This is a genomic window from Pedobacter sp. GW822-FHT03F06, from assembly GCF_058801365.1.
In genome coordinates, this window is sequence record NZ_JBXANE010000011.1 from 57,672 (window position 1) to 173,014 (window position 115,343).

103 protein-coding genes and 1 tRNA gene (2 of these 104 cut by a window edge) are annotated in these 115,343 nt (G+C 38.6%); 44 read left to right on the top strand and 60 right to left on the bottom strand.

Annotated features, from left to right (window positions below; translation table 11 throughout):
- From AC1RJ8_RS18770 to AC1RJ8_RS18800, 7 genes are all read left to right on the top strand, one after another.
- Positions 1–1,021 carry the 3' portion of an SGNH/GDSL hydrolase family protein gene (locus tag AC1RJ8_RS18770; protein ID WP_492955212.1) on the top strand. The gene continues 173 nt to the left of window position 1, outside the view, so only the last 1,021 of its 1,194 coding nucleotides appear in the window; its start codon lies beyond the left edge, outside the window; its stop codon occupies positions 1,019–1,021.
- A 157-nt stretch (positions 1,022–1,178) separates the two neighbouring features.
- Positions 1,179–1,697, top strand: a complete 519-nt coding sequence (locus AC1RJ8_RS18775; RefSeq protein WP_492955211.1) for a protease — start codon at positions 1,179–1,181, stop codon at positions 1,695–1,697.
- 255 nt (positions 1,698–1,952) lie between these two features.
- Positions 1,953–2,372 (top strand): SRPBCC family protein, encoded by a 420-nt coding sequence (locus AC1RJ8_RS18780; RefSeq protein ID WP_057933008.1) that lies wholly within the window; start codon positions 1,953–1,955, stop codon positions 2,370–2,372.
- Between the two features lie 377 nt (positions 2,373–2,749).
- A complete protein-coding gene (locus AC1RJ8_RS18785) occupies positions 2,750–4,141 on the top strand; it encodes a TolC family protein (RefSeq protein WP_492955210.1) in 1,392 nt (463 codons plus the stop codon).
- A 13-nt stretch (positions 4,142–4,154) separates the two neighbouring features.
- A complete protein-coding gene (locus AC1RJ8_RS18790; RefSeq protein WP_492955209.1) occupies positions 4,155–7,439 on the top strand; it encodes an efflux RND transporter permease subunit in 3,285 nt (1,094 codons plus the stop codon).
- Between the two features lie 13 nt (positions 7,440–7,452).
- The gene (locus tag AC1RJ8_RS18795) at positions 7,453–8,553 is read left to right on the top strand and encodes an efflux RND transporter periplasmic adaptor subunit (RefSeq protein ID WP_492955208.1); all 1,101 of its coding nucleotides are present in this window, start codon (positions 7,453–7,455) and stop codon (positions 8,551–8,553) included.
- A 26-nt stretch (positions 8,554–8,579) separates the two neighbouring features.
- Complete coding sequence (locus AC1RJ8_RS18800) at positions 8,580–9,521, top strand: helix-turn-helix domain-containing protein (protein ID WP_492955207.1); 942 nt, start codon at positions 8,580–8,582, stop codon at positions 9,519–9,521.
- 289 nt (positions 9,522–9,810) lie between these two features.
- Here the strand turns inward: AC1RJ8_RS18800 and AC1RJ8_RS18805 are convergent, their stop codons facing one another.
- Complete coding sequence (locus AC1RJ8_RS18805) at positions 9,811–13,329, bottom strand: M1 family aminopeptidase (protein WP_492955206.1); 3,519 nt, start codon at positions 13,327–13,329, stop codon at positions 9,811–9,813.
- Positions 13,326–14,225, bottom strand: coding sequence for an ABC transporter ATP-binding protein (locus tag AC1RJ8_RS18810; protein WP_492955205.1), 900 nt, complete (start codon positions 14,223–14,225; stop codon positions 13,326–13,328). Before AC1RJ8_RS18810 ends, AC1RJ8_RS18805 begins: the two co-directional genes overlap by 4 nt.
- Before the next feature lie 559 nt (positions 14,226–14,784).
- Between AC1RJ8_RS18810 and AC1RJ8_RS18815 the strand changes: the two genes are divergently transcribed.
- Both AC1RJ8_RS18815 and AC1RJ8_RS18820 read left to right on the top strand, forming a co-directional pair.
- A complete protein-coding gene (locus AC1RJ8_RS18815) occupies positions 14,785–16,281 on the top strand; it encodes a sensor histidine kinase (protein ID WP_492955204.1) in 1,497 nt (498 codons plus the stop codon).
- Positions 16,278–17,006 carry a LytR/AlgR family response regulator transcription factor gene (locus AC1RJ8_RS18820; protein ID WP_492955203.1) on the top strand — a complete coding sequence of 243 codons (729 nt, stop codon included), beginning with the start codon at positions 16,278–16,280 and terminating at the stop codon, positions 17,004–17,006. The genes AC1RJ8_RS18815 and AC1RJ8_RS18820 overlap by 4 nt, the downstream gene beginning before the upstream one ends.
- A gap of 3 nt (positions 17,007–17,009) precedes the next feature.
- Here the strand turns inward: AC1RJ8_RS18820 and AC1RJ8_RS18825 are convergent, their stop codons facing one another.
- Positions 17,010–17,603: a 2OG-Fe(II) oxygenase gene (locus tag AC1RJ8_RS18825; RefSeq protein WP_492955202.1), complete on the bottom strand. Its 594-nt coding sequence runs from the start codon at positions 17,601–17,603 to the stop codon at positions 17,010–17,012.
- 109 nt (positions 17,604–17,712) lie between these two features.
- Between AC1RJ8_RS18825 and AC1RJ8_RS18830 the strand changes: the two genes are divergently transcribed.
- Together AC1RJ8_RS18830 and AC1RJ8_RS18835 are read left to right on the top strand one after the other, a co-directional pair.
- A complete protein-coding gene (locus tag AC1RJ8_RS18830) occupies positions 17,713–18,717 on the top strand; it encodes a phosphotransferase enzyme family protein (RefSeq protein WP_492955201.1) in 1,005 nt (334 codons plus the stop codon).
- A 62-nt stretch (positions 18,718–18,779) separates the two neighbouring features.
- Positions 18,780–19,643 (top strand): dienelactone hydrolase family protein, encoded by an 864-nt coding sequence (locus AC1RJ8_RS18835; protein ID WP_492955200.1) that lies wholly within the window; start codon positions 18,780–18,782, stop codon positions 19,641–19,643.
- Between the two features lie 882 nt (positions 19,644–20,525).
- On the opposite strand, the gene AC1RJ8_RS18840 is transcribed toward AC1RJ8_RS18835, so the two are convergent.
- The 14 genes from AC1RJ8_RS18840 to AC1RJ8_RS18905 form a co-directional block, all read right to left on the bottom strand.
- Positions 20,526–21,488: a hypothetical protein gene (locus AC1RJ8_RS18840; protein WP_492955199.1), complete on the bottom strand. Its 963-nt coding sequence runs from the start codon at positions 21,486–21,488 to the stop codon at positions 20,526–20,528.
- A gap of 7 nt (positions 21,489–21,495) precedes the next feature.
- Positions 21,496–22,593, bottom strand: a complete 1,098-nt coding sequence (locus AC1RJ8_RS18845) for a toxic anion resistance protein (protein ID WP_492955198.1) — start codon at positions 22,591–22,593, stop codon at positions 21,496–21,498.
- Positions 22,594–22,620: 27 nt separating this feature from the next.
- Positions 22,621–23,235, bottom strand: a complete 615-nt coding sequence (locus AC1RJ8_RS18850; RefSeq protein ID WP_116251228.1) for a TerD family protein — start codon at positions 23,233–23,235, stop codon at positions 22,621–22,623.
- Positions 23,236–23,239: 4 nt separating this feature from the next.
- Positions 23,240–23,794 (bottom strand): TerD family protein, encoded by a 555-nt coding sequence (locus tag AC1RJ8_RS18855; RefSeq protein ID WP_426328546.1) that lies wholly within the window; start codon positions 23,792–23,794, stop codon positions 23,240–23,242.
- 2 nt (positions 23,795–23,796) lie between these two features.
- Positions 23,797–24,633 carry a phosphoribosyltransferase family protein gene (locus AC1RJ8_RS18860; protein ID WP_029276954.1) on the bottom strand — a complete coding sequence of 279 codons (837 nt, stop codon included), beginning with the start codon at positions 24,631–24,633 and terminating at the stop codon, positions 23,797–23,799.
- Entirely contained in the window at positions 24,620–25,324 is a 705-nt protein-coding gene (locus AC1RJ8_RS18865) for an HAD family hydrolase (protein ID WP_492955197.1), read from the bottom strand. The genes AC1RJ8_RS18860 and AC1RJ8_RS18865 overlap by 14 nt, the downstream gene beginning before the upstream one ends.
- Positions 25,325–25,428: 104 nt before the next feature.
- On the bottom strand, positions 25,429–26,244 hold the full coding sequence (locus AC1RJ8_RS18870; protein ID WP_057932988.1) for a TerC family protein: 816 nt from the start codon (positions 26,242–26,244) through the stop codon (positions 25,429–25,431).
- A 153-nt stretch (positions 26,245–26,397) separates the two neighbouring features.
- Positions 26,398–27,417, bottom strand: a complete 1,020-nt coding sequence (locus tag AC1RJ8_RS18875) for a WD40/YVTN/BNR-like repeat-containing protein (protein WP_492955196.1) — start codon at positions 27,415–27,417, stop codon at positions 26,398–26,400.
- Between the two features lie 7 nt (positions 27,418–27,424).
- Positions 27,425–27,856 carry a DUF2147 domain-containing protein gene (locus AC1RJ8_RS18880; RefSeq protein WP_492955195.1) on the bottom strand — a complete coding sequence of 144 codons (432 nt, stop codon included), beginning with the start codon at positions 27,854–27,856 and terminating at the stop codon, positions 27,425–27,427.
- Between the two features lie 100 nt (positions 27,857–27,956).
- Positions 27,957–28,334, bottom strand: coding sequence for a DoxX family membrane protein (locus tag AC1RJ8_RS18885; protein ID WP_492955194.1), 378 nt, complete (start codon positions 28,332–28,334; stop codon positions 27,957–27,959).
- Between the two features lie 511 nt (positions 28,335–28,845).
- The gene (locus AC1RJ8_RS18890; protein ID WP_492955193.1) at positions 28,846–29,235 is read right to left on the bottom strand and encodes a DUF1801 domain-containing protein; all 390 of its coding nucleotides are present in this window, start codon (positions 29,233–29,235) and stop codon (positions 28,846–28,848) included.
- Complete coding sequence (locus AC1RJ8_RS18895) at positions 29,225–29,644, bottom strand: hypothetical protein (protein ID WP_492955192.1); 420 nt, start codon at positions 29,642–29,644, stop codon at positions 29,225–29,227. The genes AC1RJ8_RS18890 and AC1RJ8_RS18895 overlap by 11 nt, the downstream gene beginning before the upstream one ends.
- 15 nt (positions 29,645–29,659) lie before the next feature.
- A complete protein-coding gene (locus tag AC1RJ8_RS18900) occupies positions 29,660–30,166 on the bottom strand; it encodes a DinB family protein (RefSeq protein ID WP_492955191.1) in 507 nt (168 codons plus the stop codon).
- A gap of 3 nt (positions 30,167–30,169) precedes the next feature.
- Entirely contained in the window at positions 30,170–30,664 is a 495-nt protein-coding gene (locus AC1RJ8_RS18905) for a DinB family protein (protein ID WP_492955190.1), read from the bottom strand.
- Positions 30,665–30,798: 134 nt separating this feature from the next.
- Here AC1RJ8_RS18905 and AC1RJ8_RS18910 point away from each other — a divergent pair, with 134 nt between their 5' ends.
- A complete protein-coding gene (locus tag AC1RJ8_RS18910) occupies positions 30,799–31,758 on the top strand; it encodes a GlxA family transcriptional regulator (RefSeq protein ID WP_492955189.1) in 960 nt (319 codons plus the stop codon).
- A gap of 398 nt (positions 31,759–32,156) precedes the next feature.
- On the opposite strand, the gene AC1RJ8_RS18915 is transcribed toward AC1RJ8_RS18910, so the two are convergent.
- The gene (locus AC1RJ8_RS18915) at positions 32,157–32,369 is read right to left on the bottom strand and encodes a hypothetical protein (RefSeq protein WP_057932979.1); all 213 of its coding nucleotides are present in this window, start codon (positions 32,367–32,369) and stop codon (positions 32,157–32,159) included.
- Between the two features lie 223 nt (positions 32,370–32,592).
- Positions 32,593–33,462, bottom strand: coding sequence for an AraC family transcriptional regulator (locus AC1RJ8_RS18920; RefSeq protein WP_492955188.1), 870 nt, complete (start codon positions 33,460–33,462; stop codon positions 32,593–32,595).
- 176 nt (positions 33,463–33,638) lie between these two features.
- Here AC1RJ8_RS18920 and fucP point away from each other — a divergent pair, with 176 nt between their 5' ends.
- From fucP to AC1RJ8_RS18935, 3 genes are all read left to right on the top strand, one after another.
- Complete coding sequence (fucP, locus tag AC1RJ8_RS18925) at positions 33,639–34,982, top strand: L-fucose:H+ symporter permease (RefSeq protein ID WP_492955187.1); 1,344 nt, start codon at positions 33,639–33,641, stop codon at positions 34,980–34,982.
- The gene (locus tag AC1RJ8_RS18930) at positions 34,957–36,594 is read left to right on the top strand and encodes a UxaA family hydrolase (protein ID WP_492955186.1); all 1,638 of its coding nucleotides are present in this window, start codon (positions 34,957–34,959) and stop codon (positions 36,592–36,594) included. Before fucP ends, AC1RJ8_RS18930 begins: the two co-directional genes overlap by 26 nt.
- 143 nt (positions 36,595–36,737) lie before the next feature.
- Complete coding sequence (locus AC1RJ8_RS18935) at positions 36,738–37,520, top strand: L-fucose dehydrogenase (RefSeq protein WP_492955185.1); 783 nt, start codon at positions 36,738–36,740, stop codon at positions 37,518–37,520.
- Positions 37,521–37,859: 339 nt separating this feature from the next.
- Here the strand turns inward: AC1RJ8_RS18935 and AC1RJ8_RS18940 are convergent, their stop codons facing one another.
- From AC1RJ8_RS18940 to AC1RJ8_RS18985, 10 genes are all read right to left on the bottom strand, one after another.
- Positions 37,860–38,168: a hypothetical protein gene (locus AC1RJ8_RS18940; protein WP_492955184.1), complete on the bottom strand. Its 309-nt coding sequence runs from the start codon at positions 38,166–38,168 to the stop codon at positions 37,860–37,862.
- 20 nt (positions 38,169–38,188) lie between these two features.
- A complete protein-coding gene (locus tag AC1RJ8_RS18945) occupies positions 38,189–39,538 on the bottom strand; it encodes an alkaline phosphatase family protein (protein ID WP_492955183.1) in 1,350 nt (449 codons plus the stop codon).
- Positions 39,539–39,541: 3 nt separating this feature from the next.
- Entirely contained in the window at positions 39,542–40,753 is a 1,212-nt protein-coding gene (gene eboE / locus AC1RJ8_RS18950; RefSeq protein WP_492955182.1) for a metabolite traffic protein EboE, read from the bottom strand.
- Between the two features lie 3 nt (positions 40,754–40,756).
- On the bottom strand, positions 40,757–41,926 hold the full coding sequence (locus AC1RJ8_RS18955) for a 3-dehydroquinate synthase (protein WP_492955236.1): 1,170 nt from the start codon (positions 41,924–41,926) through the stop codon (positions 40,757–40,759).
- Positions 41,927–41,947: 21 nt separating this feature from the next.
- Positions 41,948–42,832, bottom strand: coding sequence for a UbiA-like protein EboC (eboC, locus tag AC1RJ8_RS18960; protein ID WP_492955181.1), 885 nt, complete (start codon positions 42,830–42,832; stop codon positions 41,948–41,950).
- 4 nt (positions 42,833–42,836) lie between these two features.
- The gene (locus AC1RJ8_RS18965) at positions 42,837–43,823 is read right to left on the bottom strand and encodes a TatD family hydrolase (RefSeq protein WP_492955180.1); all 987 of its coding nucleotides are present in this window, start codon (positions 43,821–43,823) and stop codon (positions 42,837–42,839) included.
- Between the two features lie 26 nt (positions 43,824–43,849).
- On the bottom strand, positions 43,850–44,707 hold the full coding sequence (locus tag AC1RJ8_RS18970) for an EboA domain-containing protein (protein WP_492955179.1): 858 nt from the start codon (positions 44,705–44,707) through the stop codon (positions 43,850–43,852).
- A gap of 16 nt (positions 44,708–44,723) precedes the next feature.
- A complete protein-coding gene (locus AC1RJ8_RS18975; RefSeq protein ID WP_492955178.1) occupies positions 44,724–45,104 on the bottom strand; it encodes a transmembrane 220 family protein in 381 nt (126 codons plus the stop codon).
- A gap of 114 nt (positions 45,105–45,218) precedes the next feature.
- Positions 45,219–45,353: a hypothetical protein gene (locus AC1RJ8_RS18980; RefSeq protein ID WP_492955177.1), complete on the bottom strand. Its 135-nt coding sequence runs from the start codon at positions 45,351–45,353 to the stop codon at positions 45,219–45,221.
- 43 nt (positions 45,354–45,396) lie between these two features.
- Entirely contained in the window at positions 45,397–46,263 is an 867-nt protein-coding gene (locus AC1RJ8_RS18985) for a LysR family transcriptional regulator (RefSeq protein WP_492955176.1), read from the bottom strand.
- A 72-nt stretch (positions 46,264–46,335) separates the two neighbouring features.
- Between AC1RJ8_RS18985 and AC1RJ8_RS18990 the strand changes: the two genes are divergently transcribed.
- Positions 46,336–46,878 (top strand): GNAT family N-acetyltransferase, encoded by a 543-nt coding sequence (locus tag AC1RJ8_RS18990; RefSeq protein WP_492955175.1) that lies wholly within the window; start codon positions 46,336–46,338, stop codon positions 46,876–46,878.
- Positions 46,878–47,780 (top strand): DMT family transporter, encoded by a 903-nt coding sequence (locus AC1RJ8_RS18995; protein WP_492955174.1) that lies wholly within the window; start codon positions 46,878–46,880, stop codon positions 47,778–47,780. The genes AC1RJ8_RS18990 and AC1RJ8_RS18995 overlap by 1 nt, the downstream gene beginning before the upstream one ends.
- Before the next feature lie 194 nt (positions 47,781–47,974).
- Here the strand turns inward: AC1RJ8_RS18995 and AC1RJ8_RS19000 are convergent, their stop codons facing one another.
- The 6 genes from AC1RJ8_RS19000 to AC1RJ8_RS19025 form a co-directional block, all read right to left on the bottom strand.
- On the bottom strand, positions 47,975–49,633 hold the full coding sequence (locus tag AC1RJ8_RS19000) for a hypothetical protein (protein WP_492955173.1): 1,659 nt from the start codon (positions 49,631–49,633) through the stop codon (positions 47,975–47,977).
- A complete protein-coding gene (locus tag AC1RJ8_RS19005; protein WP_492955172.1) occupies positions 49,617–52,958 on the bottom strand; it encodes a hypothetical protein in 3,342 nt (1,113 codons plus the stop codon). Before AC1RJ8_RS19005 ends, AC1RJ8_RS19000 begins: the two co-directional genes overlap by 17 nt.
- Before the next feature lie 9 nt (positions 52,959–52,967).
- Positions 52,968–54,497 carry a reverse transcriptase family protein gene (locus AC1RJ8_RS19010; RefSeq protein WP_492955171.1) on the bottom strand — a complete coding sequence of 510 codons (1,530 nt, stop codon included), beginning with the start codon at positions 54,495–54,497 and terminating at the stop codon, positions 52,968–52,970.
- A 625-nt stretch (positions 54,498–55,122) separates the two neighbouring features.
- Positions 55,123–55,872: a hypothetical protein gene (locus AC1RJ8_RS19015; RefSeq protein WP_492955170.1), complete on the bottom strand. Its 750-nt coding sequence runs from the start codon at positions 55,870–55,872 to the stop codon at positions 55,123–55,125.
- A 92-nt stretch (positions 55,873–55,964) separates the two neighbouring features.
- A complete protein-coding gene (locus tag AC1RJ8_RS19020; RefSeq protein WP_492955169.1) occupies positions 55,965–56,837 on the bottom strand; it encodes a helix-turn-helix domain-containing protein in 873 nt (290 codons plus the stop codon).
- A 121-nt stretch (positions 56,838–56,958) separates the two neighbouring features.
- Positions 56,959–57,867 carry an alpha/beta fold hydrolase gene (locus AC1RJ8_RS19025; protein ID WP_492955168.1) on the bottom strand — a complete coding sequence of 303 codons (909 nt, stop codon included), beginning with the start codon at positions 57,865–57,867 and terminating at the stop codon, positions 56,959–56,961.
- A 349-nt stretch (positions 57,868–58,216) separates the two neighbouring features.
- Between AC1RJ8_RS19025 and AC1RJ8_RS19030 the strand changes: the two genes are divergently transcribed.
- A complete protein-coding gene (locus tag AC1RJ8_RS19030; protein WP_492955167.1) occupies positions 58,217–59,011 on the top strand; it encodes an SDR family oxidoreductase in 795 nt (264 codons plus the stop codon).
- A 99-nt stretch (positions 59,012–59,110) separates the two neighbouring features.
- Here AC1RJ8_RS19030 and AC1RJ8_RS19035 read toward each other — a convergent pair whose 3' ends face one another.
- On the bottom strand, positions 59,111–59,476 hold the full coding sequence (locus tag AC1RJ8_RS19035) for a winged helix-turn-helix transcriptional regulator (protein ID WP_492955166.1): 366 nt from the start codon (positions 59,474–59,476) through the stop codon (positions 59,111–59,113).
- A 138-nt stretch (positions 59,477–59,614) separates the two neighbouring features.
- Here AC1RJ8_RS19035 and AC1RJ8_RS19040 point away from each other — a divergent pair, with 138 nt between their 5' ends.
- Positions 59,615–59,938 carry a Cif family virulence factor gene (locus AC1RJ8_RS19040; RefSeq protein WP_492955165.1) on the top strand — a complete coding sequence of 108 codons (324 nt, stop codon included), beginning with the start codon at positions 59,615–59,617 and terminating at the stop codon, positions 59,936–59,938.
- 147 nt (positions 59,939–60,085) lie between these two features.
- Here AC1RJ8_RS19040 and AC1RJ8_RS19045 read toward each other — a convergent pair whose 3' ends face one another.
- Positions 60,086–60,703 (bottom strand): response regulator, encoded by a 618-nt coding sequence (locus tag AC1RJ8_RS19045; protein ID WP_492955164.1) that lies wholly within the window; start codon positions 60,701–60,703, stop codon positions 60,086–60,088.
- Positions 60,700–62,637, bottom strand: coding sequence for a sensor histidine kinase (locus tag AC1RJ8_RS19050; protein WP_492955163.1), 1,938 nt, complete (start codon positions 62,635–62,637; stop codon positions 60,700–60,702). The genes AC1RJ8_RS19045 and AC1RJ8_RS19050 overlap by 4 nt, the downstream gene beginning before the upstream one ends.
- A gap of 226 nt (positions 62,638–62,863) precedes the next feature.
- Here AC1RJ8_RS19050 and AC1RJ8_RS19055 point away from each other — a divergent pair, with 226 nt between their 5' ends.
- From AC1RJ8_RS19055 to AC1RJ8_RS19080, 6 genes are all read left to right on the top strand, one after another.
- Positions 62,864–63,151, top strand: coding sequence for a hypothetical protein (locus AC1RJ8_RS19055; protein WP_492955162.1), 288 nt, complete (start codon positions 62,864–62,866; stop codon positions 63,149–63,151).
- 97 nt (positions 63,152–63,248) lie between these two features.
- A complete protein-coding gene (locus AC1RJ8_RS19060) occupies positions 63,249–65,399 on the top strand; it encodes a tetratricopeptide repeat protein (RefSeq protein ID WP_493008058.1) in 2,151 nt (716 codons plus the stop codon).
- 27 nt (positions 65,400–65,426) lie between these two features.
- Positions 65,427–67,352 carry a hypothetical protein gene (locus AC1RJ8_RS19065; RefSeq protein ID WP_492955160.1) on the top strand — a complete coding sequence of 642 codons (1,926 nt, stop codon included), beginning with the start codon at positions 65,427–65,429 and terminating at the stop codon, positions 67,350–67,352.
- Positions 67,353–67,358: 6 nt separating this feature from the next.
- A complete protein-coding gene (locus tag AC1RJ8_RS19070; RefSeq protein ID WP_492955159.1) occupies positions 67,359–68,720 on the top strand; it encodes a hypothetical protein in 1,362 nt (453 codons plus the stop codon).
- Positions 68,721–68,886: 166 nt separating this feature from the next.
- Positions 68,887–69,789 (top strand): CARDB domain-containing protein, encoded by a 903-nt coding sequence (locus AC1RJ8_RS19075; RefSeq protein WP_492955158.1) that lies wholly within the window; start codon positions 68,887–68,889, stop codon positions 69,787–69,789.
- A 66-nt stretch (positions 69,790–69,855) separates the two neighbouring features.
- A complete protein-coding gene (locus tag AC1RJ8_RS19080) occupies positions 69,856–70,842 on the top strand; it encodes a hypothetical protein (RefSeq protein ID WP_492955157.1) in 987 nt (328 codons plus the stop codon).
- 397 nt (positions 70,843–71,239) lie between these two features.
- Here AC1RJ8_RS19080 and AC1RJ8_RS19085 read toward each other — a convergent pair whose 3' ends face one another.
- From AC1RJ8_RS19085 to AC1RJ8_RS19100, 4 genes are all read right to left on the bottom strand, one after another.
- A complete protein-coding gene (locus AC1RJ8_RS19085; protein WP_492955156.1) occupies positions 71,240–72,031 on the bottom strand; it encodes an SDR family NAD(P)-dependent oxidoreductase in 792 nt (263 codons plus the stop codon).
- 47 nt (positions 72,032–72,078) lie between these two features.
- Complete coding sequence (locus AC1RJ8_RS19090) at positions 72,079–72,660, bottom strand: TetR/AcrR family transcriptional regulator (RefSeq protein ID WP_492955155.1); 582 nt, start codon at positions 72,658–72,660, stop codon at positions 72,079–72,081.
- Between the two features lie 73 nt (positions 72,661–72,733).
- Complete coding sequence (locus AC1RJ8_RS19095; RefSeq protein WP_492955154.1) at positions 72,734–73,654, bottom strand: AraC family transcriptional regulator; 921 nt, start codon at positions 73,652–73,654, stop codon at positions 72,734–72,736.
- A gap of 18 nt (positions 73,655–73,672) precedes the next feature.
- Positions 73,673–74,506, bottom strand: a complete 834-nt coding sequence (locus tag AC1RJ8_RS19100) for an SDR family NAD(P)-dependent oxidoreductase (protein WP_492955153.1) — start codon at positions 74,504–74,506, stop codon at positions 73,673–73,675.
- A gap of 2,156 nt (positions 74,507–76,662) precedes the next feature.
- On the opposite strand from AC1RJ8_RS19100, the gene AC1RJ8_RS19105 reads away from it, so the two are divergent.
- From AC1RJ8_RS19105 to AC1RJ8_RS19140, 8 genes are all read left to right on the top strand, one after another.
- Entirely contained in the window at positions 76,663–77,259 is a 597-nt protein-coding gene (locus AC1RJ8_RS19105; protein WP_492955152.1) for a hypothetical protein, read from the top strand.
- A 130-nt stretch (positions 77,260–77,389) separates the two neighbouring features.
- The gene (locus AC1RJ8_RS19110) at positions 77,390–79,459 is read left to right on the top strand and encodes an HRDC domain-containing protein (RefSeq protein ID WP_492955151.1); all 2,070 of its coding nucleotides are present in this window, start codon (positions 77,390–77,392) and stop codon (positions 79,457–79,459) included.
- Between the two features lie 64 nt (positions 79,460–79,523).
- Complete coding sequence (locus AC1RJ8_RS19115) at positions 79,524–79,865, top strand: helix-turn-helix domain-containing protein (protein WP_492955150.1); 342 nt, start codon at positions 79,524–79,526, stop codon at positions 79,863–79,865.
- Between the two features lie 2 nt (positions 79,866–79,867).
- Positions 79,868–80,815 (top strand): RecB family exonuclease, encoded by a 948-nt coding sequence (locus AC1RJ8_RS19120; RefSeq protein WP_492955149.1) that lies wholly within the window; start codon positions 79,868–79,870, stop codon positions 80,813–80,815.
- A 1-nt stretch (position 80,816) separates the two neighbouring features.
- A complete protein-coding gene (locus tag AC1RJ8_RS19125; protein WP_492955148.1) occupies positions 80,817–83,114 on the top strand; it encodes an argonaute/piwi family protein in 2,298 nt (765 codons plus the stop codon).
- A 10-nt stretch (positions 83,115–83,124) separates the two neighbouring features.
- The gene (locus AC1RJ8_RS19130) at positions 83,125–83,574 is read left to right on the top strand and encodes a hypothetical protein (protein ID WP_492955147.1); all 450 of its coding nucleotides are present in this window, start codon (positions 83,125–83,127) and stop codon (positions 83,572–83,574) included.
- On the top strand, positions 83,574–84,710 hold the full coding sequence (locus AC1RJ8_RS19135) for a hypothetical protein (protein ID WP_492955146.1): 1,137 nt from the start codon (positions 83,574–83,576) through the stop codon (positions 84,708–84,710). Before AC1RJ8_RS19130 ends, AC1RJ8_RS19135 begins: the two co-directional genes overlap by 1 nt.
- A gap of 322 nt (positions 84,711–85,032) precedes the next feature.
- Positions 85,033–85,776 carry an abortive infection system antitoxin AbiGi family protein gene (locus AC1RJ8_RS19140; protein ID WP_492955145.1) on the top strand — a complete coding sequence of 248 codons (744 nt, stop codon included), beginning with the start codon at positions 85,033–85,035 and terminating at the stop codon, positions 85,774–85,776.
- Here AC1RJ8_RS19140 and AC1RJ8_RS19145 read toward each other — a convergent pair.
- Genes AC1RJ8_RS19145 through AC1RJ8_RS19155 form a run of 3 tightly spaced genes read right to left on the bottom strand, consistent with a single transcriptional unit; the run spans position 85,770 to position 87,655 of the window.
- Positions 85,770–86,330, bottom strand: a complete 561-nt coding sequence (locus AC1RJ8_RS19145; RefSeq protein WP_492955144.1) for a hypothetical protein — start codon at positions 86,328–86,330, stop codon at positions 85,770–85,772. The genes AC1RJ8_RS19140 and AC1RJ8_RS19145 overlap by 7 nt on opposite strands.
- Positions 86,330–86,746, bottom strand: coding sequence for a hypothetical protein (locus tag AC1RJ8_RS19150; RefSeq protein WP_492955143.1), 417 nt, complete (start codon positions 86,744–86,746; stop codon positions 86,330–86,332). The genes AC1RJ8_RS19145 and AC1RJ8_RS19150 overlap by 1 nt, the downstream gene beginning before the upstream one ends.
- A gap of 3 nt (positions 86,747–86,749) precedes the next feature.
- On the bottom strand, positions 86,750–87,655 hold the full coding sequence (locus AC1RJ8_RS19155; protein WP_492955142.1) for a hypothetical protein: 906 nt from the start codon (positions 87,653–87,655) through the stop codon (positions 86,750–86,752).
- Between the two features lie 176 nt (positions 87,656–87,831).
- Here AC1RJ8_RS19155 and AC1RJ8_RS19160 point away from each other — a divergent pair, with 176 nt between their 5' ends.
- Both AC1RJ8_RS19160 and AC1RJ8_RS19165 read left to right on the top strand, forming a co-directional pair.
- Positions 87,832–88,698, top strand: a complete 867-nt coding sequence (locus AC1RJ8_RS19160; RefSeq protein ID WP_492955141.1) for a hypothetical protein — start codon at positions 87,832–87,834, stop codon at positions 88,696–88,698.
- A gap of 57 nt (positions 88,699–88,755) precedes the next feature.
- Positions 88,756–89,322: a hypothetical protein gene (locus tag AC1RJ8_RS19165; RefSeq protein ID WP_492955140.1), complete on the top strand. Its 567-nt coding sequence runs from the start codon at positions 88,756–88,758 to the stop codon at positions 89,320–89,322.
- Between the two features lie 9 nt (positions 89,323–89,331).
- Here AC1RJ8_RS19165 and AC1RJ8_RS19170 read toward each other — a convergent pair whose 3' ends face one another.
- The 3 genes from AC1RJ8_RS19170 to AC1RJ8_RS19180 form a co-directional block, all read right to left on the bottom strand.
- On the bottom strand, positions 89,332–90,117 hold the full coding sequence (locus tag AC1RJ8_RS19170) for a hypothetical protein (RefSeq protein WP_492955139.1): 786 nt from the start codon (positions 90,115–90,117) through the stop codon (positions 89,332–89,334).
- A 691-nt stretch (positions 90,118–90,808) separates the two neighbouring features.
- Positions 90,809–92,542, bottom strand: coding sequence for a hypothetical protein (locus AC1RJ8_RS19175; protein ID WP_492955138.1), 1,734 nt, complete (start codon positions 92,540–92,542; stop codon positions 90,809–90,811).
- Between the two features lie 207 nt (positions 92,543–92,749).
- Positions 92,750–92,860 (bottom strand): hypothetical protein, encoded by a 111-nt coding sequence (locus tag AC1RJ8_RS19180; protein ID WP_492955137.1) that lies wholly within the window; start codon positions 92,858–92,860, stop codon positions 92,750–92,752.
- Between the two features lie 204 nt (positions 92,861–93,064).
- Between AC1RJ8_RS19180 and AC1RJ8_RS19185 the strand changes: the two genes are divergently transcribed.
- Complete coding sequence (locus AC1RJ8_RS19185) at positions 93,065–94,726, top strand: recombinase family protein (protein ID WP_492955136.1); 1,662 nt, start codon at positions 93,065–93,067, stop codon at positions 94,724–94,726.
- A 243-nt stretch (positions 94,727–94,969) separates the two neighbouring features.
- On the opposite strand, the gene AC1RJ8_RS19190 is transcribed toward AC1RJ8_RS19185, so the two are convergent.
- Positions 94,970–95,053: transfer RNA gene (locus tag AC1RJ8_RS19190), tRNA-Leu, on the bottom strand.
- 422 nt (positions 95,054–95,475) lie between these two features.
- On the opposite strand from AC1RJ8_RS19190, the gene AC1RJ8_RS19195 reads away from it, so the two are divergent.
- Entirely contained in the window at positions 95,476–96,114 is a 639-nt protein-coding gene (locus AC1RJ8_RS19195) for a DUF6266 family protein (protein ID WP_492955135.1), read from the top strand.
- Positions 96,115–96,147: 33 nt separating this feature from the next.
- On the opposite strand, the gene AC1RJ8_RS19200 is transcribed toward AC1RJ8_RS19195, so the two are convergent.
- The 5 genes from AC1RJ8_RS19200 to AC1RJ8_RS19220 form a co-directional block, all read right to left on the bottom strand.
- Positions 96,148–96,912, bottom strand: a complete 765-nt coding sequence (locus AC1RJ8_RS19200; RefSeq protein WP_492955134.1) for an MBL fold metallo-hydrolase — start codon at positions 96,910–96,912, stop codon at positions 96,148–96,150.
- A 49-nt stretch (positions 96,913–96,961) separates the two neighbouring features.
- A complete protein-coding gene (locus tag AC1RJ8_RS19205; protein ID WP_131029079.1) occupies positions 96,962–97,234 on the bottom strand; it encodes a hypothetical protein in 273 nt (90 codons plus the stop codon).
- An 813-nt stretch (positions 97,235–98,047) separates the two neighbouring features.
- Entirely contained in the window at positions 98,048–98,698 is a 651-nt protein-coding gene (gene lolA1 / locus AC1RJ8_RS19210) for an outer membrane lipoprotein periplasmic chaperone LolA1 (RefSeq protein WP_057933023.1), read from the bottom strand.
- Positions 98,699–98,759: 61 nt separating this feature from the next.
- A complete protein-coding gene (locus AC1RJ8_RS19215) occupies positions 98,760–101,351 on the bottom strand; it encodes an FtsK/SpoIIIE family DNA translocase (protein ID WP_492955133.1) in 2,592 nt (863 codons plus the stop codon).
- A gap of 567 nt (positions 101,352–101,918) precedes the next feature.
- Positions 101,919–102,074 carry a hypothetical protein gene (locus AC1RJ8_RS19220; protein ID WP_492955132.1) on the bottom strand — a complete coding sequence of 52 codons (156 nt, stop codon included), beginning with the start codon at positions 102,072–102,074 and terminating at the stop codon, positions 101,919–101,921.
- 114 nt (positions 102,075–102,188) lie between these two features.
- On the opposite strand from AC1RJ8_RS19220, the gene AC1RJ8_RS19225 reads away from it, so the two are divergent.
- Positions 102,189–102,845: an ankyrin repeat domain-containing protein gene (locus AC1RJ8_RS19225; RefSeq protein WP_492955131.1), complete on the top strand. Its 657-nt coding sequence runs from the start codon at positions 102,189–102,191 to the stop codon at positions 102,843–102,845.
- Between the two features lie 138 nt (positions 102,846–102,983).
- Here AC1RJ8_RS19225 and AC1RJ8_RS19230 read toward each other — a convergent pair whose 3' ends face one another.
- From AC1RJ8_RS19230 to pyrF, 4 genes are all read right to left on the bottom strand, one after another.
- The gene (locus AC1RJ8_RS19230; protein WP_029277136.1) at positions 102,984–103,202 is read right to left on the bottom strand and encodes a PspC domain-containing protein; all 219 of its coding nucleotides are present in this window, start codon (positions 103,200–103,202) and stop codon (positions 102,984–102,986) included.
- Positions 103,203–103,337: 135 nt separating this feature from the next.
- Positions 103,338–103,553 carry a hypothetical protein gene (locus AC1RJ8_RS19235; RefSeq protein ID WP_492955130.1) on the bottom strand — a complete coding sequence of 72 codons (216 nt, stop codon included), beginning with the start codon at positions 103,551–103,553 and terminating at the stop codon, positions 103,338–103,340.
- A gap of 52 nt (positions 103,554–103,605) precedes the next feature.
- Complete coding sequence (locus AC1RJ8_RS19240; RefSeq protein ID WP_492955129.1) at positions 103,606–104,889, bottom strand: DUF2851 family protein; 1,284 nt, start codon at positions 104,887–104,889, stop codon at positions 103,606–103,608.
- A gap of 210 nt (positions 104,890–105,099) precedes the next feature.
- The gene (gene pyrF, locus AC1RJ8_RS19245) at positions 105,100–105,930 is read right to left on the bottom strand and encodes an orotidine-5'-phosphate decarboxylase (RefSeq protein ID WP_492955128.1); all 831 of its coding nucleotides are present in this window, start codon (positions 105,928–105,930) and stop codon (positions 105,100–105,102) included.
- A gap of 425 nt (positions 105,931–106,355) precedes the next feature.
- On the opposite strand from pyrF, the gene rho reads away from it, so the two are divergent.
- Together rho and pssA are read left to right on the top strand one after the other, a co-directional pair.
- Entirely contained in the window at positions 106,356–108,092 is a 1,737-nt protein-coding gene (gene rho, locus AC1RJ8_RS19250; protein ID WP_492955127.1) for a transcription termination factor Rho, read from the top strand.
- A gap of 85 nt (positions 108,093–108,177) precedes the next feature.
- A complete protein-coding gene (pssA, locus tag AC1RJ8_RS19255; protein WP_492955126.1) occupies positions 108,178–108,864 on the top strand; it encodes a CDP-diacylglycerol--serine O-phosphatidyltransferase in 687 nt (228 codons plus the stop codon).
- 339 nt (positions 108,865–109,203) lie between these two features.
- On the opposite strand, the gene folK is transcribed toward pssA, so the two are convergent.
- Positions 109,204–109,710 (bottom strand): 2-amino-4-hydroxy-6-hydroxymethyldihydropteridine diphosphokinase, encoded by a 507-nt coding sequence (folK, locus tag AC1RJ8_RS19260; protein ID WP_492955125.1) that lies wholly within the window; start codon positions 109,708–109,710, stop codon positions 109,204–109,206.
- Between the two features lie 40 nt (positions 109,711–109,750).
- Here folK and sppA point away from each other — a divergent pair, with 40 nt between their 5' ends.
- A complete protein-coding gene (sppA, locus tag AC1RJ8_RS19265; RefSeq protein ID WP_492955124.1) occupies positions 109,751–111,517 on the top strand; it encodes a signal peptide peptidase SppA in 1,767 nt (588 codons plus the stop codon).
- A gap of 97 nt (positions 111,518–111,614) precedes the next feature.
- Here the strand turns inward: sppA and AC1RJ8_RS19270 are convergent, their stop codons facing one another.
- The gene (locus AC1RJ8_RS19270) at positions 111,615–112,241 is read right to left on the bottom strand and encodes a hypothetical protein (RefSeq protein ID WP_492955123.1); all 627 of its coding nucleotides are present in this window, start codon (positions 112,239–112,241) and stop codon (positions 111,615–111,617) included.
- Positions 112,242–112,329: 88 nt separating this feature from the next.
- On the opposite strand from AC1RJ8_RS19270, the gene AC1RJ8_RS19275 reads away from it, so the two are divergent.
- The 3 genes from AC1RJ8_RS19275 to AC1RJ8_RS19285 all read left to right on the top strand — a co-directional run.
- Entirely contained in the window at positions 112,330–114,006 is a 1,677-nt protein-coding gene (locus tag AC1RJ8_RS19275; protein WP_492955122.1) for a helix-hairpin-helix domain-containing protein, read from the top strand.
- A 164-nt stretch (positions 114,007–114,170) separates the two neighbouring features.
- Positions 114,171–114,773, top strand: a complete 603-nt coding sequence (locus tag AC1RJ8_RS19280; protein WP_057932910.1) for a DUF4254 domain-containing protein — start codon at positions 114,171–114,173, stop codon at positions 114,771–114,773.
- A gap of 73 nt (positions 114,774–114,846) precedes the next feature.
- Positions 114,847–115,343 carry the start of a glycosyltransferase family 9 protein gene (locus AC1RJ8_RS19285; RefSeq protein WP_492955121.1) on the top strand. It continues 535 nt past the right edge of the window, so the window shows 497 of its 1,032 coding nt (coding positions 1–497); its start codon is at positions 114,847–114,849; the stop codon falls past the right edge of the window.

Below are 115,343 nucleotides of genomic sequence, written 5' to 3' on the forward strand. Positions count from 1 at the left end.
GTCAATTACCAATATGGAAGGCTGGCGTGGATTGGTAAGTAACTATTTAGCCAAAACTTATCCGCAAACAAAATTCAGGTTCATTAACGCGGGTATTCCGTCATTGGGCAGTTTACCACATGCGTTCCGCCTTCAGCGCGATGTACTCGACAGTGGAAAAATTGATCTGCTATTTGTAGAGTCAGCCGTTAATGATCATGTTAATAAAACCGCCGAACAAACCCAGCGCCGTGCTTTAGAAGGCATTATCAGACATACTTTAAGCAAGAACCCGAAAACGGATATCGTAATGATGGCTTTTGCAGATGAAGATAAAAATGATGATTTTAATAAAGGTAAAATCCCAACTGAAGTAAAAGTACACAGCGATTTGGCTGAATATTATCACTTGCCATTTATAAACCTGGCTTTAGAAGTAGATAAACGTATGGCCAATGGCGAATTTACCTGGGCGGCCGATTTTAAAGACCTGCATCCATCACCATTTGGTCAGCAACTTTATTTCAACACCATTAAAACTTATCTGGAAGAAAACCAGAAAAATGCCAATAAAAAAGCTTTGATAGGTTTTCCTAAAATCATTGATAAATTTGCCTATACCAAAGGACAATACCTTAGCATTAATAGCACCGAAAACTTAAATACTTTTAACATCAATAAAAACTGGAAGCCAACTGACGGGCTGGAAGGAAGACCTGGTTTTGTTAATATTCCAGTGCTCGAAAGCAATACCAGGAACAGTACTTTTGATCTGATTTTTAAAGGAAACACCATAGGGATTGCTATTTTATCAGGCCCAGATGCGGGTGCACTCCATTACCGCATAGATGACGGAGAAGAAAAAATGATCGATCTGTACACCCAATGGAGTTCAAGCCTGCATTTGCCATGGTACCTGCTACTGGGCGATCAGCTCACTAACGGAACGCATAAATTAAGTGTACGAATCAGCGATCAGCACAACTCAAAATCGACAGGTTATGCCTGTCGCATTGCTTACTTTTTAGTAAACTCGAATTGATCCTTTAATTTATTTGCTGGTCTGGGTTTGCAATCCAGATCTATTTAACTGCAGATTTACTATCTGTATATCAATCAACATATTTATCATAATTAATCGTTTTAGTTTATTAACCAAAACAATTTTAACATTCATTTGCTTATAAAAAAACTCCTTAATGAAAAACTTAAAATTTATTATCCCAGCGCTCTTAGTATTGTTTTCTGCCTGCAGCGAGGCCACCAGAAACACCGAAAGTAGTAAAAGCGAAAGCATGCCTCAAACTACTGCTGATAAAACCGATTCACTTGAGGTTAAAATGAAAATAAATGGCAATGTAGCTGTCGGCGATCCATTGTTGTTAAGGTTTGTAGTGCACAACAATACCGATAGTGTAAAAAGTTTCTGTATCTGGCATACGCCATTCGAACCTTTAATGAGCAGTTATTTAAGCATTACCAACGAAAAAGGAGAAGAAGCCCAGTACAAAGGCGCAATGGCTAAAAGAGTAATGCCACCTCCTGCATCGAGTTATTCGAAGGTAAACCCTGGTGATAGTCTGGTTGCAAATGCCGATTTACTTAAAGCCTACGACCTAAAAAAAGGATCGAGCTATAAAGCAGTTTACACGGGCGGAAACATGAGCGGCTTAATATCTAGAGACACAGTTACCTTTATTTATACGGAACTGCACTAGCATTCAACCCCGGGGTTAAATAACAAAAATATTCGCTAATTTTTTAGTCATTCGGCTTAATTGGTTGTATGGAGATGCACACAGGTAATTTTAATTAATTACCTGTGTGCATTCTTTTTATCTGTGGTTAACCGTTTCTCTAATTGTAAAGCTGAACTAAACAATAGTGGCATACTACCCCTTATTTTGTCGCATTTACTCTTTTTGAGTTGTTAAAGTTCCTATAACTTTATTAAAAAATAAACACCTTAAAACATGGAAAATAAAACATCAATCACCGTAGAAACAACAGTAAATGCACCAGTAGAAAAAGTTTGGGAATTTTGGAATAATCCGGATCACATTACTAAATGGGCCTTTGCCTCACCAGATTGGCATACCCCATATTCAGAAAACGATTTAAAGGTTGGCGGTAAATTTAAAAGCACTATGGCGGCAAAAGATGGCAGCATGAGTTTTGATTTCGGCGGGACCTATACCACGGTTGATCAGCATAAAAAAATCGAATACACCATGGAAGACGGCAGAACAGTAAGCATTATTTTTGATGCACTGAGCGAACAAACCAGAGTAACCGAAACTTTCGATGCCGAATCTACCAATCCGATCGAAATGCAACGTGGTGGCTGGCAGGCCATTCTGGATAATTTTAAAAGTTATACTGAGGAATCATAAACACCTTTTTAATAACATCTTGCGAGATAACAAGTCTATCAACAGGCTATCACTGACAGATCTCTTAAGAAAGGTCGTCATTGCGAGAAGGAACGAAGCAATCTTTCCAGCTAGCCATCCTTGCTAGAAAGATTGCTTTGTCGGCTGAAAAGGCCTCCTCGCAATGACGATTCCTCGTCGCCACATAGCAAAAAAATCCGCTGTCTCTAATATTCATTTTTGTGATACAGCCTCTTCTTATTTCTAGCGGCAGAAACTGTCCATTTTTACGCCTTAAGTAACAATTCGATTATTATTTGATTCGCATAATTTTTGATTTGAACCGAATACTTTGATATAGCGATCATCATTTACATTTGCCGTGTAAATTATACACTATGTCTCGTATATCTTTATTTTATTTTTCGTTATTATTCTCTATCAGTCTATCCATCGGCGTAAGTGCACAAACGCTTAGCCTTAAACAAGCTGTTAATACTGCATTAAACAATTACGGTACCATAAAGGCCAAAGATAATTATGCCAATGCATCAAAATCATCTATCCAGCAGGCCAAAAGAGAGTATCTACCAAACTTCAGCTTAAGTGCCCAACAAGATTATGGCACCATTAACGGCCAAAACGGACCGCAATATGGACTTGGAGGTTTGGGAACGGCCTCATCTGGTCCATCTCTAGACAAACAAAACTGGAATGCCGCATTCGGTGGGCTCTATCTGGCCAATGTAAACTGGGATTTCTTCACCTTTGGAAAAATAAGAGAACGCATTAAAATTGCCGATGCTTCTTACCAAAGAGACAAAAATGATCTGGAACAGGAAAAATTCCAGCAGGAAATCCGTGTTTCTGCCGCTTATTTAAATCTGCTGGCTGCACAAAGGTTAAGCAAATCGCAACAGAAAAATCTCGATCGCGCTGTTACCTTTAAAAATACTGCCGTAATCAGGGCTAAAAACGGATTAATTGCAGGAGTAGATTCTTCTTTCGCAAAAGCCGAAGTTTCCAATGCCAAAATTGCGTTAACAAAAGCTAAAGATTTAGAGCAGGAACAGGCCAACCGTTTGGGCGTGTTAATGGGGTTAACCGCCACCTCATATGAGTTAGATACTGCCTCAATTACGCGTATCCCTGGCAATCTGCTCGAAGATACAACAATCAAAAGCTCGCATCCGCTGTTAAAATTTTACCAAAACCGGGTAGATGTTAGCCAGCAACAGGTTAATTATTTCAAAAAATTATACTATCCAACATTTAGCTTATTCGGTGTAATGCAGGGCCGTGGTTCGGGTTTTAGTCCAGGTTATGCCTTAGATCAGGCTGCTTATACTACCAGCTATGCCGATGGTATAAATCCTACCCGCGGAAACTATTTGATTGGCATAGGAATGACCTGGAATCTATCAACCCTTCTTAAAAACCGTCCGCAGGTACGTGCACAGGAATACATTAGCCAGGGTTTAAAAGAAGAATACAATCTTGTTGATCAGCAACTAAAAGCACAATTGGCACTTGCAGAAACTAAGCTAACCAACGCTTTGGCCAATTACAGAGAAGCGCCTATTCAGGTAAAAGCAGCATCTGATGCTTATCTGCAGAAAAATACGCTCTACAAAAACGGACTTACCACTTTAGTAGATCTTACACAGGCGCTGTTTACGTTAAACCGTGCCGAAACAGATCGGGATATTGCCTTTACCAATGTTTGGCAGGCCTTATTGCTAAAATCAGCAGCACTTGGCAATTACGACATATTTATCAACGAATTTTAATCTGGCTACATAAATGAATTTAATACGTTTTGCACTCCGCAAGCCCATATCCATCTTAGTTTTAGTAGCTGGACTGTTCTTTTTCGGTATTGGGGCCATCAATCAGATCAAGGTTGATATTCTTCCGCAGATGAACCTTCCGGTAATTTATATTGCCCACCCTTTTGGCGGATATACCCCCGACCAAATGGAGGCATATTTTGGTAAACAGTACGTTAATATCCTGCTTTTTGCAAACGGTATTAAAAGCATCGAAACCAAAAACACGCAGGGTTTAATGTTAATGAAGCTAACCTATTACGAGGGTACCAACATGGCACAGGCGGCGGCAGAGCTAAGTGCGCTATCTACCAGGGCGCAGGCCATTTTCCCACCAGGTTCACAACCACCCTTTGTTATCCGTTTTGACGCTTCATCGCTTCCCGTTGGACAGTTGGTATTAAGCAGCCCTATCCGTACCAACAACGAACTGCAGGATCTGGCCAATACGTATGTGCGCCCCAGTTTTTCAGCGATACCAGGTTTGCTTTCTCCTGCCCCTTTTGGAGGTAGTCCGAGAACGATAGAAATCAATGTAAATCCGTCACTTTTGCGTTCACATAACCTTACGGTAGATCAAGTGGTTGAAGCCATTAGACTAAATAACCAGACCGCACCTTCAGGAAATGTGAGGATAGGCGATAAAAACTATATCACACCCACGAATTATACCATTAAAAAGGTTAAAGATTTCGAGAATATTCCCCTATTTAAAGGCAGTGTACAAAATTTGCAGCTCCGCGATGTAGCAACCGTTAAAGATGGAGCTGATTTAGTAGCAGGTTATGCTTTAATCAATGGCAAACGCTCGGTATACTTAAGTATCGCTAAATCTGGGGATGCCTCCACCTGGGATGTGGTTAAAAACTTAAAGAAAAACCTACCGAACATCCAAAATACCTTACCGGAAGATGTTAAGCTTTCTTATGAGTTCGACCAGTCTGTTTATGTAATCAACGCCGTAAAAAGTCTGATCAGTGAGGGCGCAATCGGTGCGATATTAACAGGTTTGATGGTTTTGCTTTTCCTGGGCGATAAACGTGCGGCATTGATTGTAATCCTCACCATTCCAACATCCATTATTGCTGGTGTTTTGTTCCTGAAGTTATTCGGACAAACAATCAACATTATGACACTGAGCGGATTGGCTTTAGCCATTGGAATTCTGGTAGATGAATCAACCGTAACGATAGAAAACATCCACCAGCATTTTGATATGGGCAAACCCAAGGCCCTGGCCATTTGGGATGCTTGTAAGGAAATCGCCTTCCCGAAATTGTTAATCCTGTTTTGTATCCTTGCCGTATTTGCACCTGCATTTACCATGACTGGTATACCAGGGGCACTATTCTTACCCTTGGCATTGGCAATTGGCTTTTCGATGGTGGTTTCATTCCTGTTATCACAAACTTTCGTACCCATTATGGCCAACTGGCTAATGGTTGCACACCCTAAAAAAGGCAATGAACATCACCCTGGCATTACACAGGATGAGGCTGATTTTGCAGCAACCGGCATTACACTCGAATCGGAGAAAGATACCTTAAACCAGAAAAGAGTGCTGGTAGAACGTGAAGATTTTAGTGGCAATGGCAAAATTGATTTCTTTGATAAGTTCCGGAACCGTTTTATGCGTTTCCTTGACCGGATACTGCCTTACCGAAAATCTGTGGTTTTAATTTATTTGGTGGCAATTATCGGTTTAGCCGCCCTGTTACTTGCTAATATTGGCCGCGATGTTTTACCAAGAGTTAACTCAAGTCAGTTTCAGTTGCGTTTACGTGCGCCTGATGGAACGCGTTTAGAACGTACTGAAGAAAAAGCGAATGTGGTTTTAGCTGAGCTGAAAAAAATGGTTGGCGAAGAACATATGGGTATATCATCCGTTTATGTTGGTCAGCACCCTGCCCAGTTTTCGGTAAACCCCATCTACCAGTTTATGGCAGGCCCGCATGAGGCTGTTTTCCAGGTAAGTTTAAAAGACTTCGAAGAAGATATGGATGATTTTAAAGATCAGTTCAGGGAGAAAATCAGAAAAGTTCTGCCTGATGTTAAACTTTCTTTCGAGCCAATAGAGCTAACGGATAAGGTATTGAGCCAAGGCTCTCCTACCCCTGTTGAAGTGCGTATTGCAGGCAAAAACAAAAAGCTGAATGAAAAATATGCCAATAAAATCCTCGCAGAATTGAAGGAAATCCCTTACATGCGCGATGTTCAGCTCGCACAGCCTATTAAATATCCATCGTTAAATATCGATATCGACAGGACCCGTGCAGCACAGATTGGGGTGGATATGGCCGATATTTCGAGATCATTAATTGCTTCAACTTCATCATCGCGTTATACGGATAAAAACATCTGGTTAGATGAAAAATCGGCTTTGCCTTATAGTGTTCAGGTTCAGGTACCGCTGAATCAAATGACCAGTAAGGATGATATTGGCGAAATTCCGTTATTAAAAAATTCGGCACGACCAGTTTTGAGTGATGTGGCGAAAATTACTGCCGATACCACGGCTGGCGAAAACGATAATATTGGTGCTATGCCTTTCCTATCGGTAACCGCAAACCTTTACCATACCGATCTTGGCGCAGCATCAAAAGATGTAGAAAAAGCTATTAAAAACGTTGGTGAACTGCCAAGGGGATTAAATGTTACCGCCATCGGTTTAAGTAAAGTGTTAACCGATACTTTAGACAGCCTACAATCTGGCTTATTTGTGGCTATTGTGGTAATTTTCTTGATGCTGGCCGCTAATTTCCAGTCTTTTAAAGTTCCATTGGTTATTTTAGCCACTGTACCAGCAGTTATTTTAGGCTCGTTATTGTTATTAACCATCACCGGATCAACCTTAAACTTACAATCGTATATGGGGATTATCATGTCGGTCGGTGTATCTATCGCCAATGCGGTATTGCTCATCACCAATGCAGAGCAACTAAGAAAACACAATGGCAATGCGCTCGAATCGGCACGCGAAGCCGCAGCATTACGTTTACGTCCAATTATTATGACGAGTATTGCGATGATTGCGGGTATGTTGCCAATGGCCATCGGTCATGGTGAAGGTGGTGGAGCAGTTTCGCCCCTGGGCAGAGCTGTTATTGGTGGCTTATTAGCCTCAACATTCGCCGTACTCATTATATTGCCATTGGTATTTGCATGGGTTCAGGGAAAACAGACTACCGATTCAATGTCGCTTGATCCGGAAGACGAAGAAAGCATCCATTACATTAAAGGTTTACAAGAAAACGAATAAATCATCATCATCAATGAATACGAAGATATTTTCAGCAGGATTATTAAGTACAGGATTTTTGGTACTAACGGCCATGTATGGCTGTGGGCACTCCGAATCGAAAGTAACACCCAAGAAAGAAAAAGAAGCAGCTATAGCCACCTTCGATCTTAAAAAAGAAAAGCTATCTACCAAACTGAGTTTGCCGGGCGAATTAATTGCTTTGCAACAAGTTGATCTGTACGCCAAAGTAAGCAGCTTTGTAAAAACCCTAAAAGTTGATATCGGCTCAGAAGTAAGCAAAGGTCAATTATTGATGACTTTGGAAGCGCCTGAAATGACCTCCCAACTGGCTGCAACACAGTCGCGGATAAAAGCACAGGAAGCGATTTATACTGCAAGCAAAGCCAACTATAACCGTTTATATGAAACCAGTAAAACCCCTGGAACGATCTCTACAAACGATTTAGACCAGGCGATGGCTAAAAAAAACGCAGACCTTGCACAACTCGAAGCAGCAAAAGCAGCTTATAAAGAAGTGGGGGCAGTTCAGGATTATTTAACCATCAGGGCACCTTTCAGTGGCATTATTTCAGCAAGGAACGTGAATTTAGGCGCCTATGTTGGTCCAACAGGCAAAGGTTCTGATTTACCTTTATTTACTTTACAGGATCAGAAAAACCTGCGTTTGGCCGTTTCCATTCCAGAAGTTTATACCGGCTATTTAAAAGCTGGTGATGAGATTAGTTTCACCGTTAAATCTTTGCCTAGCCAGACCTTTAAGGCTAAAGTGAAACGTTTATCGGGCGCTTTGGATTTACGCTTACGTGCTGAACGCATTGAAATGGATGTACCAAATGCTTCGAAGGTTTTATTGCCGGGCATGGTTGCTGAAGTGAACATTCCGCTTCCGGCCAATGCCAGTACCTTTATTATTTCCAAAAAAGCTTTATTGGATACCAGCGAAGGATTATTCGTGTTAAAAGTGGCCGATAACAAAGCGGTTAAAGTAGGCGTAAAAAAAGGCCGCGAAACCGACGATAAAGTAGAAGTTTTCGGCGATTTAGCAGAAGGTGACAAATTAGTGGCAGAACCGACCGAGGAAATGCACGAAGGAATGACGATTAAACCATAACTTTACCTGTATTAAGCACTTAAAATATGTTATCAAAAAATCAAGAGCTTTCTACCCTTCAAAAAAAGGAAACATTAGAGGATTTTTACAATAAATTAAAAATCACAAGGCCTGAAATTCCTACGCCAAGTTTAGGGATGATCAATGATATCGGGCACTTTAATGTTTTCAACCGCACTACTGTTTGCAGCAACGTACCATCTGTTTTTAGTCGCAGAGATTTCTATAAGATCTCGTTGATCATAGGCAATGGGATTTTGCATTACCCTGATGCGCAGATTGAAATTAAAGGACGTGCGTTGCTGTTTACCAATCCGAATATTCCATATTCTTGGGAAAGTACTTCTCCAAAACCTGCTGGTTTCTTCTGTTTATTTACCGAGAATTTTATCCATAACCGTAACGAAACCCTCCGCGATTCTTTATTGTGGCGGATTAATGATAGCCCGGTAATCCACATTAACGAAGAACAGGAGGTAATCTTAACCGATATCTTTACTAAAATGATGAAAGAAATGGATGGAGATTACATCCATAAATACGACCTGTTAAGAAACTATGTGCAGCTTATTGTTCATGAAGCACTAAAGGTTAAACCTCAGGATGCTGTTTTTAAACAGAATAATGCTTCAGCCCGTTTAACTTCATTGTTTATTGAATTATTGGAAAGGCAGTTCCCCATTGGTTCTACAGAGCATATTTTGGAGTTGAAAACAGCCCATGATTTCGCCTTCCGCCTGTTGGTGCATGTAAATCACTTAAACCATGCGGTAAAAGAAGTAACGGGCAAAACCACTTCTGAGCACATATCGAGAAGGATAGCAACCGAAGCGGTGGCCTTGCTGAAACATACCGAATGGAATATCGCACAGATCGCTTATTGCCTGGGTTTCGAATACCCGGCAAATTTTAACATATTTTTTAAACGTCAGATGCAATGTACCCCAAAAGGTTTTAGAGCAAATTGATCATAATCGTATTAAACCTAGTCGTTTAAATATCCGAAGCGCCAATCCTGAAATGAGGAAATGGCGCTTTTTTATTGACCGATAACTAAATGGTCCATCATCTCCGGTAGTTTCGTCATTTCGAGCGGAGTGTAATGAAACCTGGAATCCATGGAGAGGGTCGTCACCCTGAACTTGTTTCAGGGTCTTATGAATAATGATTTTCAAAATAGATGCAGATCCCGATATAATAGAACCGGGACATCAGGACGCACCTTTGAATGAGAATCTCCTGTATTAGCAATTCCTTTTAATCTAACACAGCTACGTGATCGCCTTTATCGGCATCCAATACATATCCATAAGGACCAATGGCTATTGTTTTTGGTTTACGGCCAACAATAATTGAAAGTTTGGTTTTACGCTGGTTAATTTGAAGCTTCTGGGCGTATAAGGCTTTAGTATCAGGTCCCCAATCTGTTTCCAACTGATCAAAACAGGCCACATCCACCTCAAGATCAGGCAATTGTTTGTTGCTACCACTTAACCTTTCTGCATCAATTTCAAGATCAATTTTAAATTTTCCGCTACTCTGCTTTTTACAATTGATCACTTTAATACCCAAATCATATGTAACCACCTCATTAAAACAATCGGTGATAAACTTTTTATGCTTAGGTAAAGTTTCCTTTAAGAGCGCATTAACCAGATCCCTTGCTGTAGCTTTTGGTTTCGGGTTTTCATGATCGGTAATAAGCTGACTTAATATTGTATTGAATTTCTGCTCCCCTAATAACTCCTTTACCGCATACATCGTTAATCCTCCTTTTTGGTAATGTACATAAGGCTGATCTAAAGTTTTGGCCAAGGGTAGCTCCTTTTCGTTATTATTCCGGTTTAAAAAGTAGAGGTTATTATCGTAAGCCAAATATTTCCTCAAATACATTTTGCCAAAAGCCTTTTCAATCAGCACATTTTCGGTGTATTTAGCCAGCGATTCAGTGAGCATGGCATAACCTGCACCATCTGCAGGAGCCAATATATTTGCCCACCATTGGTGTGCAGTTTCGTGTGCAGTGATGGCATAACTTTGATCAATAGCACCTTTCTGACTATAATTTCCCAGGAAATTAATGTTCTCTGCACTGAAAACTACTCCGGGGTAAGCTGTTGCAGCACCTTTATATTGAGGAATCTCGGCAATAGTTAATTGTTTTAATGGATATTTAACAAAATTCATATTACCATACTCCAAGGCATCTTTAACGCCTCTAAATATACTTTTCAAGTTATACTCTTGTCCTGGTTGATAATAGATACTTAAATCTATCCCTTTATACTTTTCCTTTTTTACCACATATTTTGCACTACTTAAGGCAAACATAAAATTTATCGGAGTAGAAGTTTTGTACTTAAAATACCTTCGGTTATTGGCCATCCAGTTTTTTTGCAATTCACCAACGGTAATCACCTGCTGATCTACATCAGTAGAAATGACCGTTTCTAAATCGATCAGTTCATAAGTATTGTTAAAATTAGGCTTGCTGGCTATTTTGGCTAAACCTGCTTTTTTCCGGGCCCGTTTATCTTCAGTCTCAAAGTTATAGCAATAACCAAATTGAGGTACAATTTTCTCCAGTTCAATATAGGTCCCATTTTTTACAATCGAGTTTTCGCTATTAAAGAGAATAAATCCAGAGCGGATTACATCAATTGAAAAATTCATCATTATTTCTTCGTTAGGATGCAATGGTACTTTTAAAGTGATAAACTGTTGATTAAATACTTCATCTCTTTCGCTTTTTTCACTTCCTTTAATGGTTATAGAAAATGAATTTACAGCAGGGCTTAAATAGGTCCATATTTTGGCAATAGGCAATTTTGATTCATTTTTTAGGCGATATGTACCTTTAATGGTATATTTTCCTTCGTTAGGATATAAATCTACATTGGTTTTAACAGCTTTAATTACTGGTTGGGGCAGGCCTGCCAGCGCTTTATATTTCTGCTCGTAAGCCAGGCTCCAATCTAACCGCTCCTGCTTATTTTTATATTTACCGGCGATATTGGTTTGATGATAAATAAATGCCCCACAGAAAACCCACATTAGCAATGCTAAAACCGTAATCCATTTATATTGTTTAAAAGCCAAACCTACTAACGCGAATCTCGCTTTAGTCTTAATTTCAACCGAACGCTGCCACAGCCCAATGGTTAAAACTGCAACAACTATTACAAAAGCCGACCAATACAGCATGTACCAGTTAAATGCGCTGGCATAATATCCAAAACCGTTAAAATAAGAATGTAATAAATCAGGTACTGTTGCAAACCGGAAAAGATAATGTTCAAGACCGAAGCGCTCCGCATATGAGATTAAGGAAACGACTACCATACTCAGTAACATGCCGAGATATTTGTTCGCACTCAAATTCTGGATAAAAATTATAAGTACCACAAAAAGCAACAAAGGGAATGCACTGTAATAGTACAACGATAAATATAGGGGCAATTCGATCTGAAAATAGCCATGAGTAAGCTGCAGAACAATACCAATCCCAATATTTAAAGTGACGAGGATGAAAACCAGCGCAAAAAGACTAAGAGTTTTTGCCATCCATAAAGCTGAATTCTGAACAGGTGTACTGTAAATCAACGAATGAATATTTACTGCTTTTTCTCTGCTTATGGCTTCTGCTGCGTAAAAAATAATCAGGATCAGTCCGAATTTTATTGAACGTATTTCTTCGATGATAATGCCTGTTGCCGGATAGCTATGAATACCATAAACACCACTGAATAGCTCGTCTTTTAACTCTACCCCGAATATAAAAACCCACAACAAGAGCATTACCATAATAGGGATGTTTTTAAACAGGAATATCATTTCGAGTTTAAGCTGCGCGAAAAACGTGTTCACATGATAACGAAAGCCATTTGACAATACGGCTAAAGCACGATAAGGGATTAATTTAATCTGTTCTACTTTGATTGCTTTAATTTTTACCTGTCGCTGTTGCTGCAAGCGGAAATTGAATAAACGATAGGTTATCAGCATTAGCAAAGCAGTAAAACCAAGCCACAGCAGCCTGTTGAGTAAAAATGCGCCGTCTAACGGGAATAATTGTTGATTGCGCTGTAGATCGGTCCAGGTTCTGGTTTCGCCAAAAAATGAGGCTAATGCAAAAGGATCTAAAAGTAGAGGTAAAATATCGGGACTACTTGCTTTCATTGTTGAGGTGGCCAGCAATGGCGAATTGCCAAATATCGAAGCAAGCATATACAAAATGTAAATCAACACACCTACTACATAAATTGCCCTTACATTTTTGGTTAATATGGCAGTACAGAATAAAATACCTGCAGCGAACAGCACATTAGGTAATGCAAAAACTAAAAGTGGCTGTAAAAAATAAGTGATACAAAACACACCTAACCGATCGGCATCGATAAAGAAAGTGCCAACGTAAATACCCAAGGCCACCAGCACGAGTAAACTAAAAACTGAAATGATGAGGCCTAAAAACCTTACGGCAAAATAAGGGAGTTTTTTGATCGAAGTAGTAAAAACAACTGCTTCCATTTTATGCATACTGTCCCTCAGCACCACATTAGCACTAAATAAGGTGCCAGAAAAGATAGAGAAAAGCGAAAGCAGGGCGATGATGTTGGTGATGACATATGGCGAATTTTTATGCACGTCTTCCGAGCCAAACCCACCTTGTACCGCACAGAAATACCCGAGAATAAAAAATAAAAGCGCGGCCACTTTGAACGATATCTGCCCGAAATGGTATTTCAGTTCAAATTTTAGTAAATCTATAATCATAACCTAGCCTCCGGATTTTGATTGGCAGAGCCAAATAATGAAGAAAAATATACCTCTTCCAAACTGGGATAAACCGCTTCGAAACCTGGTACAGGACATTCATCAGCCAGCACGAAAATGTGAAGCTTACCCAAAATAATTTTCGTAGAAATTACATTAAAAACGGATGAATATTGTGCCAGATCTGCCTTATCGATTACCCTTCGCCAGATTTTTCCATCTAACTTTTGGGTTAAGTCTGAAGGTTTGCCTTGTAAAATCAACTTCCCATTGGCCATCACGGCCATTTCAGCACAAAGGTCGTTCACATCCTCTACAATGTGAGTGGATAAGATAACCACACGGTTGGCACCAATTTCACTTAACAGATCATGGAACCTGTTCCTTTCCTGCGGATCAAGACCTGCGGTGGGCTCATCAACAATAATTAACTGTGGGTTGCCCAGTAAAGCTTGCGCAATGCCGAAACGCTGTCGCATACCACCAGAAAAGGTGCTAACAGACCTTTTTCTTACTTCAAATAAATTGGTCTGTTGCAGAAGAGAAGTCACTTGTTCTTTTCTTTCATTTTTATGCTGCAGGCCTTTTAACACAGCCAGGTGGTTTAACAGATCAAGCGCTGAAATTTTAGGATATACACCAAAATCCTGCGGCAAATAACCAAGATTATTCCGCATTTCCTGCGGATTTTGCAGCACATCATTTCCATCAAAATGAACCTGACCGGCGTCTGGCAGCTGTAAGGTTGCAAGTGTGCGCATAAGCGACGATTTGCCTGCGCCATTTGGACCCAATAAGCCAAACATACCGTTAGCGATATTTAATGTAACCTCATCAAGGGCCTTTACCCCGTTTTGATAAGATTTTGTAAGTTGCTTTATTTTAAGCCGTACCATATTAATTAATATAAGATGGACGCAAATTAGACAGGCAAAACCACAGCAGATAATTTAAGTGACCAAGGCATTTAAAATGATGATGAAAGTATTAAATAGGTTTAAAATTCCTTTCATCATCAAAAACGTGCCTTTCATCAAAATGGATCGTCATCCGATAGCTATCCGATGACGATTCTCGCAGCCTATCACCGCAAAAAAGCTCCTCTGTCATCTATTTTGATTTTTTACACAATAAATTATCCCTCAGGATGACATCTTTTTTAAACGTTCCTCAAAATAAAACTATAAATGGTCTGTGGAGACACAGACCATGGAACTAAACGACGTTCATCATCAAAAACGTGCCTTTCATCATCTAAATTTTATGTGAACTTCAAACTTTCATAACTTTAAAGATTATTGAAAGCTTAGTCACGCTGATATTGTCAGGCTGAGCGGAGTCGAAGCCCTCATACAATTAGATCAATCAAAAAAGATTGTCCTTCGACTAAGCTCTCCACAGGAGTCCTTTGGACAGGGTGACATCTTTTTAAATAATATTATCCTATTTAACAAAATGCTCAGTACAAAAAATTTCAGCTACAACTATAAATACCAGGATTTTTTCATATTTGTTGGCCTTTTGTTGTGGATAGCCATTTTTAACACCTACAACTTAACTACCAATATTTGGTTTACCTATGCCAGCTGTATTTTGGCTTTGGGTTTCTGTTTGCTCCCTGTACTTATTTTTTCTTTTGTTAAAACCAGATTAAAAAACACCTTAAATAAAAAGCAATATGTTGTTTACTGGTGCACTTGCTTCTTCATCCTGCTTCCGCTTTTTACCGACATTGCATTTTACCTGCAAATTGTGAAGCTTGACAATGCTGTTTTTATTTCAACAGCTTTGGCGGCAGTCGCCCTCGAAATCATGTTGATTGCCAATCAGTATTACCAGAAAAAAGTGCAGCACATTAAATGGATCAAAAAAATCGGTCTGGAAAATGCCGTCCTCATTACCATCATTCTACTTGCTGCAACCATTTCGGTAATGGCCGTTTCGAGTTTAGATAATCCGATTTACCAAAGAAAGGGTTTCCGTTTGGTTGGTTTCGAATTCGACATTAAACTGTTGTTGTTCAATTTTGGGACATTTTTAAGCTTCTTTTCACAATTCCTGATCATGTATTTATGCGGATACCTGCTTTTTCTGATCAATAGCCGTTTACTCGTATCTAAAATCCTTAAAGAGAAGGGTTTGTTCATTTACCTTTTAACACTTTCGGCCATCATTGCTGTTCTTTATCCCTTATTGGCCCAATTGTTAATTTCGCTGCCCATTAACACGGTTTTTGGCAGGAGTATATTCGTACCCAATCCTTTCGAATTGGAAAATGCTTTCGGTGCCTTTGCCATCATGCTCATCAGTTTGCCGGTGGTTTTGGCGTTGCAATGGGGGAAACAGAACAATAGAATTCTCTCTTTAGAAAAGGAAAAATCGCAAACTGAACTCGATTTACTAAAACAACAGCTTAATCCACATTTTTTCTTTAATACGCTTAACAACCTTTATGCATTAAGCTTGCAAAAATCGGATAAAACACCGGAAAGTATTTTACAACTATCAGAACTGATGCGTTATACGATTTACAAAGGGCAGGAAAAAACAGTTAAACTTTCGCAGGAGTTAAATTATATTGATGATTACATTCAATTGCAACAAATCCGTTTACAAAAAAACTTAAATTTTGAATTTAATAAACAAGTTAAAAATGATCAGGTAGATATTGCGCCCCTCTTACTAATCGTACTTATCGAAAATGCATTTAAACATGGTATAGAACCTGCGGATGATACTGCCAGTTTGAAACTATCATTAATCAGCAATAATACCACGCTTATTTTCAATTGCGAGAACTCCTTCGACCCTGAAGAAGTAAAGGGAATTAAAGGAATTGGGATTGATAATTTGAGAAAAAGACTCGAATTGCTTTATCCTAACCGTTATACATTGGAAATTACCACCATTGCTAATATCTTTAAGGCAGAACTCAAACTCCAGTTAACATGAGCTTACGTTGCTTAATAGTAGATGATGAACCTCTTGCACACGGTGTAATAACCGAGTATGCGAAAGATATTCCCTTTATTAACATAGTTGGTGATTGTTACCGGGCTACAGCGGCCCTAGATTTTTTGAATAAACAGCAGGTGGATTTAATTTTCCTGGATATTCGGATGCCAAAACTAAACGGCCTGGATTTTTTGAGGACCTTACCGCATAAACCGCTTGTAATTATTACCTCGGCATACGAAGAATACGCTTTAGAGAGTTTTGATCTGGCCGTTTGCGATTACCTGTTAAAACCCTTCCGGTTCGACCGTTTTTTAAAAGCCGTTAACCGGGCGCTGGAATTGTACAACCTTAAAAAACAAACTGCTGGCCCTATTGAAATCGAAAAAGCAGAGACCAAAAGCGATGGGCAAATCTCCATTAAAGCAGACAAAAAGCACATCCTGGTAAAAACCGAAGAAATACAATATTTAGAAAGCCTGGGTAATTATGTTAAGGTTTGGAAAAACGGTGATTTTCTACTAACGCCCAGAACATTGGCCAGTTTTGAAGATCAGTTATCAGCCGATTATTTTATCCGGATCCATAAATCTTTTATTCTCAACAAAAAATACGTAGATTATTTAGAAGGTAACACCATTGTGCTCAAAAACGGTCAGGAGGTTCCTATCGGTAAAAATTATAAGGGCACAATTAAACAATTGCTTAATATTGGAGACTAGCGTTTAACCAATTTTAAGCCATCCTGTGATACTCATCCTTTGTTTATGGGTGAGCAAAACCTCGTGAGCCAGATCCGAACTCTTAAAGAAAACACTTTTGCCGTTATTGGGCGAAATATGCTGTTCCTCATTAACATGATAAATGCACAGCTCTCCTCCATCTTCTGTTTTCCAATCGGCATTTAAATACAGAATCATCGAGTATTGTCTGCTCCCGTTGTTATGAAACTGATCGATATGTTTTTTGTAGAACGTGCCCGATTCGTAAAGTGTATAATGAAATTCGTAGCCGGTTATCCCCGTATAACAGGTACGGTTTAAATAAACCACAAATTCATCCATCAGATCGAAGAAATCATTTTCGTATTGGTTATTATGCTTTCTGTCTAACCAGTAAATCACGTCGCTTCTAATCAACTTGTTTTGATTCACAACCGTATCGTTACCTACACCAGCATTTAAAAGTTTTTTGTTTTCAAATAACCCGATGAGGTTGTCTTTAAGATGGGCCGCTAAAGAAACACTTAAAAAGTTTTCTGCTATACCCACTTTATCTTCGATAAAACTATCGATAAGGCAATCAAATATTTTTTCCAATAGATTGTATTAATCTTAAAACGATATGCCTAAGTTGGGAAAGGTAGTCTTATTTAACGGTTAAGATGTCATTTCTAAAATTTATATTTGAAACCCCAAAGCGCTACTTATGCAAAATATATTCCCGGCACAATACTCTACCTTATCAGCCGCTGCCCTAAAAGATCATTTAATTGAAGCATATCAGTTAAATCCATCTACAACCTGCCGATTACTCATCAGAAATGTAAGCGACACCTATATTCTGGAAAATGAACGCCAGAAATATATCTTCAAAATCTACCGCGATGCACACCGTAAACGTATCGAAATTGAAGCTGAAGTAGAATTGCTCAATATTTTAAAAGCAAATGAAAATTCGGTTTCCTACCCTATAACTGATGTAAATGGGAAACAAATTCAACAGTTTAATGCCATTGAAGGTTTAAGAAACGGCGTACTGTTTTCTTTTGCTGAAGGAAAAGTGATTTTGGATCTGGAAAACGCACACCTTATCCAATTGGGACAAGACATTGCCACCTTGCACCAAAGTACTTCTACAATAAAGCTGAATAATGCAAGACCGATATTCAACTTTGAAACGACTTTATTTGAGCCTTTGCGAGATTTAAAACCTCATTTTACAGAAATGCCTGAAGAATTTGAATACCTGACCAACATTGCCAATAAAGTGGTAAAAAAATTCGAGGGATTTGATACTTCAAAGTTCAGCTATGGTTATTGCCATTATGATTTTTTTCCAAAGAATTTCCATTTTGATGAAGCGGGAAAAATTACCTTTTTTGACTTCGATTTTGCAGGTGAGGGCTACCTGATTAACGATTTAATGTCGTTCCTTAACCATTATTTCTTCCATCAACTCAATAATTTAATTTCAAAAGAACAGGCAGAAGAGGATTTTAATATCTTTTTAAATGCTTATCAAAAAGTACGGCCCTTAACTGACGATGAACTAAAAGCCATTCCCTATCTCGGGATCACCTTTCATATTTTCTTCCTGAAATTCTTTTATGATAATTACGATGATTGGTCGAATGCCTTTTTAACCCCTCGATATACGAAACACCGTGTAACGTTGATTAAAAAATGGGAAGAAATGTATTGTAACTTTTAGGCAATGCTACCTCAAATCTCAACATCCTTGTTTATCTTGTATGGTAATTCAAAATCAATAAGATGGATCAGAAAATAATCAACCTGTACGATGAGTACACCCATAGTCAGGTAAGCAGAAAAGATTTTATGAGAAAACTGGCTATCCTGGCGGGCAGCACAGCATTAGCCATGACTATTCTGCCTATGCTAGAGAATAATTATGCCGCTGCAGCAGATTTTAACAGTGATGATATCGAAGTTGAAAATATTACCTACACAGGTGTTGATGGTGAAATGAAAGCTGTACTGGCCAAGCCAAAAGGCAAAAAGAACTTAGGTTGCGTACTGGTTATTCATGAAAACAGGGGCTTAAATCCACATATTATTGATGTAACCAAACGTGTTGCTGCAGAAGGTTTCCTGGCCCTTGGTGTTGATGCCCTTTCGCCGCTTGGTGGAACCCCGACGGATGAAGATAAGGGACGCGAGTTGATCGGCAAATTAGATCCCCAAAAAAATCTACAGAATTATTTAAAAGCATTGGACTATTTACGCAATAGAAAAGACGGAAATGGTAAAGTAGGTTGTGTTGGCTTTTGCTGGGGAGGTGGAATGGCCAATAAATTAGCAGTTAACGATCCTAAATTGCAGGCAGCTGTTGCTTATTACGGCGCGCAGGCCAATGTGGCAGATGTTCCTAAAATTAAAGCGAGTTTAATGCTGCATTATGGCGGTCTGGATGAACGCATTAATGCCGGGATCCCAGCTTATGAACAAGCTTTAAAAGACAATAAAATTGATTACAAAATTTATATCTACGATGGTGTAAACCATGCCTTTAACAACAATACGTCACCTACGAGGTATAACGAAGCAGCCGCAAAACTAGCCTGGAGCAGAACTATTGATCTGTTTAAACAGAAACTGGCGGTGTTAACGCGGTAGTAATTCCTAGAACCGTCATTTCGAGCGGAGCGCAGCGAAGCCGAGAAATCTTTTAAAGATGCTATAAAACCAAGTTCAAAGATTTCTCCACTACGGTCGAAATGACGATACGCCTGGAGATTTCTCATAGAAATTTCTCCATCCAATCATCCGTCATTTCGAGCGGAGCGCAGCAAAGTCGAGAAATCTTTTTAAAGGGCTATAAAGCTATGGACACAGATTTCTCCATTACGCTACCGATGAAAAATCGGTGAGCTTCAGTCGAAATGACGATCGTTTTATGTAATGACTCACTATTTTAAACTTAGCCTCCTAGTTTTCGTCATTTCGAGCGCAGCACAGCGAAGTCGAGAAATCTTTAAAGATGCTATAAAGCTATGGACACAGATTTCTCCACTACGGTCGAAATGACGATACGCCTGGAGATTTCTCATAGAAATTTCTCCATCCAATCATCTGTCATTTCGAGCGGAGCGCAGCGAAGTCGAGAAATCTTTTAAAGATGCTATAAAGCTGTGGACCCAGATTTCTCCACTACGGTCGAAATGACGATACGCCTGGAGATTTCTCATAGAAATTTCTCAATCCAATCATCCGTCATTTCGAGCGGAGCGCAGCGAAGCCGAGAAATCTTTTTAAGGGGCTATAAAACCAAGTTCAAAGATTTCTCCATTACGCTACCGATGAAAAATCGGTGAGCTTCAGTCGAAATGACGATCGTTCTATAGAAATTCCTTTCATAGATCTTCGTCATTTCGAGCGCAGCGCAGCGAAGCCGAGAAATCTTTAAAAGATGCTATAAAGCTATGGACACAGATTTCTCCACTACGGTCGAAATGACGATTTATCTATAGAGATTTACGTAGAATGGAAAAAACCAACCTAAAACAAATCCGTCTTCAGCATGGTCTTCAAAATATTCGATTGTACATCGAAATTATTGAGGTGGTTTAGGAAATTAATGTCCGATATTTTACTGTAACTATCTTCTAATAAATCAATAACCTCATTAGGAATTGCGGTTTTTAAAACCGCAGCATTACTTTTCAACTTATCGTTTTTATATTGCAGCTCTTGTACAATCCGTTCCCGTTCTGAAAGATTATTAGACATATCCAAATCTTTCAAAATGTTTAAATCGCAGAACAAGAACAGGTTTCTGCTTGGAAAAAACAGGTAATAACTGTCTATATCCAAAAATTTATATACTTCAATTACCAGTTCACCCGATTTTAAACCAATATAAAATTCGGTCCGAAAATCGTACTTACACAATTTGCCCATCAGTTTTTTTTCGATGGTTGCATAAACATTGGTATATACCTGTTTGCTTTGAAAATTAATCAGTTTAGCAAATTGATCGGTGCTGAGATCGAAATAAAAATCGTTGGCGTATCTGGAACTAAAAACGTTGATGTTTTTGGAGAAGGGAAAATCGGAGCTTAGTTCAGACAATACACTGAATAACTTCCGTAGTGATAAGTTAACTTTAAGCGATTGCTTCTGTTTATCCTGCTGAAAACTTTTCTGATCAACAAGCGCACTTGCCATGCGGTCGATCAGCTCTTCATTCAGGTCAATTTCATCGTAGATGAGCGATACGTTTTTCTCATTGCTCTTTTTAATCTTTTTGAGCAGTTCGATCACGCTATCGGTAAACTGAAGATGGAAAAGATCTAATTTTTCGATCTCTAATTCTTCATTATTGGCAAAAAGTTGATGAATAACCTGGCTTCTTAAATAAATTTTATAAATTACCTCATCATCAAAAAACACAGAGAGCAACTGTAAACGGTTGATCTCTGCGCTTGATTTTTTGATAATATTTAAACGGTATTCATCCATATTTTAATTAACTCACCCTCGTAACGTTCTTTTTCAACTCTGTTTCCAAAGTTTTAAGTTCGCCATCCAACACCCTTCTGCTCTGTGCACCCGCTTCATGGATCTGTTTAACCTCATTAAGCGTTTCAATCAACGATGAAGTGGTTCGTTTCAAGGTTTCCAAAGATACTACTGTTTTTTCATTCTCTTTGGCTACATCGATACTGTTTTGTTTCAGCATCTCTGCATTTTTCTGCAAAATGGTATTGGTGGTGTCCGAAATTTTCTTCTGCATCTCTACATTGGCTTTTTGCCTTTGTAAAGCAACAGCAATAGTCAATTGGTTTTTCCACACCGGAATGGTTGTAGATACAATCGACTGCGCTTTTTCTGCAATTGAAGTGTTGTTGTTCTGTACCACACGAATTTGCGCCAAAGATTGCAACATAATGAAGCGGACAATCTTCATATCAGCCAGTCTTTTATCCAAACGGCTAATGAAATCCCTTAAATCGGCAATTTCATAATCCTGGTAATCGGCAGGCCGGCCTTCCATCTCAGCAAGTTTGATGCTCAGCTCGTTGTATTTCATCTGTCCGGCAATAATCAGTTCCTCCATTTGGTGGATGTAACCTACATTGCTATCGAACATGGTTTGCAGCGAACTGTTATCTTTAATGGAGTTTAATCTTCCAGCTTTAATTTTGTTGGTGATTTTATCAATATTGTTCACCACAACATCATACTTCTGGAAAAGTTTTTTCACATCAACAACCAGGCTCTTTAAAAACGGGATTTTTGAAATAAAGTTTTTAAACGCACTTTGCTCCAATTCTGAAACATCGATATAATTCAGTTCGGTAAGCAGTTCGTTAATTAAACCGCCAACTTCGCCACTGTTATAGGTCCGTACCGACGATAAAAACTCGTTACTGTATTTCTCCATTGAGTTTTGGGCATCGCTCCCGTAATTCAGGATAGAATTTACATCTGATGGTTCTAACGATTTTCCAATCTCATTGTATTTAAGCGTTTCCTCTGAGGTTATTTTCTCGAGATCCACATTGCCATCTTTATCCAGTTTAACCGGAGTAAGGGCTTGGGTAACGTTTGGGTTGGTTTCCATAGTTTGATTAATTACCAGCTTTACGGCCTATAAATAGTTTTGAGTTACGGTTTTAACGGTATCTTCGAGTTTTTTATCTTTGGTTGGTTCGCCAATGGCATTAAATTTCCATTCACCGTTTTTCTTGTAAAAAACGCCCATTACCATCGATACATGACCAGCGAAGTTTGCACCATTAGCAATATCGAATTTAGCAAAAACCTCGTTAACACGCTTAGTTGTACCTTCATAAATGCGGATGGAAGCAAAAGGAATAGTACCAAAATCATGGCCCCTAAAACTATTCAATACAAAAGCAACATAGTTTACATTGGCATCCAACTGAGAGAAATCAAGCGTGATGATCTCATTATCTAAGCCATCATCGCCGCCCATATCGCCAGTTAAATCATCGCCACTATGTTTTACAGAACCATTTTTAGATTTTAGGTTACCGAAATAAACGACCTCTAAAAGTTGTTTGTTTTCGTTGTATAATGCACAGCTTCCATCTAAATCTACCGCTTCTTTTGATGATCCGAAACCGAACAGGCCTTTCTTTTCGATTGCCCCCCAGTTAATACCTACACAAACATTCTGAAGTTTGCTACCATTACTTTTTTCCAGACTGATACGCTGTCCTTTTTGAAGATTGATTGCCATAATATTATTGATATTTGTTTAAATAATCCTGTAAACCACCTTTCATACCTACGCCAACGGCTTCAAATTTCCATTTGCCTTCGCGTTTGTAAATCCTTCCAAATTCTACTGCAGTTTCGATAGAAAAATCTTCTTCTAATTCGTATTTTAAGATCACCTCATTGGTTACGGCATCAAAAATACGGATGAAAGAATTTCTAACCTGACCAAAATTTTGTCTTCTGTTATCAGCATCGTGGATGGTTACTACAATACAGATTTCATTTACTTTAGCATCAGCCTTAGTTAAATCAATTTTGATCTGTTCATCATCTCCATCGCCATCACCGGTTAAGTTATCACCTGTATGTTCTACCGAACCATCCGGAGAAACCAAATTATTGTAGAATACAAAGTTTTCGTCTGAAATCAGTTTCTTCTGATCGTTTAGTATAAAAATTGAAGCATCTAAATCGAATGCAGAACCTGTTGAAGAGCTGTTGGTATCCCAACCTAAACCTATTGTAAATTTAGGAGCATCGATATTTTCTCTTTGCCCCTTTTGCAAATTAATAGCCATATTTAAATTAATTTATAATTATTGTTTTTGATATAGTCTTTTATGAGATGTAAATTTTTAGCGTACGCCTCTATCGTATGGTAATTATTCCCCAAGGATAGATCGTAAAGCTGGTTGATAAAATCGGTACTTCTACGTTCTAAAAATAGATTAAAACTGCTCGAAGTCGTATTTAAAATGTATTTTACAATACGGGTATTAAACCTGAAATTGCCACTATCAATAATTTCTTCCAGATCAAAAATAGATTTTATCTGATGGTAATTCAGAAAATTTTCTACATTGGGATGGATATTTTTATTCACCAGTTCGGCGAAATAAAGCATATGCATTTCGTTCTTTAAACCATATTCCTTAGCCATTTTTAAGATCATCCGCTCATGACTTCCGGTAATTCGGATATCGTCCAGAAATAAAAGTGTTTTACCCGCGAGAAAATCTTTATCGATATGGAATGAATCATTTCCGATCAACGATAGCCTTTCTTCGGCACTTAATTCGCCGTAATCTTCTTTATAGGTAATGGTTCTGTGCACTTTGGTTTCCTGTACTGCCAAACCACCATTTTCGACCAGCCAACGGTTAAGCTGGCAAACGAAATAGTTTTTCATGGCAAAGGTTGCCGTTGGAATAAAACTATAAGGACTAGAAATAACCACAATCTGGTCGGTAATTACATTATCGGCTAAATAATAGCGGATAAAGCCATCGGCAAGGTCTTTCCCGAAAGATCGGGCCACCAGGTCATCGCCAAATTTAAAACGGCTATAATCGTCGGCACTAAAGCCAAAATCGACGGTATTGTCTATTTTATGAAGTGAGAAATTATACGGTATCATAGAGTAGGTTTGAGATAGATAGGTGATTGGAATTGATGAGCATACTGTTAATGCCCACTGCTTCTGCCCCACGAACATCAGCATGCGGGTTATCGCCAACATGGATTACATCTTTTAGCATTAACTCCGGATGTTTTTCCCTGTCGATGCGATCTAACATCAGCTGAAAAAATCCGGTATTGGGTTTAGACATCCGTACTTCATCAGAATACAGTTGAAAATCGATAAACTGATCGATACCCAAATGATTGATTACTTTTTTTAGGGTTTTCCCTTTTATAAAACCAGTATTGCTTAAAATATTGGTCGAACTTAAACCTGTTGATTTAAGCTTTTCCAATACGGTTAAAGAACTATCACTATATAGCAAAGGCATGTGGGTAAAAACCAGTTGTTCCATGTGGTGATCAATCTCCTGCAGATCCACATCATGGAAATTGAAATCGTAATCGTTGATCATACTGATGATCATTAAATACATTTCATCAGCATCTACATTTTTCCCTGTCCGCTCGTTAATGGCATTTACCATTAAATCTACCTGACGAAAAACAACAGCAATTTCTGCTAAATTTTTATGCTTAGTATTAAATTTCTGGTAAAAATACCGTGTTCGCTCTTGCTTGTACGCTGGATTAGATTTAATCAGCGTTAACCAAAGATCGAATGAGTAATGTTTGTAAAAAGCCATTGCACCCTGTTTTCTAATCTGTTTTATAAAATCTAATATTACAAATTTGATTGCAAGATCAGAACCGTTTGATTGTAAGATTTATCACAGATAAGCCCTACAACTTAAGATTTATCCAAAACCTTTTCGGCATCGTCTGAAATGATGATATCGCTTTTGTGTTTTTTGGGATAGTTAAACAATAATGACGTTAATACGGGTATAATGAAAATGGCTACCGTAAAAATAGAGACAAAAAGATCTGTTTTTTCACCTTCGATAGCATGAGAAATAGGCGATTCGGGATAGAAATGTGTTACTAATGATGAAGTAAGTTTAATTCCTAAAACAGCAATTACGATGAATGCTATCGTTTCTAAAAAGGTAAATTTCTCCATCAGTTTAACAAAAGCCTGTGCTACAAAACGCATAGCCAAAATCCCGATAAAAACACCAATATAGATTAACCAGATATGATCGGTAAAAGCCACGGCAGCAAAAACATTATCGATAGAGAAGGCCAGATCCATTACCTCTACTAAAGCTACCGTTGCCCAAAAATTACCCATTAAGCCAACAGTAGATTTATAAATCCAGCTTTTGCTTTTGTCCACCTCCTCCTCTTCTTCCTTACCTTTATTGTTCTTTTTTCTAAAATAATCGAAAGCCAGATATAGCAGATATAAACCGCCAAGTGGTTTCAACCACCAGATTTTAACTAGCCATGCAGCCAGGAACAAACAAATCCCCCTAAAAACATAAGCACCGATAATGCCATATTTTAAAGCTTTTTCTCTTTGCGATTTTGGCAAATCCATTACCATAGTAGCCAAAACAGCAGCATTATCAACCGAAAGCAAACTTTCGATCACAATTAAATTCAAAATAATTAATAGTCCGGCCTGTATATCGTCACCTAAAATCGTGTGCAAAAAATCCATTGAGCGAGTGTGTATGTTTTAAATTAAAGTTTTAGTTGACAGCAAAGAAACAAAATTTTATCAATCCCGATGCTTCAATCTTTTTTATTTATTGAATCGTTTTACTGATTAGATACCTAATCAATACAACTGTTACGTAATGGGGCTGAAATTTTATTTACTGATCTCCAATTGATAGATATTGCCTTTCTCTCCTGCCAGAATAATCTGTTTGCCTTTTTTGGCTTTTTGAACAGCATTAAAACTTTTATCAGAAATATGTTTCCAGTTTTGGCCGCCATCAGTAGAAATATCTGTACCTGAAGTACCCGTAGCAATTAAAGTTTTAGCATTAATATAGGTTACGCCCGATCGGAAGCCCGAAACCGGGGTGGCTGGCTTTTGCCAGGTTTTGCCTCCATCGCTCGTTAAAAGCACATTATTCGAATTTTCTTTATCTTTTAGGTAGTTGCCACCAACAGTTACACCGGTTTTTTCATTCAAAAAATCGATGGAAAAAGGACCTGTACTATTTTCGCCCTGTAAAATGGGGCATTTAAATACTTGCCAGTTTTGTCCATAATCTGGAGAAAAGTAAATATTGGATACCGTTCCACCTGTTGCAATCCAGGTTTTGCCACCAGGTAATGTTTTAATGGTTGTGCCGCTGGCTGCAAAACTCGCTTCACCTTTTGTTAATTTGGTTTTGAGCTTTGCAGAAATATCCTGCCAGCTTTTGCCTGCGTCTACGGTTTTAAGCAGCTGCATTTTATCGTTTATAGGATCGCCGAAAATGATTCCTTTATTTTTATCCCAGAAACTTAGCCCGTCTAAAAATATGGCAGAATCTACATTTTTATAATTTTCTGTCCAGGTTTCGCCACCATCTACGGTTTTCAGAATGTATGCCGGAGAGGCAATGCCCACAATAATGGCCTGCTTATCATCGAAAGCTTCAATATCCCTGAAATCGATTTTTTCATAACCTTTTGGTTTTAACCATTTCCAGGTTATACCGCCATCAGTTGTTTTACCTACCGATCCATTACTACCACTTACCCAGGTAACCCGATCTGATACCACACTTAATCCACGTAAACTGGTTTTGGTATTCTCGTTTAAGGGTTTAAAAGAATACGACTGCGCCGCGCAAAAAAAAGGTGCCATTAAAAGGCACCATAAAATTTTCTTCATCTATAAATTATTTTACTCGTCTAAAAGTTTCAGATCGGCCTAAAAGCGAAATACCTACGTAACCACGAACGTTTAACACATCGTTACTTTTTAAAGACATGTTACAGCTGTATGTTTTGCCGCTTTTTGGATCGTAAATCGTTCCATCGGTCCACTTACCATCATCGTAAACAAAATCCTTTAATATTTCCAGATTTAATAAAGCGCGTTTCTGCAGCTTTTCGTCTGGGTTTTTCGCATCTAATTTAGGTTTACCATTTAAATTGGGTTCCTTCATCCAGGCTAATTTTCCATAATATTTATCGCCTTTTTTATAAATTTCTATTTGCCCTTCGCCTGATGGATTAAGCCATTTGCCTACAATAGCATCTTTGTTCTGTGCAAATGCAGAAAACGATACTGCCACCAAAAACAGCATTAAAAATGGTAACTTTCTCATATTTTTTATTTCTAGTTAGTTTTTAAAGATAATAATTAGACTTTATATCAAAACACTAAATAAAGAGAAAAAGTACGAGAAAGTTTGAAAATCCTAAAATTTACTTTGAAACGATCGGTAGATACTTGGCACGGTACGCGTAAAACAGGAATAAGTTAAATAGGAGCATTACTGCAACCATTGGTAAATCTTTCGGACCTAAAAATGCATGGTAAAGAAAAATGTTTAAGGTAACCGGGAAAATTATGAGTGCGGCTAAAGGTGCTGTACGGCCAATAAGCAATAGTATACCGCCAACCAGTTCGGTTATTTTGATCAACGGAAAAAGGTACACAGATGCCATCAAGCCAGTCATAAAACTAGTTTGTGCCGCTGTCATTTCCGGAGCCTTAGGCATTAAATTAAGAAAATAGCTTACAGAAGCAAAAAGATACATGGCGGCTAAAAGCACGCGTACAATAATAACTGCAATTTTCATAGTGGTTTAATTTTTGGTTTCTATATTTAAAAATAATAAAAGTTATTTATAGTTTATTGGTCATTGTTCATCTGCCATTGGTACATTGGGCATTGATAGATGGGTGTGATAATAAGTTAGGCTGTTTTGGTTGATGGTTTTATGGTCAATAGCCATAATTTATTAACCATGATCTTTATATTACCCTACCCATGATTTATATTATTGCACCCGCGATTTATATTACCACACCCGCGATTTATATTACCGCACCCGCAATTTATATTATTGCACCCGCGATTTATATTACCATACCTGCAATTTATATTAGCTCACCTGCGATTAGCATACAGACGATAAATCCTGGAGTAAGGGCGCTACACTTCCGACTCCTTTCTCCCGGCTCCGACTATTTATTATAATCGCAATTCACCATCCATTGAACGCCAAATATATCGGTAGCCATACCGATAGTGCTCCCCAGAACATTTTTCTAAAGCCATTGTTTGAATGTTTTTCCCCTTCGGGATAGTTAATTATTATTTGTTTCGATTAGTTTAATCCAGTTATTTACAAACTGCTCAAGCGCAGGTTGTTTAGCCTCAATATCATCCATGCTGTAAAATCTTGCTTCCCGCCTATCTCTCCAACCGCCCTGCAGTAAAGATGAATCTTCGATCATATTTCCATCGTAAAAAATAAAAATGATCTGCACATATCCGCTGGCCCTAAGGTTAAAAGCAGCTAAGTCTTTTACAAAATAAAAACTTGGCGAATTCCATTTCACTCTTTCCTGCAGTTTAGGATTTGCATTCAGTATGATGCTTCGTAACCGCTCCACTTCCTGTTTAAAAGGATGCTCGAGCTTTTCCATGTAATCATCAACCTGACCGGCTTTCTGCAAGCGCTCTTTATTGCTCATCTGCAAGTTTTGTTAATTTGATATCCATCCATGGTACCCAATTTTTGCCATCAAACTGCTCCCACATTCCTTCTATGGTATTGGCTTTAAAATTCCCTTTAAATCTTTCGGTATCGGCAAATATCAAAATGATATCATCGTAAATTTTAAGGGTAGATATTGAAATATTGCCTTCATTATCGAACGATTGCGACCTAAAAACGTCCTCCATATCATCATAGTGCGTAATTTCCAACGATCGGATCTTTTTATCACCAAACGTGATGTCTACCTGATGCATTAAGAAAAAACCACCATCAACCCACTCGTAGGTATCAGTTCCACTGATAATATCACCTGATTTTGTTAAGCCTTCTGTTTTCCATTTGCCGATATAGGGATTTAGTAGATTAAACCTGTTATTTCTCATAAATTTAATTAAAAATCAATTGTTATCCAGCTCACTATAAATTTTGTTTAACTGATGTACGTGTCGTTGGGTATGATAAATCACAAAATAAACAGCCTCTAAGCGGGTTAGAAAACCATAACCGGGCAATTCAAAGGAGCTGCAGGTCTTAGTTAAATCCAAATCAGTTATAGATGTTGAAATCCCATCTCTGATCTGCTTTAAACTTTTTAATAATTCAGATTGATTATATGCCCTGTCTTCAGGATAAATTTCTTTAGGCGAATCGTACTTCACGTTGAAATTTAGAAAGTCGTTCCTAATTTGCGCTACCATAAAATCGGCTGGCTTATCTGTTTCGGTTACAGGGCCATTTATGACTTGCAAAAAGCCAGAATTTGCCAAAATCATGTGTTCAGCCAGTTGACCTGCTGTCCAGCTTCCCTTAAATGGTACTATATTAATTTGCGCCGTATCAAATTTCAATAAACTGTTTTCTAACGCCGACAAAGTTTCGCTGGCTTCTTTTATTATCTTTTCCATAACTTACATGTAATTCATTCCGGGATAGTTTAATAACCTGCGCCATAAGGCAATCTGCCCGATGCAATTGGCTTCCCGATAACTATTGAAGCTGATCATTTCAAACAGTGTGATCTCCATTCCAGGGATGCTGAGTTTTTCTTCCAGTTTCTCGTCAGTAGCCTGGGTTAAAGCTTCCTGTAACTTTGGAGAAATTGCCACCCAATCTTTAATAAAATCTTCAAGCAATGGATAAGTGGCATCATCCACAATTCCTTTGTTATCGGCAAAAAGATTGTCGGTTATGGATGGAAGATCGATACCGAATGATTTGGCCAGAAAATAGCGGCTATGCACCACACTCCCTGTAATCCAGGCAATGTGGTTTGCTTTCGTATCCAATCTTTTCTGCGCATCCTTTTGGTCTATCCCATCTAAAGCCCTTACTAAAAAATCTGTCTGCATTTCGTACAATACTATAAAGCTGTACATTCTGCTACTCGCTGGGGTGGTTTTCATATGTTTATTAATTAATTGATTAGCTGAAATAAAGTTACCTGTTAATTTAGCCGAACACCGTTGCCGTAAAAGTCAATCTTAAGGGGCATTTCAGACAATTTTTATATATTTACGATACTTAAATTTTTAACCAAATGATACAAGTAGGTGTTTTACTGCCCCAAAATTTCAGATTATTAAGCATAGCGGCTATTTTAGATGTATTTGATACTGTTAATGGATTTTATCGGAAAGATGGCCTCGAAACCCCATTTAACATTAGTTTAATTACACTGGAGGATAAAAATTATAATTTTAGTGAACATCCTTGTGTGCCCTTACAAAAAGCTGCGCATCTTGATCTTATTTTAGTGCCTTCATTTGCAACCAACGATATTAAAGATTCCATCGCAGCAAACCGAAACTATATCCCCTGGTTAAACAAGCAACATGCAGCAGGCGCAGAAATTGCTACTTTTTGTACTGGTGCATTTTTACTTGCAGCATCAGGACTGTTGGATGGTAAAGCAGCAACCACACATGTTGATGCCTGCTCAGCCTTTTCTATGGCATTTCCCCTGGTCCATTTAAAGGCTGATAAAACAGTAACACAGGATGGAAAATTATTTACAAGTGGTGGAGCAACCTCTACTTTTCATTTATTATTGCACCTTTTACAGCTTCATTGTGGCAAAGATATGGCCATTAAGGTGGCGAAGATTTTTGCAATCGATATGGACCGTGTAAACCAATTGTACTTTAGTACCTTCCAGCCTATCCGTCATCACAATGATGATATTGTTGCCTCTGCCCAGGAAAAAATTGAAAATAATTATCAGGACGTGGCCACCATTGAAGAGATGATTAAAGATATTCCTTCCAGTAGAAGAAATATTGTGCGTCGCTTTAAACAGGTGATTGGTATTACCCCTATTGAGTACCTTCAACAAACGCGTATCGAAGCAGCTAAAAAGTTATTAGAGCAAACTGCCCAGCAAATGACAGAGGTAATTTATAACTCTGGCTACAATGATCCAAAAGCATTTAGGAAGGTATTCAGAAAATCAGTCGGGATGACGCCCACTCAATACCGCGATAAATTTCAGGTGAGGTAGCAGATATCTGAGGAACAGCAGAATAGCAAATCACCACCACTCACAAAAACTAAATAAATAGTTTTCAACACTAAAATAAATTATGTTAATAATTAATATAAAATAAATGCATCGTCCTACATTATTTAAGATAACTTAACGTTATAATTACACTAACCAAATAACTATTTATATGAGCACATTCCTTTTAATCACAGCTGTATTTTATATTATTTCTTTTGGATTAATGTTGTACTGCTATTTCTCCGCTGAGCAGATTCCCAGTGATGATGAAAAATTTTAATCAGTTCTTTTCCCGTCATCAAAATTAACGTCTCCCTTTAAGCTAATACATTGAACTTTCTCACAGAAAGACAATGAAATGTTGTGACCAAACTAAACGATCTAAAAACAGCTATTTATTTATTGGCGATCCACTTAATTAAGTAAGGAGCGGCTCCTGTATACCATAAAACTGCAGAGATTAAAAATATGGCGATCAATATCCATAAAATCGGCCATCCTTCAAATTTGTGTTTTGAACCGGGGGTATAAGACTCATTAAGGTTATTATGGTCATTGTCCATCCTATCGCCCTTTTTCACCGGTTTCGGATTAGAGATATTGCTCATAAAATATTCAGTTAGAAATACAAACTTAAGCTATAAACCTATAAATCGAAAATTAGTTTTAACATTTCTTGTCTTTTAAAATCGATTAAAGACAAAAGTCGTTAAAACTTCAGCTCTTTCTATTTAGTTTAGACAAAACTAATCAGAAATTTTAAATAAAACGGCAAATACTGTATAATTAGGAAGACATATTTTTAAAAAAAACAAACTTCATAGAATATACTTATTGCTTAGAAAAGGCTTGTTGATATTTTAGCGGGGTTTTACCTGTTATTTCTCTAAAATATTTATGGAAACTGGTAAAATTATAAAAGCCGCAGTCGTAGCAGATTTCTTTAACGGTCAGATCATTTTCGATCAATAATTTACAGGCCTGCCCTACCCTGATCTCGTTCAGAAACTGTGTATAAGTTTTTCGGCTTTTAGTTTTAAAGAATTTACAGAATGAATTGGGGCTTATTTTAGCTACTGCAGCAATTTCCTTGAGTTCTATTTTATTTTTGTAATTGCTGATGGTATAGTTATAAATAGATTGGATCCTGTCTTTTTCGTTCTTCAGAAAGTTAGGCTTAAACCCTAACGAAACCAATATGTTTTTTTCTTCACAATTGGCTATTTCAGTTAATACCTCGAGTATTTTTATAATCCTCATGGTGCCTGTAGCCTCAATAATCTGTGGCATTAAACCGGCAATTTTCTCTTTTGAAGTTCCTAGTAACTGAATTCCCTGTCGCGATTGAAGCAAGACTTTTTTGAGCTCCTGATTTTCGGGAAGATCGAGAAAATCCTTCCCCAAAAAATCTTCCTTAAAATGAATCGCATAAACATCAACCGGCTCACCAGCGGTTTCATCAAAAAATTCGGGGTCAAATCGCCAGTAGTGTGGCAAATTGCTTCCGAGCAGAACAACATCACCATCCTTAAAATTTTTAATACTATCGCCAATAAACTGCGTTCCCCTGCCTTTTTTAACGTAGATTAATTCTAATGCAGAGTGGTAATGCCAACGATTGTTTATATCGGGCATAATGTCTCTTCGGGCGCTAAAAGAATCTACCGAATTAGTAGATACATTAAGTAAATGCGGTTTCATAAAATCTTAAAAAATCAATCTAATATGCAAAATTATTTTGCAATGTAAAAAATTGAGCCAATATCATTTAATAATTAGATTATAAAGTTAAATTTTTATTAGTGCTTAAGGGTTTAATTTGTAATACAACAACTAACCAGAAAGAACCTGCTTAAACCATTATAACCAAACAAAACATGAGCCACACTCCATCAACGAACTTTCAGGTATCCGATACACCAAAAAATGGTAAGGGATATTTATTTCCATTAATTTTAGTCACCAGCCTCTTTTTCTTCTGGGGCTTTGTCCACAATCTCGATCCTGTATTAATTCCGCATTTACGCAAAGCTTTTCAACTAAACGTTTTCGAATCTACCCTGGTCGATTCTTCAGTTTTTATCGCTTATTTTTTATTGGCGCTACCTGCAGGCTACATTATGCGCAAGTATGGCTATAAAAGTGGCATCATTTTAGGCTTAGTTTTATTCGCCATCGGCTGTTTATTATTTATACCCGCAGCCAATACGGCACAATATATATTTTTCTTAGGTGCACTTTTTATTATCGCCTGTGGTTTAACCTTTTTAGAAACAGCAGCAAATCCTTATGTTACCGTATTGGGACCACCAGAAACGGCTACCCAGCGTTTAAATTTCTCTCAGTCTTTTAACGGTTTAGCTGCATTTTTAGCACCGGTACTTGGCGGTAAATTTATTTTTACAGAAGTAAAATATACCGATGCTCAATTAGCGAAAATGTTGCCTTTAGAAAAACAGGCCTATATGCTCGAAGAGGCATCGACGGTAAAAGCGCCTTATTTAATTTTGGGTATCCTGATTATTGTTGTAGCTATATTATTTATTTTCACTAAGCTGCCCGATATTAAAGAGGAAGAAAATGCCCAGGAAAAAAGCAGTTTTGCACATGTATTGGGCCATAGCCATTTGCGTTGGGCCATCATCGGTCAGTTTTTCTATGTAGGTGCACAGGTTTGTGTATTGAGTTTATTCATCAGTTTCGTAACCTCATCGGCCGGCATCACTCAGGATGCAGCAAAATGGTACGCTGGCGCTGCCGGTTTAGCTTTTATGGTTGGCCGATTCGCAGGAACGTTCTTCATGAGATACGTAGCGGCCCATAAACTCTTGATGCTTTATGCATTAATTAGTGCTGTGCTCACCCTCGTATCTATTTTTGCAAGCGGCATGATTACCGTTTACGCTTTAATCGGTGTTGCCTTTTTTATGTCAATTATGTTCCCAACCATATTCTCATTGGGTATTGCTGGTTTGGGTAAAGATACAAAACTGGGCTCATCGTTAATTGTGATGTCTATTGTTGGTGGTGCCTTTTTACCGCCGATATTAGGTTTGATTTCGGATGCCACGCACAATATACAATATGGTTATTTAGTACCATTTATATGCTTTTTAGTGGTTTTCTACTTTGGCTGGAACGGATGGAAACCCAATCACATTGAAAAAGAAATTAGTTTAGATTATAAAATTGACAATGAAAAAATTAGTCATCAAGATTAACAATGCTGATAATGTTTTGGTTGCGTTACAAGATTTACCTAAAGACACCAAAATAGTGCATGAAGGGAGTACCTACGTTACTGTTGATGAAATCCCTGCCAAGCATAAATTTTTTATGCAGGACATGAAAGCAGGCGATGAGGTAATGATGTACGGCGTTTTGGTTGGAAAGGTACAATTTGATGTAAAGGCTGGCATGCGGATGAATGTAGAGAACACCAAACATGCTGCAGAGCCATTTGCCTATCGCAATGTTAATTACCAATGGGAAGCGCCTGATGTGAGTAAATATGCCAACCGTAGTTTTAATGGTTATCACCGTAAAAACGGTGCAGTGGGTACGGCTAACTACTGGTTGTTTATCCCGACTGTATTTTGCGAGAACAGAAATCTGGATATTATTAAAGAATCGCTATATAGTGAATTGGGGTATGCGGTAGATGATAAATATAAATCTTACACCCACAAATTGGTTCAGGCCTTTGAAAACGGAGAAGACATTAATGACATTAGTTTTGAACCTAAAGTAGATAAAGCCCGCCGCACCTTTAAAAATATAGATGGAATTAAATTCCTCACGCATAACGGAGGTTGTGGGGGAACACGTCAGGATGCTGATACCTTAAGCAAATTATTGGCAGCCTATGCCCATCACCCCAATGTGGCCGGTATAACGGTTTTAAGTTTGGGCTGTCAGCATTTGCAGGTAGAAGATTTTAAACGCGACTTATTTGCACTTGATCCTGATTTTGATAAACCACTTTTAATTTTCGAGCAGCAAAAAGCACAAAGCGAAGAGCAATTGATCCAAAATTCAATCCGCAGTACTTTTGAAGGATTGATGTTCATTAATAAACAAGAACGTGCAGCAGCCCCGCTAAGCAAAATGTGTGTGGGTGTAAAATGTGGTGGTAGTGATGGTTTTAGTGGTATTTCAGCCAATCCGGCTGTTGGTTATTGTGCCGATTTACTGGTAGCCTTAGGCGCCAAGGTTTTATTGGCCGAGTTCCCCGAGCTTTGTGGCGTAGAGCAGGAAATGATCGACAGGTCTGTGGACCGTCCAACGGCTGAAAAATTCATCCGTTTAATGACAGAATACGATGACCTGGCACATAAAGTTGGTTCTGGCTTTTACATGAATCCTTCTCCAGGCAATATTAAAGATGGTTTAATTACCGATGCGATTAAGTCGGCGGGTGCTGCACGTAAAGCCGGCTCTGCTCCTGTTGTAGATGTTTTAGATTATACAGAACCCGCTACTAAACCCGGCTTAAGCTTGGTATGCACCCCGGGGAATGATGTGGAAGCGACCACAGGTAAAGCTGCTGCCGGAGCAACCTTAATTTTATTCACTACCGGTTTAGGCACGCCAACAGGAAATCCGGTTTGCCCGACCATTAAAGTGGCTACCAACTCGATCCTGGCCAAACGCATGAGCGATATTATCGATATCGACACAGGAGCAGTAATTAATGGCGAAAAAACCATTAACGAAATGGGCGAAGATATATTGGAATACTGTATTAAAGTAGCCAGCGGCGAAGAAATTCCTAAAGCCGTACAGCTTAATCAGGATGATTTTATCCCCTGGAAAAGAGGTGTGAGCCTTTAATTCCATGGAGGATAGACAATCGATGCGTCATTTCGACTGAAGCGCAGTCCCGAATTTTCGGGAGAGAAACCTATAGAAGCAAGGCTAAATACCCCGCTATGTTCTCTGTGCTTTTAATAACAAAACAAAAATATTAACCAAATATGAATTTAAATTTAGACGGCAAAATAATCCTGGTGAGCGGTGGCGCAAAAGGCATTGGTGCGGCAATTGTAAAAGCTTTGTCCATTGAAAATGCTTTCCCCATCATTATTGGCCGTAATGAAAGCGATAACCTGAAAATGCTTCAGGAAATAACAGATTTAGGCTTAAAAGCAGATTATTTTACGGCAGAACTCACTGCACCAGAAAGTTGCAAAACCATTGTTGATGCGGTATTAGCAAAATATGGCAGAATAGATGGCTTAGTAAACAATGCAGGGGTTAACGATGGCGTTGGTCTCGAAAATGGAACTTATGAAGGTTTCATGGAATCGCTACATAAAAACGTGGTGCATTATTACCTTTTGGCTAAACATGCCTTACCTGCACTTAAACAGAGCAAGGGTTCGATATTAAATATTGGGAGCAAAACTGCAGAAACCGGACAAGGCGGAACATCTGGTTATGCTGCATCGAACGGTGCCCGTAATGCCCTAACCCGCGAATGGGCAGTAGAATTATTGCCTTTCAGCATCCGCGTTAATGCGATTATTGTAGCCGAAGCCTGGACGCCGCTATACGAGAAATGGATCAACACTTTTGAAGACCGTGATGAAAAATTGAAGAATATTACCGATAAAATTCCTTTCGAGAACAGAATGACCAGCGTGGATGAGATTGCCAGCATGGCTGTATTCTTATTATCAGATAAATCGAGTCACACTACAGGCCAGCTGATCCATGTGGATGGTGGTTATGTACACTTGGATAGGGCACTGTTGTAAGATGTTCAGCGTTGTCAACTTTCTAGCAAACGGGTTATGAAAGTTGATAACGCTCTGAAACAAAGAACAATCTAAATCCTCGGTCTGTGTCCTCACAGACCGAAACACAAAAAACTTAAAGCAGGCTGTGGAAACAAAGACCACAGATTAGAAAGTTCGTATCATAAATAGAATGTCATCCTGAGCTTGTCGAAGGGCCTGTTTTTGAATGCCTTACATGGGGTTTCGACAGGCTCAACCTGACAAATTTAATTCCTCAGTCCACATCCTTACAGACGCAAAAAACTTAAAGCAGGCTATGGAAACACGGACAATGGAATATTCCCAATTATTTCTAATTTAAAATTCGAAATTCAGAACCCTATTGGTATTCTTCCTAACAATCTTGTATTTTGATTCTCCAGGGTTTTTCAAGATATAATCTCCTTTTTTAACGGTGTTGTTAAATTCTCTTCCTAAAACAGTTAAATGGAACCGTTCTCCGTTAACATATACGGAGGGAATACCTTTGTCTCCGATTTCTAAACTATCTATTCGGCCTTTGAACGCGCTATTTATCAAGCCATTTTTATGCCCTTTGAAAATAAATAAATTAATCGCCAGGAATGATCCTAGAAAAACGATAAGGATGATTATTTTTTTTGACATTAAAATTGGCTTAATACTCACTAAACGGTTAAACTATCCCATATCACCTGATAAACATCAGGTGCATATAAGGTTTTATCAACCGCTTTCGAGGTAACCAGAACAGGTTTAAATTGATCGGCTACATTAACGCTGCCATGCGATCCTTTAACCAGTGTAGCGTCGAGTGGAATTACATCCATCACATAACGGAAGCCGGCTTTTTTCCTTAAAAGTTTATACCCTGCTCTTAATTTAGAGGTCATGAACATTTCTACAGGATCGTAGCCTGGTTTTTTATGGATATCAACCACCCTGGCATAATCAGGAGCTTTAGCATCATCAAGCCAGAAATAATAGGTAAACCAGCTGTTTTCTTTCGCGGTAAGAACCAGATCACCAGAACGTTCGTGATTAATATGGTGTTTCTCCTGTTCTGTCTTATCAAGCACCAATTCAATATCAGGTACATTTTTCAATAAGGCTTTTACCTGCCCGGTTACACTTTTATCGTTGATATAAACATGTGCTACCTGATGGTCGGCTACTACAAAAGCTTTCGAAGCGCCGGGATCGAGTAATTCCAGTCCTCTTTCTTCGCGGATCTGAATTAAACCGTTTTCCCTGAACAAACGGTTAAGGTGGATTGGCTTATTTACAGGCGCAATGCCATATTCGGAAAGTAAAATGATGCGCGCCCCCCTGCTTTCGTAAAAACGCACCAATTCTTCTACCACCTGATCAATTTCTTTCAGTTCTGTACTGATCTTATCCTGTTCAGGCCCGAACTTTTGCAGGCAATAATCTAAATGCGGCAAATAAATTAAGGTAAGCGTAGGATTGTGCAGCTTTTCAGTTTCCATCGAAGCATCTGCAATCCATTTTGTTGATTTAATATTTGCGCCAGGCCCCCAGAACTGAAACAAGGGGAATTGCCCCAGTTTAGCCTGTAAATGATCCCGTAGTTCAGCCGGCTGCGAATAACAGTCGGGTAATTTACGGCCATCGGCAAGGTAATTTGGACGCGGTGTAACCGAAAAATCAACTGTTGAGTACATATTGTACCACCAGAACATATTGGCACAGGTAAAATCCGGATCTTCCTTTTTTGCCTGATCCCATATTTTTTCGGCATTCACCAGTTTGTTAGACTGTTTCCAGAATTTGATTTCAGCATCAGCATGATCGTACCATCCATTACCTACAATACCATTTTCTGAAGGATATTTACCTGTAAGATAACTCGACTGCACGGCTGTTGTAACTGCCGGCAATAAAGGTTCTATGGTTGTTAAATGGTTTTCGGCAATATATTTCTGAAGAAATGGTGTATGCGCCCCAATTACGGATGCAGATAAGGCTACAATATCGATAACAACGGTTTTATGCATGTTCTATTTTTCTAATAAATTTTTAACCCAAGCCAGTTCTCTGATGATTGAATCGTTCAGAGGGGCTTTTAATGCCGTTGGCAAAACTTCCCAGGTATAGGTTTCTACTTCTAAATGAGCGGTAAAAGGGTTGTTTTTTTGCAAGTTCAACACCTCAATGATGTCAGATTGTGTAGATTGGATCAAACCCATATCTTCAACAAAAATGGGTACATGAAAATGCGCCCGCCACTCTTCTACCGTCGGATTTTCGCCCGCTGCCAATGCATCAGCAAGGTCGGGGTAACGCAGCAGCGAGCCATCATTTTTTCGTGCAATTACCTGATGCAGATAAGTAGGCTCATCAAAACGGCCTAATTGATCCAACACGGCTGTTCTTTCTGAAACAGATGCCGGCAATTTGGCTTTCAGTGCGGCACTGATCTGGATTTTTCCAATCTGAATGCCTTTCTCCTGCAGTTCATTGATGATGGCTGTATGGGGTTCATAACCGATTGCAAAATGACAAACATCATAACACAAACGGATATGTTTTTTAATCAAATCTTCTACATCGATCGCATTTAACTCTGATTGCGCTGCAAAATAGGTTTTTCCAATCGGTAAAAGTTCGTTTTCAAACCAGTTTATAAATTCGGGGCCTGATTCGAGAAAACCATCGGGTTCTGGTTCGATATCGAGATGGATGAGTTTATCTGTTTTTCTATATATTTTCGCTAAACCTCCGGCAACTTCCAAAACATGTGTACTTGCAGTAACTGTAGCTTTTTCTCTTTCCAAGGCATCCTTAAACCAAGGTTTGTAGCTCAGTGGCGAGGTTGAAATGCCTCCATCCATACCTTCAGGGAGTAACTGCGAAAGAATTTCTGCTAAACGGAGTGTATATTCAACGCGATCTCTCGTCGTCCAATCGGGTGCATGAACCTGATCTTTAACCCTGGTATGATGAAAACCGCCATATGGAAATCCGTTCATGGTAAAAACATATCCGCCTTCCTGCTCAAGCCACTGCTTAAATATTTCCAGGTGATTTTCTTCCAATAATTCGATACTGGCGAGATTGGAAAGGCGCAAACCTATACCCATTGGTGCCTCTGGCGACAATTGCGCTTTCAATACCGGAAAACTATCTTTCAACACGGCAAAATGTGCCATCCAGTTTTCGCCTGCATAAATATTGGTACAGAAGGTTAAATGTCCGGAAGTTAATTTCATAGCTTAATGTTGAATAATAGCAGTTTGGTTATTTAAAATGTCGGCAGCTTGTTTTAAAATGTCGGCATCAATTTCATGAACTTCCTCTCCACTGCCCAGGCCAGTAAGCAAGGTGATGGTCAGTTCTCCACCAAGATGCTCCCTAAATTCTTCTAGTCCCTGCAAAATTGGGCTATTGCCTTCGGTAACCTGTAACAAGGGATGCGTTAATTCGAAACCAAGTTGCTGAATCAGCGTGATTACCCTTTGTGCATCCTCATTACCGATTTTGCCCGATAAATTAGAATATACAGTATCCAAAGCGATTCCCATGGCAACGGCCTCACCATGCCGCACTTCAAAATTTGTCAGGTATTCTAGTTTGTGTGCGCTCCAGTGGCCAAAATCCAATGGTCGGGCCGAACCGTTTTCAAAAGGATCCGCACTGCGGATATGCTCCAGATGGAGTTTTGCGCATTTCCAGATCTGGTAGTTCATCGCTGTTATATCCCGTTGTGCAAGCGCAGCAGCATTCGCTTCCAGCCACTCAAAAAACTCACGGTCTTTAATCAGTGCCACTTTAATTGCTTCGGCAATACCGGAGCGCCAATCGCGATCAGATAAAGTGCTTAAAAATACCTCATCGTTAAAAACAGCAACCGGCGGTGAAAAAGTGCCTAAAAAGTTCTTTTTATTGAAATAATTAATTCCATTTTTCACGCCTACCCCCGAATCGTTCTGCGAAAGCACAGTACTTGGAATCCTGATGTGTTTGATCCCACGGTGCGCAACCGTAGCTGCATAGCCTACCATATCGAGTACAGCGCCACCACCAATGGCAGCAACAAACGAATGCCTGTCGATCCCATGAATATTGATGGCATCCAACACCTGATCAAAATATCTGGTATCATTTTTCACCTGTTCGCCCCCTGGTATGATCAGGATATCCTGAACCAGTTGCGTTTGAGGGTATTTTGCAAAATAGGCTTTAATCTGGTTATTAAGCTCTTTGTGTGCATTTGCTACACCTTCATCAATTACAAACAAGATTTTCTTTACTGCAACAGCCGGATTTAAGTTAACCAAAAAACTGTTTAACAGTTCGTTTTCAGGCATAAAAAGCGATGAAGTAAAGAAAACATTATAATTATATTGTACCGTAAAGGATTGATGTAAATGTTCCATGTCAATTTGAGAATGTGTGTTTGATGGTTAAGTAACGGCGAATAATTTAGAAAGCCACATAGATAACGGCAATAAAGCTGCAATTATAAAAGCCAAAATAAGGGCATCGAAAGTTACCGCCCATGCGGCATCCATCAAAATAAGTGAAATTACGCCAGCTTTTACCGCCCCGCCAATATTTTTGCCAATAGGTTCCTTTATTGCTTTTAATAGTGGCCTGAAAATCATAAAGGTAAATGGAACCAGAAACAGCAGCGACCACAGCAACCTATCGTTTACAAAAGCAAAATAAGCAATAGCGCAGATCACGATTGCATACAGAAAGGCGGCCAAATATAAGTTTTTAGTATGGCCTCCATGAACTTCGCCACGGCTGGTCATGGTGATGGAGAAAATATAAATTACTGGAATAATGGCCAAATAATAATGACTGCAAAGCATTGCTGGCAAAATACTCAAACCCAGCAACAGGTTAAAACCGCGGCATAAACCCATATTCAAGGGGCCGAAAAAAGAATGGTGTTTACCAAATTTATTATAAAGCAAAGCGAAAACGGCTACCAAAAGAGCCAATAAGCCCGATGTTAAACCATTTAATGCAGCTAATGTAATACCGCACAAGAGTAACAGGCTACCTAAAATGGTTGCATTTTTTAAGCTGATCTGCCCACTGGGAATGGCCCGCTCCGGACGTTCTATTTTATCCAGATCGGCATCAAAAACATCGTTAAAAACGATTCCTCCTCCATACAAACAGGCTGTTGATGTGGCCAAAAACACAATAGATAACCATGGAATGGAAAATCCATTACTTAAAACTCCAGAAATGGCAATTCCTGCTAAAATATCGGCTACTGAAGTAACAATATTGGCAGGGCGCATCATGCGCAGATAGACAATTATTTTTTTCAATATTTTAGCTAATGATGATAGATGATTTATCTGCTCTTGGCTGCTGTCCGCCGCGCAAAATGGTATTGCCTTCGAATTTCTCGGTAAGGTCTACATTTTTTTGCGCATTGAAATCGGCTTCATCCAGCTGTCCGCTCTGTGCAAATGCAGTAATCGCATTGTGGTAAGTAACCAGCTCGATATCCTCATCACTTAAACCACGCATTTTCATTAAAGCAGCCGTTTTCGGTACAGCCAAAGGATCGCTGATACCCCAATCGGCAGCAGAATTTACCATAATACGCTCAGCGCCATATTGTTTTACAATTTCTACCATACGCTCGTTACCCATCTTAGTAAACGGATAAATGGTAAAAGCAGCCCAAAAGCCTCTATCTAAAACCTCTTTTACGGTCTCTTCGTTATTGTGATCGATAATTACGCTATAAGGATCAAGGCCATGCTCCAAAGCAATATCCATACTGCGTTGTGTACCTCTTTTCTTATCGCGGTGTGGTGTATGCACCTGAACAGGTAAACCTGCTTCTTTAGCAAGCTGAAGTTGTAATCTGTAATATTTTTCTTCGGCAGCAGTCTGGTCGTCGAAGCCGATCTCGCCTACGCCAACTACACCTTCTTTATAGATAAATAATGGCAATATTTCCATTACCTGCTCTGCCAGGCTTTCGTTATTGGCTTCTCTTGAATTTAGGCCAATGGTGCAATAATGTTTAATTCCAAATTGAGAAGAGCGAAAGCGTTCCCAACCGATCAGGCTACTGTAATAATCTCTAAAACTATCCAATCCGGTACGTGGCTGCCCCAGCCAAAATGCGGGTTCTATCAAAGCAACAACGCCTGCATCGGCCATCGCCTGGTAATCGTCTGTTGTTCTCGAAGTCATGTGAACATGTGGGTCGAAGAATTTCATTCCCTTTACCGCACTGATATCGAACGCTTCAGGCTCCCCCATCAGTGCCTTATCTCTTTCAATTGAACTACTGCAACACATATATTTCTGTTTTGAATTTCTAATGGTTAAAATGAATCCCAGTTTAAGTTTCCTTCCGAGAGGGCCAACTTAAGTTCAGGAAAAGTGTTAATATAATCTTTTGCCGGCTGATAATCGGACTGTGCGATAGCAAGTGCAATGGCGCGTTGTTCAATTTGATCGTAATGCTGTAAACCTACTTTAAGGGTCTCAAAAATCTCGGCGTTGATAAATTTACTAACCAGGCGCCAAAGCTGTGGGTTTACCTTTCGTTTGGCCGCCCAACGTTCTTTTGCATAATCAATCAAAGTTAGTGCAAGATCCAGATTAGCCCGTTTATCTAAACCAATAATGAGGTTGATATTTTTTTCGGTAAAAAACGCTTTCAGCACCAATTGGTTCCAGGCAGCTTCATCCAGATTTTCTGAAGGATAGGGATTGTTTTCCATTATCGCTTCCAAAACCGATCCGATATTGCTCCTAATTCCTTCAGCACAACGTTTTACCCAAATTTCAGGATGAGCTAAAAACGGCAAGGCTGAATATAAAGCCACTGCCTCATTCATTTCTGCCGACAGGAATAAACGATCGATGGTTGCGTAGCGTTTATCCTGGTCTTCTGAATTTAAAGTGCTCAGCAACCAAACTCGACAAAGCCTATCTATCGTCCAGTTACGAATATAACCGATCTCTGCCTCTTCTATTAAAAGCTTTTGCTCTTCATTAAGTTGAATAAGCGATTTTCCGGTTTTGCGCGGCACCATCACAAATGCCTGGCTGATTTTACTGCTTTGATCAGCAGATTGTGTTATACTTTCCAGCCAATTTTGGCCATCTGCACTTACATTGCTTTTTATAATAGCTGATAAAGCTTTTTGGATAGCCATCGTATCATCACCTTTCATAAAGTATCTAAATCTATTAGCTGGTGATACCTGCCGAAATAAAATAATTGATCAACAAAGCCCCCGCAATAATCAACAGACCAAAAAATTCTCTCGTTTGCTCGATATAAGGTTTAGTGGCCTGCATGCTTTCAACCAAACTTGGCCGCTTATATTTCATTATCCAATCTCTTACACCATCTTTTGCAAAAAATAGGATAACGGCATAAATTATGTAGAAAGCAGTTAAAAACAGATAAGCGAAAGGATAAAATTTACCCGCTGCAGCTAATCCGCAGCATATTGCGGCACTTAAATAGATAGACACCCAAAGAAAAGCATCGTTATCATTTAAATTTACGTAGGCAAAGCCTAAAAACGAGATGCAAAAAATAATGTTAAGGATAATTAAAAGCATTTTAAATTATTTGGTTTAAAACAAACTAAATCGATTTCCCAATTTTTTTCATTGAAAAACAAAGTTATTTAAACTGAATGCTTTTTTTGCTTAAAAATTGTAAATTATATACTGCTATAAAAGTTTTTTTTGATTAAAAACGAGGTTTACCCTGTATCTTTCCTCTTCTTTAGATATGGTATAAAAAGAAAGGCAATCTACATCATCATCGTAAAAATTATAACGCTTAACATTAGAAAGTATTAGCATTATTTTGGTGATGAGCAAAAAAACGTCAATCTAAACCGTCAATCTAACCGCCAAAAACAAGTTTTAGAATATTCGCAAGCACAGGATTATGGTCATCGGCCCGCCAGTTAATCAATATATCGGTTTTAAAAGGCAAAGGAATAAACCGTAAGCCTGGGCTTTGATGGTGCATATAAGAGTCGGGCAAAATGGCTATTCCTAATCCTTTCCTAACGAGTGCAATAATCGTAGATCCAAATTCGGAATGTAGAAATACATCGGGAACAAAATCGTAAGATTTGAAAAGTGCCTGAATAATCTCGCTATAACTACTACCCTCATCCTTAGTCGGCAGAATAAACTTCTGCACTTTAAGGCGCTCCGTAGATAAATCTTCAATTTTTTTAAAAGAATGTGCTAACGGAACCACCAGAGCCAGGTGATCGGAGTATATTTTTTTTGATTTAATACCCTGCTCACTGGTAATATCCCTCGTAATGGCCAGGTCAATTTTGTAGTTCTTTAGAAAATCCAGCTGATTTTCGTATAAAACCTGCACCAACTTAATTTGAAGCTGTGGAAATGCCTGCGTTATCTTAGCCAAAATATCGGGCATGATAGAAGCCGATATAGAATCAGGATGTGCAATCGTAATGGTTCCGCGCTCGCCTAAATGGATCTGTTTGGCAAACTGATGGATATATTCGAGCTCACTTAACTCTACTTCCCATTTTTCTTTTAAGAACTTACCTGCCGGGGTGAGCTTCACATTACGTTTATTACGTTCAAAAAGCTGCAGCCCCAATTCATTTTCGAGCGACTGAATTTGGCGGGTTAGGGCCGACTGCGTAATATTTACCTTTTCAGCCGTTTTCCAATAATGAAGCTGTTCTGCCAAGGCTAAAAAGTACTTGATTCGCTGAAGATCCATTAATGCAAAATACGCATTAATAAATGAAAAAATAGCATTTTATTACATTTAAAGAGTTGTTACATTCGTGCCATGGAGCAGATCATAATCGAAAGGGCAACACCAGCGGATATCGAAAAATTACAGGAGATTGGAAGAACAACATTTTCTGAAGCTTTCGCAGATGTAAACACGGAGGAAAACATGAAAGATTACCTCGAAAAAGGCTTTTCGGAAGAAAAACTGAAAGCGGAACTCAGTAATCAGGATTCTCAGTTTTATTTCGCGCTGCTTGAAGGAAAAGCGATTGGCTATTTAAAGATCAATATTGGGCAGGCGCAAACCGAAAAACTAAACCTTGATGCGCTTGAAATTGAGCGGATTTACCTTTTGAAAACATTTTACGGTCAAAAAGTTGGCCAGTTGCTTTATCAAAAAGCCATTGATATTGCGCTTGAACTACAAGCCAGTTATGTTTGGCTGGGCGTATGGGAAGAAAATTACAGGGCATTAAGATTTTACGAAAAAAATGGCTTTACCCCTTTCGGTAAGCATAAATTTAGGCTTGGAGATGATGAACAAACCGATTTAATGATGAAAAAAGCATTGGTTGATAACGAATTAAAAGTATCCTAATGGAAAAAAGAAACCTCTTTTTGATTTTATTGATACTGGGTACGGCGTTCTGGGGAATTTCCTTTTCTGTTACCAAACTTGCTATCGGGCAGCACCAGCCTGTTCTGTTTTTGTTTTATCGCTTTTTACTCGCCACAATGGTGTTATCGGTTATTTTTTGGAAATATGTAAAAAAACTCGATTCAGCAGCTATTAAAACAGGCGCAAGTTTAGCTGTTCCACTGGTACTTGGCATTTATTTGCAAACATTGGGTATTACGCATACCTCAGCATCACAATGTTCATTTGTAGCCGGAATAACCGTTGTAATGATTCCGGTGATTAAACTTATTATTTATCGAAAACCTGCGGCACTAAAAATATGGATTGCGGCATTCACGGCTTTAATGGGCCTTTTTGTAATATCGGTTACCGATAAATTCAGTATTGGAACCGGCGATTTATATACCATTATCGGTGCTTTTTGTTTCGCCATATATCTAATCCAGATCGAAAAGGAATCAACGGCAGGCGACATTATCCCTACCATTGTACCTATGTTTGCCACTTGTGCTATATTAACTTTTTTATTAACGTTTATTCAGGGAAACGCCACCTGGATTCCTCAGCAGGAAACATTTTGGATTGGAATAATTTTTTGTGCGCTATTTTCAACGGCATACATGTACACCATCTCGAATATTTCTCAAAAGTACATTAGCGCCGAAAGGGTATCCATCATCTATCTTTTCGAACCTATTTTCGGAGCCTTTGCCGCACACTTTATTTTGGGAGAAGAAATTACATCAAGGTTATTGATTGGTGGCGGAATGATATTTTTAGCAACGCTGATCGCTGAACTTAAGTGGAGAATGCCAAATCCATTTGCACTGCTTAAGGTATCGAAGGAGAAAAAATATTAGGTTTATGTTATTAAGTTAGGCATTCGGCACAAGCAAAAATAATTTAACCACAGATGCACACAGATATGAAAATCCGTATGCATCTGTAGTTTAAAACGCTTAACTTAACGACATTGGGCATGTGCAGGAGCGGTACCTGATTTTAGAGATATGCTTTTGACTGCTTATCGAAATTCCGTAGGGAAAATTGCTTTTTAGTTAGCTGCAACTTTAACCGCATTGTTCTGCAACATCATTCTGGTTGCCAAAATATGTTCACAGGGTCCTTTTCTAAGTTTATTGCTTAGATAAAAAGCGCATTCGCAAGTACCTTCAATTAAACGCTGATCTTTATCAATCCATGCCTGGGTACTAAAAGTTTCATTTTTAGTTTTCACTTTGCCTTTTATTTCAAGTACATCATCTTCAATTTTGGCGGCAATTTTTACATGATCTTTCGTTATAAATTCGTTCGCTATTCTTTCTTGTTCGCTACCAAAACGTAAAGCACTAAAATCGAGCGGTTCCTGGCTTAGTTCTCTTACGCGATAAACACCCTGTTTCAGATCGTAAATTACGCGCCCTGCCTGGGTGTAAGCCGTTAACGCCGACGAAACCACAGCAGCGCTCAGTCCTGTTTTTGTTGTTATTTCTGCCGTTGACGCATACCAGGTTTCTTTTAAAGTGGTAAAAACCTGTTGTTTGGTCAGTATATCTACATTTCCACGAGGTGCCATTAAATCGAAATTACCTGCCCTGCTCCAATCGTTATTTGTCCAGCCTGACAGTCCGAGCGTAAAAGTCATATCGCCCAAATCGGCCATAAAAAAAGAAGGCAATCCTGAGCCTAATAAAACTACTTTAAAACTTTTCGCAATCGGAATTAAACGTTCCAAAATCATCAATCTTCTTCTGCCCCAAATTCTGATTGTCTTTTCCTCCGAACCAGTATAAATAGAGCGATGGAAAGTTAAGGTTTCATACCAGGGTTCGATAACCAGGCGTACCGGTTTACCTGGTTCTAAAATAAACCGCAACGCACGTGGGCCAGCAGTTTCTTTAAAACGGCGTAAGTATTGGCAAAGGCTAAAAATATCCATCGGATGCAGTTCGAATGCGGTTGCTGGCAAAGTCATTGCCGCACTTACCTGCAAAAAGCCCCTCACCCACGAATCCGGTAAATCTATTTTAACTTCTTTATAAACCTCTTCATTGGTGGTTTTGGCCTCAAATCCCGACGGATCAATTTTAAATGAGGTATCCTTATAGCCTCTTATTTTTTGGAATTCGCCATATAATTCTGCCGAATAATCGATATTTGTTGTGCCACATTTAAATTCATTAATTTCTGTAAACACATTATAGTTACAGCTTAGCTTACCGTACGAGGATTCATCTTGACTAAAACATTCGAAAAACAACTCATCAGGATGAACCGTAATCACCGGATCAAGAACAACCCATGCATCGCGATCATTTTTATACAAGTAATCGAAGTATCGACTCTTTGCTTTGTTAAATGGCCCAAGTAACCGATCTTTTTCCCGATAAATCTGCTTTAAATCGTTTCTAATTTCCTCGATGCGATTTCTCACCTGTTCTATTTGGAACCCAGCCATATATTCGCCTAGCCAAAGTTTCTCCTGTTCTTCCGCCCAGGCTTTATATTCAGCTTTATCTTTCGGTTTGTAACGAAGATCAGAAACAACTACATCATGCAACGCAGATATTGCCTCGCGAAAAGCGATCTTTTTATTTAATTTCCCAACAAAAAAAGTTGGATCACGCAGTGCATCTGGCACAAAACGCATTGCCGTTTCATTCGCATCATTACTGATGGAAGTGTTTCCACTATATTTATAATTGAATAACATGCGCTTCGTTTTTGATGATGAGATGCATATCCAAATCAGGATATTGCATTTTAATTTTTGTTAAGATGTCGATGCAAACAGCTTTATCCTGAATGGTTGATTGTGCTGAAACATCATCTAAAATACTTATTGCCCAAATTGCAGTTTCCACATTCTTTATCGATTCCTGGTGTAGGAAGTTAAAAATCCGATCCTTGGCTACCCTGCCTTTGTTAACACGGGTAAGTGCCGAACGGAAGTAAAACGTTAACGCTCCCAGCAAATTAGGTTTATCTTTAGCGTACATGGATAGGTAACTACTTACAAAAGCCTGAACATTTACACTTGGGTGCTCGCTTAATTTTATTAAATAATCTAAGGCATGTTCTGCATTGAAAAACCGGGTAATCATTTCCTTGCCAAAGCTTTCAACATCTGGTCTAATCGAATCTACAATTCCAATTAAGGTATCCGGATCCCAATCTGCTTCAGTAAACTCAGTTTTAAAAAAATGAAATGCATAAGCCCTGGTATCGTCCCATTTTGAATCTAACAGGTAAAGTGATTGATTTCTTTCCGCTCGGATTCGTGATACATGTTGCTTGAAATAATTCCAGCTCCATTGGCGGATAGCAAGGATTTCATGACTGCCAAAAGAAATAATCTGCCGCAAAGAAAACCGGTCCGGGTTACCATAAGCTTTCAGAATTTCATATCCTGCCAACTGACTAATCCGGTATTGTGCATGAATCAGTTTTGTAATATCTTTGGGCTGTAAACCACTGCTCCAGTATGGTTTTAGATTTTGCAGTAAAAATTCACTTAACTTCGTGTGTGAACCTTCAAACTTCTCTTTACGCATTAAAGCATAAACAAAATGTGGCACAATGGCATTTCCAATTTCAGATTGGTGCGCAGATATTTTCTCGATAATTTTAAATATAGCCTCTAAAACTTTTTCATCGCCACTATCAATCAGGCTGAGCAACAATTGGATATTTTCAACAATAAAATGCTCAGGGTATTTATTTAGTAACTCAATGCCCCCATCGCGAACTTCAGGAAATTCACTAAGCAATAACAATTTTGTTAAAGAGATCGGGATTTCCGTTGGAGAAACCTTTTTAACCTTATTCAGTAATATTTTCGTCGCCAAAATTTTATTGGTATTTAATACCGATGATATTAACTGCTCAACAATATTCCAGCTCAATTTTTCCATTTGCGTTTCAGCAAATAACCCTAAACGATCAATAGCATTTTTAGCTTGAAGATTGTTGCTATCTGTATTTTCAAAATGAAGCAGTTCGGTAATCACTTTGCCTAAAATAGCTTGTATCCTATCCCCAGAAAACAGATTTTTCTGTAATGTTTCATTGATCCAATTTTTGCTTTCTGCCTGAGCATTGAATAACACAATCAACAAAAATTCAATATCATTAAAATACAGTTCGATATTTCGGCTAACCAATTCTTGCGCCCAAAGCCTGGCGTTGCTACTATTGCAAGCCAATATTTCGGCCACAAAAACAGGGTTTTGAGCAAGCTTGTTTTCTTCGTTTTTCAGTATTTCAAACCCGAACTGATTTGGCAGATCGAACTTACTATTTAACAGTTGCAAAATCGAGCGTTCGTCAAAATGCTGGATAATCTCTTCATATTGTGGATGGGCCGTTAACCTTTCGTAAGCAAAAAGATGTATTCTATTCATCTCAGCTTGCATCAACAATTGTATATAAGCTTGAGGCATAGCATCCCAAAGCTCAGGATACAGCTCCAAACGCGATACACTTTTTACCTCTGTTTTTGGAGCAGTATCTTGCTCAACCACTGGCAGAGGTGGTGGTGTTACATTTTTCTTACCAAATAAACTTTTAAAAATATTCTTAGCCGCATCAATTACTGAAACACCGTTATCATTATTAAAACCTATATTTGATCTGGCAGCTACGGCTCGAACATTGGCCGCATTGTAATAGTAATCAGGACTGGTTACCGTTCGGCTGTTGGTTATAAACTTTAAATTAGCTTGCAACTGGCGCTTCGGATCATTACCAAAAAGGATGGTAGAAAGCAGTAGCGATTCAGAACATTCGGGATAATTGACAATTAGATACGAATATTGTTTTGTTTTATAATTGTACCGTCCGTATTCGCTCAATGGCTTTTCTTCCGCAATAGAATAATCTGTTTCTTTATACTGCAGTAAAATATTAACAGCAAGTTTTAAATAGGCTGAAGCATTTTTGGTCGCTCCGGCATTTTTAAGAAACTCGACTGCATTTTTCTGAAAATAGGTTTTAGTGTATTGCGAAAACGCCAGCTTACTATCTTTATTTTTAAGCTCTGCACCTACCCTAACGGTGAGGTCAATAGCGGTTAAATATTGCCTATAATTAGAATCAAGCGAATATGTTCGCCTAAACATGGCGGGTTGTTTCTCGAAACCATAAAATAAAATAGCCAAAGTTGTTACATCGTTTCTTAACTGCGCCAGTTTATAAATTGCCCTCAGGTGTTTAAAAAACGGTGGTTTGTATGGGCAGGTTTTTAATACATGATTAAGTATCGGCAACAAAGTTGGCTGCACTTTGCATAATAAATAAAGTGTGGTGAAACATTCTACCTCTTTATCGTTTATATTTTGATATAAAGTGGCCTTAAGCAATTCTAAATCGTTTGTTTCTATAGCATATCTTATTTCTGCAGGTAGCTTTTCTAATAACTGACTGGTAATCTTTTGCTTTTCAGCCTCATTAGCAATCGTTAAAAGCCCCTCAAAAGCAACGTTTACGATATGACTTTTTTGTTTAACGTTATTGGCCAAAGCCATAAACAGTGGCTCGGCCGTAACCGCATTTAATTTTGTTAACGCATATAAGGCCGCGTAAGTTTGCATTTCATTCCCTCTTGTTGCCAGCTTGATAATAAACGGAACAGCCTCCCGCACGTTTAACATGCCTGCTTTCCAAATTACACGACTAGTTTTCCATTCAGTTCTGAAACTGTTTCTACCAACCACAGCATCTTGCAGGCGTTGCAAAATTGTACCATTTAAAGTATCGGGTTCAACGGCATCTAAGGATGGGAGTTCCATAAATACTTCCGTTTCGGTTTGATAACCTTTTTTGCGTTTTTCGTTTTCCAATTCTGCAAAAAGCACTTCAGCATTGGCCAAAGGTAATGCAGCAGGCGTTTTAGTTCCTTCTTTAAGCGTACTTCCTCTTCTACCGTATCTAAAATTCACCAAGAATTCGTTTGCAGAAAGCTCGCAAAGATCAATCTCATATACCTTATCAGATTTTCCTTCTTTAAAAAATAATTTACTTTGTTTAATGAGTTTCATACAAAACGTTTAAAGAATGTTCCACCAATCGTACTGTTTGGCATCATTTGATGGTTTTATGAGGGTTTCCAATTTAACTTCGGGCACTACTTCTGCTACAATACTTTCGATTTCAACTTCCACAACCGCTTTCTCAACAGCCGGATAACCATGTTTGGCAACAATATTTTCGAGCTGAGTTTTAAAAGCGGCAGCCTTATTGTTATTTACCATCTTCACAAAATTGATGTAACCCTCCACAGCATTAATCAAATTTTTAGCATTGCCCCATTTTTGGTCTTTCCATCCATTCGATTCTATATGGTGCAAAAGCGCTCTAAATTTGCGCAGCTGATTTCGCTGAACATTTAATTTTTCGTTTACCACAATGCCGGTAACCTTTTGCAGATTACCTTTTCGCATGATATGCGTTTTGGCAGGGTGCATGGTAAAACCTTCAGATTCTATGATCTTTTTGAGAAAAAACAATAAACCGGCAATATTTTTTTCGTTTTCTTTCGATGTAGAAAAACTTAAATCATCAGCATATCGGGTATAAGTAAAGTTGAATTTTGATGCTAATCCGGTAATTTTCTTATCAAGTTTAAAGGCGATTAAATTGCTAATCGCTGGACTGGCAGGAGAGCCTTGCGGTAGCACACGATCTCCTTTTTGCACGTAATAAGATACACCATCCATTTCTACATGTTCCGTTTCTGCGTGGGTACAAATTAAGCCAAATACCGTAGCAAGTTGCTCTGAGTAGCCTAATTTATGAAATAAACCCTTTACGCGTTTGTAACTAATACTTGGAAAGAAATCTTTTAAATCGACATTAATAACGATGTCTTTTTCAAGGTGTGGTTGCGCATTGCTGATTATGGAGCGTTCTTTGATAAAACCATGAACGTGATCATTAATTTCAATGCGGTTTAAAATCTTCTCCAATACCCAAAGTTGCAAGGCTTTTAGCCTCGATTTTGGTGCAGATATCAATCTTTTTCCACCTGTTTTTTTAGGAATTTCGAAAGTATGGTAATGACTTATTCGGGAAACTTTTCTTTGATAGAGCAAGTACCGTAAAGCGGATAAATCTGTACCAATGGCTGATGCAAAATCGATAATCTGATTAAAAACCGGCAGATTAAATTTCTGTAAAGTTTCTACATCAGATTCCGTTTGATTTAAGCCACCTGAAACTCCATTGCCCAAATAAATGATCTGCTGTTGCTGAATATTCGTCCAGTTTGCAGCCTTATCATCCTTCTTTTGTTTGTTTTTTTGCTTGGTTAACGCTCGTTTATCCTTTGCCAATTTCATGCGTGCTTTACGCATTTCTTTTAGCATGGCTTCTTGGTTCTGGTATTTCCGATCCTGCGCCAAAAGATTGTTCAGCTCTTGGTTTGCAACAAGTTCCCGTTTAATTAAAACTTCTGGTAAACTTGGTGTATCTGCAGATTCCCAAAAACCAAGACGCTGCATTTCTTCAAGGATATAACTTTCTTTTGAGGTAGCCCGAATACGGTCGTAGATTTGTTGTCGGCTCAGTTTTTCTGCCATTTGGAGCTTGATTTAGTTAAAAAGCCCTGTCTTTTTTATAAAACAGGGCCCGAATTTAAAATCCTTCGTATTTTCATAGGACTATATCAATCAACTCCAGAGAACATGTACTATACGTACGGTTAAACTCGTGGAGTATGGAACCGAAACCGTACGTATAGTACGTGTTCTCCCCATAAAGATTGCAGGTAGTGCCGAGTGTCAAATATTAGTTCATCGATGACGAAACATCACCATTTTCTTATTCAGAAAAAGCAAGGTATTTTTTAAATCCACGGGCAATATAGAAATAAATATTTCGATTTTGAAACTAATTTCTAAGTTACTTTCAAATTTTATTTTTACCATATGGGCGATATTCTAAAGGAAAGAAATCAGCTTTGATAATTCAAAGTTCGATTAATATCTAAGTTAAAGCTATACTGATCAACAGGAATACTTTTAACATTTAAATCACTTTTTACTGCTGATGAAGCCGATGGGTTAATATTGCCCTGAAATACCTGATTTATATTAGTGATAATCAAATCATCATTATTTATTCCTTTTTCCTTTTCATCAGCTAAATATCACCCGCAAACTGATCAGGAAAAATATTTTCACATTTGAAGCATTTTTTATTGCTTTACAACCCTTCTGCAACGGGTTCCGGATTGAGCACAAACTTTTTGTTCTTAATATTAAAATTCACGTTAAGGTATCCGCCAACCCTGCCGATCTGATTGGAGATTAGAAAATCATTGCCTTTGCCTGTCGTAATGTTATCATAAATGATGGTCATGACATTGCCTGTGGGCGTTTCGATATGGTCAAAATTAAGGGTCTGAAAGGTTTTATTAGTTTCCTTATTGATGATCTTTAATTCGCGCATGTGTGCTTCGGTAGATTTACTCTTTTTAGCATAAACACCGATAAAATAGTAATCTTTCAAAGACGGAAACTGAAGGATCCGGGTATTATCGAACGCTTCATCTGAGAGATCACTCAGTCTGTTTACAAGCCGCAGGTTTACTTTCAGCTTACTTTTACCACGGCTCCAGGTACCTGTGAGCTGCTGAGTTGAAAAATTAAGATGAAAAGTGGCCGAAACGCTGTTATTAGCCCCAATTTCATAAATTTTAATCTCCTGGGTACTTTGGTTAAAAACGCCCTCAAGCCTGATAGGATGATTAAGTTTATCGTATTTATAGACACCAATAACATTATAGTGTTTTTTTGCAGGCTCACCGAAATAGCCTTCTTTTACCTGAAAAGATAAAGTAACCGGATACCTGTCGATTAAACCCGTATAATTATAAGTATTGTACCAACCGGCAAAGGTTTTCACCGATGTTAAAATAAGGGTGGCCACCAATACAATAAGCTTTGTTTTCATGTTAAATTATTTGATTTTTTTCTTTTAACGCTGCCGCAATGTTTAGCAAAAGCGCTCTACTTCTATTCGATGACATAAAAGATCATTGAAGATTAAGTCTGTTTTGGTTCGTGTTTACTTAGGTATTTAGACCTGAAGCCAGATGGAGGCTCGCCAGTCTTGATAAAAAACAATCTGCTGAAATAGGCAGGATCGTCATAACCCAGGGAATAGGCAATCTCCTTTGCCGTTCTGTCTGTATGTACAAGCAATCTTTTTGCCTCCAGGATAATCCTGTTTTTGATGATCTCGTTCGGCTGGGGAAGTTTAAGCCGCTTGAACCTATGGGTAAGGGTTTTGGGGGCTATCACCAGCAGATCGGCGTAATCGGCAACATGATGCTTTTCCTTAAAGTTTGCTTCGACCAATTGGGTAAACTTTCTGAAGAACTCAAGATCATTGTTCGGTCTGGCCGCCATCACCCCTTCCAGGTGTTGCACCTTCCATAATCGGGTAGACTTGATCAAAAGCTGTTTAAGGTAAGTCCTGATCATTTCTTCCAGCGATCCGTCTTTCAGTTCAAATTCATCCTCGATCCTGGAAAACAGGTATTCTATAAATGTGGCATCCTGCTGGGGTATCACCGTCATTGGCATATTGTTGATGTTATTGAACAGGAGCCCATCGCAGGCAACTTCTTCATCATGCAACTGTATACAATAGAAATCGCGGTTATAGAACACCAGACGACCCGATTGCTCACCAAGTTTTTCGATGCTGAGTACCTGATTTGGACTGATAAAGAACAGCGTTGGACTAGTGGTGTGGTAAACGTTAAAGTCTACTTTTATTTCAAATCCTTCATTAAGATAAAGCACCTTGATATAGGATTTGTATGCTTCAGAATTGATGGCCTCAATACTTTCTAAATCAACATTTACCATGCCGATGGTTTTAAGGTTTACATCAAAAATGCTTTGTTTCATGAAAGGGTTAATAAAAAGGATTAAAAAATAAAATTACCATTATTGGTAACGATTTCAATATTTCGTTAAAACAAAAATTACTTGCGGGCATTTAAACCTGCAAGTAATCTTGTCTTATAAATTATTTTTTTGCAAACTGCTCAAGCTCCGAGTTGAATTTATCCATCTCTTCTACAAAAAGTGCGTGTCCGCTGTTCTCAAATTTCACGATGTATGAGTTTTTTAAACCTTTATGCAATTGCTCAGCCAAGGCAAAATCAATCAGTTGATCTTTTGTACCCTGAAATATGGCTACGGGGATGGTTATGTTTTTAAGCACAGGGCGCAAATCCAGATCGCCAAGGGCACTGATAGATTCGGTAACTACATATGGACTTGCAGATAAGTTGATATTTTCAAGCCATTTCTCTGTATTTTTTTGAAGTGTGGTACCTTTGGCCGCAAATGCTGCACCTAACCCACCTATCAGCTCTTCCCTGTTGGTCATGGTTTGTTTGATCAGTGCAGCAGCACCATCCTCAGATATTCCGTAATTGTAATCTGCACGTTGTTTCCATGATGGAGCAGCTGCTGCAAATAGTGCCAGTTTGCTCACATGTGCAGATTTATATTTATTTACATAATGAATGGTAACGGCACCACCCATAGAAAAACCACCCAATACAGCATTCTCTATTTTTAAGGTATGGAGAACAGCATAAATGTCATCAGAAAAAACATCGAAATTGTACTTTCCATAAGGTTTATCAGATTTACCGAAACCACGTAATGAAATGCCGATCACCCTGAAACCTTTCCTTACCAGATACTGATATTGATATTGGTACATTTCATCGCTAAGCGGCCATCCGTGGATCAATACGATGGGTTGACCTTCGCCAAGATCAGTTACATGAAGTTTTACACCTGGCTCAACTTCGATATATTCAGACCTTCCGGCTGAAGCTGGGACTCTTTTGTTTTGTGAAAAAGCGAATTGGCTTGTTAATAAAGTCATGATTAGACTTGCGGTTAAGATTAGATTTTTCATTGTTATTTTTTTTAAAATTAATGTTTGAAATATTTGTTGTTTATTGACAATACAAAGATGGGGAGAACGCCAGGCCCAGGGAATGGACAAACGGACAACAATATTGTACATTTTTCCCATAAAGGATATTTATGACACTTATTCTAAACCCTTATCAACGAACGATTAGACTTTTATCCTATTCCACCTAGCTTACTTAATAATACCAAAGCAAATATCCCGGGAACATTTAATTATAGCAATTACGGAAACACCAATTGCATAGGGATAAATTTTACGCTATCCGAATCGTAATACCGTACTTGTAGGAAACTATAGTATACCTGAATTTTGTATAAAAATATATACAATGGAAAGGGAATTTAATTTCAACAACGAACTATCTGGTAAGATTGCCCTGGTAACAGGCGGTACCAAAGGCGCCGGAAAAGCAATTGCCGAAAGACTACTGGCAGCCGGGGCACAAGTGATCATTACTGCAAGAAACCCGCCCGCAGCGCCCAATGAAAAGCTGTATTTTATTTCGGCAGACCTGAGCAAGCCTGATGGAACAGCAAAAGTAGTAACGGAGGTAGTATCAAAATTTGGCAGACTCGATATCCTGATCAATAGCCTTGGTGGTTCGGAAACTCCAGCAGGTGGTTTTGCTAATTTAACCGATGGACACTGGGAAGAAACATTGCAAACCAATCTTTTAGCGCCAGTAAGATTAGACAGGGCATTTTTGCCGCAAATGATCAAACAAAAAACAGGTGTAATTATCCATATCGCATCTATTCAAGGCAAACTTCCATTATATGAAAGCACACTCCCCTATGCGGCGGCAAAGGCCGGACTGATCAATTACAGCAAAGGACTTTCTAACGAAGTTGCTCCAAAAGGAGTTCGGGTTTTAACGGTTTCTCCGGGCTGGATCATGACAGACAGCTCAAAGAGAATGATGGAACGCATATCGCAGAGCAAAGCAATTTCGATAGAACAGGCCACACAAAGTGTAATGGATGCACTTGGCGGCATTCCATACGGCCGACCTGCCATGCCAGAAGATGTGGCAGAAATGGTTGGGTTTCTTGTTTCGCCAAGGGCAAGTTACCTTACCGGAACCGAATTTGTAATTGATGGAGGCACCATACCCACCGTTTAAAATTACAACAATACCAGCCTGGGTTGCATTTGGAATAAGTTTAAATCGCTGACCGAAATCAACCTGGGCATAATTTGGCTAATATCTACTTAGAAAAAATCAGGTCAACTGCGGATATCCTTTCAGAATTACACGCTTCAAACTGTCCTGATACGCATCTCCCCAATTTCCAATAGCGGCGATCACCGGTATCAGGGTTTTGCCAAACTCAGTAAGCGAATACTCTACCTTTGGTGGCATCACCGGATAGATTGTTCTGATAACCAATTCATGGTCCTCAAGTTCCTTTAGCTGAATATTGATTACCCTACGACTTGCATCTGGTATTTTGCGTTGCAGCTCGCTGGGGCGCAAATAACCCTCGTTGATAAACCACAACAAGCGCATTTTCCATTTGCCATAAAGCACCTCTCCAACTAAATCGAGACCACAGTTTAAATTGGGAAAAGTTTTTTTCTCGTACATCTAACAAAGATACATGTAGGCCATTAACGAAACAATACGGATAAATTTTTCCCTATCCGAATCGTAATGCCCTACTTGTGCACCACGCTAGTACTACCGAAATTTGTACAACAATAAGTTAATCTAAAAATAAATACCATGAACTTACCAAAATTTATAACCAACCTAATTGAAGCGCAAAACAGCCACGATGCTGTAGCGTATTCCTCACTTTTCTCAGAAAACGCCGAAGTATTCGACGAAGGAAAGAACCATATCGGAAGAGCAGCCATTCAAAAATGGATTGAAAATTCGAACCAACAGTATCAAACTACTTTAAAACCGATTAGTTATAAGGAAGATGAAAAGGGTTCGGTATTTACAGCTGAGATTTCGGGAACATTTCCAAGTAGCCCGGCCATTCTTAATTTTAACCTCGTTCTTCAGCAGGGTTTAATTCAATCGCTTAAGATTACTGGCTAATGCTAAACTTCCAGAGTCCATAAAATCGTAGCAATGCCGCAGTACAGCTTTAGATATTTTGCAGCATTGCTAACTGCTATTCCCCATCACAAGACTGAACCATTAGCAAGAATACATCAAAAATGGTAGTTAGCTTTTTGATCGGTTTTAGATTAGTTCCATTTGCACAGCCATTTTAACCAAAGATGCAATATTACGAGCGTGAAATTTAGAAAGTAGATTTTTTCGATGCGTATCTACTGTAGTTACGCTAACAAAAAGTTTAATGGCAATTTCATTATTGGTTAGACCATTAGCGATAAGTTCTAGCACTTCCTTTTCTCTTCTGGTTAGAATTATTTTAGTACTTTCCTTTGTTCTAAGCATTTGAAATGCATCTCCACTTAAATAAGTTTTTCCTGCATTTACCGTAAATATGGCCTCTAATAACTCGTTTTTTGTAGCATTTTTAAGTACATAGCCCGATGCACCGTTTTCAATTATTTTTTGAATAAAACTTTGCTGGTTAAAAGTGCTCAAACCTAAAATATGTATGCCAGGGTATTTTTCTTTGATCGTTTTGCAAAGATCTATTCCACTCTCTTTACCTAAATTAATATCCATTAGTATGACATCAGGTTGGTGGTGCTGCAAAAAGGCAAGGCACGATTCCCTAGATGTAGCATGCCCCTGCCATTCTATATTTTTTTCATTTTGCAGTAACGAACGAACGCCCTCAATTACAAGGTAATGATCATCTACAATCAACACACTTACTCCATTCATAATTTGAACTCGATTAATACCGACGTGCCTTTATCGGGCTCAGTTTTAACATCTATTTTTCCCTTTAAAAAGTCGACCCTATTTTTCATATTGGCCCAACCAATTCCGTGTGTTTCGGTTAATAGATCTGGGTTAAATCCTTTGCCATCATCTTCTACCGTTACTGTTATGGTGTCATCGCTTTTGGCCAGTTGTACAATGGCAGTATCAGCCGAAGCGTGTTTAATCGTGTTATTAAGCAATTCTTGTACTATCCTAAAAATGGTTATCGAAGTTGTGTTATCAAGGTTAGCCGTTTCCATTCCAATAGATTGATAATCCACCTGCAATGCGCCTGTAAGATTTATATCTGTACAAAAATCTCTTAAAGCCGTATCCAAACCAAATTTAACAAGTGCTTCTGGCATCATATTATGAGCTATTCTGCGCATCTCTTTAATGGAACTATCTAACATATCCATACTTCTATTAAATGCCATGGCATTTTCTGGTGTCATAACTAAATTTCCCTGCATGTGTCCAAATGAGTGTTTTAAACCTGAGAGCATACCCCCCAGGCCATCGTGTAAATCTTTAGCCAAACGTGTTCTTTCCTGCTCCTCTCCTTTTAATACGGCCTCAGTTGCAGTAAGCTGCTTTTCAGTTTCTAGTTCGTTAATGCGTTGCTGTTGTATTTTTTGACGGTGTTTGTAGTTGCGGTATACCATTGCGAAAATGAGGATCAACAAAAGCGCACCGCCAATTAGTATATAATTTAAGGTGTTTTTTTGTTGGATAGCCGCTTGTTGCAGCCTGATCTGACTGTCCTTTTTTTCAGTTTCGTATTTTTTTTCGAGATCTGCTGCAGATTTAGCCACTTCTTCATTCAAAGCGGTTCTTTCAAGTGAATCTGCCTTGCGTTGTGCATTCGATGAAGTGATGAAGTCGCCCTGTGTGGCGGAAATGTAGGAGAGCAGGCGATAACCGTTCTGCATTTCATGCCTGATGGAATCGGCTTTGGCAATAGAAAGTGCCTGCTTCACATAAGCAAGGGCTTTCCTATTGTCCCTGGTATAGTAATGGGCAGCAGCTAGGTTGTAATAAGCAGTGGCTAGTAGCTGACGGCTATTCATTTCCTTGGCAAGCGTAAGGGAATGTGCAGCCATTTCCCGCATTTTATCATACTTACCTAAAGAAGAATAAAAATTAGTAATGTACTTATAGATGCTTGCTTCGGCAAAGCGGTCGTTTAGCTGCTTTGAAGAACTGAGCGCCTTGTCATAAAAATAAATTGCACTGTCGGGTAATCCCAGTATTTCATATTCCTGGGCAATGCCTGCATATAGTCGGTTCACATAGCCAGCAGTAATATTGTACCGCTTCCTAAGACGCAGTCCCGTCAATCCTGCATCCAGGGATTTTCGGTGTTGCCCAAGATCGGCATAGGCATTACTAATACTAATATATAGGCCAACCATTTTGGCAGTATCCTTTACTTTTTCAGCTTTTGCCTGAGCCTGCAAAACATAGTCCAATTCCTCTTGATATCTGCCAAGATATTGATAACAGATAGACATCATATTGAGCATCGCTATTTCAAATCCTGGTTGTTTTAAATGCCGTGCAATCATTAAACCCTTTCGACTCTCTTCTAATGCCTTATGGTGTGCCCCCTGTGTAAACGATACCACGGCCACACGTTCATGATACAGATAGCGGCCTCGTTCATATGATAATTTTTCGGCGAGGTTACCTAAGAGTCTCAAAAAATGCCTGGCCGAATCCAGATTATTTTTCTCATAGTATTTGGCCAAATTGTAATAGGTTTTAACACAGTTTGTATCTTGCCTATGAACACGAAGTAACTTTAGCAAACTATCCTTTTCGTTTGTTTGTGCATTTAAATTAAAGGCATACAAAAAGCATATCAATGCAATAATTCTTTTTAGATACATGGCTTTAGTTATGGATACAAATAAACCGAATTGTTAGCCTGATAGTACTCCCCTTTTTACAGGATTTTTATTAAAGCTACAAAATATCTTTCGCCAGGAAAACAACCTGGTCAGCCCTAATTCAATCATTTTGTAAAAATCCTCTTTTTACAGGATAAGATCGGCTGACACTGCTACCTAAATTAGCCTTGAGAAAAACATATCCGTAATAACTAAAACCTACAACATGAAAACTAAAAATTTAATGCTGACAATACTGCTTCTTGCAGGAAGTATTACAGTACAAGCACAATTTCTTAAAAAACTAAAAGAGAAAGTAAACGCAACAGTAGACAAGAAAATAAATGCCACCGTTGATAAGGCAATCAGTAAAACAACAGATAAAGTTGTAGACAGCTCCTCCCGAAAAATTAAAAAAATGGCGAAGGATATAGGTAAAGGAAAAAAAGATAAAAAGAACGCTTCAGACAAAACAAATGAGAACAAATCCGTTCCGGAAACTAAAAACCAATAGTACAGGACAGTACTACCAGAAAAGATCCCAATAAGGCTTAGAAAATCAACGACATATGAGGATGAAAAATTGTAAAATAGTTAGGTCCATACTGCTCATGGCCTTTTTATTACTGCCTGCATTACTTGTTGCACAAAAAAAGTCGGGCAAAGAAAAGCCGCCAACCAAAAAAGAAATGGAAGCCGCAATGAAAGAAGCAAAGGGCATGATGGATGAGATGATGAAAGAGATGAGCCCTGAAGATAAAAAGATGATGGATAGCCTAGGTATTAAAATGCCCGATATGAACAAGGCGGTTAAAAATATGCCTGCCATATCAGACAAGAAACTTGCCAAAGCGTGGGAAGATGATAAGCTTATCGTACCAAAAAAGGATGCTGTTAGAATTGCAGCAATTGCAAAGGGCGTAAACGCTGCTCGGATTTCTGCATATGTAAAAGCTATACAGACAAAACTTAGCGTTGCTTTAGAAGCAAATACAGTTATGCTGGCTGATAAGGTGTATAGTAAAATTAAAGCAAAAACAAAAAATGGCGAAGACGCCGATGCAATGGCCAGTGCATTTTGGGCGAGTGGCCACCCGGAATTAGCTGTTTATCTGCTTGGTAAAGTATGTACCGATTATCCAGCACAGTATAATGCACTGAGTAATTATACTGCAGCGCTTACGATGTTAAATGGCGAGCACTTAGCTATCCCAATCTTAGAATATCTTCATAAAAGTTTTCCTAAAAACACCACAGTCATGAACAACCTTGGGCAGGCATGGTTTGGACTGGGCGAACTGCAAAAAGCAGAAAACTACTTGGATAGTGTTACTGATGTATACGTACATCATCCGCAGGCAACCTTAACGCAGGCAGCCATTGAAGAAAGCAAAGGCAATACAAAAAAAGCTGCAGAACTTGTCAGGAAGTCTATCAAACATGCTTACACAAGGGAAAAAGAAGAGAAGCTGGCAAAGCTGGGAGAAAAGATAAGCAGCATCAACTTAAGAGTTCCGTTCAAACCCAGCTCCGATCCGTTGGGGCTAGGCAACACCAAACGCCCCGACTATCCCAATAGTATTGCAGAAATAAATGCGTTGTTGCCTATGTGGGAGCAATTTAACAATGGTATAGCAACAGCCATTGCAAAAGCAGAAAAAGAACTGGCAGATGAAACAGCATTGTATGCAAAATACATATCTACAACGACAGGTAAAGTAATGGGCACAATTCAACAAACTATTAACACAGGTGTGGCCACTCCAATAAATATGGAGCCATTGCACGCCCGCAAAGCTGGCTTACAAGTGCAGCAGTTAGAAAAATATTACGCTGCAAAAATGAAAAAGCTTACCGAAAGCTATATGAAACTTCAAACTGACCTTACCGCGATTAGAAAAAACAAAAAAATACCTCCGCCAGAAGCTCCCTGCACAGCACATCGGGACGCCATCAATGCGATGTTGAAAGAGTTGAACACCAGGAAGAAAGAATATGATGAAGAGGCCCTCACGCTTTTTAAACATTATGCCAATGACTTTGCGTACTGGGCACAGTATACCAGTTTGGATATTCATTCCTTCAAAATAATTGAACTGCAATTTCAACTTTTCTGGCTGCAGAAAAACAGGGAGCTTCAACCTTTGGATATGCAGGATTATAAAAACGCCTATGCAGACTGTGAAGAGAAAGCAGAAGCAAAGCCAGGTAAACTGGCGGAGTTTGATGATGTGGCCTGTAATTACAAGGCCGAAGTTGACTTAGGCTATGTAACGTACAAGTTTAATTGTAGCCATAGCAGCATGACCATTGAATTTAATGATAACGCAATTACCTTCAAACACCTGGGCAACACATACATTGGCAGCACAGTAAAAATAAAATCGGGCGCAAACGCCAAAGGAAAGCTTGGTCCGCTGGAAATTAAAGGAGCCATTGGCAGCGATTTTACCTATGAACTGGATGAAAATAATGAGCTGAAAGACTGGAAAGGAACCGCAAATGCAAGTGTAGAAGGCTCGGCTGGTGTGGATGAGGAACCCATTAGCGGTGAACTTACCGTAAAACAGGAGTTCGAGTTGGAAATGAGTAAAAAAGCAGGCGTAGGCGATTTTACGGCCACCTCCTCTGCAACCGTAAAAGCGGGCATAGGCAAACAGGAATTAGAAGCCGGAATACAGAAACAAATCAGCCTTATCAGTGGTCATGGCTCGGTAACTGGTACCGGTATCGCCAAAGGAATCATCATCAGGCAGTGGTAAAATATCAATCATTAAACAAATAGGAATATGAAAACTAAAGCTTTGCTTGTTGCCCTGTTTACTTTTTCTTTCGCAAATGCCCAGCAGGTTGACAGTCGCGGAATGTACGATAAAAAGGATTTTGAACATATTGAAATCGGATGGTTAAATCCTCTAAAAAACGAACCCGCCAAACCCATTACTGAAAATGGTTGGAGCTATCCTGTAAACCAAACTGATATGGGCAGAAAAATTGGTACTTGGTTGCAACAAACCTATACACCTATCGGACTATTAGGCGAGCTCAAACTGGACCTGTTTAGACCCCCTGCTTCCAAATACAAAGGCACAAAATATTATGGTGCAGATGAGGCTGAAAAAGACAACCGCTCCGCACTCCCCAATTCCTATGGGGCGCTGGCTAAGTTTCATCTATGCTTATCTAAAACAAGCACACATAAATTCTTTCCAACACCAGGAAACCATTGTTATACCCGGCTTGACATCATGGCGAACAACGTAGAATTGATTACCAAACAGGTAATTGCGCTTTCTACTCCTACCGACTATTATTGTACCATGCCTGATTATACCGTTGGGCAAAAAGGGGAATATGAAAAAGACTGGCTCGATGAAATGACTGCTTATAGAAATTTTACAGGCAGCCCGAACCTGCAACCTTATCGTCATTATCTGTTCCCGGTAGGCAACCAATTATCTTACGTGGTAATTATGACGAGGAACAGGCAGCCACTTCCTTTTGAGCAAGTTACAGTAGCTGAACTTTTACGGCAATTAGAAAGTCAGTTTCCCAAGCTACATCAATTTGCAGTAAACCGAAAGCTGATTTATGAAAACTACCTGGAAAACGCAAAAAAAGGAATGCAGGTATTAAAAGAACAGCTAAAGCAACAGGAAAATAAATTCGTATATTTTAATACTATTGAACGACAGATAGATATCATTGATTTAGCCAATATCGGTAGCAGTGGAAAATTACCTAACTGGATACAGACCGAAAAAAACACTCAAAACCTTGACAGATGGGGAAAAGCAGTTTCTTCCTCTACCAATTACCCATTGCTTCGGTTAAAAAAAGGAGTAAAAGAAGATTGCGCTACCAGCGGTCCGCAATGGCTCGTGTTCAAGCTGGATGGACCTATTAATGCGGGATATGGCGGTGCTGTGCAACTGATGGATAATTTTGTCAACCGTTTTAATTATGACTACGTATATCGTTATTTTTTTGGAAAGGATAAAGTGATTGAGCCATATCAACCGCTTGGATTAGCCTTTAAAGAAAAGGAGCAGCGAGCCTCGGCGGCGTCAGAACTTTCTGCCGCAGCAAAGAAAAATGCTGCTGATAAAACTGTATTGTTCTTTGAAGATTTTTCCAGTACAGCTGTTGGCTCCTCACCGCAAGACTGGAAAACCCAACGAAGCGAAGTTTCTGGCGAACAACCAGTAGTAGCTACACTAGATAAGGCTGAAGGCAAGTGGTTAAGGTTGAAAAGAAATGCAGCTCCGAAAAATTTTCCGCAAAATATAAATGGAGATTTTGAGCTAAGCTATGATCTTCTGGTGCAAAAGGGCGATGTGCCATGGGGCACACCAGGAATTGACGTGCAGCTAAAGTTTTCAGGCAATGCCGGAGAAAAAAATATCATCTTAAATGTGTCACCAGGTGATATGAACCGGTCAGATGCCGCTGGCTGGATAATGATTAACGGATTGACAACCTGTAAGGTCTCCAACTATTATTCTCTGTCCGGTTTCACTGGCAGCAAGCCAGTTAATCAAGCTACCGTGAGCCTACAAAAAAAAGGGGAAAGCATATTGATCAGGTGCAACAACAGCAAGGTGTACGAATGCAACACAGCTTTTTCACCCAGCATGGTCTTAAAGGATCTCAATTTTTACGTGAACGAAAAAAATCAGTTCTACATCAGCAATATTCATATCAAGAAATTATAATCCACTATGAAACATATCTCATTTTTTATGATCTGCTTATTGTTTACAATGCAGGCATGTGGGCAAAACGAAACCTTCGATATCGTCTCTTATACGACACCAAAAAACTGGAAAAAAGAACTTACCGACAACCATTTGGTCTACTCAAAAATTGATGGCAATAGCTGGGGGCAAATCGTGATTTACAAAAGTGCTGTAAGCACGGGAGATGCCGAAACCGATAACGAAAAGGAATGGAACGGATTAGTATTGGGCTTAAAAGCTGTAGAAAATGAAGAAAAAGCTAAACCAGATACGCTAAACAATTGGGTTGTAATTAGCAGAAGCGGCATTTGGAAGTACAATGGCGCTAATGTATCTACCATCCTCACTACGTTTAGTAACGGGAAAGTATATTTAAGTGCCATGTGTAATTCAACTGCATTGCCATATCTGCAAGATTTTCAGCATTTATTGCAAACGTTTCAACCCATCGAAAGAAATGAAATAAGTCCAAATCAAACATACCATACTGTAAATGGGCAATTTAAATATGATACTACCAATTTTGATGACGGCTGGATAAGCGCCAGCAAAACAGACTGGGTTGAGGTTACCAAACCTGGTACACGCATTTTTATCCATTATCCTAACCAACAGGCAGATGAGCATAATTTTGATAAACTTAAAGGCGATGAGCATGCCTGGAATGCATTGATAGCACCGCGATATCAAAACATCACCAACTTTCAGCAAAGAGGCCTGCAGGGCTCGCCATCCATTACTTTTCTAATGGCCAATGGGGTTGAAAAACAAACTGGCAAAAATGTTTTCATTGTATTCTATAAAAAACATTACCAACAGGGAAACGGACGGTATTTGGAAGTAGTTACCAATAGTAAAACTGATTTTGAAAACGAATTTGGCAATAATTACATCAACACCTCCAGTTGGGATTACCTTGAACAGAGCAAATCTTGGGATAAACTTGCCAAGATGCAATGGCGTAACAAATTTGCGGTGGCTAACACAGATCTTGCCGGCAAATGGTCATCGTCAGATTTTGCATCACTCTCTTATTATTATGTAAGCAGTGGCCGTTACGCAGGTAGTACAGCAACTGCCACTTCAGACGAATTTAACTTTTTAGAGGCAAACCATTACAGCAGTCAGCATTCGGGTGCGTCGGGCCAAGTTGGCAACATGGGTTTCTCTACGCAAAAATATAATGGCAAGTACGAAGTTAAAGATTGGAAGATCACTTTTACCAACCGTTTTAAAGGTCAGTTAGAAACATTTAATTGCCAGTTTGAGGCTATAAAAGGCGGACGAATATTGGTGCTTACTGATAACAACAACACCATAAAAGCATTGGTAAAACAACATTAAAAAATCCCCTTTTTACAGGATAGCAACCCAGTTAACAGCGAATTAACTTTATATCATTATGCAACTTAATCGATAATCTTATAAACCCCGATAAGCCGCCGCTTACAAACAGAGATGAATAAGAGCTTATCGAAGCTTCATTACCACTTAAAAACAATTTATTCAAATGAAAAAATTAACAAGCCTACTATCGTTATTTCTATTGCTTTTTACCAGTATAAATGCTCAGCAAAAAACGATGGTAAACATAAACCGACCTTTAGTAACGAGACAAATTGCCTTACCAGATTTGCAGGTAAGCATTAGCAGTATCGAACACGACAAAGGTAATTATCACATCAATTGTACTTTAAAAAACACTGGTGCAGCCAATGTAGATCTAAGTAATATTACCATGCAGGGCAGTATTGTATCTGCTAACGGCCAATTTATACAAGCTGGTGGTGGCACTAAATTGGTAGATCAAGGCTCACTGGAACCTGGGGCCGAAATACAATTTAAAATAGGGTTTACCCCAACAAAAAAGTTAATTAAAAATACAGCCTATACCTACCAGCTAAAAGCCGACGAAACCAATAGCGTTGCAGAACACAATGAAAGCAATAATCTTGCTACTGCCCCCATTATTGGTTATACAGATATAATGGAAACTTTAACAAGTACCTTGGCTGGACCCCTTCTTTCTACTACAGCATTTCCGGATCTTACCGTAGAAATTACCAGCATCTCTGCAGAAGAGTTTCATCATAAAATATATTACAAAGTAAAAAACATAGGCACTGCTGCGCTAAATGTTAACGTTAATGGCTTGCGGTTACTTGGATCAGTATGGTGTACCGAATTAAGGGCCGAGTGTTTAAGCACTGATGTAAAAGTACTGCAACCTCATGCTGTGCTCACACCTGGACAAGAAATAAATAGCTATATCGTACTAGAAGGCAGTAGACAGAGAAGTTTACTGAAAAGCTTTCAAGAGTACATGTACAAAATTGAAATAGACAATATCAAAGACATTCATGAATTGAACGAAAACAACAATACTACAGAACGAAAATTTAAGGCAATGTAACCCATTAATTCACCTGTTTCAAAAACCTAATTTATTTATGTAAAGATGAAAAGGAAACTCTGTTTAATGCTATTCACAATAAATGCAATAAGCACTTTTGCTCAACAAGAGACTTTCGACATTGTTACCTATACCCCACCAAAGGACTGGACATCAAAGCAAAATGCTGGCAACATTTCTTACTCGCGTGTGGATGGTGGCAGCTGGGGACAAATAGGCATTTATAAACACAGAAATAGCGAAGGCGATATAAAAATCGATTTTGATAAAGATTGGAACGAACTGATATCAAATGGCAAAAGCATTTCGTCAGTAGAAAAAACCGAACCTAAGCTTACGCATGGCTGGTCTATAATTAGTGGCAGAGGTATTTGGCAATATAATGGCACTAATGTAGCGACTATACTTACCGTGTACAGTAATCAAAAAATTTGTATGGCAATAGTGTGCAATGCTACAGCAATGCCTTATCTCAAAGAATATCAATCGCTGCTTGGTTCGCTAACTATTAGCACAGCAAATATTTCTACCATACCAAGCGCAGAAAATAATGCCTCTGCTATTGTTGGGCTTTGGACAGATTATAGTTTAGAAAGTGCAGGAAGAAGTTTTAATGGTGTGCCCCAATACACAGCAGGTTACCTTAGAAAGGAATATACTTTTAACAAGGATGGCACTTACATATATAGAAATAAGCAGTGGATTACTAAAACAAAGGATATCCTTTTTAGCTACGAAACGGGCACTTATATTTTAAAAGGCAATGCGCTAACCATTACACCAAAAAATGGAAGAGGAGGATTTTGGGAAAAGAAGGCAAGCTCTTTAGAATGGGGCAAATATATAAAAGCACTTAATCATAAATTAGAAAAAGTAACCTATACTTTTAAAATAATAGAAGACCCAAACTACAGCAATACCATAGTGCTTAGTGCATCTAAACCTACCCAAAGAGATGGTGGAAAGTTTAATGCACCCGATGACCCTTATGCGTTTCATTATAGCTTTAGAAAACTTGCATCGCTTATCGATAATCCACCTGGTTTAAAATAGGATTGTAAGCAGACAATTGATTATCAATTAATTAAACATCTATTTTTGTATCCAAAGATAAAATTCGATAAAAATAAAGAGTACAAAAAACTAATTATCAGGCAGTTGTACTCTTTATTTTGACTTCCGATACCGATCAGCAGGAATACTTTGAATATTTAAATCGCTTTTTATTGCTCATAGAACCTATAATTGAGGATTTGGAACTGAAAAATTTCATTTAGTTTTTCTATAAAACAAGGTCTTGTCAGAACATGTGTACCTTGACAGGCCTATTTTAGAACAAAAAGTTGGCAAATATGAGAGATGTAGTTTTGGTTTATATTGAAGTTTATATCACCTCAAGGTTCACATAATAAAACTAATACTTTATTTGAATTAACTATTGAAAATAAGATCAAAGCGTCTTCAAAACACCACCGTCAGCCCTCAAGCTAGCTCCATTTGTAGCTAACGACAACGGACTGGAAAGATAGGCAGCCAGGTTGGCAATTTCTGCCGGGTCAATAAAGCGTCCTAACAGCGAATGAGGGTTAGTTTGCTGCATGATGCCCGCTTTTAACTGCTCCACACTCCTATTTTGTATACCTGCAATATGTTCAACGGTTTTAGCTACGCCATCAGAATAAGTCGGCCCGCCTAAAATAGTATTTACTGTAACCTCTGTACCTTTGGTTAATTTTGATAAGCCATTGCTCACAGACATCATTGCGGCTTTGGTCATTCCGTAGTGTATCATATTATCCGGAACATTAACACCCGACTCACTGCTAATAAAAATAATCCTTCCCCTGTTCTTGCTGAGCATCTTCGGCAATAATGCCCTTGATAATCTTACGCTGCTCATGACATTGATCTCAAACATGTGATACCAATCGTTATCGGTAGTTTGCGCAAAATCTTTCAGGTCAAAAATCCCGACATTGTTAATCAGAATATCGATATCATTTAATTGACTTAACAGGGCTTCTATCTGTGCTTTAACAGAAAAATCAGCTGCGATCCCTGATACAATCGCATTTGGAAATTGTTTTTGTAACGCCGCAACTGCATCATTCATTTTTGTTTCTTCACGACCGTTTATAATGACCTCAACCTCTTCGGCCAATAATTGCTGCGCAATGGCAAATCCAATTCCCTGTGTCGCGCCACTGATAAACGCCCTTTTTCCTTTTAATTTTAAATCCATCTTATTTTTATTTTTGTATCGATCAATACATAATTAGTCAAAAAAATTTAACCTATAACCTCCAACTGCATTTCTACCTGCGCTGCAAGTACTTTTTCATCAGGATAAATTCTTCTGAGGGTATTAAGGCCACACCAGAAAGTGATCAGGTATCTACCCAAAACTTGCGATGATAATGGGTTTTGCAGGTGACCGAATTCCTTTTCTCTTTCAATTGCGCTCACAAACATCTGCTCAACATCTTTTAGTATTCGAATGGCATCTGCCTCCAGCTCATCATCAATAAAAGTCATTTCTACAACTGTGTTTGCTATGATACAACCTCTAAAATGATCTGTTTGGTTTGCTTTGGCTATACTCCTGAAAAAGTCTTTTATCAAGGCCAGTGGAAACTCGCTTCTTTCCAGTATTTTTCTGAAATCATTAAATGCTTCCCTCCGCTGTTGAATTGCGGCGCTGAAAACTTCCTTCTTCCCTCCTTTAAAGCTGTTGTAAAAGCTACCGGAACCTACTCCGGTAGCGGTCAACAAATCGTTTAGCGAGGTCGCCGTATATCCTTTTTCCCAGAAAATCTGTTGCGCTTTGCTCACCAACTCGGTATTTTCAAATAATGTAGGTCTTCCTTTCATTGATATAACCATTTTTGTATTGATCAATACAAAAGTAAAAAATTCAACTGGTTATCCAAAAAAATGGGCTGAATTAATTAAATGATTGCCGATACTGCAAAGGAGTTTGCATGGTTTTTTTCTTAAATAACTTATTAAAAGACTGAGGATACTCAAATCCAAAGCGGTAAGCAATTTCGCTAATATTAAGGCTTGTTGTAGAAAGTAAAACTTTTGCTGCCTCGATGATATGATTGTGGATATACTGCAGGGTGCTTTGTCCGGTGAGGCTACGCAACATATCACTTAAGTAATTGGCAGAAAGGTTAAGCTCATCGGCAAGTATTTTGACACTGGGAAGCGTAAGCACAGGCTTTTTATCGTTTTCAAAATAGCCCGTAAGGATTTCTTCTAACCTTGTTAAAAGATCGTGATGTACAGCCTTTCTGGTAATGAACTGCCTGTTGTAAAAGCGATTTGAGTAACTAAGCAGTAGCTCTACATGCGAAACCATTACATCCTGGCTATATTGATCGATACTGTTTTTTAGCTCCTGCTGCATTTGTTTCAGGAGGGAGAAAATAACTTCTTCTTCTTTTACCGATAAATGAAGTGCCTCTGCAACCGAATATGAGAAAAAACCGTAATCTTTAATACGCTTCGCTAAGGGATAATTCTGGATGAGCGCTGGCTTAAATACGAGCATGTAGCCATTAACCGGTTTTCCATCTGTTTCTCGTACCGAGAACACCTGTCCTGGTTTAGTGAATGTCATGATCCCTTCTTCAAAATCGTAATCCTGTTGCCCGTAACGGAATTTGCCGTTTGTACCAGTTTTTATGGCTATACAGTAGAAATCATTCGTAAAATGCTTCCATACATCACTGTGTTTGTAGCTCAGGAGTGCAAAATCAATCACACTTACCAAAGGATGATCGGGCTTTGAAAGTGCAAATAAACGGTGCAGTTCAGAAATCGAACTGATCTGGTAAGGTGATTGATCTGTCTTCTTCATTTCCTCAAATTTAATCAATTAATCGAAGTTGGTGGAAAGTGACAGGTGTTTCCATTGTTCCATTTCAGCTTGCTCCTTATTCCGGTGTTCCAGGATAGAGCTATAGCTGTCTGGTCCAAGTACAAGGTGAACAGGAGGTTCTTCTGCTTTTACGATTGCATTCAGTGCTTGTGCCAGTTTTTTCGGATCGCCTGGTTGGTGTCCGTTAAAACTGCTCAACATAGCTGCATGCTCTTTTTTACCGTAACCGATCACATTTTTTTTGGCCACAACCAGCGTATGATCAGACATGAAATTAGTACGGAACATACCTGGAGCCACCACAGTAACCTTAATGCCAAAGGGTTTGACTTCTTGTGCCAATGCTTCTGAAAGACCTACAACAGCAAATTTGGCCGCATTGTAACTTCCGGTATTGGCGTAACCCATGTAACCCATATTTGAAGCAATGTTAATGATGTGTCCAGATTGCTGTTTTCGGAGGTACGGTAGCACATGACGAATAGTGTTCACTGTTCCAAAAACGTTAACCTCCTGCGTTTTACGAAATTCTTCTTCAGAAATTTCTTCCAAGCTCCCCACCAGATAATAGCCGGCATTGTTTATTACCACGTCTAACCTTCCAAAATGCACAATGCTTTTGAATATGGCATCGCTAACGGCTCCGTCGTTAGTAATATCTAATGCCAGAGGAAGAAAGTTTTCGCTAGCTTCGCCGAGGCTGCTCATGAGTTCGTTAACATTCCTTGAAGTAGCTACCAATTTGTCGCCGTTTGCCAATACGAGTTTGGCAGTTTCAAGCCCCATCCCTTTGGATGCACCTGTGATAAACCATACTTTTTGTGTATTCATTTTTTTAATTTTGATTGTGACACAAAATTCGGCGAACACGGACTGGTAAAAGTATCCATTTTACAGACATATGTATCCAATTTCAGGATCAGTGAATTCAAGATGAATGACTGAGTTTTAGCTGAGCGCTACAACCATCCATTGGTAGTCATCTAACTATACCCCATTATAAACGAGAAGTTTTTAATGCAACATTCTGCACCTGTGATCTTTGAATAAAAGATGTTTAAACACAATCTTCTAATCGCCCGTAATTGTAAAAACCTTTAGAAGGAATATTTTGAACAAGGCTGAGATAGCATAGAAGACTAATTTGACATTAAAAAACCGTACTTTGAACAAATCAAAGTACGGTTAGTACCGATCAGGAGGTTTATTTTGAACATTTAAAGCGTTTCTTGATGCTGATACAGCCAATTATTGAAGATTTAGCGAGAAAAAATTTCATATAAAATTCTCGAAAAATTTAGTCCTGTCAAGATAACAGATACCTTGACAGGACTATTTTAGAACAAAAAAGTTGGCATAATTGGAGAAAAATAATTTTGCAAATAATTATTAAACTTGCCAACAGAGTCAATTAGATATCTAACGCTAATTATATAGATATAAGCAAACAGTCTCTTTACCATATGTTGAATAAATCCAACATATGGTTTAAATAATAGATTTGTAATATCTTAGCTGACTGATTAACCTCTATGACAAACTTCAGCAATCTTTTATTTTTCACTTCAATTATTGTAGCAATTGAATTTTACTCCGAAATACACTTAAGGAATTACGGTTCCTTTAGCGAGCGCATTTATCATTTAATTGGTGTCAAAACCTTATTTAATATCGCTAAGCTAAGCATACTGTTTGCTATGTCTTATGTTACTTTCGATTTATATGAATCGTTTGATTTCCTAAAAACAGGGTTTGTTAAATCCCAAATCATAAACTTAGACCTAGTGAATTGGTACTATTATCTGACAGTACCATTTTGCTTGTCAATTTTCATTATCCTATTCAAATCTGCAGACCTTTTTGATAAATTCCGTATAGTATCGACTGGTAGCAGGCAGCTCGACAGTTTTGTTACTAATGTTACCTACATCTTATTCAGATTAGTCTCATTTATCTTGACACTAGTGATTTTTAAATACATACTCCAATATATCATTGAACTCGACCAGATTTTCACAGCAAAACAACAGAGCCAGCTTGATTGGCTCCACGTTACTAAGGATGGTCAAGACAATTATAATAAAGGTGTATATTTCTCACTGACACTAACAGCATTAGCATTTATCATATTTAACAATGCTTTTATCAAACGTGCTAGTGACACATGGGACTACCGAAAAATCAACGTAAATTTTTTTAAATATGTTTTTATTACTCTAATACTTTGTATCGGCCTCTTCTTCGGTCTATTCTCTATATTTAACGGCATATTCAATGTGCTTAATTCAAGCCTTTCAGGATGGTTTTCAAAGGATAATCTATTAGGGATATTTCCTATTAGGATATCTTCATTGCTCATCTTGATATATCTATCGACTTATATTTACAAAAAAGTGCTCAACGGAAAATTTCTGACTTTCTTGATTCTAGGGCTTTTGCCAGTAAGAAAACTCAAAGAATATGATAGATTTATCATATTCGAAGACAGAGAGACACTATTTTTCACACAGATTTCTTTCTATATCTTAAATATAGCACTAGCCGAGCTTTTCATTATTATGGGATACGAAAGTATATATCTTAGCCTCCTCAATTTTGCTATACTGTTCATTCTTGACGATTTTAAAATCATCAGTGATTATTCTAGGAATTTAAGTTCAGTTATGGGCAGTCATTTTATTCGGATATGGGTGTTCAACCTTATCATGTTCTTTACAGCACTCGTGTTGTTATATCTTAAAGATCATCTTGTATTGATGTCTATTTACGTATTGCTAACCTTGATATTGGCGCGCTATTATTTTAGATATTTTGGAGCTATAAGTTTTGAACGACGCTAAATTCCATTGTCAAAGAAAAATCAACCTACAAAATCTTTAGAAATAATATTTTATTTTGGCAGAACAAAAGTAAGAATTTCTTAAGGGCGATTTAAGTCGATATTTAAATAAACATCAAAAACGTAAATAAAAACTAATTGACATTAAATGAGACCTTCAGAAAAATTATTAACTATGTTGGCACCTGAGAGACTGAGAGAACTTGGTGAAATCGCCACACTCGCAGGCAGTATTGAATTTAGGGTTGAGCGTGTAGTTTGGTCGCTGTCAAATGAAAACGTAGCTGGGATATATCCTACAACTGATACCAAGCCTATTTCATCATTAATTAGTTCAATTTATAAACTCTCTGACAATATCACAGACATAAATTTTCGAAAGGCAATTAAATTATGGACAGCCATCGCAACCCCGGCATTTAGATGTAGAAATTCTATACTCCACGGACTTGCTGTTGTATACAATGATAAAAGTGCGGAATTCATATCCAATACGGGCTGGGAAGGCCAAAGCAGAAAAAGAAAGAGTTCGTCGTTCCATGTAATTGATAATACCTTAGCCATGCTGAGTGAAATATTCCAGCAACTGTACGATAGTATCTTAGCAATTGAGTGCATCTTAGAAGATAAATTGACTTATCATGGGTTCTTTACGGACAGCATTCTTCAAAATATGTCGAAACATCACTCAATTGTAAATGAAATTGTCGATTTGGCCGCAGCCTATAATAACGAAAGGTATTAATTATATTAAAATGGCAGTAGTTATTTCGATAACTGGAATTCATCCGAGTCAGTGAGTCACAAGGCCTGTAAGATGTTGTCCGCAAGATGTAGTAACTTTGCAATCATCCATAGATAACGCAGAATTAATAATGGAAATTATAGAGATTGTTCCGAAGTTATTGCAAGCCTCGTCAGTTAATATTTTTTTAACTGGCAAAGCAGGCACAGGGAAAACTACACTATTGCGCAAGATTAAAGAATCTACGCCTAAAAACCATATTGTGGTTTCATTTACAGCAGTAGCCGCACTCAATGCTGGGGGTGTCACCATACATTCCTTTTTCCAAATGCCGTTTGGACCGTTAGTACCTCAAACTGAAAAGGACTATTCCATTACACAAACGACAAAGAGATACAGTCTGGAAAAGTTGGCATTAATTCGCTCACTAGAACTTATTATCGTCGATGAAGTCAGTATGATTAGGGCGGATATGATAGATTTCTTGGACAGAATACTAAAAAAAATACGGCTGAATGGAAGACCGTTCGGGGGAGTGCAACTTCTGTTTATTGGCGACCCACTTCAACTACCTCCAATAAAAGAGAACTGGGATATACTTTCTAAATACTACGCAAGTCCATATTTTTTTGATAGCTTGGCATATAAAAATGCAGTGTTTATCAATATTGAACTACAAAAGGTGTATCGTCAAGATGACCAAATGTTCATAAACTTACTCGATAGTGTCAGAATGAGTTCTATTACACAAGAGTCAATTGATTTACTAAACAGCAAGTGCACAGACCTAGACCTTTCTAAAGATCAACGCTATATCACGATTACTACGCATCACAGGATTGCCAATGCAATCAACCAGTCAAACCTTAATTTTTTGACCGGGGATATCTTCGCTTACAAAGCTACAATAAACGGGGAGTTCCCATCAGATAGTCTTCCTGTTGCTGAGACCATTAAATTAAAAGTTGGAGCAAGGGTAATCATGATCAAAAATGATGATTCTGGCAAAAAACGCTACTATAATGGACGATCCGCCAATGTAGTTCAATTGACTGAAAGCAGTATTAAAGTCAGATTTATTGACGATTCTACCGAATTGGACTTGGAGCAACAAACCTGGCAGAATATCAAATACAGCTTAGGTCAAGCAGAGAAAAAAATACAGGAAAATAACATTGGAAGTTTCAGCCAATACCCCATAAAATTAGCTTGGGCAATAACCGTTCACAAAAGTCAGGGACTTACGTTTGATAATGTAGTGCTGGACATTGCAGATAGCTTTGAAGCTGGACAAGCATACGTCGCATTAAGCCGTTGCCGCTCTTTAAATGGTATCGTTTTGCGACAACCTATATCTCAAAAGTGTGTAATATCTGATCAAACTGCGGTTGAGTTTATGGACAGTATCCATAAACAACAATCTAGCGAAATATCTTTGAGCAACCTTCAAATCAAAGACCAACACCTGATGTTGATCGATTTTTTCGATTTTCAGTTTCTTGAAAGTGTGATAAATGAAATTGAAGTTTTAACAACAAAACTATCTGAAACTCCAATTCTTGGTTCCATCCTCGAGGAGCTATACAGTAAGATTATTAGGCCTGCTAGCAAATTCAACACTAATGAAATTGGCAAACTTGACCCCAAGCTTCCAATCAATGAAAACTCTGAATTTGTTATGAGAATAGAGATGGCATCAACTTATTTCTTAAACCAAATAGAAACTCTGTCTAAAAAACTAAAGACAGTGTACATGCAAACCATTGGAGTAGAAAGCGAACTGCATCAATTAACACATATCCTCAGTGAAGCATTGCACCTACTCAACATAAAATCAGATATTTTCAAAAGTCTAATTATCGCACCAACGGCCTTAACAGAAGCAAGTCTGATCGCCAGAGGAAGTTTGCAAAAGGTTCAGAGTAGCTCAAAGTCCGAAAAAAAAGATGAATGGCAGACCAAATATTCAGTACTTTATGAAATGCTAAACAAATGGAGATTGGAACACAGTTCAAAAAAAGGAATACCTCCACATATTATCATGTCTGAAAAGACATTGCAGCGTATTGCAGAAAAAACACCCAAATCAATTGAAGAATTCGCTAAAATATCTGGTATCAGTAGTGCAAAAGCAGCAGAAATTGGAGAAAGTATAGTCGGAATTGTAAATGCCTATTTCGGAGTTTCTAAATTATTTTAAAACAATATTTTATTTTTTTCTATTATTGTGTTGACATTCAACTCAACATTTATATATTTGTATTATGAATCAGTCATTTGGACAATTATTAAAAAACGTAAGACGTGAAAAAGGTGTTAGTCAACGAGAACTGGCTGACGGTGTAGGTGTTGATTTTTCCTACATCAGCAAGATTGAAAACGATCGGATGCCACCCCCTGCCGCCGATACAATCATCAAGATTGCTAATATTCTTGGAATATCAGAAGAAATTCTATTAGCGAACTCAAAAAAAATAAGTTCAGACATGAGTAACGCCATTAGCTCTAGTGCATCGGCAATTAAATTTATGAATCAAGTGAAACATATGGGACTATCGGACAATGAATGGGATAGATTAACGCAGAGTTTAAAAAAATTAAGGTAATTATGTCAGTATCCCTTTCAAATATCGCCAGCGCAAAACAAAACAAACATCAGGTAAGACCATCAAGTTGGTCGATATCCCGTATGCAGGTTTTGGATGCTTGTCCACGAAAATACTATTACCAGTATTTTGCAGGCAAGAAAGCTGTTGATTCGGAAGGACAAGATAAAGACACCATCAACTTTTTAAAGCAGTTTAGCAACGAACACCTGATTGCTGGAGATATTGTCCACTGGGTCATCAGAGCATACTTTAAGAACCTGATAAAAAAAGACCCATGGGATTTAGCACGTCTTAAAAGCTTCGCTTCGCGAATCCTCAAAGATGGCATCAACTATTCTACTGAACTTAGGGATGGTATCTATAAACCACATAAGTTTATCCCAAGATCAATACAGGAAATCTATTATAAAGAACAGGAACCAAGTATCATCAGTGGTAGGATAAAGCAAAAAATAGATCATCTGCTAGATAACTTTTACAACAGCGAATGCTTTGCATCACTTCGGACGGGTGCCTTGCATCCAGAATCGATGATTGAAAAGAAAATTGGATTTGATTTTCCTGGTGTGCATGTAGATGGTATTGCGGATTTGATCTATCCACAGGATGGGAATTGGATTATCACAGATTGGAAAACTGGTGCAAAAGAAACTGAGGAAACCAGTTTGCAGCTTTTGGTATATGGTTTATGGTTGATTGAACAAAAAGGTATTTCTACAGATCGAATATTGATTTATAAAGCATATTTAAACGAAGCGATTTTAGAGCCACTAGAATTTACTAAGATACACATACAACGTGCTAGAGGTCGTATTATTCAAGACATAGACAGGTTAAAAGAATTAGAAGATTTTGGAAATGAAGGAGTCATAGGAGCATTCACACCATGCAATCAGCAAAATGTCTGCATGCAATGCCCTTTTAAGAAATTTTGCATAATAAATTGAGATGGAAACAAATTTAAAAGAGATCAAATTTGGTCAAGGCCTTAAGGTTAAGGTGAGAAAGTATCAATTAGTCGGCGAAAGCATGGATAAAAACAATGCTGAGAGATTTTGTACAATCATAAGCAGGCATACTGGCATTCCTGCCGCACCATACTTCTCTAATGGCAATTGGAATACGATCATCACTGAATACCGTTTAGATATCAAGAAAAAGAGTTTTCAAATTGATGAATTATTGATTAAGGTTGAACCTGTAGAGGGGACTTTCACTTTCGGTCTAAGCGACACTCAAACAAGGAACAGTATTATAGAACTTTATAAACGTGCATTATTGGCGCAGGTTCTGAAGAAGACTGATTTATGGACTATTCTAGGCATGCCTAGTATATTTTACGAGAAAGATCCATTTCTGAAAAGCGATTTTATAAAGAAATTCAATGTCTCCGATATCCAAGGTTTTAGAAGATTCGAAATAGCTGATCAATATATTGAAGGAATAGGGCTAACATTCGCTGTAAATGTAAGTACTGCTTTTTTTACAAGTTTGACAGTTGACGATTATCATAAAGGCTATGTCGATCGTTTTAACCAGTTAGCAGGACGTCAAAAGGAGCAAAAAGGGACATTGATGTATGATGGACCAAATGGAAGGAGCAAATGCTACTTCAAGCAATATCGATCAGATATGACCCTATCGACTACTGGCGAAATGATCGTGGGAAGTCAGAAATATTCTTCTTTGTACGAATATTACAAGGACGTTGCTCCCAACTACGATATTAAGCCGAACGATAAAGTTGCCTGCGTATCCTTTCCAAACATGAAAGAGAAGCAAGTATTGGTGCCTGCAAATAAGCTAATTTTGCGTGTGATGAACGATGCCCTTGACCGCAAAATGAGTCAACAGGATAAAATCGAGCCGGATGAAAGAACAAAGTTGATAAACAAATTTTGGAGCAAACTCGGAAACATGCCATTTGGCACTAATTTCGCTCACGTTGCCTCAGGCTGCTTTAAGCCAGGTCCCGAACAGTGTGGCATTCTACCCTTAAGTCCTATGACATTTGGTGATAACAGGAAACTGCAACCGCCAAGCGAAATGAAAGATTATGCTTACAAAAAGCATTACGGCAATAGAAAAAATTACCTGCAAAATTTCGGCTGCTTTTATGTACCTGAGACTATGCAACGCGAAATACATTTTGTATATCCAAAGCATATAGATGAGCATTTAGCAGATTTTTTTGCCAAAGAGTGTTGTACAATGATCGAAAAATTGACTATGGTCAAAGTAGAACCGATTGTACAGAGCTATGACCTATATGATCTAATGACTAATGAGCTAGTTAATAGCTATGAGCCAGGAATGGTTGTATTTGCTTTTGATGACCTTGATTCTCTGACATATTTCAACATTAGGTTTGAGCTTAAAGATTGGCAATTGAAACGACTTACTACCCATGAACTAAAACGCAGTCATAAAGGATACAAGGAATATAAAGAAGGATATGCTAGAAATGGTGATAGAGGATTACGAAATTGGGAAGGATTTGTAGAACAAAATGTTTTGGACATTATCCAGCAAATGGGATGTCTTCCGTACATGATCCAACCAAATTTGAATTACGATATGCAACTGGTAATCGATATTAGTGCAAAATCAAAATTTTTAGGGTTGTCGTTGTTTATGTTTGGCAAAACGATGCAGATTCCAATTTATGGAGAAAATATAAAGTCAAAAACAGATTCGAAAAGTGAAGAAATCGCTCGCCCTTTCCTTGAAAGGTATCTTAAGGAACTTATAAGTCAAAATAAAGAAGTAATCCAACGACATAAGCTCAATTCGATGCTTATTTTAAGGGACGGAAAGGATTGTGGTGAAGAATTTAAAGCTATCCAATCGGTAATTGAATGGTTTAAAAAACAAGGACTATTCACTGAAGACTTCAAATATGACTTTATTGAATATCATAAATCGACCTTGAAGCAAATTAAGATATGGGAGAAAAAAGGCCCAAATTACGTTAATTGTCTTGAAGGCTCTTATCTTTTACTCGATAAGGATACTGGTATATTGAATACTACTGGAGCAGGGACACTTCATCAGGGGACTGCATCGCCCCTACTCATCCGTAAAAAGTATACAGAATGCAATCTGGTCAAGGTTCTTGAAGATATATTCAGTACTTCTCAACTGAATTTCTCAAGTCCACGTGTATCTCAACGTTTGACCTATCCGGCTAAACGCACAGATGAACAATTAAAAGACAAAATGGCCCAGGAAATCCTGAGGTTTTAAAATAGATGTTATGGAAACAAGGGAATTAGCATTTCAGAGTTTTGAACGTAATCAAAGCTTGCTCGAGGCGATCAACAAGGTATTGATCCATCTTAAACTAGCAAATAAAGGAATAGATGACAAAATTGAACCAGCTGAAGTAGATCAAGCTAAAGTCTATATTTCTAGTTTTATGAAAAAACTTGAAGAACTTGTCGGTACTGCACAACATAACGGAGATCCGCTGACTGGTATAGACTTGCGTTATAGAAGCTTAGTTCGCAAATATGTAGATGCAAAAAGTAGAAAAGCACAGTTTAAATCAGCACTATTCAAAAACTCTCCAGAAAAGGTAAGGGAATTGATCAGCTCTTCTGATACTGCAGACCAGATTAAGCTTATCGATTCGTTGACAGAGTTTAGAAAACTAATCCAAAGCCACGGCTTATCGGATATTAGGGAACTAATTGGAGATATTTGATGGACATAATATTGCATAGTTCGCTACTAAACTTCAAGCGTGAGCTTCAAGTAGCTTACAACATCGTAAAAAGTAAACCCACACCTATTGAAATTAGCATATTTAAGGAATGGCTCATCAAAGTTTACCAAGATATAGAAACGGATTTGCATCAATTGGAATACCTAATCGGCTTGAAAGAACCAGACTTACACGAAGATGTTTTTAGCAATTTTTCGGCTCTGCTTAATAAATTTCGTTTCATTAGTACCAAATACCTTCCAGCAATTTACCGCAACCACGAAAATGACCTATTATCACTAAAATTGTTAAGCTGGTTGCACGGAGAGCATCCACAAACTAAGGATCAACCATTTTTGATCCAAGATGGTAATTTCTCAATTTTACCTGCTGTAGGATTGCCGATCAGCTACTATTTGCCAGTTGTTTCCCAACATAGCCTGCTCTTTTTACCTTTATTTTTCCATGAAATCGGACATTATTTCTATCAGGCTCACAGTGATGAAATGGATGACCTGGTTAAACAACTACAATCAAAACTTGATGGCATCCTACAACCAGCCTTTCAATCAAATAGTCCGCAGGCTAGAGAACAGGCTGACAAATCCAAGCGTATAGTAGAAACATGGTATGAATGGGCACAAGAACTTTTCTGCGATGCTATCGGACTCGAAATCGGGGGAAGAACCTATCTTAAATCATTTAGTTACTTCCTTCGTATGCAGGGCCAGACAAATCTACAGCTGCCCGAAAAGGATCTCGCAAATAGCAGTCACCCTGTTAGTTGGTTACGAATCAAGTTTTTAATTGACCGTGCACGAAAGCTTGGCTTGGGAAATGATGCAGATGAGCTGGAAAATGAATGGAATACCATTGCGAAAACCTTAAAAATTTCAGAAGAATACTTCGGATACTTTTCTCCTAAATACTATGATTCCATCGTAGAAACCATAGATTGCATGATAGAAGAAGCATCTCCAATCTGCTTCAAGGATTATATGAACAAAGGTAGTGAGTCTACCAACTTCATCGAAACCATACACGATGCTTGGGAAAAATTTGAAAATTCAGCACACGATTTCGATCAATGGGAAAAATCAGCCATTGAAAGAATGATCAAATATGACATCCAGTAAGGTACAATATCTAAGTGTGCGCTTAAGAACTGTATCATAAAGATCCATACAGGTACATTTGTTAATTTTTAAAGAACCTAAAAAATGTTATAGCCCGAAAGGGCCGCCCGATATTTTTTCAATACCAGACAACCCTTGCCAATTCTAAAAACTGCGCTTAATTCGACTCATTTACGCCAATCCTTGCAAAATCATTGCATAAATCAAACTATGCGAAATAATTTCAGCCAGCTATGTAGGCGTATAAAAATTTCAACGTTGTGGATAAAATTATCGGGATAGCCGGCATTTTACTAGTTTTACCCAAAGTAAAAAAGACGCCATGCCCTTAAGCACCAATTCGATCATCCATTATACCAAATACCTGGACAACCTTTTAGGGATCATCAAAGAAGGTTTCGGGATTAAGTACTGCGCAGAGAGACTGAAGGCAGAAAGGTCGACCGCCTCGGCTGCTGCACATCCCATGATCTCCTTCTGCGACATTCCACTGTCCCAGACCCTAAGCCATGTGAATGCGTATGGCCATTATGCCATAGGGCTTTCCAAGGATTGGGCGGTAAAGATGCACGTCAACCCCGTGCTTTACCTGGAAACAAATTCTTCCGTTACCCAGACCCTATCCTCACTTTTAAAAGACAGGCGCAAGGAAACAGGGAACAACCTGACCGAAAAGCAGAAAACAGATATCCTGCGGATAAAGTGCTTCACCAAGAACTATTCCGGTCAGCTCAAACGCAAGGGTATAACGATAAACAACTATAAATTCTATGATGAGCGCGAGTGGAGACTGGTTCCTTCAAAGGAGCAGCTAGGCAAGGCACCCTTTTCTGTTGATTACACCAAGTACAAGAATAAAAAAGACTATTACAACGAAAAGATAAAAGACCTGCGCTTTAATTTCAGCCCTCAGGACATTTCCTATATCATTGTGGCCACCACATCGGAAATACCAAAGGTAATCTCGGCTCTACGCGAACGCTTCGGTAAATCTCTGAAGAGCGATGAGCTGGACCTGCTGTTCAGTAAGATCTGCTCTATCGAACAGATCCACAGCGACTATTGAAAACCGTTACGACCGGATAGGTTGCCAAGATCTTTGTCAGGAAAATTTCCGAACTCCCTGGTATAGCCTACAAGAATACCCTTGTCCTCCAGATAAAAGCTGTTCATTCGCACCATGTCCAGTGGCCTGAGCTGAAGGAAAGCAAAGCGGCTAAATAGCGGCTTGTTGAAATCACCCAAATACCTCGGAAAATCGAGTTCCGGCTGGTATAACCCTGTATCAAATGCCGAAAAAGGCTTTTCCTCCACCAAAAACTCAAACGTGCCGTTTCCTTGGGTCTCAAAGGCCAGCGAGGGAAGCCCAGATTTGGTATTCAGGTTCATTTCCGAGGAAACTTCGACATAACGCCCGCCGATCTCGCAGGGAAAATAATAGCTGTTTCCGGCCATCGCCCTTTTATAGCCTGAACCGTTTTCATAATTCCCATATCGGTCTATTAAAACTGGGATAAAAAAAGTAAAATCCTGGGTCTCATAGGAAAGCTCAGAAGGGAACACCAGTCCCATCTTCTGGTTGCGCAGCACCCAGCTTAGTTGGAATACAGGTAATCTCATTACAATATCTTTTTAATGTCCGAATGGTTCAGCAGCTGCTGCGCCCGTAGCGTTTCAAACTTGTACTGATGGGCATAGTCGATGGTCGCAAATGGTGCAGCAACAACGTCAACCCCGAAAAGGTGGGTAGTCGTCCTGCGCTCAGCGACTAGCCTGCGCCAGAGCTGAAACACTCTTTCCACCCTGTTCAAGCTCAGGATATCCAGCCGTAAGAATGCCTCATCCTCGATGGTTAGCTTTAAAACAGATGGATTGGCCTTATGCCTCCCTCTTGCCAAGGCCGCAGACAGGGCAATCTCACTTCCCACATAAAATCCCCGCCCCAGCTCTCCCCTACCCTTGGTGACATCGATTTTGCCCGGTGGGCCGATCATTGCCGAGGCCGAGGCCTGCTCGGTTCCGTGATAGACTACCATAGCTTAAATTCCATCATTGTTATCGTTCACAACACTCATCACCGCCATCATCTCCTTAAAATAAATTTTAAAATATTCCGGATCGTTCAGCACAATGAACTGGAGCAGTACATCCACCATGTGCAGCACCTGTACCAGACATTTCTTGTAGGTCTGTATATCAAGGTCAGCATCCGAGAGCACAAACTCGTGCATCTTGGGGCTGTAGTGCTGGTACTGGCTCAAATATTTGAAAAGCCCGGTCAGCGCTTGGGCAAGGTTGGGCTCCCGCTGCGCAATAAAATCCAGCTTCTTCGCCTCGGTAATAAAGCCCGCACCATTGGTATCCTTCAATAGCTCCTTGAATACAGGATGGGAGGTTTCCCGCAGCTTCTTGTTGTTCTTCATCAACCCATTCTCGAAAAGTTCGGGATTTTCAGCAATGATCTCCTGTCGGAAATCCCCAATCTTGGGAGGTGGCTCATTCAGCATTTCATGGATATACGCTAAATGCGCATTGTCCGCATCGATTCCCTTGGTGCTGCCCGAGAGGAACTCCTTGTACAGAATACTCAGCTCGTTGGCAAGGGACACCTGCATGGCATCATCCTTCAGCACAAATCCGCTCAGATAAAACATACTGATCAGGTCATCGATGATGCTCCTGTAGATCAAATTGACACTGGTCTTGAACCGGTAATCCTCTTTTAGCTTTGCAAGCAGGTCATTGGCCGCCTCCATGTTCAGCCGAACCTTCACCGCCAGTTCTACGAAACAGTAACAGTTCCTCAACTGGTCTACGCCATTGGTCGCCACCAAAAACTCCCTTAAAAAATCCAGCAGATGGTTTTGCTTGTGGATCAGCCTGTCCACTTCAAGATCAGCTGCACTAACCTGCCTGGGTGGAAAATGTTCGGTATTGTAGCTCATAAGGGCGTTTTAAAAAGTTTAATTTGTTCAACTAAAGCTAAAGTAACCATTTCTACAGAATTATGATTTATATTTATTTTATGTAGTTTTACTAAAAACATTCCCAATTGCCGAAAGAAATGAACAAACCCTATCTTAACAGAGGGTTTGAACAGAACTCGACTAAAAACGCACTTATGCCCAAACCATTCATCTTTGTCCTGATGCCCTTCGATTCCTCTTTCGATGACACCTATAAACTTGGCATCAAAGAGACCTGCGAATCCCTAAACGCATATTGCGAGCGCCTAGACGAACAAATATTCGAAGAAAACATGCTCGACAGGATTTACAACCAGATCAACAAGGCAGACATCATCATATCCGACCTGAGCGGAAAGAACGCCAATGTATTTTACGAAACCGGGTACGCCCATGCCTTGAACAAAAAAGTAATCTTGCTCACTAGTTCCGTGGACGATATCCCCTTTGACCTGAAGCACCGCTCCCACATCATTTACAACAAAAGCATCGTTACCTTAAAACAGGAACTGAAAAAAAGGATCGAATGGTTCCTGTCCAACCCAAGGGAAACCGTGCTGCCAAATGAAGATAGCATTGAACTGTACATTAGCGGTCAGAAATTGGTGCCAGGACTTGGGCTGACCATCACCGAAACTCTGTACGAAACTTATTCCTATGCCCTGCAACACTCTTCGCCAATACCCATCAAAATCGATATATACAACAATTCCAACGAACTTTTCTTATCGCCTTTCAAGATCGGGATCATTGTTGAACAGTATGACTTTGTTAAGGGAAATGACCAGATCAGAACCATTCAGATTGCTGAGAACAGCTATCTGCACGAAACCACAGAATTCAGCAAACAGTATCCGCACGCTTGGGACTCGGTTGAGCTAGTGATTGCCTCTAAAGGAAATGGCAACCTGAAAGAAAACCCGATATCGCTAACCATTCGCTTATTTTATGAATTTGGCATACGGGACATCCCGATCCAATTAAAATTCGAGAAAGAAGAATACAAGGAAAATATGTTTTAAGTTAGCGTATCCGATCGCTGTCATTCCAGCATGGATTTATAAACATACAAACCAAAAATGAGCAAAACAGAAATCGAAAAATCGGCCTACCACGAAGCCGGACATATCGTATTCGCCTACCTACATGGTTATAGATGCGTAGGAGTATTCATAAAACCCAATGGAAGCGGCACAACAGGACTGAATTACGGCACAGATAAGGAACTGATACAGGCGATACAGGTAAACGTAACCAATTCAGCCCCCTACAACTTACTCCCGATTGACCAGAAGCGAAGAACCTCTGAAGTTGGAGTCAAAATGCTTGAAATCACCCTAGCTGGGGAGATTACCGAAACCATATTAATGGATGAAGGAAAAATCGATCCCAAATCGTCAATCGCCCTGCAAGGACCCGATCTGGATGATGTTTTAGCGGTGGAACAGCTCTTTAAGGACCTTAAGTTTCATAACGACCCACATTTCATAGCACGGCATACCAAGGCGGTACAAGCAAAAATCGAAATGCTAAATCTCTGGCCAGTGATAGAGGCACTCGCGAATTCCATTCTCACCGAGCCGGATAATATGCTGGAGCAGCAGGATATCGAGGACGTCTTTTCAAGCACTGGCTTTCAATACTAACCAAGCCCCTTAAAACTTTTCCCTTTCCTTGCGCAAACTGGCAAGTTCCGCCAGTTTGCGCTGGCGCTCGTGCTTATAATCGTAGGTTGAATCAATGAGGGAAATATAACGCGACTGGTTGAAATACCAGTTGATACTATCTCCATTATCTTCCACCATAAAGTCACCACCGACCCACTGAGGGACCGAATGCAACAAATGGACGATCACATAGGAAAAGGTAACCTCGATCAGTCCATTCAGCTCTTTAAGCATATCCGTACCCTCATACCCAATACCCCTGCCCTGGTTGAGCAGCGATACATATTCCTCGATCTGGTGGGCGGAGGAATGTACATATTTGCACAACAGCCCATAATTCCTTTTTACGTCGTCCTTGAATTCAGCATCCACCTTTTCGGAAAAATAGTCAAAGCGGATTCTGTTGATCGGATTAATGTTAGAAGAATTCAAAAGCTTTTCAAATGCTTTGATCTGTGATTCGAAATCGACGTTTGCCCTGGACCTGACGATAAAACAGGACTTGATGCTCAGTTCCAGTAAGTATCGAAGCTCCCGTTTGCAGATATTCATAAACCCATCCTTCGCCAAAAGACGCATCGAGGTCACCGACTGAATCATCCCCTCGATCATTCTCAAGGTGAAGTTCCTTGGCGCATTTTCGCGGTCACGGCCAGCGTTGAAGAAACAAAACATCAGACAGTTCAACATGTCCTGTTGCATGATCCAGGTTCTGTTCAGTTCCTCCTTATACTCTTGTGAAGCCAGTTCAGCCTTGATTTCTTCTTTTTTCATAGCCAATTGCAATGTAACAAGAAATCCAGCAAACTAGCAATATATCACAAAATGACCCTATCCTAGACGTGCAAAACATCAGCTGTGTATTTCGGCAAAAGTAGCCTAGCTGTTTCAGACCAAACTGGTCGTTAATTCCTTGACCGGATTTTTATATCTAATTCCTTTCTCTCTGAACAAATATAAGGTCGGTTTTAGAATTCATTTTTAATGTTCCCTTTTTCTCTAAGCATTTTTGCTGGTTGATTGGTTGCAAAATTGCTAAAACCACATCACCTTTATTCGCTGTTGATGACTTTAAAGAGTTGTTTTAAATACCAGGAGCGAAAAATAGCGCTGTAAGGACTGAATATGTCAGTCGTATTACCTGCTCAAGTAAAATCCAAAATTTTGAGGCTTTGAAATAATGGGATTAATTAATAAATCTTGACAAGAATGCCAAAACGACCAGTTTGGTTTGAAAAGCTCCATCAGTTTGCAGCGAAACGATCCGTCAGCATAAAAGCGGAACCTGTGAACAATTTTGCCGAAATATCCACATATAAGAGCGGAAAAGGTTTTTTCTAGTGGATGTCGATACGGCCTGAAACACCGCAGAAATCCGTAATTTTAGTCAGCAAATCTGCCCAGCTTATTCCAGGAGACAGGTTATTGATGTCGTTTCCGACAAGTAAAGCTATGTCCAACATAATTATTTTCCAGATTTAATTTTATCAGCTATAAAACTTAGCTTTTTTAGAATCATCTTATTACTTGAATAAAAAGCTTTTAGTGTTTCAAGCGTATCTTCAGAGAATCTAGAGGCGTTAAATATCTTATCATAAAAGCGTCCGAAGTGACAGATGTGCATCAATCGGTCAAATGATATTTGTATATCGTGAGGAATATACAATCCAACTAAACTTATCGGAGCCAGCTCTTTATTTGTTATATCATCCAGAGAGAGAGGATTAACCATTTTGTCCTTTAACACTTCGTTAAAAAAGCTTGCAAACTCGTTAACGGCCTCATTGAATACGTCATTAATTTCAAATGCTATATTAAAAACATAATCTGGAAACACATTAGCATTTAGAGTGTTAATCCTTTCCTCAAAAAAATGATATTGCTTTTTTGATTGAACATTGTGCACCATATCTGCATAGTGGCAAAAACTTTCGATTGAATGGAATTCAGTTATTGATGGCTTTCTAAGCAGTTTATTTAAATAGATAGCATCGACATTTAAAATTGAAAATATCCTTAAACATTCCAAAAGATCCAGCAACAAGTCATTACACAATATTTGAATATCCTGCTGCACTGATTCGCCAGCTCTGATAGAAGTACCTTTATGTAGAAAGGCATTTCTTTGATTTGGTACTTCAAACTCAAAATAATCCAATCTGGTCTCCGAGTGTGGGTAGTAGTCACGAACGATTTTAACTTTGTCTGGCAGACTTGCTTTTGGATTGGAAAAATCAGGGTCACAAACCATACACATATCACCAAACAGCCCCTCGACCTGCGTTAACCCTAATGCATAAAACCCAAACCAACTCTTAGCTTTATATAAGGCTTCCATTTCTTTGAATATGGTATTACGCTGTGGATTTACCAATGGCAAAAACTCTACGTATTGCGCTAGTAGCTTAAGGCTGTCCCGAACTGGAAGTTTATCGAACAATTTCTCATAGAAAGCAGCTTTGTCAGCCTGGTATAGAACTTTAAGCTCTTTTGCTTCTGCGATAGTGAATGAACCGACGCGGTGAGCTACCTTATCGATCTTAGAGTGGTCGAAAAGCCTACCCGAATTTTGGTAAGTCGTTTTGTACGGGTGGTCAAAATAAGCGTCAAAGAAAGCTATGCTCGAACCAAATGGATTACCGGCTGCAGCTTTTGTACGAGCCCTTTCGTGCATCTGATTAAATTTGTAATTTTCAATGGCATACCTTTCTTGCAGGCAACGGTCATAGAATGCCTTCACTGTTTTTTCACCGTGATTTCTTGGCCTTTCCCCCGATTGGATATAGGACACCTTCTCGTAGCTGGCAATCCGATCATTGATTTCTTTAAGGTCAGATTCCACCACCGAAGATAATTCAGCCAAAATTTCCCCTGGTACTTTTTCAAAGCCAAGGAAAAATTGCATGTAACGCTTTACGAAATCGATTTCCTGATTGGCATGTCCAAATTCCTCTTCGAAGGGATCTGTATCCCAGCCTAACATTTGACATATTCGAAAGCATCCATTTCTTATGTTATCCTGATCAGTTGGATCCAGATCCCCAGGCTTGAAGTCGAAGAAGGTAAGTGTGTGGTAGCAAAATACAATGCTATCCGCTGCAAATAACTGATCTGATGTCAGCGCACCCAAGATTGTACTGCTAATTTCTGAAATCTCTCCTGCTGTGCTCGGAGGATTTGTTAGTGATATTTTTTTCATGAAAGACGTTAGTTTGAGAAAATTAATTTTTTTGACCTATTTGGTTGTTATTTTTTTGCAGTGGTATATAAACGCAGAGCCAAATCGGAATGCAACTGTTGATAAAAATATAAAAAACTGTCTAGATTTTAAATCCTGAAACAAGTAAAAAAAGGCTGGTCAACTGACCAGCCCCTTTCCCAAAACAGTATTAACTGTTAATTATTATCATTCGTTTTTCAGCTCCTGAACTTCGTTTCTCCCGGCAGCAGCCAGGTTTTTTATTTCCAGGTACGCCTTACACAAACGCGTGCCGGTAGCCTTGTTTCTTTTTGACATAAGAAAGTTGGGCTCGATAGTCTAATGTTCGTTCTGTATGCAAAAAGCATACTTCGAAAAAGGCAAGCACTTTCATCGGAATAATTAACCAGATACCATACTCGGATATAGAGAATATCCTATACGTTATTTATTCTGTTAAACCGTCCGTCAATTTGAGCTCAACAATTTTCCTTCAATTAGGCATTCATTAAAAATTTATATATGAATGCAGTATGTTATCTAAGATTAAGCACCAAAGATCAATCTAAATCATTGGAATATCAGGAATCCATTGTCCGTGATTATTGTAAACGAAATAAACTGAAGATCCTAGAAGTCTTTAGAGATAATGGAGAAAGTAGCTACACCTTTAAAAGAAATAATTATTTAGCTCTAGAAAGTTTCATTAAAAAACACAAGAATAAATGTCAATACCTTGTGGTTCTCGATCATGACCGATTTAGCAGAAACTTACCTGAAGCATTGATGAAGATTGTTGAACTAGAGAGAAAGTATGGTGTCAAGGTCATTTCGACCAATGAGCCAATTAATCTCGACACATCTGACTCGGATGTCTTTATGAAAAGGGCTTTTGAATATTTGATAGCACATAGAGAACTTCTTACCATAAAAAGCAGAACTAGACTAGGTATCTTAAATGCGAAAGAAAAAGGTAGGTTTTTAGGTAAGGCGCCATTTGGTTACACAAACATCAAAAAGCCATTCGACGACCAAACAATAGAAATCAATAGCTCGCAAAGCTTTATCATAAAGAAAATCTTTGCTGATTTTGAAGCAGGTGTTCCGCAAAAGACAATACATAAAGAAGTATTTGGGCTCGGATTTAAAAATAGAGGAAGTAACGCTATCAATGATATTTTGAGAAACCCCGTCTATGCAGGCTTAATAAAAGTCAAAGCTTTTAAAAACATGTCAGAAAAATATGTAAGGGCTCTCCATGAACCTATAATATCAGAAACAGATTTTTGGCGTATACAAAGAGTATTGAATATAAAACCAAAAAGACAGACTAGAGCCAACGAAGAATTTCCGCTAAGAGGCGTTATCAAATGTCCTTGTGGTCGCAACCTTACTGCTGGATGGACAAAGGGAAATCGGAAATATTACTTGTATTATAAGTGTGTTGATCATCCCAGCATAAACATTCCTGGAGAAACCATGCATAAGAAATTTGAAGAATTATTAAAGAAAATTACACTGCAAAAGCATCTAGTTGACTTACTGAATAGTTCACTAGTAAGTTTATCGGATGAACTATTAAAAGAAGAGGACAAGAAACAAAAAGAAAAAGCAAGGCAGCTTCGAATTCTAAGAGAAAAGACCAAAAAGTTGGACCAAAAATTCATAGCCGACCAAATTTCAGTTTCCGTATATCATAGATGTAGAGAAGAGTTTAAAACTGAAAAAAAACACGTTGAAAGTATTTATAATAACCTATTGCTCGACAAAGTAAATATTGAAAATGTATTGACGGTATTTAAGTCTGGCAGATTCAATTTCTACAAAGTGTATAGAAGATCGGATATCCTACAAAAACACCTTTTGGTAAGGATGATATTCAAAGATTACTTAACATGGGATAAAGGACTATTTACATCTCTTTACATTAATGAGCTGCTACAATTCAATTTAAAAAAAGTAAGTATAAAAACACTATTGGTATTGTCATCAAGAAACAATACAATAACTGATTTGAATAACCGTACAGAACATACAGAACTGAGAAGAGCGCTGAGAAAATCGACGCACGAAGAGATAAAAATCAAATGTCAAAAAGACGAGAAGTTCATCAAATCAGTGATTAAATTCATAGCCGAAATTGTAAAAAGTAGAGACAAAACTGAAAAAAATGTTCTAAGCTAATCTGCTCATGGTATCGGAGCTCGATTTATTTTAGTTAAAAACAGGCCAAATCTTAATGAATTGGTAGTCAAAATGATGCAAAAACAGGTAAAAAATATCTCCAAAATCTGCGATTTTGAAGTGTTTGAGAATCAAAAAATTGCAAAATCAAATTCTATAAAAATGCAGTAAAATGAGTACTAAAAATAACGATTTTTAAAACACAAATAGCTAACAATCAGATTGTTAGCTATTAAAAAAGTGTACCCAAGAGGAGATTCGAACTCCCACACCCGTACGGGCGCCAGCCCCTCAAGCTGGTGCGTCTACCAATTTCGCCACCTGGGTATTTACTATTAAATCATTCCCGAAGGCGTCTACCATCCCGATAGCTATCGGGATCGCCACCTGGGTTTGAATTGTTGCAAATATATAAATTAACCACAGTGCGCTGCAACATTCACAAAATATTTTTCGAACTGAAATTCCGGAAAGCAAATCTTAACATGGTAAACCATATATAGTAACACCAAACTCAATTATATATAAATAGCAGTAACACGACTTCCTAGGGTAAACTTATTTTAGTATAGGACAGATACAACAGCGAACCTATTTAGACGGACTTTCGTCGTACTTAAGTCGGGGTTTCGTCGGACTTATGACAATTGGCCCCGAATAAAACCCGACGTAAATCAGAAGCAAATACAAATTATTTGTTTACTAATCAGCAATTTGCTATATTGTTGTATACATAAACTAACGCAATCATGGGAAAAATAGAAAGTGGAATTAACGGTGGATTTACCGGAACAGTAGGTGCCGTAACCGGATATTACCTAAATGGGAAATGGATAATCAGAAGCAAACGTAGAAAATCGGTCAAAAACAAAATAGGTAGCGCAGATCAAAAGGCCTGCAGGTCGCGTTTTACAATGATGCAAACCTTTTTAAGTCCGATTGTCGATTTTGTGAGAATTGGTTTTAACATGGAATCGAAAAAGCGAATGATGACTGCACATAACGCTGCAAAATCTTATAACATGTTAAACGCACAAAATGCAGCTGGCGAAATCGACTACGAAGCCCTGCGTTTGACCTTTGGAAATATCAGCGGTGCAACAGACGTTAAACTTGAACAGGATGATATGGGTGTGCATTTCAGCTGGTCGGATAATTCCAATGGCGATCACACCAGGAAACATGACCAGGTGATGTTAATGGTTTATGATGTGGAGAACAAAACGGCCATCTATGAAACAGGGGGCGCCAGGCGGTCAAAAGAAAGGGAAAGCCTGGAAATTCCTTCCTTTTATAAAGGAAAGACATTTCACACGTGGATAGCTTTTATTTCAGATGACAGAACGGAAATATCAATGAGTACCTATTGTGGCACTTTTATTTTTTAATAGTAGCGGAATTAACCGCTATACTATATGATTTTAACATTCAAAAGATAGTCCATCGTAAGCCAGACGGATATGCTCAGGTAAATTCTTTTCTACATCGGCATGTTTACCCAAATTATGACTGATGTGTGTAAGATAAGTAGTTTCCGCACCTACCCTTTCCGCAAAGGCAATGGCCTCACCTAAAGTAAAATGAGAAATATGTGGTTCTTTTTGTAAGGCATTCAATACCAGTATTTTTGTTCCCATAATTTTTTCGAAACTTTGCTCTGATATGGTTTTGGCATCCGTGATGTATGTAAAATCGCCAATTCTGTACCCTGTAATGGGCAACAAATGGTGCATCACTTCAAAAGGAATAATGGTGGTTTCACCAATTTTAAAATCTTCGCCATTGGTTACGGTGTGTAGATTAATCTGTGGCAAACCATGATACTTGGTCTCGGCAAAGATATAATAGAACTCTCTTTTTAAAGCCGTTTGAACCCTTTCGGTCGCATAAACATCGATTACCTTATGCAGCAGGTAATTAAACGGCCTGATATCATCTAAACCAGCAATATGATCCTTGTGTTCGTGGGTAAACAATACCGCATCAAGATCTTTTACTTTTTCGCGTAAAAGCTGGTACCGGAAATCAGGCCCGCTATCTACCACGATGGTTTTATCAGCAGTTTCAATTAATATCGAAGTCCGTAAGCGGTTATCTCTTTTATCGGTAGATAAACAAACTTCGCAATTACAAGCAATTACAGGAACGCCTTGTGATGTACCAGTACCTAAAAAAGTAACTTTCATCTGCTTAAACTTTCCTTTCTATAACTGTAATGCTGGAGTTGTATCTTCATTAAAATAATTCGGTTTGCTGTAAGGATAGGTAGAATTGGCGCTGTTTTTCTTCTAACAGGTTTTCGTCTGTATTGGTTTGCTTAACCAAAGTTACCAATGCAGCAATTTTTCCTTCCAGATTTGAAAATTTGTTTACCACAATAACCTTATTGTGCTCGAGCAGGCAAGAACCGGTTTTAAAGTTTCCTTTCTCATAACGAACCTTATAGCCCATAGCAAAAAGCAGGGTTTCTAATTTCTCTAAGGTATGGTTTGTTAGTGGCAATGACATTGGAAACAAACTTAGATAAATCTGCGCAGCATTCATAAATACCGCAGTAAAAAAAATGTAGCGTAATGTTCATTTCTAAAAAATTTAGAAAATCAGGATGCTGTTAGCAATCGGTTGTGAATTCCTATAATATGCTTTACCTATCCTGAACAATTTCGGGAATCGTGCCAGTTCCTGTTTTATCGAACCTGGGTTAGGCGCTTTGCTAGCTTACGTTAATAAACCATAGGTTTTACCGAAGAACGTCGTCAATCCCAAGTGGCGGAGAAATCAAAAAAACAGTTGCACAAAAGAAAAAATAGCACTATCAAACCTTAAACGCAGTGGTTTTGTGTTCATAAACGCTGATTCAAAATGTTAAGAAAATTGAACACAAACCCCGCAGGGCTCAATCAGACCAAAGAAAACACAATAATACCTGATTAAACGAAGTGCCGCTGTTTTTTTGATGTGCTTGGATTGTGCTGAGCCGCCTTGATGGATTGACGAAGCGCTTTGGGTACTTTGGCGCTCCAAAGTACCATGCCCCGCGGCAAAGAGCGAAAAAAAATGACATTTGTACCTTCCTAAGGAAGCAAGGCCAGTTAATAGCTGGAAAGATGCTGAAACAAGTTCAGCATGACGACCGCCCTAGGACTATTACACAGTAAAACTTAGGTGATTAAGGCATTTTACCCATCCTAGCCTTTTCACACCTAAGCTACCTTAGCACATCTTAGTTGATAAATAGCTAAAATTGTTATCAAACAAAAAAAGGTTCAGCTGTTTCCAACTGAACCTCCAGGTTTCATCCCGCCAAGGCGGAAATAACAATTATCTTAAATCTACTACTTCAACACCAGGATATTTCTTGGCATCGAAAGCAAAAGTAGTTTCCGGTACATTTACATTAGGCGAAAAAGTTTTTACGTTGTAGGTGTATTTGTTTCCGTTTTTATCGAACAACACCACGTTTGCAATTTGTTTAGCAGCCTTATCAATACTTAAACGCACTTTAAAAATCGATTTTTTAGCATCAACAGGTGTTAAATCAATCATTTGGTAAGTTTTGGCACCTGCTTTTTCTTCACCTGTGTAAACATATTTAAATCCTTTTTCGTAAACCGTAAAAATCTTTGCAGGATTAATGGCATCGCCACTGTTATCTACATTGCTTACCTGTACTTCTTTGTCTTTTTTCAAATAAGTCCATTGGCTTTTACCATCGCTAAACAATTCTTGATTGGTCATAGCCACTTTATACTTATTAGAATTGGCTTTAACATACAAAGTACCTTGCTGGGTTTCTTTTACTTTTGCCTTTGGATTATCCAAAGTGAAGGTAAAATCTGTTTTTACAATATTATACGATTTGTATTTTTTACTCACCTCAGCTAAAATGGCTTTAGCTTTCGCATCAGTTTGAGCATAAGTTGAAGTTGTAAAAGCAACTACAACCATTAATGCTGAAATTAATTTCTTCATCTTTTCTTTTTTAAATTTTTCCTTTGAAACGTTAGAGTAGATTTTTCGGTATTGGTTTAATCTAATCTTTGTCATTCATACTATTCAAGAACTGTTCCAAAGAATACTCGTCAGGGTATAAAACTTCGCGAGCCTTACTTCCTTCAAAGGGACCAACGATTCCCGCAGCTTCCAATTGATCAATAATTCTTCCGGCCCTGTTGTAGCCTAATTTTAATTTACGCTGTATTAACGATGTAGAACCCTGTTGATGCATCACAATCAGTCTGGCGGCATCTTCAAAGAACTTATCACGTTCATTAGGATCAAAATCGGCCTTACTGCCCTCTCCGGCTTCATCTATATATTCTGGCAGTTGATAAGCATCGGCATAACCGCGTTGGTTACCAATATACTCCGAAATCCGGTCTACCTCAGGTGTATCAACGAAAGCACACTGTAGCCTGATTAAGTCGCTACCTGTAGATAAAAGCATATCACCACGGCCAATTAACTGATCGGCGCCACCACTGTCCAAAATGGTTCTTGAGTCGATTTTCGACAATACCCTAAAGGCTAACCTGGCTGGGAAATTGGCTTTAATGGTACCTGTAATAATATTTACCGATGGGCGTTGCGTAGCCAGAACCAGGTGAATACCGATTGCCCTGGCCAACTGGGCTAAACGTGCAATTGGTGCCTCCACCTCTTTACCGGCAGTCATCATTAAATCGGCAAACTCATCTACCACTAAAACAATGAAAGGCAAAAAGCGGTGACCGTTATTTGGATTAAGCTTGCGTTTAACAAACTTATCGTTATATTCTTTTAAATTCCTAACCTGTGCATCTTTCAGTAAATCGTAACGCTGATCCATTTCGATACAAAGTGAATTTAAAGTATTTACAACTTTTTTGGTATCGGTAATAATGGCATCGGCCTCTCCCGGTAGTTTAGCTAAAAAGTGTCTTTCAATTCTATTGAATAAGGTTAACTCTACTTTTTTCGGATCGACCAGTACAAATTTCAGTTGCGCAGGGTGTTTTTTAAACAACAGCGAAACCAGAATGGCGTTAATACCAACCGATTTACCCTGACCAGTTGCCCCGGCTACCAATAAGTGGGGCATTTTAGCCAAATCGGCTATAAAAACCTCATTGCTAATGGTTTTACCCAATGCAATAGGCAAATCCATGGTGGTTTGGCTCCATTTTTCAGTATTTAGAATGCTGCGCATAGGCACCATTTCTGGGTGTTGGTTAGGCACCTCAATACCAATTGTACCCTTGCCCGGCATTGGCGCGATAATACGGATCCCTAAAGCTGCCAACGAAAGCGCAATGTCATCTTCCAGGTTTTTAATTTTCGAAATCCTTACCCCAGGGGCCGGAATAATTTCGTAAAGGGTAACCGTTGGACCAATGGTTGCCTTAATCTTATCAATTTCTATGTTGTAATGATTAAGGGTTTCTACAATTTTATTTTTATTGGCTTCCAGTTCTTCGGCATTTACCGAAATTTTATTGGTGCCATAATTTTCGAGCAAATCTATTGTTGGATACTTATAGCCCGATAAATCTAGTTTTTCATCATAATTACCAAACTGTTCAACCAGATCATCCGATTTTTTTTCTTCTTCGGTTTTTTCGATCGTAAAAGCAGGTTCCTTCTCGGTTTCAATTGGTGGTTCTACCGTTAATGGAAGTGTTGTTGCCGCAGCAGTAGCAAGTGGCAGATTAGTAGCCAATGGAGACAATACAACAGGTGCTACAGTTTCTTCCTCTTCTTTTTCTTCGAAACGGCTTGGCTGTAATACCACATTTTGTTGTTTACGTTCGTTACTTACTGGTTTATCACGTACCGGAAATTCAATGGGCGCTGAAGGTTCGTCGAAAGTTTTGTTCTTTACGGCCTGCTCTCTAATATCATTCACATAATCTGGCGTTTCGTTGTCCAGGTAAACTTCTTTCTCTTTACGTTCAGGAAATTTAAAATCAATGTTATAAGCGATGATTAAAATGGTTAATCCGGCAAAAGCAATTAGTCCCGCCACCCCAGCTGCACCAATTTGGGCACCTAATAATTTATTGCTCCAATAACCAAACTCGCCTTCTAAATAATGTGGCGATTCTGACCAGAAGCTATGTGCAAAACCTAAGGTTAGGGATATAAACAATAAAAAGAAAAAGCTATAACCCAATGTTTTCGAGATGGAAAGGATTTTAACTTTAAATAATAAACGGTAGCCGATAATAAAAAAGGCCAAAACGAACAAGAAAGATGCAATACCGAACCATTCGTAAATAAACTGGTGCGATAACAAAGCGCCAAACTTACCTAACCAGTTTTGAACTACCGGTATAGAAACACCAGCTTCTTTTAGTTCTTCTGTTGTTTTAAAAAGATTGCCCCAACCACCATTTGCATCGATTACATAACTCTGATCATCTTGCCAGGTAAATAAATACGAGGTAAAAGCAATTAAAAAGTAAAGTGACAATATCACAAAAAACAGACCTGCAATTTTAACTGCGCGGCCATCTGCCAGATCGAAGCTTGGCAAAAAATCTCTTTTTTCTTTCGGCTGCCGACCTGATGATGATCTGCCGGGTGCACTTTCTGCACCTTTATCTCTGAATGTATTGGTTTTAAACTGGTTACCCCTTACCGACATTTTCTATCCTAAATAATTTAATATTGAACAAACTTAGATAAAACTGCGCAGCATTAACGAAAGCCTAACAAAAAAAATAATCACAAATTGTAAGCATTGCTGTTAGGACTTTTATCATACCACTCACCATTTTCAAGAAGCGCTAAATTTGCACCCCTGTCTATTGGTTTTATAATCTGCCTTAAATTAAATAAAAATATTCATCGGGCATTAAACCTTAAACAGAAATTATTGTCTATTATTTTAACAACACACAAGTTGTTACGTTTTGTCAAATGAAACGGATTTTGTTTTAGGTTTTATCCCGTTTTGCCTGGAGAGGTTAAACGGGATTTTTTATTCGCAAAACCTTATCGTTTTTTAAACCTAGAAGGTCTGAAATACTAGGTGACTTAGGCGCTCCGTATTATTTTGAAAAGCAGGGTTCTGTGCACTTCGGTTATAACAGTCCCGCTATCACTTCTCCCGACTTCTTTACGTCGGGATCGTTCTATCAGGTTTATTTAATACGGATCTGTAATGCTTAGGCTTTAAGATTAGTTGCTAATTAGACCTGTGGGTTTTGCGTTAGGGATTGTAAGGGTTCAGTACCGATCCTTCATCGGTACCGGAGCGAAGCGCAGCCCTGCAAAGCCCGCCCCTTGCGCAGCTTGGGTAACGCCCTAATGAGTTAACAGCTTTCAGTTGGCAATTTTCAACCAGCAGCTCTTTTTTAGACATCATGTTTTTTTTGACCTCTGAGGTCTTGGTAGATTGCCTTACACTATATATATTTAAGCAATAAAGTTTACAATTTCTTAATTTTTGTTAATTTAAAGCGATTTTTGAAACAATATTATGGGTATAGCGCAACTCGAAGAACAAATTGAAGCTGGAAATTTACAGGCAGTAAAGGAAATTTTAGTTGAAAATCCAAAATTGGCAAATGTTGATACTTCTCATCATATCTCGCCACTGTTATTGGCCTGCTATTATAAAAAACAGGAAATTGCTGATTTAATTGCTGAATTTGTAGACGACCTAACCTTATTCGAAGCGTGTGCAGTGGGCAAATTTGATGCGGCATCGCAATTGATATTTCAAAGTCCTAATAGTATTAACGAATTTTCGGATGATGGATTTACGCCATTAGGTTTAGCCTGTTATTTCGGCCATGAAGATCTGGCCCGTTTTTTAGTTTTAAAAGGTGCAGACGTTAACCTCCCATCAAAAAATGGATTTAATGTATTTCCGATCCACTCGGCAGTTGCCGCTAATAATTTCAATATTACTAAAATGCTGTTAGATGCGGGCGCATATCCGAATGTTTGCCAGAAGGCAGGATTGGCGCCTTTACACACCGCTGCACAACTTGGAAACATAGAATTGATTATTGTACTACTGGAACACGGAGCAGAAGTTTCTTTACGCATGGAAGGTGGAAAACTGCCTGCAGATTTAGCCGCAGAAAAAGGCTTTAACGAAATAGCCGAAATTTTAAGAGACGATGACTAGACAGTTTTCAGTTGGAAGTTCTCAGTTTAATCAATTGCAAACTGGATATTATTAATTGCCTGTTGAACAGTTTTCAGTTCATATCCTACAAACTCTTACAGTTAACTGCAAATTGGATACTGCCAACTGAAAACTGAGCTATTCCCAAATCCTTAACCGCATTCTTTTCATATACGTCCTGATATCGAGCACAACAGCCGCCAAAAAATAGAACAATATTGGAAAACCTACCGCCAAAAAAGACGAATAAATAAAAAACAAACGGACTTTCGCTGTGCTCATATTCAACTTGTTAGCCAAATAAGTAGAAACACCAAAACTCTGTTGTTCAAAATAGGTTATAATTCTTTGGAACATTTTAAGCTTATTTTAAAAATCTTAATAACAATACCACAAGATAAAATCATTGGAAACCGAAATCATAATTTGATTTCCAAACTCTAATTTAGCAATAATAATCGGTTAAATTTTCAATAGCATATCCGATCTCAATTATTGCAAAACCAATTTTTCGAAATCCTGTTTATCCTCGTGTTTAATAAAAAGCGTTTGTTGTTCTTCCAGTCCGGAAAACTTTTTGATCAGTTCTGCCTTAAATTTATGGATATCGACATCTTTGTTTAAAATAACAGTTAAGGCATCGGCATTACCCCTAACCTCGATAATCTGATTAGGATATAGTTCTTTTAGCTCGTGTGGAAATTCCATAATTTAAAAACAGATTATAAGGTAGAAAGTTTTGTTTGAAATCAGCATCTGGTTAGGCTTGCTTTAAAATTTTTATTCCAATACCACAAGATAGACATTTTTTCTCATCGCAGTATTGCTTTTTCAGCTGCAAAATTCCTTGCGAAGCAAATGCATGATCCATCTTCACTCCTGCCCCGGTGAATTTATCTGTAATGGCATTTTGCTCAGCTGGCAAACGCTCCAACAATTTTATCGCCCTGCTAATATAGTATTGTGTACCCGTGTGTTTACCATATGCGAATAAAAACAAAGCCACGGTATTTAGCAAAACATTATCAACGGATATTTTTCCAATTTGCGTATTTACACCAGAAGTTTCTTTTTTAAAATGATAATGTGTTTTCCAGTAATCGTTTACCGGTAAGTTTTCAAATAAAGCATGTAATTGAGTTATATCTCTGATCTCCATAATTTTAGAAAAAAGATGATTTGCTTTTACAATTAACGCTGCAAATTGTGCCAGTCTGATCGTAGGAAAGTTTTGCGGCCTCATGCGCATAAATTTCCACATCGAAACTTCTATAGGTTTAATATTGTATTTCTTTCGAAGAAACTGAAATTCGGCCTTTAGTTTTTTAGGGTACTCCTCTTCAAACTGATCGCTTAAAAAACCAGCGGCACCAAAAACCAGCGCCTCAATTTGGTTTGGGTTATTTTTGTGCTTGGCATAAATGTGCTGCGAAACGGCTTTGGCAAACAACTCAAAAGGCAGGGCATTTATTTTAAAGCCAAAATTACGCGCCATGAAACGGTAGAAAGTCTCATCCCAATTCCCATTTAATTCGTTTAAGGTTTCAGTAACAGCATTTGTTTTTTGCTCGAAACGCTCTACTAAGGTTCTTGATAAAAAAGAATCGACAATTAATTGATCTACCGCTCCAATTTGTGCAATGCAAGGAAAATCAGTTAAGGTAAGAAACAGGTTTTCATATTTTTTGAGGAGATCGGCAGAGATCCGGTGTTTTAATTCCAAAACGGGCAAAACAGTATTGTCTATTCTTTTTATTTCCGCATCATGCTCATAAACAACATGTAATATTACATTTTCGTAACCGGGATTAGTCTGATGATTGTGTTTTAACCAATCTGACGACCTGAGGTGAATTTCTACATTACCCGCCCATGTGGTATTGTCAAATTCAATTTTCGCATTAAAAAAATCAGGCCCGGCATTTTTGTTTAACAAGCCTGGATTGATAATTTTCAGGTTTTCTCCAGCCGTGGTTTGCAGCCCGTTATAATCAAACGACCTGAATTGCCATACATAATGAAGAAAATCTTCTGGAAAATTCATTCTTGAAGATAATGAATTTATTTGGCTATAACTAACTTATAAGTTTAAAATTTGAGCTTTTAATTACGCGCAACCTCACCCTGAATTTATTTCAGGGTCTTACACGCAAAAAAAAGATACTGACCACGAAGTAGCTATTAAACCTTTAAAGCTATAAAAACTACTAATAAAACAAGTTCAGCATGACGTTGAAGCGAAGTTTGGTTTAAATTAAATTAGTTCTGCTTTAAGCAAAATCTGCTCCATTTCTTGTTGAAGTTTCAACGCTTCTTCCCTGGCCCTTTCTGCAAAATCTTCTCCCTGACTGGCATAGATAATGCCTCTCGAAGAATTAATCAGCAACCCGCATTGCGAATTTAGGCCATACTTGCACACTTCATTTAAATCTCCTCCCTGTGCGCCAACACCCGGCACTAAAAGAAAGTGATTCGGTGCTAATTTACGTACATCACCAAAAGCAGCGCCACGGGTTGCGCCTACCACATACATCATCTGTTCATCTGTAGCCCAGGTTTGCGATGTTTTAAGTACTTTTTCGAAAAGTTTATCTTCGCCAATTTCCTGCAATTGAAAATCGGCATGGCCGGCATTCGAGGTTAAAGCCAAAAGAATTACCCATTTATCTTTAAAAGTTAAAAACGGTGTTACCGAATCGCTCCCCATATATGGTGCTACGGTAACCGAATCGAAGCTCATATCTGATGATGCGGCATTGAAAAACGTTTCGGCGTACATGGCAGAAGTATTGCCAATATCGCCACGTTTGGCATCGGCAATAGAAAAAATATCCTGAGGAATATATTTCCAGGTTTCGATCAAAGTTTCCCATCCCTTTTTTCCATAACACTCATAAAAAGCAGTATTCGGTTTATAAGCTACACACAAATCTTTTGTGGCATCAATAATCTGTTTATTGAATTCCAGAATCGGATTTTCATACTTCAATAAGTGTTTTGGTATCTTATCTAACGAAGAATCTAATCCGACACATAAAAATGAACGTTTTTTTTGTATCTGCTCGAAAAGTTGTTGCTTGGTCATATATGGGCTTATTTGCTGCAAATATGAAGATTTTTAAGTTTTCTGAGCGACAAAATAATGCTCACATTAATTATTTTTATAAACATTTTAAACTTTTGCTTGCAGATTACGTTTCAAATACATACAATTGCACCATAATTTCTCAACCGTTTATCTGAATATCCCAGAAAAATTTATCAAGACTTGTTTTTTGTTACCATTTTTTAAAAGCACATTTTGCTTTTTATTCAGCTTGTAAACAATTATGAAACAATTTGAGCATTTTCCATAATGAACTCATTTAATGTTTTATAGCCTTAAGAATTTATACACAATGAAACTGCCAGGCCTACACTAACACAAATATATTTAAGCCTGTGTAGATTTATAACAGAAAACATCCGTTATAAACAAATGAAAAATTTCTTGAAACATATATATTTAGAATGTTTAGTAAAACAGAATTAAATGATAAGCTCACAACAGAATTACGTGAGCTAGCAAAAAGCTATGGCATTGAAGGTGCCGACTCCCTAAGAAAAATCGACCTTGTTGAAGTACTTTTACACCAACAAGAAATTATAAATGCTGCTAAAGCCGGTGCAGACCCTTATAGCGAAATCGAACCTATTGCAGCTACTCCTGCACCTAAAACCAAAGCTGTAAAAGCACCAAAAGTTGCCGCAGCTGCAGCCGCCGCTTCTACAGTGGCTGCTGAAAAGCCAGCTACAACAGCCGACAAGCCTGTTAAAAAAAGAGCAAGGTTAACGAAAGATGAGCCTGCAGCGCCAATTGAAAGAAGAAGAGATGCTGTAACGTTATTTGATGAGCCTCAACATCAACAACAGCCAGAAAGACAACCAGACAGAATTATTGAATCTGAAGAAAGTGTAAAACCTATCTCAGCTTTAATAGAAGAAAGTGCAGAAGTACTTCCGGCGGCACCGAAACAAAAACAAGAGCCTAAAGAAAAGCAGGAAAAACCGCAGCGCGACGAAAACCGCCAGCAAAAACAACCGGGCGGTGGCAATCACCACAAAAACGAAAACAGTTACTCTAACCTAGATTTCGACAACGTAATTACAAATGAAGGTGTTTTAGAAATTATGCCTGATGGTTACGGTTTCTTGCGCTCTGCAGATTACAACTATTTAACTTCTCCTGATGATATTTATGTATCTCAGTCTCAGATAAAACTTTTTGGTTTGAAAACCGGTGATACTGTAAAAGGTAGCATCCGTCCGCCAAAAGAAGGCGAAAAATATTTCCCACTGGTTCGCGTAGAAACCATTAACGGCAGAATTCCGGCTGAGGTTCGCGACCGTGTTCCTTTCGATTACCTCACTCCACTTTTTCCAACAGAAAAATTAAATTTATTTACGGATAACAGCAATTACTCTACCCGTATTATGGATTTATTTACACCAATTGGTAAAGGACAACGTGGTTTAATTGTAGCACAGCCAAAAACAGGTAAAACCAATTTATTAAAAGAGGTTGCCAACGCGATTGCTAAAAACCACCCGGAAGTTTATTTAATTATCTTATTAATTGATGAGCGTCCGGAAGAGGTTACTGATATGGCCCGTAGTGTAAGAGCAGAGGTAATTGCCTCTACTTTTGATGAGCCAGCTGAGCGCCACGTTAAAATTGCCAATATTGTTTTAGAGAAATCGAAACGTTTGGTAGAAAGCGGGCATGATGTGGTAATCCTTTTAGATTCGATTACACGTTTGGCCAGAGCTTATAATACAACAGCACCGGCATCAGGCAAGATATTATCTGGTGGTGTTGATGCAAACGCATTACACAAGCCAAAACGTTTCTTCGGTGCGGCACGTAACATCGAAAATGGTGGTTCGTTAACTATTTTAGCTACCGCATTAACCGATACAGGTTCTAAAATGGATGAAGTGATCTTCGAAGAATTTAAAGGAACAGGTAACATGGAGTTACAATTAGACCGTAAATTATCTAATAAACGTATCTTCCCTGCAATTGATATTACGGCTTCAAGTACCCGTCGCGATGATTTATTGTTAGATAGAGATATTTTGCAACGCGTATGGATTTTACGTAACCACCTTGCCGATATGAACAGTCAAGAGGCTATGGAATTTGTTCAATCTCAAATAAAAGGAACAAAAAGTAACGAAGAGTTCTTAATTTCGATGAACAGCTAAATTAAGGTTAAGGGCTGGAAGGTTGAGGGTATAAGGGTTTTCCCAGCGACCTTCCAACCTTCCAACCCTCCAGCCTTCCAACCGTATGAAAAAACATTTCCCTAATGCGATTACCTGTGCAAACCTTTTTTCAGGTTGTATCGGAATCGTTTTTGCATTTAAAGGCAATCTGGAAACCGCAGCCTATTTCGTTATTTTCTCTGGAATTTTCGATTTTTTTGACGGTATGGTTGCGCGTTTGTTAAATGTGAAATCGGCAATTGGAAAAGATCTTGATTCTTTGGCAGATATGGTAAGTTTTGGGCTCTTACCGGGGGTAATCATGTTTCACTTATTAAAGGCAAGCGATTATTCATCTGAATACCTCCCTTATCTTGGATTTATCATTACTATTTTTTCGGCACTTAGACTGTCCAAATTTAACAACGATACCAGGCAAACAGAAGATTTTATTGGTTTGAATACGCCTATGAATACTTTGTTTATCTGTTCTCTGCCTTTTATTGCAAACGATTATCCTCAGCTTATTGCTTCTAGTATTTTATTGATTGCCATTACAGCAATTACAAGTTTTTTACTGGTGAGCGAAATAAAAATATTCTCTTTAAAATTCAGCGATTTAAGCTGGGCTAAAAATAAAATCAAATTTATTTTCCTCATCCTGTCGGCAGTATTAATTGCTTTTCTAAAATTTGCAGCAATTCCTTTTGTACTGGTACTGTATATTGCTTTATCTTTTCTGCATTTTAAAGGAGCAATTCCAAATAAATAATGCTGAGAGATAATTTATTTTATAAAAATCAATATAAATGACGCAGAAGTTTAAGGAGATAACTCCCTCAAGCTTTCGTCATTTCGAGCGGAGTACAACGCAGTCGAGAACCCGAAGGTTCAGCGAAGCTAAATCTGCCTAGATTAGATCTCTCCGTTTCGCTGCGCTTCAGTCGAGATGACGACGCTTTTTATTAAAGTCTGTCAATGGTAGTGTAGTCGAAGGGCCCTTTTTTCGTTTTATAATCTTTAAAAGTCTTAAGAGTATTGGTAAAGATACGAGCTGGGCGATCCTAATATAAGCCTTGGTCGCCTCTGCATACATTACAAACTTGATACATTAAAGCTTTTTAACCTCAAGCGGATCTTTAATATTTCTCCAAATATCGAGCATCGTTTCTCCCAATAGTGGATGCATAACCTCTGGTGCAATCTCAGCCAAAGGCTCCATTACAAATTTTCTATCCTGCATATGGGGATGAGGCACCTGAAGTTTATCCGGAATATTGATAATTTCATCTCCAAAAAGAACTAGATCTATATCAATTAAACGTTCTCCCCATTTATCTTTTCTTACCCTGCCCAATTCCTGTTCGATACTTAATGCAAGATCTAAAACGGCCAGGGCACTTAAATTAGTCTGCAAACCTACTGCCTGATTCAAAAAAGCAGGCTGATCGGTTTTTCCCCATGCAGCAGTTTCATAAAGTGCCGAAACAGCAATCACATGACCAATTTTATCGTTCAATAGTTCGATGGCTTTTTTCAAATTCGCCTCCCTATCGCCTAAATTTCCACCCAGTAACAAATAAGCCGTGTTGTACTCTAAAGCTTTATTAAGCATCATGTATTTTTATATCTTTACAACACAAAATTAAAACATTTAAATGAGAGAATTCTTTAAGTATTTATTTGCCTCTATGCTGGGCTTTTTCTTATCAATAGTAATTGTATTTGTAATCTGCTTCGTAGTTGTTGTGGGTTTAATATCTTCTATTGATAGCGACAAAACCGTTGTTGTGTCTAACAATTCGGTACTATTCCTAAATTTAGACCAGGCCATTACAGAACGTACCCCAAAAAATCCATTCGGCAACCTGCCAATCGTTGGTAGTGAAGAAAAAGATGGGATTGGCTTAAACGATTTCTTAAAAGCAGTACAAAAAGCCAAAACAGATGATAATATCAAATGTATTTACCTGAATGTAAGCAGTCCGAACGCGGGTTTTGCAACTTTGCGCGAGGTTAGGAATGCGTTGATCGATTTCAAAAAATCGCACAAAAAAATAATCGCCTACAGCGAAGTATATACTCAAGGGGCTTATTATTTAGCTTCAGTTGCCGACAAAGTATATTTAAATCCCGAAGGTGCACTAGAATTTAAAGGATTTAGCTCTGAATTAACCTTTTTTAAAGGAACTTTAGAAAAAGTTGGTGTAGAAATGCAGGTTATCCGCGTGGGGAATTACAAAAGTGCGGTTGAGCCTTTTATTTTAGATAAAATGAGCGATTATAACCGCAAACAGGTTACGGCTTATGTTGGTGGTTTATACAATACTTTCTTAACTGACATTGCCCAAAGCAGAAATATCCAAAAAGATAGTCTTTATAACATTGCCGATAATTACAAAGTACAACAACCACAAGATGCCGTAAACTTTAAAATGATCGACGCTTTAAAGTATAAGGATCAGATTTTAGAGGAATTAAAAGGCTTATCCGGAAGAACAAGGGGTGAAAATATTCGTGCTGTAAGTATTAACGATTACGCCAAAAACAATACTGATACAGGCGAAGGAAAAGATAAAATTGCCGTAATTTATGCCAATGGCGAAATTAATGGCGGCGAAGGTTCTGACAACCAGATTGGTTCGGAACGTATTTCCAGAGCTATTAGAAAAGCACGTTTAGATGATAACATTAAAGCGGTGGTTTTACGTGTAAATTCTCCCGGAGGTAGCGCACTTGCTTCGGATGTGATCTGGAGAGAAGTGGTATTAACCAGAAAAGAAAAACCAGTTATTGCTTCGTTTGGTGATGTTGCCGCATCAGGTGGTTATTACATTGGTTGCGCTGCTGATAGCATTTTTGTGCAGCCGAATACCATTACAGGTTCTATCGGTGTATTCGGTATTATCCCGAACTTCCAAAATTTAATGACCAACAAACTGGGAATTACATTTGATGGCGTTAAAACCGGTAAATACGCAGATATTATGGCCACTAACCGCCCTATGACTGCAGGTGAAAGATTTATCATCCAAAACGAACTAAACCGAATTTACAGTGGTTTTGTGAGCCGTGTGGCCGATGGAAGAAAGAAAAGCAAAGCATATATCGATAGCATTGGTGGTGGCCACGTTTGGATCGGTACAGATGCTGTTCAAATCGGTTTGGCCGATAGAATAGGAAGTTTTAACGATGCCATTAAGGCAGCCGCTAAAAAAGCTAAATTAAATAATTACAGGGTTGTAGAATATCCAGATGTAATTGATCCATGGAAATCGTTAATGGATGAGGGTACAGACAAGATTAAAACCTATTACACCAAACAGGAACTTGGCGATAACTACATGCTTTACCAACAAATGAAAAAGGTAATTGCAAGCTCTGGCATTCAGGCCAGAATGCCATTCGAGGCAGTAATTAAGTAATAATTAAACCTCGCAGGTTTTGAAGGCTGAAGCTGTTTAAAAACCTGCGAGGTTTATATAAAATTATTCATCTAAAATCTCCGATCTCACGTCTTTCCTACTCTATCACCTTCCACTCGGGATGCAAAGTAAGATAGGTAGCGTTAACCGGAATATTAACCTGATGAACCGTTAGGGCAATACTTTTCCCTTTTAAAAATTCAAAGCCAATTCCGTCTTTTTTGGCATCGTAAACCGCAACGGTATCTTTATCTTCATTTAAATAGGCAGAAAGTTTTTCAATGGTTGGGAACTTCGATTTCGCATCTTCCAAAGTACTGCCAGTTGCCAGGCCATCCTTTGTTTTAAACTTATTGGAGGTAATTCTAATCTGCTTTACATCTTTTACACGCATACTGGTATCCCGATAAGAAGAATATACCGCAATTTCGTTGCGGCGTTTAGCGGTAGAATCGTCACTGTACCAAATCCCCCAGGCTTTCCCCATTGCGGCATCACCGGAATTTGGCCTGCCTAATTTTCTACCTACCTCTTCCATATCCTCTCCAAGGTTAATTTCACCAATCGACCGACCGGCTACAACCAGGAAGCGCTCATCAACACTTTGCATTGGTGTTGATGCTAAATTACTTACCGAATCGGTATTTTGATCTGTTTTACTGGCAGATTGACAAGCGGCTACACTCATACTTAATCCCAAGAGGGCGAATTTTATAGATTTCATGATTGTAAAACAATACTTTAATAAATTTGTGTTTTAATTTTATGAGCACAGGGAGGATTTGAGGCATTATTTCCTAATTTTACCCCTTATGGAAAATAAGACCATCGCCCGCACCTTACGCCTCTTATCGCAGCTCATGGAACTGCACGAAGAAAACCCCTTCAAAATTAAATCTGTTGCAAATGCCTATTTTAAGGTAGATAAATTACCCTTTGCTTTAAAAGACAAACCTTTAGCGGAACTAGATAAAATTGAAGGTATTGGTAAGGGACTGGCTTCCAAAATCATTGAACTTCTCCAAACCGGAGAATTAAAAGAACTTAACGAAATTCTAGAGAAAACGCCCCAAGGTGTGGTAGAAATGCTGGCCATAAAGGGCATTGGACCGAAAAAAATATTCATTATCTGGCGTACCTTAGGTATAGAAAGTATAGGTGAATTGTATTATGCCTGTAACGAAAACCGCTTAATTGAAGCCAAGGGTTTTGGTTTAAAAACCCAGGAAGAAATTAAGAATGCGATCGAATTTAAGCTCGCAGCCAACGGACGATTTTTATACGCGCAGGTTGAAGGTTTTGCCAAAACTTTATTTACACAGCTTGCTGATTGGACTGGAAAAATTGACAACAGTGCCATTTTGGGCTTCGCCGGTCAGTACCGTCGAGCCTGTGAGATTATCGATGAACTGGAAATTGTGATCGGTGCTGAACAAATTGATGCCCTTAAACAAAACTTGCCTGTTTTCGAAGCACTCTCGCTGATTGAAGCGGAAAATTCTTTCATCTGCACCACTGAAGCTGGCTTCAGAATAAAAATTTATGCAGTTGAAAAAGCTGAATTTCATTTACAATGGTTCAAACGCACAGGAAATACCGAACATGTAGCGCAGGTTTTAGCATTAGCAGGTAATGGTCCTTTTACAAGTGAGGAAGAAATTTACAGCAAAGCGGGTTTATCTTTTATCGAGCCCGAGCTTCGTGAAGATTTTGATGAAATTGAACTGGCGAAAGCAGATAAACTCCCTACCTTAATTAAATATGAAGATTTAAGAGGCAGTTTGCATAACCACTCTACCTGGAGCGATGGCGTACACACCCTGGAGCAAATGGCTGTATATTGCAAAGAAAACTTAAATCTTCAGTATTTAGGAATATGCGATCACTCTAAAACCGCTGTTTATGCGAAAGGTTTAAACGAGCAACGTGTTTTTGCACAACACCAGGAAATTGATGAACTAAATAAAAAACTCGCTCCCTTTAAAATCTTCAAAGGTATTGAGAGCGATATTTTAAGTGATGGCTCATTGGATTATTCGGATGATATTTTAAAAACATTCGATTTTGTAGTGGCTTCTGTACACAGCAATTTACGCATGGACGAAGCAAAAGCAACTGCACGTTTACTTAAAGCTATTGAAAATCCATACACTACTATTTTAGGACACCCGACAGGCCGCTTATTGTTAAGTAGGGCCGGATATCCGATAGATTATAAAAAGATTATCGATGCCTGTGCAGCAAACAAAGTGGTGATCGAAATTAATGCGAATCCCTTACGTTTGGACTTAGACTGGCGCTGGCACCGTTACGCTTTAGAAAAAGGCATATTGCTTTCTGTGAATCCAGATGCCCACAGAACCGAAGGTTTCAACGATATGCATTATGGAATACTAGTTGCCCGCAAAGGTGGTTTAAGCGCCGACAAATGTTTAAATGCTTTTACATTGGAGGAGATAACAGCGTATTTTAATAGTAGAAAGGTTTAGGCTTTAGGCTTTAGGCTTTAGGCTTTAGGCTTTAGGCTTTAGGCTTTAGGGAAAACAGGCCCTAAGCTGTCTTGTTTTAAATCTCACAAATAAATCTGTGTAATCTTAAAATCTGTGTAATCAACCCGGCAGGAAAAAATCAATCTATTTAATATCTTTGCCCCATGATAAGTGAAATTGCCAACCGCATATTTAATCAAGTAATTACAGACTACCATAAGTTTGATGATATTGACCATCCGGTTGAAAACCCGTACGATGCCGAAAGTTTAGAGCATCTCTTTTACGTTAAAAACTGGATCGATACGGCACAATGGCACATGGAAGATGTGGTGCGTAACCCTCAGATTGATCCTGTTGAAGGTTTGAGCTGGAAAAGACGCATTGACGCTCAAAACCAGGTACGTACCGATATGGTTGAGTTTATTGATGGTTATTTCTTAAATCTTTATCAGGGAATTTCAGCTTTACCAGATGCTAAAATCAATACAGAAAGTCCTGCATGGGCGATAGACAGGCTTTCTATCCTGGCACTAAAAATTTACCATATGCAGGAAGAGGCCGAACGCGAAAGTGCCTCCGTTGAGCATCGTGCACAATGCCAGACGAAATTAAATGTACTGTTATCGCAACGCGAAGATCTTTCAACCAGTATTGATGAGTTATTGGCAGATATTGAGGCAGGCAAAAAATACATGAAAGTATACAAGCAAATGAAAATGTATAACGACCCGAGTTTAAATCCGGTATTGTATAATAAAGCATAAATTAATCAACCACCAAAACACGAAGAACACAAAGAATGCCTTGATGCTCTTTGTGCCTTCGTGGTAAAACATTATGGCTGCAACCCAAAAAATTATCGTTTTACGCTTTTCGGCAATGGGCGATGTGGCCATGGCAGCCTCTGTTTTACGCGAATTTTCAGAGCAGAACCCCAATACAGCGCTCATCATGGTGAGCAGACCTGCCTTCAAGCCATTTTTTGATGGCATTCCAAACCTGATCTTCCACCCTATTGAGCCTAAAACTGTTCATAAAGGAATTGATGGTTTATACAAACTCTATCAGGAACTTCGCAGTTATAAACCAAATGCAATAGCCGATTTACACGATAATTTAAGGAGCAGGGCAATTTCTACGTTCTTTCGTTTAACCGGAACAAAAATTAGGCGGATAGATAAAGGAAGAGCGGAGAAAAAGAGATTAACACGTAGCAATAACAAAGTTTTCAAGCCCCTCCGTCAAACGGTAGAGCGTTATGCTGATGTTTTCCGCGAATTGGGATTTAGTGTTAAGCTAAGTCATAAATTAGCTAAATCTCCTCAGGAAATCCC

Coding starts and splice junctions, on each gene's coding strand:
- lolA1 (WP_057933023.1), bottom strand. CDS start 98,698: ATGAAGAAATTAATTTCAGCATTAATGGTTGTAGTTGCTTTTACAACT.
- AC1RJ8_RS18905 (WP_492955190.1), bottom strand. CDS start 30,664: ATGAAAACCACCCCAGCGAGTAGCAGAATGTACAGCTTTATAGTATTG.
- AC1RJ8_RS19075 (WP_492955158.1), top strand. CDS start 68,887: ATGAAAAAATTAACAAGCCTACTATCGTTATTTCTATTGCTTTTTACC.
- AC1RJ8_RS19135 (WP_492955146.1), top strand. CDS start 83,574: ATGGACATAATATTGCATAGTTCGCTACTAAACTTCAAGCGTGAGCTT.
- AC1RJ8_RS18785 (WP_492955210.1), top strand. CDS start 2,750: ATGTCTCGTATATCTTTATTTTATTTTTCGTTATTATTCTCTATCAGT.
- AC1RJ8_RS18945 (WP_492955183.1), bottom strand. CDS start 39,538: ATGCATAAAACCGTTGTTATCGATATTGTAGCCTTATCTGCATCCGTA.
- AC1RJ8_RS18920 (WP_492955188.1), bottom strand. CDS start 33,462: ATGAAACCGCATTTACTTAATGTATCTACTAATTCGGTAGATTCTTTT.
- AC1RJ8_RS19065 (WP_492955160.1), top strand. CDS start 65,427: ATGAAAACTAAAGCTTTGCTTGTTGCCCTGTTTACTTTTTCTTTCGCA.
- AC1RJ8_RS19090 (WP_492955155.1), bottom strand. CDS start 72,660: ATGAAAGGAAGACCTACATTATTTGAAAATACCGAGTTGGTGAGCAAA.
- AC1RJ8_RS18870 (WP_057932988.1), bottom strand. CDS start 26,244: ATGGATTTTTTGCACACGATTTTAGGTGACGATATACAGGCCGGACTA.
- AC1RJ8_RS18845 (WP_492955198.1), bottom strand. CDS start 22,593: ATGGAAACCAACCCAAACGTTACCCAAGCCCTTACTCCGGTTAAACTG.
- AC1RJ8_RS19110 (WP_492955151.1), top strand. CDS start 77,390: ATGGAAATTATAGAGATTGTTCCGAAGTTATTGCAAGCCTCGTCAGTT.
- AC1RJ8_RS18970 (WP_492955179.1), bottom strand. CDS start 44,707: ATGAAAGGTGATGATACGATGGCTATCCAAAAAGCTTTATCAGCTATT.
- AC1RJ8_RS19195 (WP_492955135.1), top strand. CDS start 95,476: ATGGGAAAAATAGAAAGTGGAATTAACGGTGGATTTACCGGAACAGTA.
- AC1RJ8_RS19280 (WP_057932910.1), top strand. CDS start 114,171: ATGATAAGTGAAATTGCCAACCGCATATTTAATCAAGTAATTACAGAC.
- eboE (WP_492955182.1), bottom strand. CDS start 40,753: ATGAAATTAACTTCCGGACATTTAACCTTCTGTACCAATATTTATGCA.
- AC1RJ8_RS19055 (WP_492955162.1), top strand. CDS start 62,864: ATGAAAACTAAAAATTTAATGCTGACAATACTGCTTCTTGCAGGAAGT.
- AC1RJ8_RS19270 (WP_492955123.1), bottom strand. CDS start 112,241: ATGAAATCTATAAAATTCGCCCTCTTGGGATTAAGTATGAGTGTAGCC.
- AC1RJ8_RS19080 (WP_492955157.1), top strand. CDS start 69,856: ATGCTATTCACAATAAATGCAATAAGCACTTTTGCTCAACAAGAGACT.
- AC1RJ8_RS19000 (WP_492955173.1), bottom strand. CDS start 49,633: ATGTTATTCAATTATAAATATAGTGGAAACACTTCCATCAGTAATGAT.
- AC1RJ8_RS19050 (WP_492955163.1), bottom strand. CDS start 62,637: ATGTATCTAAAAAGAATTATTGCATTGATATGCTTTTTGTATGCCTTT.
- AC1RJ8_RS18965 (WP_492955180.1), bottom strand. CDS start 43,823: ATGTGTTGCAGTAGTTCAATTGAAAGAGATAAGGCACTGATGGGGGAG.
- AC1RJ8_RS18990 (WP_492955175.1), top strand. CDS start 46,336: ATGGAGCAGATCATAATCGAAAGGGCAACACCAGCGGATATCGAAAAA.
- AC1RJ8_RS18790 (WP_492955209.1), top strand. CDS start 4,155: ATGAATTTAATACGTTTTGCACTCCGCAAGCCCATATCCATCTTAGTT.
- pyrF (WP_492955128.1), bottom strand. CDS start 105,930: ATGACCAAGCAACAACTTTTCGAGCAGATACAAAAAAAACGTTCATTT.
- AC1RJ8_RS18840 (WP_492955199.1), bottom strand. CDS start 21,488: ATGGATGAATACCGTTTAAATATTATCAAAAAATCAAGCGCAGAGATC.
- AC1RJ8_RS19145 (WP_492955144.1), bottom strand. CDS start 86,330: ATGAGATTACCTGTATTCCAACTAAGCTGGGTGCTGCGCAACCAGAAG.
- AC1RJ8_RS19170 (WP_492955139.1), bottom strand. CDS start 90,117: ATGAAAAAAGAAGAAATCAAGGCTGAACTGGCTTCACAAGAGTATAAG.
- AC1RJ8_RS19040 (WP_492955165.1), top strand. CDS start 59,615: ATGAACTTACCAAAATTTATAACCAACCTAATTGAAGCGCAAAACAGC.
- AC1RJ8_RS19205 (WP_131029079.1), bottom strand. CDS start 97,234: ATGTCATTGCCACTAACAAACCATACCTTAGAGAAATTAGAAACCCTG.
- AC1RJ8_RS19115 (WP_492955150.1), top strand. CDS start 79,524: ATGAATCAGTCATTTGGACAATTATTAAAAAACGTAAGACGTGAAAAA.
- AC1RJ8_RS18895 (WP_492955192.1), bottom strand. CDS start 29,644: ATGAGAAATAACAGGTTTAATCTACTAAATCCCTATATCGGCAAATGG.
- AC1RJ8_RS19035 (WP_492955166.1), bottom strand. CDS start 59,476: ATGTACGAGAAAAAAACTTTTCCCAATTTAAACTGTGGTCTCGATTTA.
- AC1RJ8_RS18935 (WP_492955185.1), top strand. CDS start 36,738: ATGAATTTAAATTTAGACGGCAAAATAATCCTGGTGAGCGGTGGCGCA.
- AC1RJ8_RS19185 (WP_492955136.1), top strand. CDS start 93,065: ATGAATGCAGTATGTTATCTAAGATTAAGCACCAAAGATCAATCTAAA.
- AC1RJ8_RS19105 (WP_492955152.1), top strand. CDS start 76,663: ATGAGACCTTCAGAAAAATTATTAACTATGTTGGCACCTGAGAGACTG.
- AC1RJ8_RS19215 (WP_492955133.1), bottom strand. CDS start 101,351: ATGTCGGTAAGGGGTAACCAGTTTAAAACCAATACATTCAGAGATAAA.
- AC1RJ8_RS19095 (WP_492955154.1), bottom strand. CDS start 73,654: ATGAAGAAGACAGATCAATCACCTTACCAGATCAGTTCGATTTCTGAA.
- AC1RJ8_RS18860 (WP_029276954.1), bottom strand. CDS start 24,633: ATGATACCGTATAATTTCTCACTTCATAAAATAGACAATACCGTCGAT.
- AC1RJ8_RS19275 (WP_492955122.1), top strand. CDS start 112,330: ATGGAAAATAAGACCATCGCCCGCACCTTACGCCTCTTATCGCAGCTC.
- AC1RJ8_RS18885 (WP_492955194.1), bottom strand. CDS start 28,334: ATGAAAATTGCAGTTATTATTGTACGCGTGCTTTTAGCCGCCATGTAT.
- AC1RJ8_RS19130 (WP_492955147.1), top strand. CDS start 83,125: ATGGAAACAAGGGAATTAGCATTTCAGAGTTTTGAACGTAATCAAAGC.
- AC1RJ8_RS19125 (WP_492955148.1), top strand. CDS start 80,817: ATGGAAACAAATTTAAAAGAGATCAAATTTGGTCAAGGCCTTAAGGTT.
- AC1RJ8_RS19160 (WP_492955141.1), top strand. CDS start 87,832: ATGCCCAAACCATTCATCTTTGTCCTGATGCCCTTCGATTCCTCTTTC.
- AC1RJ8_RS18880 (WP_492955195.1), bottom strand. CDS start 27,856: ATGAGAAAGTTACCATTTTTAATGCTGTTTTTGGTGGCAGTATCGTTT.
- AC1RJ8_RS19010 (WP_492955171.1), bottom strand. CDS start 54,497: ATGGCAGAAAAACTGAGCCGACAACAAATCTACGACCGTATTCGGGCT.
- AC1RJ8_RS18805 (WP_492955206.1), bottom strand. CDS start 13,329: ATGATTATAGATTTACTAAAATTTGAACTGAAATACCATTTCGGGCAG.
- folK (WP_492955125.1), bottom strand. CDS start 109,710: ATGATGCTTAATAAAGCTTTAGAGTACAACACGGCTTATTTGTTACTG.
- AC1RJ8_RS18890 (WP_492955193.1), bottom strand. CDS start 29,235: ATGAGCAATAAAGAGCGCTTGCAGAAAGCCGGTCAGGTTGATGATTAC.
- rho (WP_492955127.1), top strand. CDS start 106,356: ATGTTTAGTAAAACAGAATTAAATGATAAGCTCACAACAGAATTACGT.
- AC1RJ8_RS18875 (WP_492955196.1), bottom strand. CDS start 27,417: ATGAAGAAAATTTTATGGTGCCTTTTAATGGCACCTTTTTTTTGCGCG.
- AC1RJ8_RS18975 (WP_492955178.1), bottom strand. CDS start 45,104: ATGCTTTTAATTATCCTTAACATTATTTTTTGCATCTCGTTTTTAGGC.
- sppA (WP_492955124.1), top strand. CDS start 109,751: ATGAGAGAATTCTTTAAGTATTTATTTGCCTCTATGCTGGGCTTTTTC.
- AC1RJ8_RS19005 (WP_492955172.1), bottom strand. CDS start 52,958: ATGAAACTCATTAAACAAAGTAAATTATTTTTTAAAGAAGGAAAATCT.
- AC1RJ8_RS19220 (WP_492955132.1), bottom strand. CDS start 102,074: ATGATGTCTAAAAAAGAGCTGCTGGTTGAAAATTGCCAACTGAAAGCT.
- AC1RJ8_RS19235 (WP_492955130.1), bottom strand. CDS start 103,553: ATGGAATTTCCACACGAGCTAAAAGAACTATATCCTAATCAGATTATC.
- AC1RJ8_RS18830 (WP_492955201.1), top strand. CDS start 17,713: ATGCAAAATATATTCCCGGCACAATACTCTACCTTATCAGCCGCTGCC.
- AC1RJ8_RS19025 (WP_492955168.1), bottom strand. CDS start 57,867: ATGAAAAATCTAATCTTAACCGCAAGTCTAATCATGACTTTATTAACA.
- AC1RJ8_RS19175 (WP_492955138.1), bottom strand. CDS start 92,542: ATGAAAAAAATATCACTAACAAATCCTCCGAGCACAGCAGGAGAGATT.
- AC1RJ8_RS19045 (WP_492955164.1), bottom strand. CDS start 60,703: ATGAATGGAGTAAGTGTGTTGATTGTAGATGATCATTACCTTGTAATT.
- AC1RJ8_RS18865 (WP_492955197.1), bottom strand. CDS start 25,324: ATGGCTTTTTACAAACATTACTCATTCGATCTTTGGTTAACGCTGATT.
- AC1RJ8_RS19240 (WP_492955129.1), bottom strand. CDS start 104,889: ATGAATTTTCCAGAAGATTTTCTTCATTATGTATGGCAATTCAGGTCG.
- AC1RJ8_RS18980 (WP_492955177.1), bottom strand. CDS start 45,353: ATGCTAATACTTTCTAATGTTAAGCGTTATAATTTTTACGATGATGAT.
- AC1RJ8_RS19200 (WP_492955134.1), bottom strand. CDS start 96,912: ATGAAAGTTACTTTTTTAGGTACTGGTACATCACAAGGCGTTCCTGTA.
- AC1RJ8_RS18820 (WP_492955203.1), top strand. CDS start 16,278: ATGAGCTTACGTTGCTTAATAGTAGATGATGAACCTCTTGCACACGGT.
- AC1RJ8_RS19120 (WP_492955149.1), top strand. CDS start 79,868: ATGTCAGTATCCCTTTCAAATATCGCCAGCGCAAAACAAAACAAACAT.
- AC1RJ8_RS19140 (WP_492955145.1), top strand. CDS start 85,033: ATGCCCTTAAGCACCAATTCGATCATCCATTATACCAAATACCTGGAC.
- AC1RJ8_RS18985 (WP_492955176.1), bottom strand. CDS start 46,263: ATGGATCTTCAGCGAATCAAGTACTTTTTAGCCTTGGCAGAACAGCTT.
- AC1RJ8_RS19085 (WP_492955156.1), bottom strand. CDS start 72,031: ATGGATTTAAAATTAAAAGGAAAAAGGGCGTTTATCAGTGGCGCGACA.
- fucP (WP_492955187.1), top strand. CDS start 33,639: ATGAGCCACACTCCATCAACGAACTTTCAGGTATCCGATACACCAAAA.
- AC1RJ8_RS18780 (WP_057933008.1), top strand. CDS start 1,953: ATGGAAAATAAAACATCAATCACCGTAGAAACAACAGTAAATGCACCA.
- AC1RJ8_RS19020 (WP_492955169.1), bottom strand. CDS start 56,837: ATGAAACAAAGCATTTTTGATGTAAACCTTAAAACCATCGGCATGGTA.
- AC1RJ8_RS19015 (WP_492955170.1), bottom strand. CDS start 55,872: ATGAAAACAAAGCTTATTGTATTGGTGGCCACCCTTATTTTAACATCG.
- AC1RJ8_RS19225 (WP_492955131.1), top strand. CDS start 102,189: ATGGGTATAGCGCAACTCGAAGAACAAATTGAAGCTGGAAATTTACAG.
- AC1RJ8_RS19230 (WP_029277136.1), bottom strand. CDS start 103,202: ATGTTCCAAAGAATTATAACCTATTTTGAACAACAGAGTTTTGGTGTT.
- AC1RJ8_RS18795 (WP_492955208.1), top strand. CDS start 7,453: ATGAATACGAAGATATTTTCAGCAGGATTATTAAGTACAGGATTTTTG.
- pssA (WP_492955126.1), top strand. CDS start 108,178: ATGAAAAAACATTTCCCTAATGCGATTACCTGTGCAAACCTTTTTTCA.
- AC1RJ8_RS18810 (WP_492955205.1), bottom strand. CDS start 14,225: ATGGTACGGCTTAAAATAAAGCAACTTACAAAATCTTATCAAAACGGG.
- AC1RJ8_RS18915 (WP_057932979.1), bottom strand. CDS start 32,369: ATGAGCAATATCTCTAATCCGAAACCGGTGAAAAAGGGCGATAGGATG.
- AC1RJ8_RS18995 (WP_492955174.1), top strand. CDS start 46,878: ATGGAAAAAAGAAACCTCTTTTTGATTTTATTGATACTGGGTACGGCG.
- AC1RJ8_RS18775 (WP_492955211.1), top strand. CDS start 1,179: ATGAAAAACTTAAAATTTATTATCCCAGCGCTCTTAGTATTGTTTTCT.
- AC1RJ8_RS18815 (WP_492955204.1), top strand. CDS start 14,785: ATGCTCAGTACAAAAAATTTCAGCTACAACTATAAATACCAGGATTTT.
- AC1RJ8_RS18910 (WP_492955189.1), top strand. CDS start 30,799: ATGATACAAGTAGGTGTTTTACTGCCCCAAAATTTCAGATTATTAAGC.
- AC1RJ8_RS19030 (WP_492955167.1), top strand. CDS start 58,217: ATGGAAAGGGAATTTAATTTCAACAACGAACTATCTGGTAAGATTGCC.
- AC1RJ8_RS19070 (WP_492955159.1), top strand. CDS start 67,359: ATGAAACATATCTCATTTTTTATGATCTGCTTATTGTTTACAATGCAG.
- AC1RJ8_RS18800 (WP_492955207.1), top strand. CDS start 8,580: ATGTTATCAAAAAATCAAGAGCTTTCTACCCTTCAAAAAAAGGAAACA.
- AC1RJ8_RS18900 (WP_492955191.1), bottom strand. CDS start 30,166: ATGGAAAAGATAATAAAAGAAGCCAGCGAAACTTTGTCGGCGTTAGAA.
- AC1RJ8_RS19060 (WP_493008058.1), top strand. CDS start 63,249: ATGGCCTTTTTATTACTGCCTGCATTACTTGTTGCACAAAAAAAGTCG.
- AC1RJ8_RS19100 (WP_492955153.1), bottom strand. CDS start 74,506: ATGAATACACAAAAAGTATGGTTTATCACAGGTGCATCCAAAGGGATG.
- AC1RJ8_RS19155 (WP_492955142.1), bottom strand. CDS start 87,655: ATGAGCTACAATACCGAACATTTTCCACCCAGGCAGGTTAGTGCAGCT.
- AC1RJ8_RS18855 (WP_426328546.1), bottom strand. CDS start 23,794: ATGGCTATTAATTTGCAAAAGGGGCAAAGAGAAAATATCGATGCTCCT.
- AC1RJ8_RS18835 (WP_492955200.1), top strand. CDS start 18,780: ATGGATCAGAAAATAATCAACCTGTACGATGAGTACACCCATAGTCAG.
- AC1RJ8_RS19165 (WP_492955140.1), top strand. CDS start 88,756: ATGAGCAAAACAGAAATCGAAAAATCGGCCTACCACGAAGCCGGACAT.
- AC1RJ8_RS18930 (WP_492955186.1), top strand. CDS start 34,957: ATGAAAAAATTAGTCATCAAGATTAACAATGCTGATAATGTTTTGGTT.
- AC1RJ8_RS18850 (WP_116251228.1), bottom strand. CDS start 23,235: ATGGCAATCAATCTTCAAAAAGGACAGCGTATCAGTCTGGAAAAAAGT.
- AC1RJ8_RS19180 (WP_492955137.1), bottom strand. CDS start 92,860: ATGTCAAAAAGAAACAAGGCTACCGGCACGCGTTTGTGTAAGGCGTAC.
- AC1RJ8_RS19150 (WP_492955143.1), bottom strand. CDS start 86,746: ATGGTAGTCTATCACGGAACCGAGCAGGCCTCGGCCTCGGCAATGATC.
- AC1RJ8_RS18940 (WP_492955184.1), bottom strand. CDS start 38,168: ATGTCAAAAAAAATAATCATCCTTATCGTTTTTCTAGGATCATTCCTG.